Here is a 115,343-nt window from a genome sequence, read left to right on the forward strand (position 1 = left end):
GAAAATCTCAAGCAGGCACAACCCGCCCGCATCCGTCTCTATTTAGAAGATGGACAGGCTTCTTTTGATTTTGCCCGACGCGTTTACCTAGATGCCGTGACCGATAGCAGCCGCAATGAGCTAGGCTACCGCCTAGACGTTCCCCTGACCAATTCGGCTAGCCTAGATTTATTCCCCTCTATTGTGGACCTCAAAGAGCAGTTGGCCCAAGATCAGTTTCGCATTGAGCTGAAGATTGATCTCCGCTCTACCACTACAGCCACTAGCCGCATGAGAATCGAGCTAGATTTTCTGGCCGAATTGCTCGATTAAATAACGCAGGCCCAAGGCATAGCCCCGCCAACCCAATCCAGAAATAACGCCTACTGCCGCCTCTGCCAAATAGGAATGTCGCCGGTATTCCTCCCGCTGATGAACATTGGAGAGGTGCACTTCTACTACCGGCCGACTAATGCCCCGAACCGCATCGGCTAAGGCAATAGAGGTATGGGCATAGGCGCCTGGATTAAAGACAATGCCTAAATAATCAAAGCCAACGGCATGTAGCTGGTCCAAAAGGGCCCCTTCATGATTCGATTGGAAATAATGTAGCCGATAGGGGAGCAAGAGCTCACCCATATCGGCGTTTATTTGGTCCAGTATCTCCTCAAAGTTTGCCGAACCGTATACTTCGGGCTCTCGCTTCCCCAGTAAATTGAGGTTGGGCCCATTCATAATCAATAGATCTTTCATTGCTGCTGTTAGTATGGTATTCGTCGCTGCGCTCCTCATGCGCAATATGTCCCCGCCCACCCACCCCTCTACGGGATTCCTTAAGGAATCCCTCGGGGAGGCTGGACCAAAACAAAACTAAGCGATTCTATACCAAAGGCCCAAAACAAAAAGCAAGAAAAACCCGCCCCAACCTATGTAAGCCAGATGGATCGGCTCCTCCTCAGGCAGTTTGCAAGAGATCGCCTTCTGCGGCTCAGCCTGCTCTATAGCGCCTTGCTCTGCTCTTGGCTGCGGCTCGGCCTTGGGCGAGTCCGTCTTTTTCTTGGGCGCTGGACAGCGGTCCATGGGCTTTTGGATCTCCTCCAAAGCAGGTTGTTGCGGATCTGCAAGCGTATCGCTTACCCTCGGCAGACTATCCTCCTCAAAGCCAATAAACTCGATATTCCTGGGGTAGCGCTTACGCAGCTCTTCCATCGAGAGCTTTTGCTGATGAATATATAAATGGTTCTTTACGGTATCGATCTCAAGCGATTGGTCCCAATCTCTTATGGTCTCTACGACCATAGAATCATTCAGCTTTTCTAGCCGAATCATCATGGGGGGCGGCAAACCAAAGTCATCCTCTGGCAAGTCCTCTGGATTAAAAAAAGGCAGCTCGCCCGCAAAACTTTTGTAGGCTATTGCTTTGGTTTGCCCCCAAATGGGCCCTTGCAAAAGGACCAAAGCTAAAAGACAGAGTATCAGTTGTTTCATGAGTTGTTGTGATTTGGCGTAAACTGTTAAAAAAAGTTTGGGCTCTTCAAAAAACAGCCGCAAACTATTGGCCAAAAGTTGGAAGGCTTAGCTAGGGGAGGCCCCATAGGCTAGTTTGTCAAACAAATAGCAGTATACTATAGCTCTTAGCTAATTTGTAGATGCAAAATGGCTAGAAACAGTTGTTTAGCGCTAATCTGCAATTGCAAAACAGCTCTGGCGTGGCGCCAGAGCTAATCTGCAGTTGCAAAACGCCTCTGGCGTGGCGCCAGAGCTAATCTGCAGTTGCAAAACGCCTCTGGCGTGGCGCCGGAGCTAATCTGCAGTTGCAAAACGTCTCTGGCGTGGCGCCGGAGCTAATCTGCAGTTGCAAAACGCCTCTGGCGTGGCGCCGGAGCTAATTTGCAGTTGCAAAACGCCTCTGGCGTGGCGCCAGAGCTAATTTGCAGTTTACAAATCCCTCCGGGCGTATCTATAATGCCCTATCTTTTTTTTCTGGACTGACCCTACTACAGTTTAGGCACAGGGGCTTAGCAGCGAAATATGGAAGACAGTTGTATTTTGGGGCCAAATATCCTGCAGCCTAAAGGCCGCAGCCAATCCAAGGGGCCTTGATATTTCTCGCCGCAGGAGCTTAAAAGCCCCTGCTTCATTGGAGATGGGCGAAGCCCTTCGGTTTTCAGGTCCTGCGGCTTTTAAGCTGCAGGCCATGGGAAGCTAAAGCGCTAGCTTATTGGGTACTTATCTGGCTGCGGCTTTTAAGCTGCAGACTACAGATAGCAGGCGGCGAAGCCGCCGCAGGCCTAGCGATGTGCAGCAGTGGCCGTCAGGCCAGACCAAGCGGGCCTTAGCCCGCGCAGGGCCGAGCGAACAGCGAGCTGCGAAACGTAGCGCCGCAAGGCGAAGCCGCAGCGGAGGCCCCAAAAAACAATCACCTAGCTATTATAGCCCATCAACTTATCGAGGGAGGGGCCACTAATGACCACCACGGCAGAGCGGGGCACACTATCGCCGCCTTCTGGCCAATGGCTCGTGAGTTCCTCTAGGCTAGGGCTGGTCTCTCCGGGATGCTGCACACTGAGGAAGAGGTGGCGACCGTCGGGCGTGAAGTAAGGGCCAGTGAGCTCGGCATCTTTGGGGGCAGAAGCGACCCGAATCACCTTGTCCTCTGCCTGATGATAGACGAACAAACTATTGTTGCCATAGGGCGTATAGGGGGCCTTGCCGATCTTGCTGCCAGAGATATCGGAGGTAAACCAAAGGTTGCCTCTGGGATCAAAGGCCATATTATCGGGGCAGGCAAAACCGAAGTCCGCCCCACCGGTCAAAAAGGCTTCTGCCTTAAATGTAAGGCCTGTTTTATCTTCTGAATCTTCTTCAATCTTGAGAATTTGGCCCATATAATCTCCCTTGGGAATATTATTAGTGAGCGTGATGAGCACATTTCCCGTTTGGGGATCAAACTCAATATCCTCGGGGCGATTGAGGGGCGTAGCGCCCAAGAGTTTGGCGGCCTCTCGCAGACGGATAAGGACCTCCGTTTGGTCCTTAAAATGCTCTTGCAAAATGGGCTGCTCCTCATAATTGAGGGATAGCCACTCGCCTTTTTCGGTATTGGCGGCATAGAGTGTGCCCTCGGTCAGGCTACCGGGTTGGCTGCTAATAAACTTATAGATATGTTCATCATTTTTGTCATCGCCGGTATAGACCACTAGGCGGCCATCGGAGGCTTCATGCACCTGAGCGCATTCATGGGCACAGCGGCCTAGGGCCACCAACTTACGGGCTTTTCCGCTCTTAATATTCACCTCGACCACCCAGCCATAATGCTCGGGCAGATTATCGGGATACTTATGTTCCCAGCCATAGGCAGAGGCGATGCGTTTGGGTTGTTCGGCATCTTGGCTATAATCGCTTTCGCCATAATAAAATTGGTAGTTTTCCTCACAGGTCAGGATGCTGCCCCAGGGCGTCACGCCGCCCGCACAATTGCCAAAGGTGCCCATAGCGACCTTTTTGCCAGCTATGGCTTCGGGCCAATCAAAAGGGATTTCGGTAAAGCCATTTAGGCGGCGGTTATAGTCGCTATCCTGCTTAATGGTCCAGGGGCCATCGGCTTTTTTTTGGATATGCAGAATAGAGCCGCCCACCTCATAGAGCTCTTGGTCAATGGCCTCCTTCGTCTTTGTTTTGGGGTCGGCTTTGCGGGCAAAACCGTGTACAAACAGAGGGTCGAGATATTCGTGATTAACCCAAAGCAGGCCTTCTTGTAGATCTGGCCCTTGTTGGAGCGGGATATAGGCGGTATAATCGTTATTAAAGCCAAACTTATCTTTAGGAGAAATCTCATCCTGCCATTTGGCCAAAATCTGATACTCCAGCCCCTCATCGAGAAGGAGTTGGTCCTCGGTTTTGGCGGCCAGGCCTTTAAAAGGGAACTCAATTTTGGGTTCTATTTTTTCGCCAGTTTCGGTATAGCCCTTATTATGTTGGGGTTCGCCACAAGACTCTAGGCTAGTGAATAGGCTAGCGCCAGAAACAGCTAGGCCTGTACGGCCCAAGAACTGTAGAAAAGATCGTCTGTTTTGCTCTTTCATGATATGAAGTTTATTTAGCACTGATGTTTTATTTTGGGGCCCGCGGCCGGCTAGCCTTCGGCTAGCTCGGCCGCCGCTATGCTGCGCGGCTCGCAAGTCTGCTCGGCCCTGCAGCCGCCTTTGGCGGCTTGGGTCTGGCCTTGCGGCCACCGCTGCGCAGCGCTGGGCCAAAAGCGCTTGATTAGCTAGTTAAAGTTAAAAAGCATCCTTTGCATTCAGAAGTATTGGGTTAAAATTTAAGGAGAATTAAACTGGGGCCAAAAAAAAGCTGGTTCTAGAAATAGAACCAGCTCATATTAGCTAAAGTAATGGCTTAATTATTTTGGGCTGCGGGATTACTTTTTATTTGGGCGGCCAACTGGATCAATTTCACCAGCTCGGCACGGTCGCCATTGGGGTCTTGGCCTTTGGCAGAGAGGGCCCAATTTTTCACCTTATCAAAATTGGCCGTTCCCTTAAATTCGGAATCTCGGAGCAGCATGCCAAAGGCAGCTACAGCGGCCGAGAAACGGAAGTTATCGGAGGTTTGCTCTACGGCAGCATCCTTATTGAGGTTAAACTCTAGGAGTTTGCTTTTGTCGCTATCCAGAGGTTTGTAGCGCAGCTTAAGCGTCATGAGGTCGCTACTATTATTTTTGATGCTTGGGGCATCTTGGTATTTGAGTGCGGGTTGTTGAGTGACTTTTTGGGTAGAGGCCGAACCTTGTGGAATAATTTCATAGATGGCCGTAACGGTATGACCAGCGCCCAGCTCGCCTGCATCCTTGGTATCATCATCAAAGTCTTCGGCTTTGAGTAGGCGGTTTTCATAGCCGACTAGGCGGTAAGCTTTTACCCATTGTGGGTTAAATTCAATTTGGATCTTCACATCCTTGGCGATGCTAAACATATTGGCGCGCATTTCTCGCACAAAGACCTTTTTGGCCTCCTTTTCATTATCGATATAGAAATAATTGCCATTGCCGGCATTAGAAATCTGCTCCATGCGATCATCTTTATAATTGCCCATACCAAAGCCGCAGATCGTGAGGTAGATATCGAGTTTGCGTTTTTCGGTAATCAGGTCCACCAAATCAGAGCTACTAGAAGGGCCAACATTAAAATCGCCATCGGTAGCGAGGATCACTCGGTTGTTTCCCCCTTCAATCAGGGCTTCTTGGGCTGTTTTATAGGCCAGCTCAATTCCTTGTCCACCGGCGGTAGAGCCGCCAGCTTCTAGGCGATCGAGGGCAGAAAGAATTTTATTGGCTTGGCTAGCGGGGGTAGCAGGCAGGACCAGTCCGGCGGCTCCCGCATAGGCCACAATAGCCACCTTATCCTTATCATCTAGTTGGGAGAGCAACATTTTGAGGCCTTTTTTGAGTAGGGGGAGTTTATTATCGCTAGACATAGAGCCAGAGCAGTCAATCAAAAAGACCAAATTAGAGGGCTTGAGTTCATCATAGTTGAGGTCTTTCCCTTGTAGGCCAATATGCAAAAGCTGATGCTCTTGGGCCCAGGGGGCTTGGCTAAGCTCCATATTTACGGAGAAGGGATGTTCGCCAGTGGGTTGGGGATAATCATAATCAAAATAATTGATCATTTCTTCTAGGCGGACGGCTCCATTGGGGGGGAGTTGGTTCCATTCGCTTAGGTAGCGGCGGACATTGCTGTAGGCTGCATTATCTACATCAATAGAAAAGGTAGAGAGGGGATTATCTTTGGCCCCAAGGAAGGGGTTTTCGATAATTTTGCCATACTCTTCGGTATTTTGGGCAATATCGCTAAGGGTATCGCCGAGGGCATCGGGATCTTCTGGCTCGACGACTTCGCCAGCGGCTTCTTCGGTGACGGCGGCCATTTCTTCTTTGAGGGAAGAGCGGGACTGGGTCATCATTTCGGCCTCTTTGGCTCCAGAGAGTTTAGATTGTTCACAGCTTTGGCCCAAAAACAAAAAGCTGATGAGGGCTAGGGGCAAAAAGTAGGATTTCATAGTGGTTGATTTAAGTAAAGGAGGAATATCCTCTAGGGGAAAATATTTGCTTCAGTGCATTAGATGAAGCCGAGGGGGCTTCTGGCGTTTTAAGATAAGCTTTTTTTGTGTTTTTGCTGGATTGTTTTGGGGCTGCCCCGCCCTGCGGGCGGGTCGGGCCATTGCGCAGCTCGCAGGTCTGCTCGGCCCTGCAGCGGCGAAGCCGCTTTGGTCTGCCGCCTTTGGCGGCCCTGCTACAGCCCCTCAGCCTGCGGGCCTTCGGCCCTTTTAAGTATTGGTTTCTAAATTTTGCGGCCAGCCTCCCCGAGGGATTCCTTAGGGAATCCCGTAGAGGGGTGGGTGGGCGGGGACATATAGAGGAATGAGGAGCGCAGCGAGGAATACCGCTTAAAAGGGAGGGCCAATTGGCCGAAGAAGAACGCTCCAATAAAACTGATTTGATGAGCGGCCCAGCGCTGCGGAGGGGTGGCCGCAGGCCAGACCGAAGGCGAAACGAAGTGAAGCCTGAAGGGCCGAACAGCCCTGTGAGCCCCGCAGCATAGCGGCGGCCGGCAAGCCGGCCGCGGGCCCCAAAAAAAGAAGAGCCAACCCACCTTTCGGCAGATTGGCTCTTCGGCATGCGGCAAAAGCTCAGCTTATCGGAGAAGCGTCACTTGGCCACGAACAGTTTGTACTTCTCCACCAGGGAGTTGGTAAGAGAATACATAGATATAAACATCACGGGCTTGCAATTCGCCATTGAGGGTACCGTCCCAACCCTCGCGAGGATCGTTATTGTCGCCATCAAAAACAACTTGTCCCCAGCGGTTGTAGACCTTAAACTCGACAACCTCTACATTACCGCTCAAGCGGTAAGGCAATGGGCGGAAGCTATCGTTTTCTCCATCATTGTTAGGCGTGAACGCGTTGGCAAATCCAGAGAATTGGACAGGTAGAAGGTTAAGGTAAAGGGTATCAGTAGATTGGCAAGATCCATTGTCGGCAACGATAACGAAAGCCAAAGGATTTTGCGTAGTATCTAGAGTCGTTACGGTAGTTTGGTAAGCGTTGGCATCGGCCACATCAGAGGCGGGAGACCAAACATAGCTTACACCAGTTTCTGCGCCAGAGGTACCGGCGGCGATATCAATTGTGCTACCGACAGGCATGCTTGTATCCTGAACGCTAGGACTTACAATATAAGGAGCGATAACAGGGTAGCGAACCTCGGCAGTAGCGGTAGCAGAGCAACCGTTAACATCTGTAGCAGTGAGGGTATAAGTACCTTCAGTAACCCCATTGAGATTAGTCACTGTATCGCCAGTGCTCCATAGGTAGCTGTAAGTAAATACGCCTGTGCTATCGGGCCATCCAGCTTGAACATTAGCGGCAAGGTCTTCACAGTTAGTTACATCAATAGCTACTTCGGGGTCATCTTCTAGGACCACTAGGCCATCGAGGCTAGTTTCACAAACGCCACCATCTAGAGTAACCGTTACCGAGTAAGTACCTGCAGAGAGGTTGCTTACATCTTGGGTCGTTTCTCCATTAGACCAGAGGTAAGTGATTTGGTTAGATCCAGAGCTGAGAGAGTTCACTTCGATATCGTAGAAACCGTTGCTAGCGCCAACACAGATTTGCTCTTCACGAGCGACTACGCGGGCTTCGATGCTTCCACCGACAAGGTTGAAGGTAGCGCTATCTTGGCATCCACCTGCACCAGTAACAGTAACAGAGTAAGTACCGATAGAGAGGTCAGAGAGGTCTTCAGAGCTAGCGCCATTAGACCAAACGAAAGTATAGCTATTATCGCCAGAGACCGTCAAGTCGATATTACCATTATCTAGACCACAAACGGGGCTATTCACATTGGCATTGTCAATATTTACGGTAGAGCCTCCAACGGTATAGCTATCGGTAAAGGTACAGCCATTTTGATCTGTAATCGTTAAGCTATAGGTACCGGGCGTCAAGTTAGAGAGTGTATTAACAGCAGTTGCGCCATTGCTCCATTGGTAATCCAAAGAGTTGGGGTTACCTGGAACGGGGTCGCCAGCCATAGACTGAACTGCGGTAATTTCGATAGATCCATTGGCGGGGCAGCTTGTAGCGTCTGTAATATTTACAGTAACGGTGGGGGCTTGAGCAAAAGGACCAAATACATTGATGTTATTGGCTACAGACTGACAGCCATTGGCATCAGTAGCGGTAACTGTATAACTGCCCAAAGGCAAGTTAATCGCAATTGCTGTAGTTTGGCTAGCTGCATTAGCATCCCATTGGAAGCTATAAGGGGTAGTACCACCAACAGCGCCCACTTGAGCGGCACCGTCTACAGTGTTCCAGCAAGAAGTACCAATAAGGGTATCGAGGCTAACGATAAACTCAGCAGGCTCGGCAATAGTAATGGTATCCGAGTAAGCTACACAACCGAAAGAGTCGTAAGCCACCGCATAGTAAGTATCGGGCATAAGGCCAGAGAAGCTAGCGGTATCGGGTGTATTGACGAAAGCAATTTGGCTATCGGCAGCATTGTAGAGGGTAAAGTCATAATTGGGGCCCAAGTCACCTTGCGTACCCAATAGTTGGATCATACCATCATTGGCTTGGTAGCAGCTAATATCCATGCTGCTCACTGTAGAGACCTGAGTGGGGTTAGCACAAGGAGTTGTACAGCAAGTAAATAGGGTAGCGGCATTATCGGGGCAAGGTCCAGCACCACCTAGGGCACGAACCTGAATTTGGAAGCATTCTCCATCGCGGAAGCCAGTGACCAATACACTGTCTTGAGCCAAAGGAACAGCTACCCAAGTAGCGCCAGAATCTAGGCTATATTCCCAGCCAGTAGCACCAGCAGAACCGCTCCATTCAAAGAGAATTTCACTGGTGTAATTTGTGGGAATACCACAGCTAACCACAGGAGCGGGAATAGTTGTATTGATAACAATCTCTGTAGAGTCTACCATTGGACAACCCGCTTCGATCACCGTACCGTAGTAGGTGGTAGTACCAGCAGGGAAGACCGAAGGAGAATCTGTAGAATCATTGATGATCGCTACATTAGGTGACCAGTCATAGACCAATAGCGGCTGAAGGATACAGTTGCTAAAGGTAACTACTGGACGAATAGAAGTTGTTGTGGGAGAACCCAAAGAGCCAGGAATACAGCCACTCACTCCATCGGCAAAATCACCGATTCCAGAGACATATGGAGTCGTTTCTGCGGCCACATCATCATCAGAAGTCCAGTTAACGTTATCAAAGCAGAACTCTACCAATAGGCTAGAAGTACCATCCCATTCGTAAGGGCTGCTAAAGGGGATTAGGTTAGCTCCTACAGCAGTGGTATAAGTACCGCTGTAAACAACAGTGGAACTAGGGGGGGTTAGGAAAGTAGCTGCTCCTGTAGGAATAGACGTTAGGGTAGTACAGGCCAAAGAGACTGTAAAGTTACTAAAAGGTAGTGAGCTATTTTTAGCTACTACATCTAGCGTCATGTCGTTAAGTAGGCCAGGCTGTACTCCAGCAGCCAGCAATTCGCTAGCGGGAATAATCATTTGGAAGCGACTATCCTCAAAAAGTCCACGGAAAGGCTGGGGAGAGGTAGTTGTAGCTGTACCAACAGTCACCTGTTGTTGAGGACCACTGCAAGGACCAGGATTTGGTCCACAAGCGCCAGAGCTCATTCCGCCAGAACCCGTACCATAGTTCATGGCCAATACAACTGTATCGCCAGGACAAATAGTATCGGTAGCGGGAGTAATATCGGGAATTCCCGTGCGGAACTTCAAGCCAATAGTATCGCTACCGACACAAGCTCCATAATCATATTCTACATAGTAAGTAACCGAGTCGCCAGGAGCACCTACTAATGAGCCTGTAGGACTAGCAACATTTGTTGCGCTAAGGTCATTCACTCGAGTAGCTGGAGAAGAGGTCCAAGTCCAGTTACCATTGATTAAGTCAATGCCAGGTCCAGTTGCATTGGTGGTAAAGTTCAAGGCATTGGGCTGACCATTCTGACAAAGTGAAGTATCAGAAGGTAAGCTAACGACATCAAGAGGAAGATCCACTAATGAAATACTTACGGTATCCGTAGTCACACAACTTGCTCCAGTAACGGGGTCAGGAGTAGTGATAAACTGTACCTCATAAGTAATGACATCACCAGCTACTGTAGAAGCAGGAACACTAGCAATGGGGTTACGAATAGTATCATCGCTAAGTGGAGCTGCAGGTCCAGCAATCTGTACCCAGTTAAAGCTACCAGCCACAGAGCCCCCTGGGCCCAAAGAGAAGGTTTGTGCACCTAACTGAATATCTTGAGCCACACCAGCACAAATAGCCGTGTCACTAGCCGTAACATTTACCCCAGGAATCACTAGGCTAAAGCCAAGGTAAGCCGGAAGCGGAATGGGACAAGCATTATCCGTTACCGCAATGGTAAAGTTATTTACCCCAATTTGAGCATTACAAGTACGAATCTGTACATAGAGCTCCAAAGAGTCAGGGCGGTTAGGATCAGGATTAAACTGGAAAATGCTAAAGTTAGCAGGTCCAAATACAGTCCCAATATTTGAGTTGTTCGGATCCAAAGAAAGTGTATCGCCATCAGGGTCTACAGCTGTAATCTGAAACTCTAGGGTATCACACTGACAAGTAACAAAGGTACGGTTAGTGGTATCATAGGTTCCTCCACCCGATACAATAGGCTCTGTATTGTTTACCCCTGTATTCGTACAGTTGTTCAATACTACCACTTGCATATCACGCATGATCGTACTAATGGTATCGCCATTGCGCACCTCATATACTCTTACTGCAGCAACAGAGGTCTGGGCAATACTAGGCGTAAAGGTCATCTGCCCCGTGTTGGTATTAAATACCATACCGTTGGCCGGTGTAGTAAAGAAAGGCTGAGCCGCAGTAGCTCCCCCCTGAAAAATATAAGGATCAGCAGGACCAGTCTGGAAAGGCGTGATCATCTCATAAATCAAAGAGTCTCCATCTACATCAATCGCCCCATGGTTAAAGGTAAAGGGCTGCCCAGCACAAATATAAGGCGTAGGCAAAGAGGTAAATCGAGGCGAGTTGTTACAAAGCCCATTTGTGTTGTTAATGGTTGTCTGAATGGCCATCGACTGGCCACCAGCATTATCTCCATTAGTAATGTTACTGTTCCGACAACAGGTATTCCAAGACACTACCCAAGAATCACAAGCCGAAGGCAAGGTGACCGTAGCCGTGTACTCATAAACCTGCGTACCCTGAATAGTACCCGCACCACCACAAGTGGTGTTAGGCAACTCATCTGGACAAACAGGGGTGATCTCATCACCAAAGCGACTTCCCGCATTAAAGGTGATGTTGGGCTCCGCCAAACCACAGTTTGGCGCCGTTAAACTTACCGATAAACTGTTAGGCATAGAAATACCATCGCAATCTCGGTATAGTTGAAATGTTACCTGATACTGGTTGTTCCCCAGACAGGTATAGTAGACGTCCCCACCAACAATGTGGCTGGCTTGCGCATCTCCTGCCGAAAATAGCAAGAAAAACAAGGGTAGAAACAGACCTAAGGCCCACCTACTCAGAGACGTAATACTCCAATGTAAACTTTTGTATTCCAAGGCTATATTACATTTGAAGGGTTAAATAAAAATGTTTTTCAATCCACTAATAAAGGGCTAAAATGCAGTCGCACAGCCCCTTTAAAAGTTACTAACAAAGTTAGCATTTTAATAATAAAAATTTAAAATCAACGGCCAATTCTATAAATTTTAATCATATCTATAGCAGCTCCTTACCCAATAAAAAAATAAAGGCTTAACTATTAAAACTATTATTTTTGCCTTTACGCTGCTTGCCGTAAAACTTTTGTTGCCGCCCGCTCTCCCCAAAAAAGACAAGCCCCAAGCCCATTTTGAAAATGATCCCCAAAAGTTAAGCCTTTAAGGATCGAGCCCCGCTGCCCAACCCAAAAGTCAAAACAAAAAGTTATCTTCGCAGCATTTCTATAAGCCGAATCTTGATTATGTACACGATCTTCCACGGACCCCACCACATCCAACTCCTCGAAGGCCCCCAAATCTGGAAGGCCGAGCAAATTAGAGCCCTCCTCCTTAGCTTTGAATCCGCCAGTACTCCTCAAAAACGACTGATTCCCGCTAAAGGATTAGATGCTCTCTGGAAAAATGTATTGGCCCAATTCCATTACCTCGAAGCCGCAGGAGGCTTGGTCCATTACCAAGAGGATGTACTCGCCATCTACCGCTTCAACCGCTGGGACCTCCCCAAAGGCAAAATCGAAAAAGGAGAATCTCCAGAACAAGCCGCTCTCCGAGAGGTTGAGGAGGAAACTGGCCTGGCCGCTCTCGAACTCGGCCCCAAATTACCTTCTACTTATCATATTTACTGGAACCCCTATAAGTCGCTCTGGTCGCTCAAAAAAACGCATTGGTTCCAAATGAAGGCCCTAGCCAATGGCCCCCTCATCCCCCAAACCGAAGAAGGTATCGAAGAATTAGCCTGGCGCCCCCTCCAAGCTATGAAAACCGAAGCGAATACTTACGCTAGTATCGCCGAACTGCTTAAATCCTGCTAAATGGCTCTCGCTCTACTCGCTCTGGGCTCCAATATGGGCCGCCCCAGAGATTTCCTGCAGTTCGCCCTCAATGAACTGACCCAATTGGGACAAATTACCGCCCAATCCGATGTCTACCTCACCGCCGCCTGGGGCCTAGAAGATCAAGCCGATTTCGAAAATATGGCCCTGGCCCTGCAGTGCAAACTCAAGCCAGAAGAACTCCTCCAGGCTTGTCTGAATATAGAAGCTAAGGCCGGCCGTATCCGCAAACAAAAATGGGGACCCCGCTGCCTCGATATCGATATCCTCTTCTATGATGAGCTGGTCCTCAATACCCCAACACTCCAAATCCCGCACCCCCAACTCCACCTCCGACGATTTGTCCTCGAACCCCTTCAGCAAATTCAACCTCACTTTATCCACCCCCAACTGCAGCTATCTGTACAAGATCTACTCGATCGCTGCCAAGATCCGCTTCCTGTTCAAAAAATAGCCTCCCAAAACTAACATCATGCAAATCGCTAACGGTAATTATATTGTTATTGAAGGAAATATCGGCACCGGCAAAACCTCTTTCTCCGAGCTGCTGGCCAAAGATCTTAATGCCCGCCTAATCCTCGAAGAGTTTTCCGATAATCCTTTCCTCCCCCTCTTCTACAAAAATCCCGAACGCTACGCCTTTCCCGTAGAGCTCTTCTTCATGACCGAAAGACACAAACAACTCCAAGAGGTCCTGATGAATCCCGACCTCTTCCAACAATACACCATAGCCGATTATGTTTTCTCCAAAACCCTGCTCTTCGCCGGCCAAAACCTCCGCGGAGAAGAACTCCGCCTCTTCCAACGCCTGTTTACGACCCTCAATTCTATCTTCCCCCAACCCGACCTGCTGGTCTACCTCCACCGATCGGTCCCCGAACTAATCCGACAAATTAAGAAGCGTAACCGCAGCTATGAACAAGATATCGCCCCCGATTATCTCAAGAAAATCCAACAGGCCTATTTCAATTTCTTCCGCCTCCAACAAAACGAAATCCCTATCCTGGTCCTCGATGTAGAAGGGATGGATTTTGTCCACAATCCCGAGGATTACCAACTCTTACTCGACCTGATCGCCCAACCCTACGAAAAAGGCCTGCATTTCTGGAAAGGTAGAGCAGAAGGATTCTAATCCTTTTTTGGGGCTGCCCCGCCTTGCAGGCGGGTCGGGCTGTTTACTTCGTCGAACTGGCGCCCCTTTGGGGCTGGTTGTCGCAGCTCGCTGTTACTTGCTTCGCTGCGTCGGCTCCCGTTGGTCGGGTCGCTCGGCCCTGCGCGGGCTGGGTCTGCCGCCTGCGGCGGCCCTGCTGTCCATCCCTCAGCCTGCGGGCCTTCGGCCCTGTAGGATGGATATATATACCTTGGGTTCGACCCCCGCTTAAAACCAACTACCAATCTGGCTGGCTGTATAATTCACCAACATCTAGTTTGTAATATACATCGTTTCGCTCTTTAGCATAGCTTGAATCAGGGTAGTAATCAACTCTTGATGAAGAATAAGTTTTTATTTTGTATACCACTATTCTATCCTCAAATATTTTTGCCCAGCCTATGACATAATATCCACAATATGCGTAGTCATAAGTTTTGATAATTAACTCCCCATCCTTGATTAAATAATAACCAGTATAGCCATTAACCATATTATTAGCCACCTCATTATTTAGACTGTCTAGTGCTGTACTACTATACAGCTTACCGTCTGCAAAAAAACGCATAAAATGACATCTTGGTGGATCATAAGCATCTGGGTCTTCACATATATAATAGATCGCAGTTGTATCTATCAAATCTTTGGGGTAAAGGTCCTCTGCTTTAGTCACATACCAATCTTTAAACTTTTTAGGAATGACATTTCCTCTAGCTGTTCTCTTAGCAGAACAAATAGCGCAAGAATATTGCAGCAAAAGCAGCAAGCCAACTAGAGCCAGTTGATATGAGTGGTAGTTCTTCTTTTTCATGAAAAGCATCTATTTTATATCTCAAGATGCTCATTTATTTGGTTTCCCCTATTTTTTTTGGTCTGGTGTAGTTAATGGGGGGAATAGAAAGCAAAGAAGGGCTTTAGCCCGCTCTTTGCATAGACCCACAAGCATGGGCTTCAGCCCATGGAGATAACCCTTGATAGGAGACCATTCAAAGTTTTGTATTTCCTCTTTCTGCGCCTAGGGACAAGCCCCTAGGCTAGCTTTTTAGACAGCCCTCTTCGAGGGCCTTGGGATGCAGACAGCTTCGCTACAATGACTTAGCAAGAAGATACATACTCACAATTGAGGCCCTTTAGGGCTGACTCCATTTGATTAGCCTAGGGGCTTGTCCCTAGGCGATAGTAGTAAACAGCCCCATCTTTTAGCTAAAATAAGGAAGAGGAGTACTGAACCCCCTAGGCAGGATTTAGTTAGGTCCTCTCTTGGGGTTGTATAGCTCCTCAAGAGGACTTGGCTAAGTCCTCGCTTGGGCTAGGGGAGCTCCTTTAGAGGGCTTCTGTAACTCCTCTTTTGGGCTTACTTAAGTCCGCTACACTATAGGCCTAGGTCCTCTTTAGGACCTCTATAGGTCCTCCTTTGGAGTAGTTCAAGTCCTGCCGATGACTAGCCCAAGTCCTCCTCTTTAGGTAGAAGAATACTCCTGATGACTAGAAAGACTGCTCTGGAGGATTAGCGCTAGCCCTCAGGAGGATTTGCCCAGCCCCTATAGAGGACTAAGAGAGGCCCTCGCTTGGAGGTCTGGTAATGCTCCTGATGATTAGGACTAGCCCTGCCGAGGGCTAGAGCACCCCCTCTTAATGGGTATGTGAACCCCTCAGGACGGGTACAGGACCCCTCCTGATGGGTATGGGAACCCCTCTCGATGGGTATGGGAACCCCTCTTGATGGGTATGGGAACCCCTCCTGATGGGTATGGGAACTCCTCCTGATGGGTATGGGAACTCCTCCTGATGGGTATGGGAACTCCTCCTGATGGGTATGGGAATCCCTCCTGATGGGTATGGAAACCCCTCCCGACGGGTACAGGAACCCCTCTCGATGGGTATGGGAACTCCTCCTGATGGCTAAAAGTACCCATCCATAACAGAAAAAGGCCCAAAACCTAAGTTTTGGGCCTTTCCTTATGGGGTCCTACAGGCCCCGAAGGGGCCGCAGGCCTAGGGATGGTAACTGGGGCGGCGCAGCCGCAGACCCAGGGGCTGAAGCGAAGCGGAAGCCCCGCAGGGCCGAGCAGACCTGCGAGCCAGTGCACAGCCCGGCCGCCGAAGGCGGCAGGCCCCTAAATATCATAATTCAAGACGGGCATCAACCAGCGTTCGGCCTCTTCGACCGTCATGCCCTTGCGGGCCGCATAGCTTTCTACCTGATCCTTTTCGATATTGCCCAAGCCAAAATAGCGGGCCTCTTCTTGGCCAAAATACCAACCACTCACAGCAGCAGCGGGATACATGGCACAGCTCTCCGTCAGGCGAATACCAATGCGCTCCTCTACCTCTAGCAGGGCGAACAAACTGCGCTTTTCGGTATGTTCTGGGCAGGCGGGATAGCCTGGTGCGGGACGGATGCCCTGGTAGGTTTCGGCAATTAAGGCCTGATTATCTAAAGCCTCATCTGCTGCATAGCCCCAATAGTTTCGGCGGACCTCAGCATGAAGATATTCCGCAGCAGCCTCGGCCAAACGATCGGCCAAAGCCTTGAGCAAAATGGCGTTGTAGTCATCATGCGCAGCCTCAAAGCGGGCCACATGCTCCTCTATGCCAATGCCTGCGGTAACGGCAAAAGCCCCCATGTAGTCAGTCTTTCCGCTAGCTTTAGGGGCTAAGAAATCGCTGAGACAATAGTTGGGTTTTCCAGCCGCCTTTTGGCGTTGTTGGCGCAGATGATGCAAGCGCATCGGCTCCGCTTCTGGCCCATTGGGATAGACCAAAATATCATCATCATCTATGGAGTTGGCGGCAAAAAGACCACAAACGGCCTTGGCCTGCAACCAGTTCTCGGCAATGATTTGGTCCAGCATCTGCTGGGCATCCGCATAGAGAGACTTAGCCTCTTGGCCCACTACTTCATCCTCTAAAATAGCGGGAAACTTACCGGCCAGTTGCCAACTGCTAAAGAAGGGCGTCCAATCGATATAGTCTCTAAGGACGGCCAAATCTAGTTGGTCAAGGACCGTAATGCCCATTTTATTGGGGACTACCGGCTCTATTTTGGACCAATCCAAAGCGAGTTTATTCTCTCTGGCCTTCTTTAGGCTCAAGTAGCGCTTGGCGGAAGTCCGTTTGGCACGTTGCACACGGATTCGTTCCTGTTCGGCCAAGACCTGCTCCATATAAGCCGCTCGATTTTCTTCCTTTTCGGCCAGGAGCGAAGCCGCTACCGTAACCGCTCTAGAGGCATCGAGAACATGCACAGTTGGTCCACTGTATTGGGGGGCAATTTTTACGGCCGTATGAGTTTTGGAGGTAGTGGCGCCACCAATGAGCAAGGGCATTTGCATACCTAGGCGCTGCATCTCTTTGGCTACATAAACCATTTCGTCTAGAGAGGGCGTAATGAGTCCACTAAGGCCCAGAATATCCACCTGTTCTTCTTGGGCCTTTTTGAGAATTTCATTGGCAGGGACCATCACGCCCATATCAATAATCTCGAAGTTGTTGCAGGCCAAGACCACCCCTACAATATTTTTCCCAATATCGTGCACATCTCCTTTGACCGTAGCCAAAAGGATTTTCCCCTTAGCAGATTGGCCAGCCGATTTCTCGGCCTCAATAAAGGGGGTAAGATGAGCAACGGCCTGTTTCATCACGCGGGCAGATTTCACCACCTGAGGGAGGAACATCTTGCCTGCGCCAAAGAGGTCGCCCACAATATTCATCCCTGACATTAGTGGTCCTTCAATGACTTCTAGGGGGCTACTGTATTGTTGTCGGGCTTCTTCGGTATCCTCTATCACAAACTTGGTAATTCCCTTGACCAAGGCATGGGCAAGACGATCTTCAACGGGCACCTCTCTCCAGCTGAGGTCCTCTTGGCGCTTCTTGCCGCCTTGGCCCTTGAGCTGCTCGGCATAATCGGTTAGGCGTTCGGTAGCATCGGGTCGGCGGTTAAAGAGCAGGTCTTCCACTAGCTCTAGGAGCTCTTTGGGAATATCCTCATAGACCTCAATCATACCAGCATTGACAATGCCCATATCCATACCTGCTTGGACCGCATGGTACAAAAAGGCCGAGTGGATGGCTTCTCGAACGATATTATTTCCACGGAAAGAGAAAGAGAGGTTACTTACCCCACCACTAATTTTGACCAAAGGCATGCGGCGCTTAATTTCCTTGGTCGCTTCAATAAAGTCTACCCCATAATTATTATGTTCTTCGATACCGGTTCCGATGGCGAAAATATTGGGGTCGAAGATGATATCTTGGGGCGGGAAGCCGACCTCTTCCGTCAAGATTTTATAGGCGCGGCTACAAATCTCTACTTTGCGTTCCATGGTATCGGCTTGGCCTACTTCATCAAAGGCCATAACTACGGCGGCGGCGCCATATCTACGGACCAATTTGGCTTGTTGGACAAAAGCCGCTTTACCTTCCTTTAGCGAGATAGAATTGACAATAGCCTTGCCTTGTACGCAGCGAAGGCCGGCCTCAATCACCTCCCATTTAGAAGAGTCGATCATAATGGGCAGGCGGGCGATATCGGGTTCGGAGGCGATAAGGTTGAGGAAATAGCTCATGGCCTCTACCGAGTCGAGCATTCCTTCATCCATATTCACATCAATAATTTGGGCGCCTCCTTCTACCTGTTGTTGGGCCACAGAAAGGGCCTCCTCATAGTTACCATTTTTGATCAGGCGGGCAAACTTGCGGGAGCCTGTTACATTGGTCCGTTCCCCTACATTGATAAAGTTGAAGCCGGGGCGGACAATCAGGGGTTCTAGGCCAGAATAGGCAGAGAGTTGCATAGGAGCGGGCTTTTTGCGTACGGGCAATTGGGCCACCACCTCTGCCATTCGGCGGATATGTGCTGGAGAAGTACCGCAGCAGCCGCCTACGATATTGATAAAGCCACTTTGGGCAAAATCTTCAATGAGTAGGCCCATTTCTTGGGCCGTTTGGTCATATTCTCCCATTTCGTTGGGCAGTCCTGCATTGGGGTAGGCACTAATATAGCAATGAGCAATATTAGAAAGTGCCTCGATATGGGGGCGCATTTCGGCTGCGCCTAGGGCGCAGTTGAGGCCAACGGAAAACAAGTTGGCGTGACTGACCGACAGCCAGAAGGCCTCTACCGTTTGGCCCGAAAGGGTACGGCCAGAAGCATCGGTAATGGTTCCAGATACCATAACGGGATAGGCAATGCCCACTTCCTCACAGTACTGATCGATGGCAAAAAGGGCCGCCTTACAGTTGAGGGTATCAAAAACAGTTTCGACTAGGAAGAGATCGGCGCCACCTTCGGCTAGGGCTTTGGCCTGTTCATAATAGGCGGCCCGTAGTTGTTCGAAGTTAATGGCTCGATAGCCGGGATTATTTACATCTGGGGAGAGCGAAGCCGTGCGGTTAGTGGGGCCCATAGCGCCAGCCACAAAGCGAAACTTCTCTGGGTTTTCGGCATTAAAGGCATCTACGGCGGCGCGGGCGCATTGGGCCGAGGCATAATTGAGTTCATAGACCAGCTCCTGCATATCGTAATCTTCCTGAGAGATAGCAGTAGCATTAAAGGTATTGGTCTCAATAATATCGGCTCCGGCATCTAGGTAGGCTTTATGGACCTCTGTGACCAGATGGGGCTGAGTAATAGAGAGCAAATCATTGTTGCCCTTCAAATCGCGATGGAAGTCGGCAAAGCGTTCTCCGCGGTAGTCGGCTTCTTGCAATTTGTACTGTTGTAACATGGTCCCCATAGCTCCATCAATGACCAAAATCTGCTGTTCGATCCGTTCGTGCAGGCGTTGCATTGCCATTTGTTGATGCGTAGGACGAAGTGTTAGACTCATGTGCGTACGTTAATCTTGTGAAATAAAGGCCTCCTGCTCATCAGGGGGCTTGGATTGGCCACAAAGATAGTGGCCCGAGTTTAAAAAAAGGCGAATCGACTTTGTTCTTATGTTAAGGAGTTTTAATTAAAAAACTGAGGCTAGGGGCTTGGCTGCGCAAAAGGCCCAGCGCTGCGCAGCGGTGGCCGCAGGCCAGACCCAGCGGGCGAAGCCCGCGCAGGGCCGAGCAGACCTGCGAGCCGCGCAGCATAGCGGCGGCCGAGCTAGCCGAAGGCTAGTCGGCCGCGGGCCCCAAAATAGCATAAAAAAAAGCTCCCTCGAGAAGAGGAAGCTTCTGGTTTATAGGGTCCAGTCCATAAGTTTTTTGAGCCATTTGATGCCCAGTTTATAGGGGGCATATCGGACGGGGTCATCGATGAGGAAGCTCCGTTTGAGCACTGATTTCTGGTGAGAAAAGAGCTGGAAAGAGCTTTCGCCATGATAGGCGCCGATGCCGCTATCGCCCACGCCGCCAAAGGGGAGATTGGGGTTGACAATATGCAGTAAGGTATCATTTACGCAGGCTCCGCCGGCAGAGGTTTCGGCCAAAACGCGCTCTACATGCTTATCATTTTTGCTAAAGACATAGAGGGCGAGGGGTTTGGGGCGTTGGTTGATAAACTCGATAGCGGCGGGCAGGCTATCGTAGCTAATGATGGGGAGGATGGGGCCAAAAATCTCCTCTTGCATGAGGGGGCTGTCCAGGTCGACCTCCGTCATCAGGGTAGGGGAGAGGTAGCGTTCGTTTTCCTCATAATCGCCGCCGGCGGCGATTTCGCCATCTTTGAGGTAGGCAATCAGGCGGTTAAAATGGGCGGCATTGATAATTCGGGCCAGGCTATCGGATTGTTGGGGGTTATCGCCATAAGCCTTTTTGATTTGGCGTTTCATTTCGGCAATTAGGGGCTCCTTTACGGCCTTATCCACCAGCACATAATCGGGAGCGATACAGGTTTGGCCCGCATTAGTAAACTTGCCCCAGACGATGCGTTTGGCGGTAGCTTTGAGGTCTGTATCTCGGTCGACCAAGCAGGGACTTTTTCCGCCTAGCTCTAGGGTAACGGGCGTAAGATGTTGGGCGGCAGCTTGATAAATAATCTTGCCCACCTTGGTTCCGCCGGTAAAGAAAATATAGTCGAAACGCTCTTTGAGCAGGGCTTGAGCCACCGACACGCCCCCTTCTAGGCAGGCCACATAATGCGGGGGAAAAGCCTCTCGGATAATCTCTGCGGAGATGGCCGAAGTAGCGGGGGCTAGCTCTGAAGGCTTGAGAATAGCGGTATTTCCTGCGGCCAGTGCGCCAATAAGGGGGGCAAAAAGCAGTTGGAAAGGGTAGTTCCAGGGGCCAATAATCAGGCTGAGGCCATAGGGTTCGGAGCGGATTTCGCTGCCTGCATTAAAGAGGAAAAGGGGCGTCCCCACCTTTTGGGCCTTCATCCATTTGGGCAGTTGCTGGATCGCCTTTTTGAGCTCGACCAAAACAAAGCCCAGTTCTGTCGAATAGGCTTCAAACTCATGCTTGCGAAGGTCGCTATGCAAGGCGGCTAAAATCTCCTGTTCTCGTTCTACAATCTTTTGGTGCAGGCGTTCGAGCTGGGCCTTTCTAAACTGTAGGGATTTGGTTTGTTGGCTAGCAAAAAAGCTGCGTTGTTGGGCCAGTAACTCGGGAATTTGGTCCAGATTAGGGTCTTCTAATAAATGGCTAGAAGAGATCATATAGATTGATTTTGGTGATGACAAAAGATAAGCAAAAAAATAAAAAGTAGGGCTTATAGATTCATATTAAGGAGGTTTTGGGGCTGCCCTGGCCTTTGGCCAGGTCGGGCTGTGCGGGGGCTCGCAGCTCTGCTCGGCCCATCGCTTTTTTCGCTTTGCTCAAAAAGCTCGGTCTGGCCTTCGGCCACCCCCTACCATCCCTCAGCCTGCGGGCCTTCGGCCCTGTAGAACGCAATAAATTTTGGCTCCAGCCAACATCTAGGCCGTTTGAATCCTTAAAACTTTCTATCTTAGCGGCTGAAATTCCACCCCAGAAGATAAAATTTAGCTATATTCTTTGGCCATTGGGGCAAAAAGATTTTTCTTTGAACTCCCAAAGCTACCCAAAGAAGTAGAACAACTTCACTGTAATTGTAAATTATTCCTAAAATGGCAACGACTTCAGACATTCGTAAAGGGATGTGCCTAGAGCACAACCATGATACCTATATCATTGTTGAATTTCAGCATGTAAAGCCCGGAAAAGGAAACGCCTTTGTTCGGACCAAAATTAAGAGCTTGACTACGGGTAAGGTCTTGGACCATACCTTCCCTGCGGGCCACAAAGTACAGGATGTACGTGTAGAGCGTCGTCAGTACCAATTTCTCTATGAGGCCGATAAGCGCCTCAACTTTATGAACCAAGAGACCTATGAGCAAATCGACATTGAGCGCGAGATGCTAGATGGCGTACAGTTCCTTAAGGAAGGAGAGGTTTGTGAAGTACTCTTTCATGCCGAAAAAGAGATTCCTTTGGCGGTGATGATGCCTCAGTATGTGCATTTGCAAATTACCTATGTAGAGCCTGGCGTAAAAGGCGATACGGCAACCAACACCCTTACTCCTGCCGAAGTAGAAACTGGGGCAGAAGTACGTGTACCTCTATTTATCAAAAATGGAGACCTCATTAAGATTAACACCGAAACTGGTGAATATATGGAGCGTGTCAAAAACTAAGGCGCTGGCTCCGGCCCAAAGCGCAATGCCGATTAGTTTAGCATTGCGCTTTTTTGTTTATAAAACACCTTTTATCTAGCCTAAGAAACCTCGCCCATAGGAGAGGCTTCTGCTAAAAACTTATATTTATGGAGTTTGACCAGATTAAAGAGCTAATTAAGTTGCTACAAGGCACAACTGTAGGGGAATTTAAATATGAAACGACAGAAATGAGCCTGTCTATTCGCACCAAGGACTACCAAAAGGTACGCACCGAAGTGGTTTCTCCCGCTCCCATGATGCCCACAATGGGCGCTATGCCTATGGCTGCTCCTGCAGCTCCCGTTGTTGCCCCTCAGCAAGAAGCAGCCCCAGCTCAAGAGAAAAGCCAAGATGCTGGCGAACTAAAAGATAATGTGAATTATCTCGAAATTAAATCGCCTATGGTGGGGACGTTCTACCGCTCTTCATCTCCAGAAAAACCACCTTTTGTTAAGGTCGGAGACGTAATTGGACCAGATGATACGGTTTGCCTCATTGAAGCCATGAAACTCTTTAATGAAGTAAAATCTGAGGTAACTGGCCGCGTAGTGAAGGTTTTGGCCGAAGATGCTAGCCCCGTAGAATACGAGCAGGTGCTTTTCCTCGTAGAGCCCCTCGTCTAAGTCTAGCCGCTAGAACATCTTTGCTATTCATCCAAAACCAATTGTATGTTTAAGAAAATACTTATTGCTAACCGTGGCGAAATCGCCTTGCGTGTTATCCGAACCTGTAAAGAGATGGGGATCAAAACGGTCGCTATTTACTCTTCTGCCGATCGCGATAGCCTGCATGTGCGCTTTGCCGATGAGGCCGTCTGTGTAGGGCCTGCTGCAAGTAGCGATTCTTATCTCAATATTGCCAATATTATGGCTGCGGTAGAAATTACCAATGCCGATGCGATTCACCCCGGTTATGGCTTCTTAGCCGAAAATGCCCACTTTGCCGAAATCTGTACGGAGTATAATGTCAAGTTTATTGGCCCAACTCCCGAACAGATTAACAAGATGGGAGATAAAATTACGGCTAAAGATACCATGATTAAAGCGGGCGTTCCCGTGGTGCCCGGCTCCGATGGCTTGGTCAAAGACTTCAAAACAGCTCAAAAGATCTGTGAAGAAGTAGGCTATCCCGTTATGCTTAAAGCTACAGCCGGTGGTGGTGGAAAAGGTATGCGCTTGGTCTGGAAAGAGGCCGATTTGCAAGCTGCCCTAGAAGCTGCCCAAAAGGAGGCTAAAGCCGCCTTTGGCAATGATGGGATGTATATCGAGAAGTTTGTGGAAGAACCCCGACATGTCGAAATCCAAATTGCTGGCGACCAATACGGCAGGGTTTGCCATCTCTCTGAACGAGAGTGCTCTATCCAACGCCGCCACCAAAAGCTAGTAGAGGAGTCGCCTTCTCCTTTCCTCACCGATGAACTCCGTGAAGCGATGGGCCAAGCCGCTATCAAAGCCGGTGAAGCCATTAACTATGAAGGAGTGGGTACGGTAGAGTTTTTGGTCGATAAACACCGCAATTTCTACTTTATGGAGATGAATACTCGGATCCAGGTAGAACATACGGTCACCGAAGAGGTGGTTGATTATGACCTCATTGCCGAGCAGATCAAAATTGCTATGGGCGAACGTATTTCTGGAGAGAATTACTATCCCCAAATGCACGCTATCGAATGCCGAATCAATGCAGAGGATGTCTATCATGATTTCCGCCCTTCTGCAGGGAAAATTAAGTCTTTCCATAGCCCCAAGGGCCATGGCGTTCGGGTCGATACACATGTGTATTCTGGCTATAATATTCCGCCTTATTATGACTCCATGATTGCCAAACTAATCTGCCGCGCTCGCACTCGCGAGGAGTGTATCGCTAAGATGCGCCGCGCCCTAGATGAGTTTGTGGTAGAGGGGGTACATACTACGGTGCCTTTCCATCGCCAATTGATGGATAATGAGGACTTTATCAAGGGTAATTTTACCACTAAGTTTCTAGAAACTTTTGAGTTAAAGCCCGCTCAGCCCAAGAAGAAGAAAAGAGGACATTAGGTCGCTTTTCTGAGCTAAGAAATAGCCGCTTCCGTTTTAGGGAGGGGCTATTTTTTTTGGGGCTGCCCCAGCCTTCGGCTGGGTCGGGCCATTGCGCAGCTCGCAGGTCTGCTCGGCCCTGCAGCGCTTTCAGCGCTTTGGTCTGCCGCCTTCGGCGGCCCTGCTACAGCCCCTCAGCCGCGTCGCTGCGCTCCTTTGCGGCGGCTTTGCCGCCTGTAGGACCTAAAACTGCAGCAGCCTGAGTTGTTTGGGCAGCAACTGAAAATGCAGGGAGCTGGCCGAGCGAATAATGGGGTCCCCATCAATGCTAATTGGCCAATGGCTAGGCAATTCAAGTTGAATATCTTGAATGGATTGGGGGCTGGTTTTTGGGCCATTTAATAGGGCCTGCGGGAAGAGCAGTTGGCCCAGATGGGCTTTTTTCTCTTGGCTCTTCCAGCTAAAGCTTTCTTTGTCTTTTTGCAGGCCCACGGCAAAGTTAAAGAAGGGGGCTAGGGCTTGCTTTTGGCCATTGAGGGCAATTTCTGTTGGGCCAATTTGGCTTTGCTGCTTCCAGCTTTGAAAAAATTGCCATTTGGTCAGTAGGCGAATATTTTTGGGGGCTCTTTTTTGCAAGCCTTGATAATATTGGGCCAGCCAGCCCATCTGCACCAAATGAACAAAATAGCGTTGATAGGTTTTTTCTCCCCTTTTCCAGCTCAGCAGGCCTACATCTTGGTAGCTCATTTTGGGGTTGCGCATGCCTTGGGCCAGCCCTTTCCAGGGGCGGCGTTTGCTCCTTGGGGCGGCATAGTGGTTGCCCCAACCCAGCGGCAAATGGGCCAGACAGAGCTCCTCTACGGCTCGAAAAGACTGCCCTAAAAGGGCGTTGGCAGCGGCGTTGAGGCTACCATCGCCACCTAAAACCAGAAAATTTTGGCCCCCTTCTTTGAGGTAGAGTTGTATTTGCTGCAACATTTCTTGGCGGTTGCGGACATCTTGGCCCTCATAGGCTTGGCCGCTGGCCTTAATTTGCCGCTCTATTTTGGGCCAAAGCCTTAGCGCAGTAGCTTGGCGGGCTTTGGGGTTGCGTAAGATGTACCATTTCATAAGAGAGCGGCTTTGGGTGGAAAATTGGGCCAGGGGCGGGCTTGGCCTAGCGATGTGCAGCAGTGGCCGTCAGGCCAGACCGAGCCGCTGAAAGCGGTGAAGGGCCGAGCAGACCTGCGAGCTGCGAAACGTAGCGCAGCAAGCGCAGCGCAGCTGAGGCCCCAAAAAAATCAATTAAAAGATAAACATAAAAAAGGAGAGGAGGTTGTTTTGGGCGAGGCTAATTCTGGCAGGAAAAAACTATAACAAAAAGGGACAAAAGGCCAAAGGATACAGCTGGCTGCTGGAAAATGCTTATTTTTGGGGTCGAAATAAAAAGCAATCTACTATGTTTAAGTCAGTCACATTTATTGTCAGCCTATTTTTGGTCTTGGGATTTGGCGCTTGCCAAAACGAAGCGGCCCCTCAGGAGGCTGCGCAGGAAGAAACGGCAGCCGCTTCTGCAGAGGAGCAGCATGGGCATCATGAGGGGCATGGGGCTGCGCCCGAGCCTTTGACGGAAGAGGGCCTGCATTATGGGCTAGAAAAAATTGATGGAGAAGGGGCCAAAACGGCGGCAGAAGTTGTTGCGGCTTTGCAGCTGGAGGACTTGGGGATGATTGCTTGGGGCGAGGGCCAAGAGTCGCCGGGTGTAGAAAATATTAAAGTGGAGGGAGAAATTGTGGAGATGTGTAAAATGTCGGGTTGTTGGTTTACGCTCAAGACGGCCGAGGGCCAAGAATTGATTGTGAGCACCGCGGAGCATAAGGCTTTGCCCAAAGAATTTATGGGGCAAACCATTGTGGCTGAGGGACCTGCCTTTAGAGTAGACATTTCGGCAGAGGAGCTACAAGCCCAAGCTCAGGCCGATGGGCAGAGCGAAGAAGAGGCGGCAAAAATCACAGAAGGACGGAGTGAATTTAACCTCATTGCCAAGGGCGTGATGTTGAAAAAGTAAGTTTTTTTGAAAAAAGGGCTAAAATATTTTGGTCAAAAGAAATTCTTGCCTATTTTTGCAACCGCTTAGGGAGGAAAACACTTTGTTTTTAACTTTAAGATTTGGATTGATTCCGTAGCTCAGCTGGTAGAGCATTTGACTTTTAATCAAAGGGTCCCGGGTTCGAACCCCGGCGGGATCACAACATACAATATAAAGGCTAAATATCTGGATTGATTTCGTAGCTCAGCTGGTAGAGCATTTGACTTTTAATCAAAGGGTCCCGGGTTCGAACCCCGGCGAAATCACAAGAAAAATTTATATAGAGTTTAGCCTTTTAGGTTGATTTCGTAGCTCAGCTGGTAGAGCATTTGACTTTTAATCAAAGGGTCCCGGGTTCGAACCCCGGCGAAATCACGCAAACCGCTTCCAATTTTGGAGGCGGTTTTTTTTATGTCTATTTTAGACTATTTGCCTCAATTTCAGCCCTTAAAATTTTGCACCGCTTTTTTTCGCTTCAAAAGCTTTATCTTTGGGCGGGCCTAGCGCAGAAAGCTGGGCTTTGGCTTGAGCGGGGGAATTCTTAAAAGACTTCTTTAGTGTTTTATGAAAAACTTACTTAATTTTAGCCATCAGAATATACCTTCAATAACTCGTTTTTTGAGCATGCATTTACCTCTACAATTTATCAGCAAATCGGCTATTATAGCAGCGCTTACGGTTAGTTTTTGCTGGAGCAGTATCTTTAGTCATCAACTTTCTGCCCAATGTGATTTACAAATTGAAAGCTTGCTCTTGAGTGATGCGAGTTGTGGGCAGTCTAATGGCGAAGCTAGCGTTATTGTTACTGGCGGACAGGCGCCAATTAGTTATCAATGGTCTAATGGGGGAACTACCTCGGCCATTTCTTCTTTGGCGGCGGGCAACTATCAGCTTACGGTTAGCGATGGGGCGGCTTGCCGGCAAATTATTCCCTTTAGCATTAGTCATCAGGATGGGCCTAGCCAAACGGCGGTCATTCAGGCTGATGACTGTAATACTTCGGTAAACACAGGAGAAATTGCGTTTAGCTTTACGGGCCAAGCGCCTTTTTCTTTAAACTATAGCGGTCCACAATCGGCTACTTTAACCAACTTGAACAACCTAGATACGCTTAATCAATTGACTGCTGGAGAGTATAGCTTCATTTTGGTAGATGCCAATGGCTGTAGCTCGGCTTTCCGCCTAGAGGTCCCTACAAATGGAGGTATTTTGCTGGGTAGCGCAGTAGATGTCAACCCTGCCTGCGGGGGCGGAACCAATGGTTCTTTTACCACTACGCCCACTACGGGTAGCGTGCCCTTTGATTATTACTTGAACGGAACCTTTATTGGGCAGCAATTTGGTCCAAATACTTTTGTCAACCTGACCGCAGGCGTTTATACTATCGAGGTGATTGATGTGAATGGCTGTAGCGGTTTTGATACTTTGGTCCTCGATGAGGCTGGAGCAACTACACTCAATCCCGCCAACTTTACAATTACGGCAAACAACTGTGCAGGGGCCAATGCTGGAGTTATTGATGATAACGGAAGTTGCCCAACTTGTGAAGTTTATGAATTGAGCTCTGGCCAATTGGTCGGAAATACGCCACAAACTAACTTGCCCGCTGGCCGCTATGAGGTTCGCTTGCAAACTGGGGGCTGCCAATCTTTTCTGCCTGTAGAAATTAGAACGCCTAACTACTGGACCCTAGAGGTACAAACGGCCAATCCCGCCTGTGTAGCTGGCGATATTGATTTGACTGTAACTGGGGCCAACTCGCCTTATACTTTTCTTTGGTCTAATGGTGCCACTACAGAGGACCTCTCTAGTGTAGCGCCCGGCAACTATAGCCTTACGCTAACCGATGCCCAAGGCTGCCAGATTCAACAAAATAATATCGAGCTTTTGGCTTGCTCTTCTGTAGATACTGTTCGCCCTATGGTTTATGTGAACCAAAGCGGAACCTATTGTATGGATACTACCCAATTGCCCGGCAATTTGCAAACGGTAAATAACCTAGGCTGCTCGCCACTTAACTTTGGTGCGGTAGCCAATATTAACGCCAATACGGCTTGCTTCGATTATATCGGAAACAATACCGCTGGACAGGATACCCTCTGCTGGGAGGTTTGTGATAATAACGGTTTTTGTGATACCACTATTTATATCTTTACCCTAGCCCCTCAGCCCGATACGGCTATTATTGATGTGGCGGCTGGCTCTGCAGTAGTCGATACCTGCCCTATCAATATTCAGTTTGCTGGAACCCTGGCTTCGGTCAATAATCTCGGTTGCGATTTGCAAACCGTAGGCGGAATTAGCGTAGATCCTACTACGGGCTGCGCTTCTTATACCCCCGCCGCCCCTCAACAAAACTCTGGCATTCGAGCCGATACAGTTTGTGTGGAGCTTTGCGATAATAATGGCGTTTGCGATACGATGGTCTATATCTTTAATAACTTGGAGCCGAACTGTCGCGACCTTTTACCCGATACGATCACGAGCCAACTCACCGATTGCTCTGTTCTCGAGACTTGTATTAGCAATATTCCTTTGGATAGCGTGCAGTCTGGCGATTATAGCTTTACGCTCAATGGCCAACCCTATACCGGCGGTTTTGCCGCTTGTAATGAAGTGACCCGCATCCAGTATCCCGTGATTTTGGTCCCTAACTGCTCTGGCGCTTTTGAGGTGAGCTGGACCGCCAATGGCGTTTTCTACGGCCCCGATACGGTGGCTGGCCTTTTGGGCGTGGTCAACTTTATGAATATCAATGACGGAAATACCTTCTGGAGCATCAATGCGGATAGCTCGGTTATTATCGGGACCAATACGACTTCAACGACCAATTACAATAATCTCAATATTAGCTGTATTCCTTCCGGAACGGTTTCTAATGTAGGCCCTACGGTCCAACCTCAGTACGCTCAAGGAACGGTCCTTAGCTTTCCCGCTCAAGGAACTTATAATTTGGTGGTGAATGGCCCGCTCAACTGTAGCGATGCCGCTTTAGTAAATTTGTATTGTGCCACTACCGAACAATTTGAAGATACCATTTTGGTCGGTGAGCAGTTTACTTTCTGCCTAGATACCACGGAGGTGCCTTCTTTAGATACGGTCTATAATTTCTGCGCCAATGCTTCTTCTGGAGCCGTGAACTTTATTATTGACCAACAAACCGCCTGCGTGACTTATATCGGCGATAGCCTAGGAAGCGATCTCGGCTGCTTCTTGGTATGTTCCAATAACGGCGCTTGCGATACTTCTTACCTTTTTGTGGAGGTGGCACTTCCCGCCCCCATCGCTCAAGATGATACCCTAGAGCTGATTTTTGGCCAAAATACGGCTACTATTGATGTTTGTCTCAATGATAGCTTCAATACCGCCAATTATACGGTGGCTGCCCTCAGCCAACCCAACCTGGGCCAAATCAACCAGAACGATTGCTCTTTTACTTATACCCTTAATCCCGGCTTCTGCGGAGATGATGCCTTCGATTATGTGATTTTCAATCCTTGGGGCGCCGATACCGCTACGGTTTATATCGATATCCCCTGTAGCCCTTTCACGATTTATGACGGCTTCTCTCCCAACAATGACGGAGTAAACGACTTTATGGTCATCGAAACCATTCAGAATTTCCCCGGCAATGAGGTGGTGGTCTATAACCGCTGGGGCAATGAGGTTTTCCGCCAAGAGGATTACCAAAATGACTGGAACGGTACTTTCCAAGGAAATGACCTACCCGATGGCGATTATTACCTGATTGTTTACGGAACCGATGGCGTTCTTTTAGGCCGCCAATGGATTCGGATCAATCGCTAGATGAGGGCTCTTTTAGAGGGGCTTCCCCGCCCTGCGGGCGGGTCGGGCTGTTTCGCAGCTCGCTCTTCGCTCGGCCCTTCAGCGCTAAAGCGCTTCGGTCTGGCCCTGCGGGCCACTGCTGTCCATCCCTAAGCCTGCGGCGGCTTCGCCGCCTGCAAAACCGCAAAAGGAGCAGATTTTTATATTATCGACCCTTTACGCTTTCAAAAGCTTTTTCTAATATGACATCCATCTTATCCCGCCTTTGTTTAGCCTTTTTCTGCCTAGCGCTAGCCAGCACAGGCCTAGAGGCACAATCTGCCAAGCTGACTAAGGCCAATAAGTTCTACCAACAACTGAACTTTAGAAAGGCCATCGAACTCTACGAAAAGATTTTGGCCAAGAAAACAGAGCCCGAGGCCCTCTTCAATCTTCCCGATTGCTACCGCCGTATCGGCGATTACCAAAAGGCCGAACGCTGGTACGCCAAAGCAGTCCTCCACCCCGAAGCCAATGCCGAGCTCTATTTTTATTTGGGCCTCTCTCAATTGTCTAATAATCGGCCCCAAGAGGCCCGGGTGAGCTTCGAGAAGTTTAGAGAACTCGCCCCCGGCGATCTCCGTGGCCCCCAACTCATTGAGGCCTGCGACGATAGCTTAAGAACGCTGCTCAATAATAGTGGAGCCCTCTATATCGTCCGAAATGTTCGAGAAATTAACACCAAATACGATGAGTTTGGCCTCAATACACACCGTAAGGGGATTGTCTATTGCGCCGAAAGAGATACCGGAGCCGCTCCGCTATTTTTTCAGTCCGCCTGGACCGGCCGCCCCTTTGTCGATGTCTATTATTGCGATCGCCGCCTCGTCGATGAGGAAACTAAGGCTTATAAGTATGGCAAATCTCGCCCCTTCGATAAGATTGTAGATACTCGCTATCATGATGGGCCCGTGGCTTTCTCTCCCGATGGAACCACCATGTACTTTACCCGAAATTATTTCCAAAAAGGAAAGGTAGAACGAGATGGGGCCGGTATTGTCCAAACTCAAATTATGAGTACTAAAATGACCAATACAGGCTGGGAGAAAAAAGGCCGCCGCGTCGATTTTGCCCGCAAGTCTTATTCTGTGGCCCACCCCACTCTCAATGCAGAAGGCGATAAAATGTACTTCGCCTCAGATATGCCCGGAGGCTTTGGTCGTATGGACCTCTACGTTTCTTATCTAGAAGGTAGCGGCTGGAGCGAACCCATTAACCTCGGCCCCGAAATTAACACCGAAGGCGATGAGGTCTTCCCCTGGCTTGCCGCTGACGGAACGCTTTATTTTGCCTCTGATGGACATACGGGCCTCGGTGGACTCGATGTTTATTCTTCTAAGGCTTATAAGGGCCGATGGAGACCCCTAGAAAATCTAGGTTCTCCCATCAATAGCCGCTTCGATGATTTTGCCTATATGCAAGATGATAGCTCCGGAATCTCTGGCTATTTCTCTTCTAACCGAGATAGCGCAGTGGGCGCTACCGATATTTTCTTCTTTACTAAGTTAGCCGTCAATACAGAACTACTCGTTTTTGATAAGTTGACAGGTAGGGGGGTAGATGAGGTGAGCCTAACTTCTGATTGCTTTCCTCGTAAAGAGTATCTAACCGATGTAGATGGAAAGGTCCAACTCCAATTGCCGCTCAATAGAAGCTGTACCTTTGAGGTCTTTTCTCCTGCCTTTGGCGATACGTCAGTAACTATTTCTACAGAAGGCTACGCTATGGGAGCCCGCCTCTTTATTCAGGTGCCCACGGTGGCCAAAAAACTGGAAATTAAAGTAGAGGGCCAAGTCCTGGATGACAAAACCGGAGAACCCCTAGCCAATGCGCAGGTAGAACTCCTAAGCAACTGCCAAAAAGGAACAACCAAAGGCAGCACCGATGCCGAAGGTAATTATAGCCTAAAGGCCTTGGCCAATTGCCAGTATGTAATCAAGGCTAGCAAAGAAGGCTATTTTACTAGCACCAATAAGTTTAGTACCCTCAATATTGATGAGGATACTACCTTTAATGCGAATGTGGCCCTGCCCGAACTCTTCAAGCTAGAGGATCCCAATAATCCAAATGGACAAGAGGGTAGCTTTGGTGGCGGAAACCCCGATGGCTTTGAAGGAGAACAGGTCTACCAAATTGATGCAATTTATTATGATTACGATCAAGATCGCATCAACCTAGAACGCTCTACGGGGCTGCAACAATTGCTCGATATTATGGTCAATAATCCCGATTTGGTAGTAGAGATTCGCTCGCATACCGATTCTCGTGGAGATGCCAATTATAATTTGGAGCTCTCTGCTCGCAGAGCAAAATCAGTAGCCGATTACCTGATTGAAAAGGGCATCTCTGAGGCCCGTTTGAGCTATTTGGGCTTAGGCGAAAGCCAACTACTCAATGGTTGCGATGATTTTAGTAGCTGTGATGAAGCTCAGCATGGCGAAAACCGCCGAACAGAGTTTAGAGTGATTCGCCAAAATAAATAATGACCGTTATTGGTCCAAGGAAAAGGGGAGAAACAGCTTATTGCTGTTTCTCCCCTTTTTTTAGGGCCCTACAGGCGGCTTTGCCGCCGCAAAGGAGCGCAGCGACGCGGCTGAGGGGCTGTAGCAGGGCCGCCGAAGGCGGCAGACCCAAGGCTTTTGTAGCGCAGCGAAAAAGCCTGCAGGGCCGAGCAGACCTGCGAGCTGCGGAATGGCCCGACCCAGCCGAAGGCTGGGGCAGCCCCAAAAAAAAGCCCTTCAAAATAGAAGGGCAAAACGGATTATTTTAAACTATATTGGACCAAAGTATTGACCATGTTTTCATAAAGAATGCTCAGTTGCTCTAACTCGCTAGCCAATAAATCAATTTGCTCGATACAGCTAAGCAGCTCCTCTTTTTCTAGGGTTTGGGCCCCCAAATAATCATTTTTGAGCTGGGTCCAAAGGGTTTCTAACTTATGTAGGCCCTCCACAATGGCGGGGGTGTTGTCCTCAAAAGTTTGTAGCTGCTGCAAGGTTTGCTCAAACTCCTTTACGGTATCCTCATAGCGGCGCAGCGAAATGCTTCCGCCCTGATTTTTGGCCGTTTGCACCCGATAAATCAAGAGCCGCTGAATGTCGGTAGTTTGATGCCCCACAATATTGAGCAAGTGAATGATGCGCTCTTCTTTGGGCAATTCTTTCTGCTCTTTGGGGTAGAGGGGGAGCTGGCCAGCATAATTTTCTAGGTCTTCTGCCATGCGGTCGCAGGCCGCCATGATAATATGACTTTGCTCAATGAGTTTGAAGAGGCCCTCCTCGGTGTAGTTCTTTTTTAGGGCCTTTTTGTAGTTTTTCCAGAAACGACCAATGGTTTCTGCCGACCGGCGAGCGGCCTTGGTGGGGGCAAATACCACCAAACGGCGATTGCGACCCTCAAATTCCGAGATGAGCTCATCTAGCGATTGACGGACACTGCGGTCACGCTCCAAATCAAAGGCCGCAAGTAGGTAGGTGCGCGCCATTTCTTTGTTTTGGGCGCGGTGGCGGCTCACCATGGCCACCAAATGGCTCACCGATAGGACCTCGACCAACTGGCTGTATTCGCTAGCGAGCCGACAAAGCGCCTGACTGCTTTGGTCGGAGCTACTGGCCAAGCTAGTCATATAGCTGCGCTTTTTGGGGCTGTAGTTTTCAAATTCCTTACTCAATACTAGCCATTTTCCTTTAATGTTTTGGAGTTGTTCTTTGGTGCTTGCGGTATTGACCTTGCTATTGAGGAGGATGTCGAAATTGGCTAGGGTTTGTTCTTCTACCTTTTTTAGGCTGCGCTCCAAACTGCGCTTTTCGGGCAGGTCCAAGCGACTAGCATATTGATAAAACATATAGCTTTCGGCAAAAATAGCTTGGGCATAGGCCCGGCTGCTCAGGCCGTAAGATTCTTTGAGGTTGCGGGCAATATTGGGGTAAATCTGAGCAATATACCCACTGAGCGCAAAGCGATAGGCCTCTGCCGACTCATAGGTTTTGCGCTCCAATTTGAGCAGTTTGGAGCAGGTCTTTGGGCCAATTTCTCGACTGACGACCAGGCTGTACTCCTTCCAATTATTTTTTAGATCGGTCAGTGCGGGCTTAAGAATAGGCGACTCACTAAACTCTTCTAGTTCCACTAGATTTTCCTCAAACACCAAGAGCGAAGAGTCAATCTGTAGGTAGTAATCCACCACCTTGGGGCTGTTGGCTAGGCCCATAAAGGCCTTGGCACTTTGCTTGATCAGGTACTTTTGTTGCTCACTGAGGAGTAAAATTTTTTGAATGGAGCCATCGGAATTATCGGGGCTGCCAGCCCAGACTAAGGGCGAGCCCATAAGGGCGAGAAGAAAGATGCAAATAGTTCTCATACTTATCTGTAGATTTAGCGTTCTGAGCGTTAAGTTAGTTTTTTTCTTCTCTTTATGCAAAAGCCTAGCCACGGTCAGGATCTTGCTGCTCTACCTTGGCCCGCAACTGCTCAATTTCAGGCCCTAAGGCCAGCCGATCTTCCTGAAGGAGTTCTTCATAGGCCTGTTGGCAGTCTTCCTGAAAGGCCAGTTCTTCGGCAATGAGCGCTAGGCGATATTGCTGCAAAATGGCGGCCTCTTCTTTTTTATCCTGCGCTTTTTGTTGGGCCAAATACTGCCGATGCCGCTCGAGCTGAGCCCAACTTTGGTCCCCTTTTTTAAGGGCCTCCAAACGCTGCAAGTTTTCTCGATGCGATTGCTGCAACTCCCGAAAAAGCCCAATTTGCTGTACTAATACCTCCCGCTCTTGCTCAAATTCTTGCAAAATTCGATGGCTTTCCTCTAAGTAATCCTCCCGATTTTCTTGCAAATCTCTTTGATAATAATAGATGTTTTGGCCCTCTTCTATGGGGCGCAAACAGAAAAAGAGGGCCTTGCTGGGCAGCTTGACATAGCTGGGCCGCCCAAGCTTTTCTAAGAGCTCTTTTTGCTGCTGATAGCCGCTTTCTAGCTCCTCTTTGGCCTGCTGCTCATGCCGCTCGGCCCAATATAGGGCATGCCGAAGGCGCTGGCCCAACTGCTGCTGGCTATTAACAGGCTCCTCATTTTCTTCTTGTTGGGGCAGCTTGGGCGACTGCAATAATCGCCAAGCTAAAAACAAAACCGCTAGGGTCAATACCGTTAAAAAGAGAAGAAGTGGATACATAGTTTTTTATTTTTTAGGGGCCCGCGGCCAGCAAGCTGGCCGCCGCTATGCTGCGGGGCTCGCAGGTCTGCTCGGCCCTGCAGCCGCCGCAGGCGGCTTTGGTCTGGCCTTCGGCCACCCCTCCGCAGCGCTGGGCCCGCAGATGAGCTCGCCAAAAACGGCCTAAAGGCCGCCCGTCTAAACGCAAAAAGGCCCAACCTCTATAAAGTTGGGCCTTTTTGCTGAAAATGCAAAGCCTTATTTTCCCTGAAAACGAATTTTACATTCCTCCCAAAGTTGGCCTTCTTGGTTTTGTAGCTGAGCCACGGCCTCAATTCTATACGTAGATTTTGCCGATTTGAGGCTTTTGGCAAAACCCGCCAAACTCTTGCCCAAAACATTAGATCGCTCCAAACGATCCATATTAGAAAGCTGAAACTGAAAGGGAAGCTTGAAAAACAAACTGAAGTCTTGCCCATTCTCTAAATGTAAGGGCTCCTCTATGAGCTTTTCGCCCAAAATGTATTCATCAATCTGTTTGTTGTCGCCCCGCCCACGCTCATAGCGCTCAATCAGGCGAATACGAATGGCCTCAATACTAGCGGCACCCTTGGCCGAAAAAAGAAGCTCTGCATTAATGGTATTTACATCTATAGGGTAGACCTCTAGGGCCGATATGCGCATCTTGACTTCCGAGAAGCCTAACCAGCGTTTGAAATTTCCGAACATATACTATATGGTGTCTAAGGGGATGATGTTGAACTTAGTTAAAAGCCGTCAAAGATAATTCCAGTTCCCAATGGGCGGCCAATTTGTCAGCTAGCCCCATTTTGCGTCCTACAGGCCCGAAGGGCCGCAGGCTGAGGGATGAGAGCAGGGCCGCCGCAGGCGGCAGACCTAGCGGGCGCAGCCCGCGCAGGGCCGAGCGAGCAGCGAGCTGCGGACAGCCCGACCCGCCCGAAAACTCATGAGGGTTTTAACCCTCATTTTGTATAGCTTCGCAAAGCGATACCGCTTTGCGCTGGCTTTCAAGCCGGCGGAAGGGGCAGCCCCAAAAAAATAGCCTACTGCTTAATAAAGGCCTGTCTCCAAACTTGTTTGTCGCTACGGATCAGGATAAAATATTGGCCAGCGGCTAGTGCTGGAATTGCTAGGCGGAAATCTTGCTCGCCAGCGATTAGGGCCAAGTTCTGTTTCTCCCAAATGATGCGACCATCTAAACCATAAATAGCCAGTTGGGCCGAGCTATTGGCCAAGGCCGTCAGCCGAAGCTGTAGGGCGGCATCTTGGACTGGGTTGGGGAAAATCTGCAACTCATTTTGGGCCAAATCAGCCAAACTATGGCTACTGCTAATTGTGCCCGTCTGAAAATAGAAGGGGGGCGAACTGGGGGCACAAGTATAGGCTGGTTGCAGGGGCTTGACGGTCCAGCGAAACTGACGATTACTCCCTAAGGCCGAGCTAGGAATAAAGGCAAAATTCTGATTCATCACGCTGCCCGTATAGACCTGCCCCAAGGGAATATTGTTAAAAATGCGCTCTACCGTAATGACCCATTGGTTGGCATTGGGCGCTGTAGAGGCATCCCATTCTAGGCGAATTTGCCCATTGACCTCCTGGGCGAAATCATTGTTGATGGGGCTAATGCCTTGGAGTTGGCTACCGTCTAGGCTATCCATATTGCTGGGCGCTGGAAAATTGGTCCAGTTGCGGTTGGCCATATCGGCCAGCATAGCGTTCTTTTGTTCCTGCGAAAAAGTGTTTTGGCAATTATCGCTAGAATAAGACATAAAGTAGTCGCTATTGATTTGTAGTGGAGCTCCTGTGGGATCTTGTAAACTCGTAGAAACAGGGCAGCTAAAACGCTCCGAAATATAATCGGCTTCGGTATCGCAAAAGCCATCGGCGGCATTGGCGCAATTGGCCCCAATTCCTCGGTCTACATTTTCGACCAAACGCCCATTGATAAGTATGGGGGCAGGGCTGCCACTATATTGTGCCCGGGCATCTACGCCCTCCCAACCAAAAAAGGTATGTGGCAAGGTAAAAAAGTGGCCCAGCTCATGCGTAATGGTGGTCGAACTGCCATTGGCGTAGCTATTTTGAATAAAAACAAAGTCGCGAGAAGGCGTATAATAACCCGCCACCGAGCGGCTCACATTGGCACTCACAAAAACATTGAGGCTATTGGGGACCTTATAACTGCTCATTCTAACTTGGCCCGTATTATTATAGGCATCATCATAAATCACATCATCATAAATAAAGCGAACTGGACCATTGAGGTAGAAGAAAATATTTTGGTCGGCAAAGTCGCTATTGAGTTTGCAAAGCATTTCTACCGCCTTACTGCCCGAGGCAAAGCCTTGTCCCGCCTCATTGCCTACCAAATGCAGACTCAAAGGAATATAAGTGGTATTTTGTCTGCTAATCTGGGCCAAGTTGATGTTGCGGCGGTTTTCCATCATTTGGGCCTTAATGGCGGCTCCATCGGCCAAAGATAGCCCACAGGGCGCCTCCTGGGCCAGTAGTTGCCCCAGCCCAAGGAGCGAGCATAAAAAAGAAAGATATAAAAATCGCATAGCTGTTGGTTTTAATGATTGAGGGCAGCCCTAGTACTAAAAGTACTTTTTGGGCGCTTTTGTTGGATTATATACGGCAAAGGCAAGCAAAATAGTTGTTAATAGCTAATTTATGGAATTATATTTTGAACTTTAGGACGCTTGTAACTACATATAAAAAGGACTATATTTATATAGCTAATTTTTTAGGACCTTCTACTTTTTTGATTAACTTTGTTTAAATCGTATACCTCAAATTAAACCATTACCTTATGAGTCAGTTAGAAGCTAGATTAAGCATTGCGACCCTAGAAGCCGCTGCCGCGGCCCTTCGCGCCCTTGCCCACCCTCTTCGTCTGGCTATTGTCGACCTCCTAAAAGAGAAAGGGGAATTGCCCGTGAAGGATATTCATGGTATCCTCAATATTGAGCAGGCGGTGGTTTCTCATCATCTGGGCATTCTCAAAAATAAAGGGGTGCTTGTGGTCCGTCCCGAAGGTAACAAACATTTTTATGCCATCAAAGATGAGGAAGTGGCCCAGGTGCTTGCTTATGTAGAGCGCTGTTTTTAGGCTTTTTTTAATGACTTTCTTTTGGACCTCGGTCTTTTGCTTTATCTTTTGGAGGTAAAGCTTTTTTATTTTGGGGCTGCCCCTTCGGCCTGCGGCCTTCGGGTCGGGCCATTGCGCAGCTCGCAGGTCTGCTCGGCCCTGCAGCGGCTGCGCCGCTTTGGTCTGCCGCCTTCGGCGGCCCTGCTACAGCCCCTCAGCCAGAGCGGCCGGCTTTGCGCTTATTTACGCTATTTATCTCCACTAATTACTATAGAAAACATGAGAAAACTATTTATCCCCTTGGCCCTCGCCTTTTTGCTGATGGGCAGCGCTTGCCAAAACCAATCTGCTCCCCAAACAGATGAGCAAACGGCCCAAAAAGAAACCCCCAAAGAAGAGGCCCAAAAAGAAACCGAAGAGGAGCCCATGAGCGAGGAAGAAGCTTTTGCAGAAGCCGCCTCTGGCCCCTTTGAAATTACTATGACGGCAGTGCCCGCCAAAAAACTCCCCTTCGATGGTCGGATGGTACATGGCCCCGACCTAGAAGAAGCCACAGAGGTAAAGGATATTAAGGGCACTTACTATTTGCTTCGCAACCAATATTTTTCTGAAGGCCGTCACTATATGAGCCTAGGCTATTATTTCTGGGATGGCAAAGAAGCCAAACGCCAAAATATTAAGCATTACGATATGGAAAATTGCAACTTTGACCTAGTCAGCAAGTTTCCTAATGCAGGTTTCCAAATTGCCGACGAAGATAAGGATGGCGAGGCCGAAATCTACTGCTTTAGCCAACTCGATTGTGTGAGCGATGTAAGTCCCACTAATCTAGACCTACACGTTTTTGAGGGCCAAAATTATTATCAATTGGCCGGAAACAATAAGGTGGAAGGCCTAGGCGGAGAGTTTAAGCCTAGCGATAACTTTAAGGCAGAAGAAAAAATATTTAACTACGCCAGCGATATCTTTAACTCTTTTTCGGATAAGGTAAAGGCCTATTAGTCTGGCCCAAAGCTAAAGCGCCCATGCTCTAAGGAGCATGGGCGCTTTTTTATGCCGCTAGCAGGCGGCGAAGCCGCCGCAAAGGGCCGCAGGCCCGCGGCTGAGGGATGAGAGCAGGGCCGCCGCAGGCGGCAGACCTAGCGGGCGCAGCCCGCGCAGGGCCGAGCGAGCAGCGAGCTGCGGACAGCCCGACCCGCCTACTGGCGGGGCAGCCCCAAAAAATTACCACTCAATATATTCAGGCTCTTCTTCTTCCTCGATGCTGCCGCCACTACCGCCTTTATATTCTGGAATATCGGCCCATTCGTCGGGTTCTTCTAAGGTTTTGACCTTTCGTTGGAAGTTGCTGCCAGAGGGGGCGCTGCCGCCACGGGCCGCAAATTCGCTGCCCATAAACTCTGCTTTTAGGCTGTTGTTGAGGGCCAAGGTTTCTTCCTTCATATCGGCCTCCATGAGTTTTTTCACCTTTTTGCGGCCCATTTGGTATTGATATTCTTCATCGTAGAGGTTGCCATACATGCGCGCATAAACATTGAAAAGGCCCTTTTTGCGGGCGGGCAAAGGCTCCATATCCTTGTTGTAGCGCTTGAAGCGGTTGGCCAAAATTTGGCCCACATTGATCTTGAAGCGGTAGTCCATATCTTGGTCAAAACTATGGCTGCCCGAAAGCGTGATATTCATGGCATTGCTCTGAATGAACATGGCGGGAATATAGAGCTTGCGGTTGGCTATGCGGAACTGGTTTTCGACCCGATTAAATCGGATGTGTTTTAGGTCCTTGACTTTAATATACTGACTAAAGTCCTCCAACATTTCAAAGCCAATGATTTCGCCATCTTCTAGGCTAGCATCGGCCAAAACCGAGAGCTCATTGTCCATAAAATGGCCTTGCTCATCCCAAAAGGCATTTACTTTGACCAAGCTGCTCAAGCGGCCACGCAGGTGCCGAGCCTCTAGGGTGGTTTGCCCAAAGTTATCCATTTGGTCAAAAAACTGATTGATGTCGATCTTTTCCAATTCGGCAAAGGCCAACAACTTGGGCGCCAAATCAAAGGTGTAGCGGGCATCTAGGCGCATTTTGCCCTGAAAGCCCTCTAGAGAAAGCCCTTTGAGGTCCATTTTGTTGTTCTGAAAGGCGAGCTCGCCATCGATGTTCTTAAATTCAAATTCTCCATAATTGAGCTGCTGAATATGCAGCTTAAAGCTACCGTAAAGGAAGTTAGAGACAAACATCCGCTGCTCGTTTTTCTCGGCCCGAACCGAATCCGCTGCTATAGAATCTGTAGGCAAAGGCTCCTGGCTTTGAGGGCCCAATGCGGCTAACATCAGCTCATCAATATCCAGTTTTTCGGAGGCCCAACTGGCCTTAAAGCCTAGCTCTGCCTGCTTAGAGTTGCTAGAGTCGGCAAAGAGAACGGGCAAAATATTCTGGAAATTCCCCTGCAGCAGAATATCAGATTTGCGGCTTTTGAATTGTAGTTTATTGACCGAGAACACATTATTGTTAAGAGCCAGACTTCCCTCGGGAATGCTCAGCGGTACGCCATAGCGAACAATACCTACATTATCAAAACGAAGGGCTCCGCCCAAGTTGACTTTTTGGATGTAGCGAGGGTTGAGCATATCGTTTAGCCTTCCCTTTAGGGCCACATTTTCTATGGCGAGCAGGCCTTGGCCCTTGCTCACTTCTTCGCCCAAAAAGCCTTTGATGAGGTCAATGGGTAGCTTGCCATCAAAACTAAAATCAATCAGGGGGTTGTCTAAATCCTCTACTCTTAGGGCCAAGGAAATAGGGTGTCCGCCCAAGCTGGCCTCAAAGTTTTTGAGTTCTAATAAGGCCTGATTGGAGCTACCGCCTCGGTTCTCAAATTCTACATCAAAGTTTACACTTTTGAGCGATTGGCTCATGTTGGGGTGGCTCACTCTCCCCCTGCGCAAACCAAAGTTAAATTTGGTCATGGGCAGGCTGTTGGGGGCCAAAAGGCCCTTGGTTTCGGCCTTAAAGCTCATATAGGCATTGCTCTCAAAGCCGCCTAAATAGGGGAGGAGCTTGGGGGGCAGCAACTGAAGCAAGGCGCCCAATTTGGCTTTGTCCGACTCAAACTTGAGGTCCAAACGGCTCCCTTTAGGCAGCAAAACGACCTCTCCTGTGGTCAAAAACTCATTGCCCTCTGCCTGCAGTTTCATCTCTTTGATGCTATAACTTTGGGTCAGATGGTCAATCTGAATATTGGCATTATAGCCTAGGGTTTTATTTTCTAGGTAGCGCTCGCCGCCCATCTCTAGGTAGTTCATCTGGATATTGGCCAAGCTTTTCAGGATATAGCGCTCATGATTAAAATCGCCCGCAAAAAAGGCCGACTCTAGCAAAAAGCTAAGATCTTGGTCCATAATCTGGTCCAAATAACGCAGCTTAACATTTTTAAAATTGGCATCCTTAATCGAAAGATTAAGGTCGCTGCTTTGGCCCGTTTCCTCGGCTTCTTCTTCCGTAATAAAGATGTCGTAATTCGTCTGCCCATCCTTATATTGCCGCACATCAATGGCCGCATTAGATATACTGATGGCGTTAAATTGATAATGTCCCGACAGCAATCCCCAAATGCTACATTTTAAGGAGAGGTCTTCGGCCCGCAACAAATAACGACTGCTATCGCCACTATTATCATGTAGGGCCAGGTTTTTCAAACTGACCGAAGCCTTGGGGAAGTCCCAAATCAGAGAGAGTTCTGCTCGCTCTACTTTAAGCTCCGTTTTTAGGCTTTTGCGTAGTTCCTGAACCACCAAGCCCCCAATTTTGGCCTCATAAAAGGCGGCCACAACAATCAGGGCAATCACGGCGATCATCGTAAACATTAGGGACCAGAAGAAGAGGGTCGATAAGATGCGCCAAGCTAGGCTTTTTTTCTTCTTGGGTTTTTGGTTTTTGGGCTTTGGACTCATGTCGCTTTCTTTTTTGGGGAGAAGTAAGATGTATTTGGGGCTGCCCCGCCCTGCGGGCGGGTCTGGCTATGCGGGGGCTCGCTGTTCGCTCGGCCCTGCGCTTTTTTTCGCTTTGCTCAAAAAAGCTCGGTCTGGCCTGCGGCCACCCCCTACTATCCCTCAGCCTGCGGCGGCTTCGCCGCCTGCTAGATGCAGAAATACAAAATAATTTTTATAAAAAATACAGCCCGAAAATACAAAGAAGGCCAGTAAAAAGGGCCTTTGGCTCAAGTTTTAGGTTTTTTTGCCATTTTTTTCTCCCTTTTTTTGAAAAATGTTTGGAAGTTTAAATTCTTGCCGTATATTTGCATCGCATTCAACGGAAAGCAACACAAAAATAAGGGCGAATAGCTCAGTTGGTTCAGAGCATCTGGTTTACACCCAGAGGGTCGGGGGTTCGAATCCCTCTTCGCCCACTACAAAAGAGTTACTGATTTTATCAGTGACTCTTTTTTTTGTGTCTAGATCTGTCTTGATTCTTCTTTCTTCCTGCCTAAAGCTCCCCCTTTTTTGTCGCCAAAACCTAAATAGAGGTGGTTATACTCTATGAGATAGGTCCCTCAACCCCATAATAGACGTTCCGAACTGTATAATATAGGTCCCCTAACCCCATAGAGCAGGTCCCTAGACCCCATTAGGTACGTTCTGGACTCTATCGTATAGGTTGTTAGACCCCATGAAATAGGTCCCTCAACCCCATAATAGACGTTCCGAACTGTATAATATAGGTCCCCTAACCCCATAGAGGAGGTCCCTAGACCCCATTAGGTACGTTCTGGACTCTATCGTATAGGTTGTTAGACCCCATGAGATAGGTCCCTTAACCCCATAATAGACGTCTAGGGACCCCAAAATAGACGTCCTGGAACGTCTATTTGGGGTCCTACAACCTATATTATGCAGTTCTATAACCTATATGATATAGTTCCACAACCTATATCATGCACTTACACAACCTATGTTATACACTTCCATAACGTATATAGAGGACTTTGACTACCTCAATCATACAGTATAGCTACGGTATGCGAGCACTACAACTAGTGTATTGGAACAGTAGAACTACTATAATAGGAGCAATAAATGAATCCAGCTAAAGACTCAAAAGCAGGGGCGGCCAATCATCGCCTAGGGACAAGCCCCTAGGCTAATCTAAATGGAGTCAGCCCTAAAGGGCCTCAAAGGTGGATATAGATGGCCTTGGTAAGTAGTTATTGCAGAGAAGATCCTTATCCAAAGGCCCTCTTTAGAGGGCTGTCTGAAAAGCTAGCCTAGAGCTCATAAAATTAACCGCCGAAGAAGACCGCCCCAAGAAAAAAGACCGTTGAGCGGCCCAGCGCTGCGAAGGGGTGGCCGAAGGCCAGACCGAAGGCGAAACGAAGTGGAGCCTGAAGGGCCGAACAGAGCTGTGAGCCCCGCAGCATAGCGGCGGCCGGCTAGCCGGCCGCGGGCCCCAAAAAAAGAAGAAAGCGACTTAAGACCAAGGTTTGGCCCAAAAAGGAACCAACTCTAGTTGTTGGGGCCAGCCCTGAGGGCGAGGGCCCAAAAAGAGGCAGCCCGCCCAGCCCAAATCAATACTATAACTGACCTTAGGGTGGGCCTTGAGCTCTTCCCAGGCGCTTTGCATCTCCTCGGACCAATAAATATCGTCGAAAACTAGGAGGGCGTTGGGGCCCAAATAAGGCAGGCAAGCCTCAAAATAATCTAGGGTGGGTTGCCGCAAATGATGCCCATCAATAAAGGCATAATCCAATTGGCCCAACTGTTTGAGGGCCGAGGGCAGCAGCTCCGCAAAACTGCCCTGCCAAAGCTGCAAACTAGCCGAGGCGCCAAACAAGCGGGCATTCTTTTGGGCAATAGCATGAATTTCGGGACAGCCCTCTATGCTAATCATTTGGGCCGAACGCTTGGCCGCATGCTGATAAAGCGCCGAAATGCCCAAGGAGGTCCCTAGCTCCAAAATAGTATTGGGCTGATGAAAATTGATCAGGCGAAATAAGAACTGGGCCTGCCAACTGGGAGAGAGCGAGCGCCTGGCCAAATCGGATACTCGCTTAGGGGCCGACTTTCGGCTGCCAGCGCCCAAATCCTGAATCTGAATGGGCCGACTATCGTGTCGGAGCAAATCTCGCTGTCCCTCCAGCACCGAAAAACAATAAAATTCTCGCCGATCCTCCAAGACCAATTCTCGCCATTCTTGCAAGGCGGGGCAAGCTATTTTGCGGCCCGATTGAGCCCGTCGATAAAAGGAAAAAAGCGCAGTCCACATAGTTCTATTGATTTGGGCCCAAGTTAAGAAAAAATCTAGCAGCCCTTGGGGCTCTGCAGCGAACAAAAAAAATGACAAAAAACCGAGGAAACTTCAAACATATTTTGGGTTTCCGAGTTTTAGTCCTTAGTTTTGCCACTGTAAAGCAGGGACTTAGGTCCAAGAGGAAACCAAAGAAACATTAAAAGTTTCTGTATTTGTGCTTTACAGGCTAAGAAAAATGGCCCGAAAGAACTACTGACAAGATAAAATTTGATGTTGTGGACGAACTACAAAAAATATTAGCGGCTGCCGATAAAATGTTTCGGCAATACGGCATTCGCTCGGTCACTATGTCGGACCTCGCTCGAGAGTTGGGCATGTCTAAAAAGACGCTTTACGTACATATCAAGAACAAGCAGGACCTGATCATGAAAGTTTTGCAAATGCATTTTGATCGGGAGAGGCAAATCTGTAATCTGGTGCAAACAGAGGCAAAAAATGCCTTAGAGGAAATGTTTTTGATGGGTCGAGAGATCCAGAAGAACATTCAGCACATCAATCCTTCTCTGATGTTTGACCTACGGAAATACCATAAGGCGGTTTGGGGCGAATTTGATGAGTTCCGCAAGACCTTCATCTTTAATATGATGAAAAACAATATGGACCGAGGCATAGAAGAGGGCTTATATCGGCCTGATTTGAATGCGGATATTGTGAGCCGTCTATATATAGGTATGGTCGAGCTCTTTTTGGATGCCGAATTATTTCCGCCAGATAAGTTTTCTAGGCCGAGTATGCATCGGGCCATGATGGCTTATCATCTGCACGGCATTGTGTCGGACAAGGGCAAGGCGGCCTTAAAGGACTACCTAGAACAATTAGAACAACTTTCTTCACCTTCCTAAATATAAAATTGAGATGAACTTAAGCAAAGGGCTGTACAGCCTTGTTTTTCTCTTCTTGGCGGGCTGGTCTTCGGCCCAATCTCCGGCCAGTTTCTCCTTGGAAGAGGCCATTGATTATGCCATAGATAAAAGCTTAGATCTGCAAACGGCAGAGCAGGATATTTTGTATGCTAAGCAACAAATCCGAGATACTCGGGCCATAGGTTTGCCGCAATTGAGCGGAAAAGTAGAGTATAACTACAATGCGAACTTGCCCGTGCAGTATCTACCCGATTTTATTTCGCCTATTGTGGTGGGGACCCTAGAGGGCTACCAGCTTGTTCCGCAAGGGACTACAGCAAACCTACCCGATGCAGGTTTGTTCCCTGCCGAATTTGGGGTCACCAATACTTTGACGGCAGGGGCTACCTTGAGCCAGCTCATTTTTGACGGCTCTTATTTTGTGGGCCTAAAAGCAGCGCGTTCTGTAGCCGAATTGAGCCGCAAGCAAAAGACCCTAACCGCTCATGAGATTCCCTACACCATCAAAAAGGCCTATTTGGCCGTCTTGTTGGCAGAAGAGAACCTAGGAATTTTGGACAAAAACCTAGAGAACTTGCAAAAGATGCGAGATGAAACCCAGGCCTTTTTTGAAAGTGGTTTGGTAGAGCAGCTAGATGTAGATCGTCTAGACCTCAGTCTGGCCAATTTGCAATCGGAAAGAGGGATGATAGAGCGGCAAACGCAGTTGGCCTATAATGTCCTTAAGTTCCAAATGAACTACCCTTTAGAGGAGTCTATTATCCTTAAAGATGAGTTGGAAAGCCTGATGCAGGCTCCTTCCCAGGACGATCTAGAAGGGGAGGCCTCGGCTAGTAAGCGGCCCGAGCTAGAGGTATTGCGCCTCAACCGGGATTTGATGGACCTCAATATGAAGCGCTATAAGGCGGGCTATCTGCCCAATCTATCTGGCTTTTTGGCCCATCAGTACCAGCTACAGCGCAACAACCTTTTTGATAATGATGAGGGGAAATTCAACCCTATTACAGTCATTGGCCTACAGCTCAATGTGCCCATCTTTGACGGCTTTAAGAAGGATGCCAATATCAAAATGGCCAAAATTGATGCGACCAAAGTGGATATCCAAATTAAGCAATTTACCCTAGCCACCGAGCTAGAAATCCGCAATGCCAGAGCGATGTACCTCAATGCTTCGGAGCGTTTGGAGAACCAAAAGAAGAACTTGGCTTTGGCCGAGCGCATTTTGGAAACCACCCGCCTTAAGTACAGAGAAGGGGTGGGTTCTAGTACAGAAATCAGCACGGCCGAGCAGGAGCTTTATCGCACACAGGCTAATTATATGAATGCTATTTACGACCTAGTCATTGCCAAAACAGATTTGGACAAGGCCCTAGGAAATCCCTTGAAATAGAACTTGTTAAAACCAATTATACAGCATGAAAACGCTAAAATATAGTTTTGTGGCCCTTATGGCCCTTAGTTTGGCCGCCTGCGGTGGGGCAGGAGTAGCGCCTGATCAAATGAAGGATCCCGCTAAAATTCGCCAAGCCATCCAAACAAAAAAGGAGGCCATCAAAACCCTAGAAGGCGAACTGGCCCAATTGCAAAAGCGCCTAGGAGAGGTAGATACCACGGCTCGCCCCGAAAAGTTTGTCGATATTACTACTCAGCCTGTGCAAAAAAAGACCTTCTCGCATTATGTAGAGGTACAGGGAAATATCACAACAGCCCAAGATCCTGCCTTTGCTAGCTCCGAAACTGGAGGCCGAATTACCGAAATGCTGGTCCGTGAAGACCAATTTGTCAAAAAAGGCGATTTGGTGGCCAAAGTGGATGTAGAAAGCATTCGCAAAAGCCTAGAAGAACTCAAGGCTTCTTTGAAGTTGGCCCAAGACATGTACGATCGGCAGAAAAAGCTTTGGGAGAAAAAGATTGGCTCTGAGGTGCAGTTTCTTCAGGCCGAAAGCCAGGTAGAACAACTGACCAAAAGTAAGGAGCGCCTAGAATTTGAGTTGAGCAAATCCAATGTATACGCCCCCATTTCGGGCTATGTGGAGAAAGTCATGCTCAAGGCGGGCGAAATTACTGGCCCAGGTTCTCCTATCGTTCAAATTCTCAATACCAACCAGCTCAAGGCGGTGGCACAGGTGCCCGAAAACCTTTTGGGTAAGGTCAAGGTAGGCGATCAGGTAGAGCTCTATTTTCCGGCCCTTGGCCAAAGTCAAACGGTCCGTGTAAATGAAGTGAGCCGAAGCATCAACTCCACCAACCGAACCTTTGCGATTGAGGCCCCATTGGCTAGCCAGGGCGGGCTGATTAAGCCCAACCTTTTGGCCACAATTAAGATTAAGGATTTTGAGGCCGAAGATGTGGTGGTGGTCAATAGCAACTTGCTTTTGCAGGATGTAGATGGCAACAACTACCTGATGTTGGCCAAGGACGGAAAAGCCAAAAAGCGCATCGTTGAACTAGGGCGCAGCTACCAAAATGAAACCATGCTAGCCGCTGGCCTAGAGGGAAGCGAAACCCTAATCGTCAAAGGTGCTCGCCAAGCCATTGATGGCGATAAGGTGAAGGTACTGAGCTCCACTACGGCTCAGAAAAATTAAGGTGTTTTTTGGGGGCTTGCCCGCCTTGCAGGCGGGCCGGGCTGTACCGCAGCTCGCTGCTCGCTCGGCCCTGCGCCGCCTTTGGCGGCTGGGTCTGGCCCTGCGGGCCACTGCTATCCATCCCTAAGCCGAAGCGGGCTGCGCCCGCTTCTCTAGCCGCAAAGACCAAGCGCGGGCTGGCCTAGCGATGTGGAGGGGGGCGGCGAAGCCGCAGACCCAAGCCGCTGAAAGCGGCTGCAGGGCCGAGCAGGCTTGCGAGCCCCAGAACCTTGGGTTGACCCACTTTTTATAGCGGTGTCAATTTAGGGATCGATATCCATCATACATAAATATGAATCTCTCTAACCCTAGTCCTATTTTCTTGACGGATACGGCATGCCTAGTTTTCTTCACTGCGCCATTAAATCCGCCCAACCTTGCTATGATCCAATAGGCCCAAGCTATTGATTTAGAGGTAAATGGGTTACGCAAAGAAGGGCTTTGGCTTTCGCCTTTTAGATATTGTTTAAATATAAGATCTAAGACTTCTACTTCATCTTCTGTGAAAATAGAGGTTGCTGGAGTCTCATTATCTTGGTTAAGTCCAGCTTCTTTAAGCTTAAGGACCTTGTCAGATGCACTGATTGCCATAAGTATCATTTTGCGGATAGCTTTACCTGTTTTTAAACATATGTTTTCAATATCAAAGCCATCTGATTTTAAATATTTAAAGTATGTTTCAATTAACCACCTCTTGCGGTAGCAAAGAACAAGCTCTAAGAGCTCTTCTTCGCTGTTGATTTCTTCATTTGTGAGTAAGCGCCAACTGATGGTTTCATCATCATGATCTTTTTTTGTTCGGCTTCTTTTTCTAGCGGCAGATTTTGAAAAACCTTTGCCCTTTTCAAAGACCTCAATAACATTGATTGTCATTGGTTTAGGCCTTGGTTCGCCAAGAACATACTTACAAGATTTGGGAACGGCAAAAGTCACTTTTTTAGATCGAATAACTAGCTTCTTCCCGTTAAGTTTTTTACGGCTACTCTTGACCGTTTCTGTCGTCTCAAAGTCTGCTGGATAATGTTCAAAGACATCACATAATGGAATCTTTTTGCCATCCTCCCAAATCGTTGCTCGTCTATCTGTTCGAGACCGAATCAAGAACTTAATATGCTGTCTGAAAAAACTTTCCATCATGGGATAAACATCTCCTTCTCGATCACAAACATGTAAAATATCAATTAGGTCGTTAATTACTTTTAACGCAGATTCTGTCTCTTCTACATTTACTTTCCATCTCGTAATTTCACCTCTAAAATGACCCGTATTTCTATTTTCAGCCTCCTTACAAGTTACTCTATTTTTATATCGATTATAAAGCTGAACACCTCCTAAGCCATGATAATGAAAGCTTTCTCGACCATATAGTAGAGCCATGTGAAGAAATACAGACAAATTTGTTTCCCGACCTCCAGGGCCTAAACCCTCTTTGTCCGTTAGTCTATTTCTTTGCTTATTCAGTACAACTTCAGAGGTGTCGTGAAAGGCCAGAAGCTTTTCTTCAACCACCTTCATAGACTCCCTACTTTTGCCAATAAACTCAAATTGAATGTATTCCTCAGTAAGATTTTTGTTTGATAACAACCTCATGAAAGCCTTACGGTCTGCATCAGTTTTTGCTACATTTGTTAAATGTGGGTTAGGATTATTTTTTAGACTCTCTGCTAATCTATAACATACTCTCACTGATTGCTTATTTAGCATAAATGAAGATACCTTTGTACTGTCCATATAAATCTTGATTTAGAGCTAAGTTAAGCTTATTTTTAAAAGTGGGTCAACCCAAGCCCCAGAACGTAGCGCAGCAAGCGCAGCGCAGCTGAGGCCCCAAAAAACAAAGATTAGTTAAATCAAAGCAATCAGAATCAAACGATATGAGCCAAGAAAAAAAGAAACTCTACCGGAGTTTTGGGCCAAGTAACTTTGCTGTAGATAATGCCATTAGTATGTTTTTGCTAACGGGAATTATCTTCCTTTTTGGAGCGCAATCTTATTTGACCATGCCCAAAGAGGCCTTTCCAGAAATTGTGATTCCTACTATTTATGTGGGAACGACCTACTCGGGAAACTCGGCCGAGGATATGGAAAAACTGGTGACCATTCCGCTAGAAAAAGAGATTGGGTCCATTACGGGAATTAAAAAATTGGAGGCCACTTCTATTCAGGATTTCTCGAATATCATTGTAGAATTTAATACCAATGTAGAAGTAGAAAAGGCCCTGCGGGAGGTAAAAGATGCCGTAGACAAGGCCAAAAACGACGCAGATTTTCCGCAGGATTTAACGGCGGGTCCCGATGTTTTTGAAATCAACTTCTCTGAATTTCCTATCCTGACGGTCAATATCTCGGGCCGTTATACCGAGGACGAACTCCGCCAATATGGAGAGTACTTGCAGGATGAAATTGAGAAACTGTCCGAAATTTCGGAAGTAAAGCTCAAGGGAACCTCGGACAAGGAGGTGAAAATAGATGTGGATTGGTTTAAGATGCAAAGCCGCAAATTGAGCTTTAATGATATTGCCAATGCGATTAACATGGAAAACCTGACGCTCTCTGCTGGAGACTTTAAGTCGGAGGGTTTTAACCGCTCGGTACGGGTAGTGGGCGAGTTTAAAAATGTGAAGGAGATTGAGAATATCATCATCCGCTCGGAGTTTCAAAACCCGGTTTTCCTCAAGGATATTGCTAGCGTAAAAATGGGGTTTGAGGATCCTACTTCTATTGCTCGTAGCGACCAATTGCAGGTTGTTTCTTTGGATGTGATTAAGCGTTCTGGAGAAAACCTTTTGGATGCTTCGGATAAGATTAAGGAGTTGGTAGAAAAGGCGCAGGCTAAACGCTTTCCTTCTGATTTGAAGGTCCAAATCTTTAATGACCAGTCTGTAGATACCCGCAACCAGGTGTCTAACCTACAAAACAGTATCATTTCAGGGATCATTCTCGTTGTTTTGGTCCTTTTGTTTTTCCTTGGTTTGCGCAATGCCTTATTTGTGGGCTTGGCGATTCCCATGTCGATGTTCCTCGGGATTTTAATCCTGAACCTCATGGGCGTTACCCTCAACATGATTGTACTCTTCTCGCTCATTTTGGCCCTAGGGATGTTGGTCGACAACTCTATTGTGGTGGTCGAAAACGTCTTCCGATATGTGCAAGAGGGCTATAGCCTCAAAGATGCCTCTAAAAAGGCAGCGGGCGAGGTGGCCATGCCGATCATCTCTTCTACGGCCACTACCTTGGCGGCTTTCTTTCCGCTTTTGTTCTGGCCCGGCCTAATGGGTGAATTTATGGGCTATTTGCCCCTCACCTTGATTATCGTTCTGATTTCTTCGCTCTTTGTGGCCTTGGTCCTTACGCCTGTCTTTACGGCGGCCTTGATGACCAAAGAAAAAACGCCAGAAGAAGTAGAAGCAGAAAAAGGCAAAAAGCTCATCAACAACTTAATTTGGATTGGCGTTTTGGCCACTATTGCTGTAGGCGGCTGGATTACGGGCACCGATTGGGTCCGAAACCTCTTTGGTATCGTCACGATCTTGACGGCCATGAATGTCTTTTTGTTTGCTCCTGGCGCCGTCTTTTTCCAAGATAAGTTTCTCCCTGTACTAGAGAGTATCTACGATAAATTTATTGGTTTTGCCCTAAAAGGGATCATGCCTTACCTTATGTTTTTGGGCGTTATTGGCTTGCTCTTCCTTTCTGTGGTTCTAATGGGGGTTTTCCCACCCAAAGTAGAGTTTTTCCCTGCGGCAGAACCCAAATACGTCAATGTCTTTGTCGATCTTCCTATTGGAAGTAGCATTGAGGCGACCAATGAATTGATGAAGGAACTAGAGGGTAAGGTAGAGGCCGTTGTTCGTCCCTATGACGAAAAGGGCGTTATTGAGGCGGTACTTTCTCAAATTGGAGAAAACACCTCGGATCCCTCTGGTCCCCCCGAACCTGGCGCTACGCCCAACAAGGCCCGTCTAACGGTTTCTTTTGTGCCTGCCGATGAGCGTCAAGGGGTATCTACTAGCCAAATTATGGAAGAAATCCGCCAATCGGTCCAAGGGTATGCTGGAGTAGAAATTGTGGTAGACCGCAACCAAGAAGGTCCCCCCACGGGTAAGCCCATCAACCTAGAGATTTCTGGGGATGATGTAGAAATGAGAGAGCTTTCGGCAGTGGCCAATACGGTCCTCAATAAGCTTCGCAATGCCAATGTACCCGGGGTAGAGGAGCTCAAGATGAATGTCAATGCCAATGTGCAGCAAGACCTCATCGAGATTGACCGAGAAGCGGCTCGCCGCTATGGCCTATCTACTTATGATATTGCTATGACAATTCGTACGGCCCTTTATGGCCGCGAGGTCTCTAAGTTTAAGGAGGGAGAAGATGAATATCCTATCATGCTCCGCTTTAGCGAGGAGTACCGCCAAAGCCAAGAGGCCCTAATGAACCAAAATGTGACCTTCCGAAATATGGATGCGGGGGGACAAATTGTGCAGATTCCCATTTCTTCGGTGGCCAAGAAGGTGCCCAGCACTACCTATAATGCCGTTAAGCGAAAGGATGAGAAACGGACCATCACTATTTATTCTAATGTGCTAGAGGGCTTTAATGCCAATGAGGTGGTGCAGCAGTTGCAGTTCATTATGGAGGACTACGATATGCCCGAGGGGTACAGCTTTAAGTTTACGGGAGAACAGGAGGAGCAAGCCGCCGCTATGGAGTTTTTGGGTTCGGCCTTTACCATTGCGATCTTGGCCATCTTCCTCATCCTCGTTTCGCAGTTCAACTCGCTCAGCAAGCCCTTTATCATTATCCTTTCGGTCTTCTTTAGTACCATTGGGGTGCTCTTGGGCTACATCCTCACGGGCATGGATCTGGTGGTCATTATGACCGGTATCGGTATTATCTCTTTGGCTGGGGTGGTCGTAAATAACGCCATTGTACTCATTGATTATACGGACTTCCTGCAGAAGAGGCGAAAGGAGGAAACGGGCCAAGACCAACTCACGGATGATGAGGTCAAGCAGTCGATTATCGAGGGTGGAAAAACCCGTCTTCGTCCCGTACTCCTCACGGCGATTACTACGGTTTTGGGCCTCATTCCCCTAGCCGTTGGCTTCAACTTTGATTTCTATGGCCTAATTACAGAGCTCAACCCCAATATTTACTGGGGAGGCGATAATGCCGCTTTCTGGGGCGCCATGTCTTGGACGGTGGTCTATGGCCTTATTTTCGCCACTTTCCTTACCCTAGTCATTGTCCCCGTGATGTATTGGCTAATGTATAAGATTAACCGCTTTTTTGCTGGCCTCTTTGGCCGCAATAAGGCCGCATAAACCCAGGCTTTGATCAAGCTTATCCTAAGGTCTCTACTTCGGTAGGGGCCTTTTTTGTTTTTGGGGCTGCTGTTTTGGGGCCTCCTGCCTACGGCAGGCGCTACGCTTTGGGGCTCGCAGGTCTGCTCGGCCCTTCAGGCTCCACTTCATTTCGCCTTCGGTCTGGCCCTGCGGGCCACCCCGCCGCATCGCTAGGCCGAGGCGGCGCAGCCGCCTCCCGCTGGGGTCTGGCCTTTGGCTACTGCTGCACATCGGTTACTCCCTTTGGTCGTCGAACTGCGGCCTAAAGGCCTTGTTGTGGCCGAGGCGGCTGCGCCGCCTCCCTAGGGCTTAATCTTCTTTTTGGACCAATTTGAGGAGTTCTCTAGCGGCGCGAAAAGAAGAGGTTTGTCCATTGCGGACCGCGCTTTGCCAGCCGGGCCATTGGCTTTGAACCTTGGGGTGCTCATAGAAGTGGCGGAGCAGCTCTTGCTCAATACTTTGGCGCATCCAGTATTCGGCTTGTTCGGCTCTTCTTTGAGACCAGTAATTATTATTTTGGGTCAGTTGGCAATAGTCTTGAATTTGCTCCCAGATGGCTTCTAATCCTTGGGCATGTAGGCCAGAGGCCAGACTCACCTTGGGCGTCCAGCCCGATTTTTGGGCCGGAAAGAGGTGGAGCGCATTGCGGTATTGTTGCTTGCTTCTTTTGGCGGCTTGCAGGGCTTCGCCATCGGCCTTATTGACCAGCAGCAGGTCCGCCATTTCGACCACCCCTCTTTTGATGCCCTGTAGTTCGTCGCCAGCATTGGGCAGTAGTAAAAGCATAAAGAAATCAACCATAGAGTGCACCGCTAGTTCTGATTGGCCCACCCCTACGGTTTCTATAATAATGGGAGAAAAGCCAGCCGTTTCGCATAAAAATATGGCTTCTCGGGTTTTTCGGGCCACGCCGCCTAGGGCATCGCCAGCGGGAGAGGGGCGCACAAAAGCTTGGGGGTGGCTAGATAAAGTTTGCATCCTTGTCTTATCGCCGAGGATACTGCCGCCAGTGCGTTGGCTACTAGGGTCGATGGCTAAAATGGCAGGGCGAAAACCTTTTTGGATCAGCATTTGGCCAAAGGATTCGATAAACGTACTTTTGCCCACGCCGGGAGAGCCGGTAATGCCGAGGCGGAGGCTCGACTTCTGTTGTTGGAGGCAGGCCTCAATCAGTTGGTCGGCCTTAATGCGGTCGCTGGCTTTTTGGCTTTCGACCAGGGTAATGGCTTGGCTAAGCAAAAGGCGGTCTTGGGCCAAAATTCCCTGCAGTAATTCCTCTACAGAGGGCTTTCGTCTTTTGAAGCGGGCCAATTGCTTTTTCTTGAAGCTTGGGGTTTCTGTTATCCCTTTGGCGATATGCAGGGCTGATTTTTTATCTTTATTATTTTCCATCTCTATAGGTTTAGGGCCAATCTTTAGCAAATTGGGTATTAGAAGGAGCGAAGCGACTGGCCTAGCGATGTGGAGCAGTGGCCCGCAGGGCCAGACCGAAGCGCTTTAGCGCTGAAGGGCCGAGCGAAGAGCGAGCTGCGCAACGTAGCGCCGCAAGGCGAAGCCGCAGCGGAGGCCCCAAAATATTAAACAAAAATATGAAGAACTACCTACAATTTGTCCTCCTTTTATGTCCATTTATGCTTTGGGGGCAAGCTTATCGGGAATTGCGAGTAGAGCAATATCAGTACAATTTGGAGGGCGACAGCATGCCCATCAAGAAGCAGATTTGGCGTTATGGCGAGGGGGGAATACTGTTGGGGCAGGAAGAATATGAATATCGGAAACAGCCAGCGGGCAGCTTAAAATCTTCTTTTTTGTATCAGTATGATGAGGAAGCGAAGCTGGGGCAGCAGCAAAAATTGCAGTATTCGGTCAAGGGCGGCCAGCCTCAGTCTCAGCTCTTAAAAACCTATTATCTAAAATATGGGGCTGATGAGCAACTGCGGAGCAAGCAACTTTACTTTGATAAAACGGGAGAGTTGCAGCGGGAAGACACCTTAAGCTATAATAAAAAGGGCCAATTAGTGGTAGAAGAGACCTTTGATTATCGGGGGAGCACCTCTCATCGGTCTTGGCGGATGAAATACAACAAGGCGGGCAAGCTCAAGAAAAAGGGGCGTTATGTACATTGGAGCACCGTAAAGCGGGGCGGCAAGGTGGTCTATAAAAAAGAGCGTAGAGAATGCTACCGCTACAAATACAACCGAAAAGGGCAGCCCAAGCTCATGAAAGGCAAGAGCAGCAGCAGGCGATACAAAACGGTTTGGAAATATGACGAGGAAGGGCGGATCAGCTTTTATCAGTCGCATATCTGCAAGCGTTTTAAGAACAGCCCCAAACCCAAAAAGAAAGGAGAAGAAGAGCAGAAAGAGAAAAAGCAGCCCAAATACCGTTATGTGAGCGAATGTCATACAAAGAAATATGAAAAAGGCCAATTGGTTTTGGAGGTAGACTATGACCATGGAAAAGTAAAAGAGCGGAGCGAAACTAGCTACATCCAAGATACTTTAAAGAGCGAATTAAAATATTGGGTAGCGGGCAAACTCAAGCGAGAAGAAAAATACTACTACGATAGTTTGGGGCAACTGGAAAAGCAAGAAAACTATTACTACAATAGTTTGGGCCTATTGAATTATCGCTTAGATATTTATTATAATAGCAAGGAACAAATTTTGCGAGAAGAGCAGTGGGTCCGAGAGCAAAAAGTAAGAGAATTGCGGCATCAGTATGATGCAAAGGGCCGTCAGCAAAGAACCACATTAATGCTAGAAGATGGGCAGAAATTTGAGAAAACCTATTATTTTTATAAGGATTAAGCTTGCCTATATTCTGCCTGCAGGAACCTATAAAAGCGTCAAACTTTAGTATGATCACTAATAATAAAATAAAGAAAGCGGCCTATCTGATGGGATTTATTGGCTTTTCTTTGGCTAGTCAGCCCCTATTGGCCCAAAAAGCCAAGGTGAAATCTTTGGAGTTTCAGCAAAGAGAAATCAAGGAAGAGATTCAAAAAGACAGTTTATTGACCACCAAAAAGGAGCTCAAAGAATATGATGAACAGGGGCGCTTGATTTTGCAAAAAATCTTTGTGGCCAACCCCATCGGTCAATTAACGCCGCAAAAGGAAGTCAAAAAAACCTTTGAGGGACGTATCCTGAGAGTAGAAGAAGAAACAGAATACGATGAAATGGGCGATCCGCTCAAGATGGAACAAAGCCATTACAATGACGACAAAGACATTGTAAAGCTAGAATACATTGACTACCTCAAAGCGCCCGATACCCGTTATACCAAAGAATATGAGTATGACGAATATGGCCTACTCGATAAGACAACACTTTTTAACCCCGAGGGGAAAAAAGTGGGGCAGGAGCGCTGGAAGTACAATGCCGATGATGAAATTATCAAGTATACCAAATGGGAAAAGCTGCCCTCTGGCAAAAAGTATAAGGAAAGCGAAAAAACCGAATATGACGAAAACGGCTTTTTGGCTTCCTCAGAAAAGGAAATAGATGATGGTCAGGACAAATACAAGGAGATTACCACCTTTGTCCGTAACCGAGTAGAAGAACAACTCAAATACAAAAATGGCGAGTTGATCAGTGAGTTTGGGGGCGCCAAAAAAGGCGGCTTTGATCCCTCTAAGGCTAGAGTCATGATGACCTTTAATAATGATGGCGGCGGCCTAGGTGGCGGCGGTGGATTTGGTGGCGGCGGCTTTGGCCGTTGGGCCAATGAGGATGAATACGATGATAAGGGGAATAAAATCAAGACCATCCAAAAAGTAGATGATGTAGTCACGCAGATTACCTTCTATAGCTATGACGAACGCAACAACTTGATTAGTAGCAAGAAGGTGGATTATGAAGGAGAGAAAGAAACAAGAGTAGAGGAGGAGGTCCAAGAATTTGACGACAATAACAATATGCTACGTCGTGCTGTTTATGTAGATGGACAGCTCATCTCAGAAAAACGCTACAATTATCAATATCGCTAAACTTCTATTGCTGTTCTGTTGCTTGGGGCCTTCGCTTTGGGGGCAGGCAACCGATAGCATTCCGCAGATCAAAGAGAAGCGCATTCTCGATTATCGCCTAAAGGATAACCAACGCCTGCTGCAAAAAAAGACCGTCTTAGAATATAATATCTATGGCAATTTGGTGCAGCAGAGTTTCTATAAAGGCGAACAGCTTCAACGTGCAGAGCACTTTAAATACGACCGCTTGGGCCAGTTGGTGGGCCGCCTGCGCTACGACTCTATGCAGGCTTTGGTCTGGAGCGAAGACCGACAACTAGATGAGGAGGGCCGAAAACTAAAGGTGACCCAAACCGCCTATCAACCTCCTGGTTTTCAGCAGCAGTATACCCTCTATAGCTACAATAGCCGAGGGCAAATCAAACAGGTCCAAACCTATAATACCGAAGATCAATTGGTGAGCGAGGTGAACTACCTCTATAGCCAGTTGGGCGAGCTGCTGGGGAGCAACGCCTGGGACCTCCAAGAAGATGGCAGTAAACGCAGCCTCAGCATTTTGCATGAGTATAATAAAAAGGGCCAAATTCAACGCTCGGTCAGTATTTTGCAAAATGGCAAAGATCGCTATAAGGAGGTCCGAAACTTTGAAAACTGCTTTGTCATTGAGTGGCAACGCTACCAAAATGGCGTGCTCTATAGCCATTTTAAACATGATAAAGAACAAATTCGAGAGCAGGGACCCAGCGAAATTCCGCCCCCTTTGCCTTTCCAATTGTCTCCCCTAGAGTATGAGGAAAGCCGCAAAGACCCCCTTCAGCAAATGGATTACCAACCGCTCCGAAGCATTAGTACTAAGAACAATGATGCCGGCTTGCCCGTCAAAGAAGCCATCCGAGAAGGAGAAAAACTGGTAGAGGTCCGCTACTTTTTCTATGATGAAGCCCAACGCCTTATCCGCCGCAAAACTGTCGATAAGGTTAATGAGAAGGTCAAAGAAGAAGAGCTAAGCTATACCGCCAAAGGCCTCCCCCTCCAACATCGGCAGTATTTAGATAAAAAACTGATCCAAGAACGAAGCTATGAATATATCTACTATTCTAACTAAAAAGCGGCTGTAGTCCTCTGTTTTTTGGCCTTAGTCTGTACCTTTACCGCCCAATTTTACGATTTTCCCGCAAAACAATTCTACCAATGAATATACTCAAAACAACTAATTTTTCTGCTGTTAGGGGCCTCCGCCTCGCTTCGCTCGTCGGCGCTATGCTGCATAGCTCGCAGGTCTGCTCGGCCCGGCGCAGGCGAAGCCTGCGCCGGTCTGGCCCTTCGGGCCACTATTCCGCAGCGCTAGGCCGAGGCTTTGCTCTTCTCTTCCTTTTGGCCCTTTTGCCGCAGCTCCTCTTGGCCCAAAAACCACAGATTAAGTTTTTGCAGCAAAAACATTATGTGCCGGCCCTCAATAAGGGCTTGGAGCTGCAAACCCAAACCGAAAAGTACTTTAATGAATATGGGGCCGTCACTCGAGAGGAGTACTTTAAGATGAGCTTGGACAGCACCCTCAATAGCCAACGCAAAATTATTCATAGCTACGATAGCCGAGGCCGCCACCAAAATAGTCTGTACTACAATGGCGATAATCTGCTAGAAAGAGAGGTGAAGATTTATTGGGACCAAAAGAACAATAAGAACAAAATTGAAGAAATTTCTTATGTAGATGGCCAACAAGCTTCGGTGGCCATTACTTATCTGCTCACTTATGATGAAGCAGGCAATAAGGAAATAGAACAGTACTTTAATACCAAGGGTGTAGTGACCCGCCAGCGAAATTGGTTCTACAACAAACAAGATGAGGTCATCCGCTCTTTGGAGCTGGTAGAAGAACCCAACCAACCCCGCAAAGAGATTAAAACCCGCTACAAAAGGGACCAAGATGGCTACCTTACCAAATCTATTACCGTTGAAAAGATTAACGGAAAGCTCTTCAGAAAAGATGTTCGCTACTTTGAGAATAGCTTTCTCATCCGCTGGAAAAAATACATTGAGGGCAAGTTCGTGAGCGAGTTTGTCAATGAATACCGAGATAGTGTGCTGATCCGCCAAACCGAAAACGAACGCTTTGACCCAGAGAAAAAGCGCAAGCGCTCTAAAAAAGAAAGCATTTGGGTGACCAATACAGAGTATGATGTTTATGGAAACATTTTGGTCCAAACCAAAAGCCGAAATGAGCAGGTGGTGAGCATTGTACAATATGCCTATGATGATTATGGTAATCGCATCAAAACAATCAAAATTAATAGAGAGAGTAACGAAAAAGAAGAAGAGCGTTTGACCTATGACAAATGGGGAAATGTGGCCAGCTTAGAGCTGCTCAAAAATGACCGCATTGTGTATAAGGATGAATTTGTATATGAATATCACCCCCGCAAACGCAAAGATTAGCGCCCTCTGGGTCTAGAAGGCGGCGCAGCCGCCTGGCTGAGGGATGGATAGCAGTGGCCCGCAGGGCCAGACCAAAGCCCAAAGGGCTGCAGGGCCGAGCAGGCCTGCGAGCTGCGGTACAGCCCGACCCGGCCATAGGCCGGGGCAGCCCCAAAATTGTATCCTCATTAAAATTATATCAATGTTTAGCCGATTAGTTTTTATTAGTTGTTGTTTGGCCTTTTCGCCCTTGCTTCAGGCCCAGTTAGAGATGCGTCTCGATAGCATCAGCCAGATTATTCAGCATAGCTATAGCTTTACCGAAGAAGGCGAGCAACTGCTGAGCATTTTGAGAGAGTCCGTTTATGATGATGAGCAGATTATGACGCGGCAAGACCGCTGGCATTATGCTTATCCGAATGGAAAGAAAACCGCCAAATTGCACTACCACTATAGCTATAACCCCAACAGCTATATGGGCGAGTTTTATAATGAATATTTGGCCTATGAAGGCGGCCCCAAAAAGGCCAAAAAGAAGAAAACGACCTTTAAAAGCCACCAACATAGCGCTACCGAAAGAGAGCGGGTGCAGCAGTTTGATGCCCAGGGAAAACTAAGCCGAGCAAGCGAAAACCGCTACGATAAAACAGGGCAGTTGGTCTATAGCAAAAGTACGGATTATAGCTACTCGCCCCCCCTTATCCATATTGATGAGGTGGAGCGCAATGCCGCCGGCCAAATTGTAAAATGGACCGCCACAGATAAAAGTGAGCTAGGCACCGAAAAGGTCCGAGAAACTAATTGTAAGTACCTTTTTGATACCCTTTTGCTAGAGTCTACGGGCTATGTCTATAGCGATTGGAACCAAACCAAAAATAAGTATAACAAAAAAACAGGCGAAATTAAGAAGTCGACGATTAGTTATGGCCTGCGCCAAAGCAATGGCAAAGTGACCATCCGCCACAAAAAAGTGAGCAAGTACAAAAACAATCGGCCCATTAAAAGTGTAGAATACAACTACAAAAAGAAGTTTAAGACCTCTAAATTTAGCTATAATGGCCCAGTGGCCACCGAAAAAGTCGATTATAAAGACAAAAAGGAAAAGGACATCATCAAGACCGAGAAAAAGGTCTATAATGCTAGCGGAAAACTACAACTCTATGAACGGGCCATTGATGGCGTACCCCAATACCGAGAGCAATATAGCTATGATGCCGCCGACCGCCTACTAAAATATACCGAAACGGAGTTTAGAGAAAATGGGGCCCACTCTATTACCGTCATTGAGTATAATATTCGCCAAAATCCAGTGAAAAAACAGCTTTTTCAAGGCGATAAGCTGCTCAAATTAGATGAATATAGCTACATCTATCAGGAAAACTAGGCCCCAAGGCAGTCGCCTATATCTAGAATTATTTATATATTGGAAGTAGAACCATATACCACCATAATTTCAATTTAAGAAATGAGTATTATTGAACTAAAAGTACCCGTAATTGGGGAATCAGTTACAGAGGTGACGCTATCGGCCTGGCTCAAGGAAGATGGCGCCTATGTAGAACAAGATGAGGCCATCTGCGAATTTGAATCAGATAAGGCCACCGTAGAAGCTCCTGCCGAAAAAGCAGGTAAACTTATTTGGGTTGCTGCCGAGGATGATGATATTCCAATCGGTGGCGTTTATGCCAAAATTGATACGAGCGTTTCTGGCGGCAGCAGCGAATCTACTCCTGAAGTAAAGGAGGAAGCTCCCGCTCAAGAAGAAAAAACAGAGGAGGCCGCTCCTCAAGAGGATAGCTATGCGGCTGGACATCCTTCTCCCGCTGCTCGCAAACTCATGGATGAAAATGGCCTTACTGCTGCCAATATCCAAGGCACCGGCAAAGATGGTCGCATCACCAAAGAAGATGTACTCAAGGCGATAGCCAACAAGCAAGCCGCGCCTAAAAAAGAGGCCGCTCCCAAAAAAGAAGAGCCCAAAACTGTGGCCGCTCCTCCTGTTAGTGGAGCCGCTAACTTTAGCCGCGAAAAACGCCAAGAGAAGATGTCGCGCATGCGCCGTACTATCGCTTCTCGCTTGGTCTATGCCAAAAATGAAACGGCCATGCTCACTACCTTCAATGAGGTAGACTTGACCAATATCATGAAGTTGCGCAAAACTTACCAAGAGGATTTTGTGAAGAAATATGGCATCAAACTCGGCTTTATGTCGCTCTTTGCCAAGGCTTGCGCTAAGGTCCTTATGGAAATGCCCGATGTGAACGCTCAACTCACAGAAGATGGCAAAAACCTCATTTATCACGATTATGCCGATATTTCTATCGCCATTTCTACGCCCACTGGCCTAGTGGTGCCTCCCGTTCACAATGTGGAGTCGCTCAGTTTTTCTGATATCGAGTGGAAGATCAAGGAGCTAGCTGGCAAGGCCCGCAGCGGTAAATTGACCTTAGACGAAATGAGCGGCGGAACCTTCACTATTACCAATGGTGGCGTTTTTGGCTCGATGATGAGTACGCCCATTATCAACCCCCCACAATCGGCTATTTTGGGTATGCACACCATCCAGCAGCGCCCCATGGCCGTAGACGGCGAGGTCAAAATCCGTCCCATGATGTATTTGGCCCTCTCTTATGACCACCGCGTGATCGACGGTAGCACTTCGGTGACCTTCCTCGTGAAAGTTAAAGAATTGCTCGAAGATCCTACTCGCTTGTTGCTCGATCTCTAGATCAATAGGCCTATAAAGCATAATGGACCAACCTCTTTTTGGGGTTGGTCTTTTTTTTGGCCGGCTCGATCCTACTGCTTTTTTGGGGCTGCCCCGGCCTTTGGCCGGGTCGGGCTGTGTCGCAGCTCGCAGGTCTGCTCGGCCCTGCGCCGCCAAAGGCGGCTAGGTCTGGCCCTTCGGGCCACTGCTATCCATCCCTCAGCCAGATTTAATCGCGCTGCTTTGGCCATGGTTTGCTATGAATTTTCTGCTAGGCCAGCTATTTTTTAAGGGCATAGCCTTCGCTATGGCCGAGGAAAATAGGGCCGACTAGCGGGAAATTGCTGCAAACTATAAAAGTGAGTGCGTTTAAATCTGGCTATTGCCGCGTCGCTGCGCTCCTTTGCGGCGGCGAAGCCGCCTGCTAGACGTATATTTTCCAATATTCTATGCAAAAACTTGGGGCTTTGGCCTAAAAAGTAGGATTTTTGCGGGGCCAACGCCTTGGCCTTGGCTTACGTCTATAATTATAGGGCCAAATGAAGGGGCTTTGCCCCTTTGGCCGAAGGCCAAAACGGCTTAGGGATGGACAGCAGTGGCCGCAGGCCAGACCCAGCCAGCTTGCTGGCGCAGGGCCGAGCGATCAGCGAGCTGCGAAACAGCCCGGCCCGCCCTTCGGGCGGGCAAGCCCCAAAAAGATCAGAATAGAATAATAGCTATGCAAGCATTGATAAAAAGTCTCCTTTTTTCTGCCGTCATTTTGCTCCTTTTGGGGCAGTCGGCCTGCCGATACCCCTATTATACGCCTCAGGCCAAAAAGGCCCGCAAAGCCCTCAAAGCAGAAAAAAAGGCCCGCAAAGCGGCTGCGGCCCAACTGCCCAAAAGCGATACGACAATAGCGGCTAGCGATGAAGGGATTGATCAACTGCCCAAGACAGATCCCAAGGCCAGAGCTGGCCAAAAAAAGGAAACTGATAAGCTCGTCGATGCCCCCGCTCTAGATAGTTTGCCGCCTAGCGATACGAGCCAAATGGCCCTTGCGGCCATAGATAGCAGCGGGACCGACAGCTTGCTCTTGAGCCAGGTCGATAGTCTGCCGCCCATTGTCTTTAATCCAGATTCGCTAGATTCTCCTGTGCAATACGATGCCAAGGACTCGACCATTTATGACCTCATGAACCAGAAGATTTACCTCTATGGCTCGGCAGAGATCAACTATGGCCGCTATCAGCTCAAGGCCGGCTATATTGAGGTCGATTTTTTGACCTCAATTGCTACGGCCCAGGGTTTTCCGGATAGTACAGAGCCCTCTGGGATTCGAGAAATGCCCTACTTTTCGGATGGCAACCAAAAGTTTGAGGCCAAGAAAATCATGTATAACTTTAAGACCAAAAAAGGGAAAGTCTTTGATACCAGCACCGAGCAAGGCGACGGTTATTTTCTGTCAAAAGCCACTAAATTCATTAGCAAATCGGGAGATAGTACGGCCAGCAGTGACGTTTTATATGCGGGAGGCTGCACCTACACCACCTGCGACCATAAGCATCCGCATTTTGGCCTGAGAAGTAGTCGGGCCAAGGTGATTCCGGGTAAATTGATTGTGGTGGGGCCTTCATTTATTGAAATTATGGGGAGCCCGACCCCTTTGGCCTTGCCCTTTGGCTTTTTTCCGATCACCAACAGCCGAAAATCGGGCTTGATCCTGAGCACAAACATTGATTTTTCGCCAAACTGGGGGGCGGGGATTCGAGAAATTGGCTACTATCAGGTGATTAGTGACCAAATGGACCTCAAATTAACGGGGGACTTTTATACTCGGGGGACCTTTAGAGTGAATTTGGAATCCAATTACAAAATGCGTTATAAGGCCTCTGGAGGATTTCGGATGAGCTATGCGCGGACCGTAGAGGACGAGCCCGGCACGCCAGATTATAGCTTGCTCAAAGACTTTAACATTAGCTGGACTCATCAGCAGGATGCCAAGGCGCACCCTAGTCAAAGTTTTTCAGCCAGTGTAAACTTAGGGACTTCGGATTATTTTAGAAATACAGAGCCTTCGGCCAATTTGACTTTACAATCTACCTTACAATCGAGTATTTCCTATAGCAAACGCTTTTTGGGGACCCCTTTTTCTTTGGCCATTGCTGCCCGTCACTCTCAGAACACTAGTAGCAATACGATGAACATCACGGCTCCACAAACCACCTTGACCATGAACCAAATCTACCCATTTCAGCGGAAGGTTCAGTTGGGTGAGCAGTCTTGGTACGAGCGGATCGGCTTTTCTTATTCGGCCACGGCCAACAACAGCTTTCAGATTGCGGATAGTTTGCTCTTTTCTGCAGATGGTTTGGCGGATGCAATGGAAGAGGCCAAATATTCGGTGGTGCATTCGCCCAGAGTCAATTTATCGCTCAAATTATTTAAATACATCAACGTACAGCCCAATATTTCTTATCAGGAGAGCTGGTACTTCTACTCCAATGAGCAAAGTTTTGACCCCACTTTAGTCATCTCTGCCGACACCAGCTATGATGAGGACGATCCGACGATCATCTCGAATATTGATGCGGATACTACCTTTGGTACCTTAAACACATTTAGAGACTATGGTTTTAATGCCGTACGGAACTTTAGTGCGGGGGTAAACATGAGCACCCAGCTTTTTGCCACGGGGACCTATAATATTGGTCGATTAGAAAAAGTGCGGGCGGTGATTCGCCCCAATGTTGGTTTAAGTTGGCGGCCCGACTACCAAAGTGATTTTTGGGGCTACTATGGAGAGGTACAAACCGATACGCGTTATCCGGATGAGCTGACGACTTATCGTCGTTTTGATGCGGTACCTTCTGGGGGGGAGCAGGCCCTATTGACCTATAGTTTGAATAGTCGGATAGAGGGAAAGCTCAAGCCATCTCGTCGAGATACCAGCCAACAGAAGAGCAATAAATTTCCGATCTTGAACAACCTGAATGTATCGGGGAACTACAACTTTGCGGCGGACAGTCTGCGTTGGTCCACCATCAACTTGAACGCCAACACCACCTTATTTAAGATGGTCAATGCTACCTTTTCTATGGTTTTTGACCCCTACATTGCCGATCAAAATACCAATACGCGTCTAAACACCTTAGAGTGGACCAAAAACGGTCGTTTGGCTCGTTTCACTTCTGGGGCCTTGGCCTTGAGTACGCAAATCAACCCCAACTCCCTCAAGCAATTATTTTCGGATCCTTATAAATCGAAGACAAAGAAAGAAGAAGAGGCGAAATCCTTTGACATTCTTCAGCAATTGAGTTTGAACTACAACCTCAGATTTAATCGGTCTTATATAGAGGGGGTAGATAGTTTGCAATTTACGGCCAACGAGCTGTCTATGTCTGGAGCTTTTCGCTTATCTAAAAACTGGGACATTCGGATTTACAGAATGGGTTATGATTTTGACAAAAAGCGGATTACCTATCCGGACTTTGGGTTTAGTCGATCCTTGCATTGTTGGGAAATGGGCATGCGTTGGCAGCCGGAGCAGCAGACTTGGAACTTCTTTGTGCAGGTGCGTCCGGGTTCATTGGGCTTCCTTAAATTGCCGGTGAATAAAACTCGTTTTGATGACTACTAAGGACTAGTTTAAAGGCTCAAAACACAGGTTTTGGGCCTTTATTCTTTGGGCCAATGGAAAAGCTTCTGTTGTAAAAAGGGCCGAAGGCCCGCGGCTGAGGGGCTGTAGCAGGGCCGCCGCAGGCGGCAGACCGAGCAGGCGTAGCCTGAGAAGGGCCGAGCAGACCTGCGAGCTGCGCAATGGCCCGACCCGCCCGCAGGGCGGGGCAGCCCCAAAAAATTAAGAAACAGTTAGTAAAAAAGCAGGGAGAGCTTGGCATTTTTGCAAGTTCGCAAAAATCTATTGTATCTTAGCGACTTGTAAACCCGATTGATTAGCCCTATTTTAGGGCTTTTTTGCATCTAAAGGCAGACAAATGGGCTAGATTACCCACGTTTTGCTTTTTGTTATCGTTATCTAAAGGAAATTATGATTGCCTACTTGCATGGTAAGCTCGTATATAAGAGCCCTACAGAATTGATTATGGATGTTGCTGGCGTGGGATATCGTCTTCACATCAGTTTGCAGACCTATCAGGCGGTGCAAGCCTTGGACCAGGCCAAGCTACTCACGCATCATTTGGTAAAAGAAGATCAGGAGGCCTTATACGGCTTTGCTACAGCGGAGGAGCTGCAACTATTTGAGCAGTTGATTTCGGTATCTGGAGTGGGGGCCAATACGGCTCGGGTCTTATTGTCGGCTATGTCGGCCAAAGAAATTCGGGGGGCAATTATTGCTGAAAACGTGGCAGTATTGAAGTCGGCCAAGGGAATTGGACCAAAATCGGCCAAGCGGATCATTTTGGAGCTCAAAGACAAATTGCTCAAAGAAAGCGGCGCGGTGAGCGAGGCCATTGCGGCTTCCATTCAGGGCCAAACGGTGGGGGAGAACCCTATTCGTTCGGAGGCATTGGATGCGCTTTTGGCCTTGGGCTTTAATAAAATAAAGGCACAAAAAGTGCTAAACAAAATTCTCAAAACGGAGCCAGAGATGCAAGATGTGGGGCAACTCATCAAGTTAGCCTTGGCTCAAATGACTTAAAATCTAGTATTATTCGATAGCAATTTTACCCAATTTTTAGATAGGAAGGAAGGGGCCTTTTATGTGCTGCCCAAAGTATTATGAATATTTTTTTGGGGCCTCCGCCTCGCTGCGCTCGTCGGCGCTACGTTGCGGGGCTCGCAGGTCTGCTCGGCCCTGCGCCGCCTTTGGCGGCTGGGTCTGCGGCTTCGCCGCCCCCCTCCACATCGCTAGGCCAGACCTCCTCTTGGGTAAAAAACGGGCAAAATGCTTTGGTACTAGACGGCTTTCCCCTTCGTTACTATCTTCCCTCTATCTCCTTTATACTGGCTTTTTGGCCAGCAGAATCAATAGACGCTATCCTTATGAATGCGAAAACTGCAGCTTTGCAGCTACTGCTGTTCTTTCTTTGTGTATCGCAAACAATGGGGGCCAATGGACCTCATTTTTATGGGCCGAGCCTGTCGGCTGGTCCAGATTGGCCATTAGGGCCAGATATTCCGAGCTATCCGACAGCGGATAGTTTGCCACCGATTAGCGAGCGCTTTGGCGACTTTGTCCGTGATCGGAGCAACAACCCCTTTGACCTTAAAGACCCTAAGGCCATAGATAAAAAAGTGACCTATGATCCTCGTTCGGGCCTTTATGTCTTGACCGAAACGATCAATGGCAGCAATTATCGTCCGCCCGTTTATATGACCCTAGAAGAATACCTAGAGTGGCGGGCCAAAGAAGAGGACCAAAACTATTTTCAGGACCTCTACCTGATGGACCGTCAGCAGGCGGGAGAAGACCCTATTGAGCCCTATAAAGAGCGAATTAAAAACAGCTTGGTGGATCGCTTGTTTTGTGGCAGCAACTTCGATGTGCGCCCACAGGGAAATATTGACTTGACCTTTGGGGCCGATTTTCAGCGCATTGCCAACCCTATTTTGACCGAGCGGCAGCAACGTCAGGGCGGCTTTGACTTTGATATGAACATGCAGCTCAATGTGGTGGGGAAAATTGGGGAGAAACTACAGCTCTCCTTTAACTATAACACCCAAGCCACCTTTGACTTTGACCGGCAGATTAAGGTACAATACCTCACCGATACGCCTTGTTCGGAGGATGATATTGTGCGCAAAATTGATGCGGGTAATGTGAGTTTCCCCTTGCGGACCTCTTTGATTCAGGGGCGGCAAAACCTCTTTGGTTTTATGACCGAATTGCAGTTTGGTCGCTTGACGGTTTCTATGGTGGCATCTCAGAGCCAGACGCAGCGCAAGGAAATCTCTATTCAGGGAGGGGCGCAGCAGCAAACTTTTGAGGTAACGGCAGATAATTATGATGAGAATCGCCACTTTTTCCTTTCTCATTATAACCGCAATACCTATGAGGGGAACATGCAAAACCTGCCACAAATCAATAGCTTGTTCAACATCACCAAAATGGAAGTTTGGGTAACCAACGACCGAAATGTGACCGAGGGCGTTCGAGATATTGTGGCCTATGCCGACCTAGGAGAAACCGATGCGGATGTAATGCTCAATGCCAACCGTTTGAATGGGGCAACAGAGCAGGGCCGCGATCTCTATGGCCGTCGCTTGCCAGACAACTATGCCAACACCCTTTATGATGAGCTCTTGAACAGTGAGCGGGCAAGGGGCTTGCAAACGGCAGTTTCTGAATTGCAGACGGGCTTCAATATGACCGATGCCCAAGACTTTTCTAAAATTAGAGCTCGTAAACTATCGGCTACAGAGTATAGTTTTCATCCACAATTGGGTTTTCTCTCTTTAAATGTATCGGTAAAGCCTACGGATGTGATTGCAGTGGCTTATCAGTATACCTATAATGGAAAGACCTATCAGGTGGGGGAATTTGCTCAGGATTTGCCTATTGATGCGGACACTTTGAATGTGATGCACCTCAAATTGCTCAAGGGCGTACGGACCCGAGTGGACCTACCGATTTGGGACTTGATGATGAAGAATATTTATTCTTTGGGGGCTTATCAGGTCAATAGTGAAGACTTTCAATTGGATGTGTTTTATCAGGACCCTGGAGGAGGGGAGAAGCGCTTTATTCCAGAAGGGCCAGTATCTTCTATTCCCTTATTGCGTCTTTTGAATCTAGACAACCTCAACCGTCAGGGCGACCCTATGCCTGATGGTCAATTTGACTATGTGTCGGGATTGACCATTTTGCCACAGAATGGTCGGGTGATATTCCCTGTTCTAGAGCCCTTTGGGAGTTCTTTGGAGCGGGCCTTTTTATCGGATCCAGATGACCCCAGCAGCTTGAGCAACTTGGCGCAGCGCTATGTCTATCCGCAGCTCTATGACTCTACGGTTACTCGGGCCAGAGAATTTCCGGAGTTCAACCGTTTTATCATTCGAGGAAGTTATAAGTCCTCCGTATCATCAGAGATTTCTTTAGGGGGATTCAATATACCTAGAGGATCGGTTGTGGTTTCTGCTGGTGGAGCGGTTTTGACCGAGGGCAGCGACTACTCGATTGATTATAATCTGGGCCGAATTAAAATCTTGAATGAGGCCTACTTGAACTCTGGGCAGCCCATTCGGGTCGCCTTTGAGGATAACTCGACCTTTGGGTTTAACCGACAATCTTTCTTTGGGACAAGGTTTGACTACTTTATCAATAAGAACTTTAACATTGGAGGGACCTTCTTGCATTTGTCGGAGCGGCCCTTTACCCAAAAAGTAAACTATGGCGATGACCCTATTGCCAATAGTATTTATGGTTTTGATGTACAATATAGTAGCGAATTGCCTTGGTTGACCAAGGCGGTAGATTTTCTACCTTTGATTTCGACCAAAGAAGCTTCTTCTATTACCTTTAGTGGGGAATTTGCGCATTTGCTGCCAGGCTCTCCTTCTGTAATTGATCAGGCCAATGATGATGGCGGGGTCGTCTTTTTGGATGACTTTGAGGGAGCGGCCAGTAACTTCAACCTCACCATTCCTAGTCTAAATTGGCAGTTGGCCTCTACTCCTCGTGGAGATGGCAACGACCTTTTCCCAGAAGCTAATTTAATTGATAGCCTGCCTTACAATAAGAATCGGGCAAGAATTGCCTGGTACCAACTAGATCCGGACCTCATTAGCAACCCGCCAGATAATGTGACGGCAGATGAGGCCAAAAGCGTTTATGTCCGACAGTTCCGTCAGGATGAAATCTTTAGAAACTTTACCGTCTCGGCTATTCAAAGTACGCTTTTACGGACCTTTGATTTGGCTTATTACCCCAAGGAAAGAGGCCCCTATAACTTTGATGCTCAATTTGATACCCTTGAGGCTGATAAACACTGGGGTGGGGTGATGCGTAGTTTGCAAAACAACGACTTTGAGGCTAGTAATATTGAGTTTGTAGAAGTTTGGGTCATGAGCCCATTTAAAGAAGGCTATGGCGGCAATGGGGGAGAGCTCTATATCGAATTGGGAGATGTCTCTGAGGATATTCTTCGAGATTCTCGCCTGTTCTTTGAAAATGGCCTCCCCGCTGATAGTACTTCTTCTATCCGGACCGATGAGACGAACTGGTCTAGAGTACCCCGTACTCAAGCCATTACAAATGCCTTTGATAATGATCCCGATATCCGCGACAAGCAGGATGTGGGCTTAGATGGCTATGACAATGCCAGTGAGGCCATCAAGTATGCGGATTATCTAGATTCCTTGGCGGCTATTTATGGGACCAACAGCGCTATTTACCAAGAAGCACTCAATGACCCCTCAGGCGATGACTTTCTCTATTTTAGAGATGAGTTTTACGATAATAATACGGCTCCCAACGGAGAGAACCCCATCCTTTGGCGCTATAAGCGATTTAACAACCCTCAAGGGAACTCTACCCCTGATGGGAACAATACTTCTTTTACCTCAACCTCGACCAATATCCCGAATACCGAGGATATCAACCAAGATAATACCTTGAATGAGGAGGAGTCTTATTTTCAGTATCGCATTCCCATTGACCGCGTGAATGGTAGCGATGAAATGGCCTTTACTCAATATACCTTTGACTCTGTTGGGGTAGATTATGAGGGGCCAAATGGTACCGAAACCGTTTATTGGTATCAGCTGAAAATTCCAATTGATCAATATACCAAAAGAGTAGGGGGGATTAGCGACTTCCGCTCGATCCGCTTTATTAGAATGTATATGACGGGCTTTGAGGAAAAAACAGTCATGCGTTTTGCTCGTCTGGACCTCATTCGTAACCAATGGCGCCGCTATATTCGAGCACTCCGTGAGCCTGGTGTATACTTGCCCACCGAAAATGACAATGAAACCGCCTTTGATGTGAATGCGGTCAATTTTGAGGAAAACAGCCAAAGAACGCCTTATCCTTATGTCTTGCCTCCTGGTGTAGAGCGAGAACAGGCCATTGGTGCCCTGCCCAATACCCTGCAAAATGAGCAGTCGCTCTCTATGAATATCCAAAACCTAAAGGATGGAGACGCTCGGGCCATTTACAAAATTGTCAATTTCGATATGCGGGTTTATGAACGACTCAAAATGTATGTACATGCCGAGTCTTTGCCCGATTGCGCCATAGAGAACGATCCCGGAGACCTCAAACTCTTCGTTCGCTTAGGTAGCGACTTTGAAAACAACTACTATGAGTATGAAATTCCGCTAGAAATGTCTACTGCTTTTGGCTCTGCCGATCCAGAAGATATTTGGCTGGAAAATAATGAGCTCGATTTTAGCCTAGATGCGCTACGTAATCTTAAAATTCAGCGAGATTTACTCAATGTTTCGCTTAGCTCACTTTATACCGAAAGCGATCCCGATGCGCCCAATAATAGCGTGAAAATTATTGGTAATCCCGACCTTGGCGTTGTAAAGGGTGTTATGGTGGGTATCCGAAATACGAAGGATGACGGACTCAACCGCTGTGGAGAGGTTTGGATCAATGAGCTGCGCCTAACTGGTTTTGATGAGCGAGGCGGAACCGCCGCACTCATGCGTACCGATATCAAATTGGCCGATTTGGGGCAACTGACGCTTTCTGGCCAGTTCAAATCAATTGGTTTTGGCCAAATTGAACAGCGGGTTAACCAAAGAAGCCGAGAACAACTCTTCCAATATGATGTGGCCGGAAACTTTAGCCTCGATAAATTCTTCCCGAAAAAATGGAAGCTGAAAGTACCTTTCTATGCCCAGTACTCTCAAGAAATTCTGACCCCAGAATATGACCCCTATCAGCTAGATATTCGCCTGACGGATAAACTACGAGCAGCTACTACAGCCTCGGCCCGAGATTCTATCCGCCAACAAGCTCAAACCGTCACAACTATCTCTAGCTTTAACTTTACTAATGTGCGTAAGGAAAGAACCGGGAAAAGACGTCTGCCAACAGATCTCTCGAACTTTAGCTTTACCTACGCCCAAAGTAATAATCATTATCGCTCTCCCATTATCGCCTCAGAAGAGCATATCGAAAACCGTGGCGTGATTGATTATAATTATGCTCCTGGCCTTCGCCCCATTTATCCCTTCAAAAAACTCTTTAAGAAGAAAAATAAATGGCTGGCCCTAGTGCAGGATTTCAATTTCAATCCCTTGCCCAATAGCTTTAGTTTCCGCAATGAAATGCGCCGAAACTTTACCGAAACTACTTACCGCTTCTCTCAAGATGCCTATAGCACTTGGTACGATAAGCGCTTTAGCTGGGACCGCTCCTATAACCTCCAATGGGATTTTGCCAAATCACTCAAATTTAATTTCTCGGCCACCAATAATGGCGTAATCGATGAGCCCTATGGCCGCCTAGATACAGAAGTGAAACGCGATAGCGTTTGGCAAAATATCCAAAACCTGGGACGGAATAAGAACTATCAGCACAATATGACGCTCTCTTATGCCCTGCCCCTAAATAAAATTCCAATCCTAGATTGGATTAAGGTGCGCGCCCAATATCAAAGCAATTATAACTGGAGTGTGGCTAGCCTCAATACCGACTCGCTCGGTAATGTGATCGGCAATACCCACAACCGACAACTCAATGCAGATTTTCAGTTTACTAAGCTTTACGCTAAATCAAAGTACCTGAAAAAGATTGATAGCAAACGGAAAAAGAAGAAGAAAAATAACCGCCCTAAACCCAATAAAAAAGGCGGTAAAGAGGATAAAAATAAGGAGGAAAGAGAACCCTCTATGGCCGAACGCCTGCTGATTCGCCCTCTCCTGCTTATCCGCCGTGGCCGAATTACTTACCAAGAGGATTATGCTACCTCTATCCCCGGTTTTATGGGCCAACATAGCATCCTCGGCCAAGATATCAATAGCTTTGGCGCTAATCTGGCCCCCGGTTGGGACTTTATTACTGGACTCAATCCTACCGGCCGAACGGCCACTACGGCCTGGCTAGATCAAGCCGCTAGCTCGGGTTGGGTAACTGAAAATATTTTCCTCAACCAACAGGTGACGCAGTCGCATAACCAAAGCATTTCGGCTAAATTTACCCTAGAACCTTTCCGCGATTTTAAAATTGATGTGGACCTCAGCAAAACGCTGACGGAAAACTTCTCGGAGAATTTTAAAATGGATACTATCGGCGGGAGCTTCCAACACCTCAACCCTATGGAAATCGGTTCGGTGAATATTTCTTATCTCCCCATTTTATCGACTTTTGATAAAATTGGAACTAATGGTAGCAATTCTTCCGCTACCTTTGAGGAGTTTGAAAATAATCGCATTATCATCTCTAACCGTATCGGCGATGCTAATGGCGTAACCGACCTGCACGATGATACCACCAATAATGCCGGCTACCGAGAAGGCTATGGCCGATACCAACAAGATGTGCTGATCCCCGCTTTCTTGGCCGCCTATTCTGGCCAAGATGTCAATACCTTTAAATTAGGCGATATCCGAGATCTCCTGCCTATGCCAAACTGGAAGCTGACCTACAACGGACTAACGAAAATCGATTTCTTCAAAAAGTATTTCTCTAGCTTTAGCCTTACTCATGGCTATCAGTCGAAATTAACGGTCAATAGCTTTGCTACCGACCTCGATTTTGAGGAAGATCCCGAGCAAAAAGATCCTAATAGCCTTAACTATTATTCTAGCTTCGAGATCCCCGATATCGTCATCACAGAGCAGTTTATGCCCCTAATTGGTATCGATATGCGCCTGAAAAACGGCCTTTCTGCCCGCTTTAATTACAAAAAATCGAGAAACCTCTCGATGAGCTTTGTCGATTACCAACTCTCAGAAACCAAAACTTCTGAAATTACCGTGGGCCTAGGGATGCTCATCAAAAACTTTACGCCCGATAAGCTGAATATTTTCCGCAAGAAGGGCAAGAAGAAAACAAAGAAGAAGAGCAACAACTTTGACTTTGATTTTGGGAAGACTATTCCCAAAAATGAGCTGGACATTAAGTTCGATTTCTCTTTCCGAGACGACAAAACGGTCAATCACGTCCTTGACCAAAATAACTCGGTCGCTACTCGCGGAATGAAGACGATCCGAATTTCGCCTTCTATTGATTATGCCATCAATAACCGCCTGACGATCCGATTATTCTATGATTATAACCGCACAATTCCAGCGGTTTCTACCTCTTTCCCGGTCACCAATACCCAGGCCGGGGTTACGGTGCGCCTCTCTTTGGCCCAATAAATTACGGCCAAAATGATGAACGGTCAGTGGAGCTTGCTCTGCTGACCGTTTTTTTATGTTCTGTTTTTTGGGGGCCTCCGCAGCAAAGCTGCGGCGCTACGTTCCGCAGCTCGCTACTCGCTCGGCCCTGCGGCCTGACGGCCTTGGTCTGCGGCTGCGCCGCACTGCTGCACATCGCTAGGCCAAAGGCGGTATGGCTACGCCATGATTGGAGTTATTGATTTTTTAGCCGGATCCTAATCAATTTATTTTCTTTGGGCTTTAAGCTAAAGCTGGCCGCTTTAAAGCTGGGCGGTCCAGCCAAAATTTTGGGATCATTAGAAAAGCCATAGGGCTCTGTTGGAATACCAAAAAAGTTAAGGTCTAGCCGGCCATTGCCATTGAGGTCCTGAAAAAAGGCTAGGGCATATTGTCCTGGAGGAAGTTGGCCTAAATCAATGCGCAAAGGCAGATTTTGAAGCGGAACTACTGCCTTTTTAAGGGCCAATTCTTCTTTTTGAAAGCTTTGGACGCTATTATACAGCGCATAATAGATTTGGCCCTCTACCTTTTTGGCCGACTCTAGCTGAATGATTAGCTGTTGGGCCGAAATGGGGCTAAAGCAGAGAAAAAAGAGGGCAAAAACAAGCAAAAAAGGAGGAAACATAAGCAGGGGGGATGAGCAAAGTTTGAAAATAAGAGGAATATTGATCGAGGAGGGCCGAGAGGTTAATTGCATGAGGGTTTTAACCCTCATGCATATATATCATGGCGAAGCCATACCGCTCTTGCTGTAGGTTTCCACCTACAGCATCGGCCTAGCGATGTGAAAGGGTGGCCGAAGGCCAGACCGAAGCGCGCAGCGCTGAAGGGCCGAGCAGACCTGCGAGCCCTGAAACGACAACAAGGTCTTTAGACCGCAGTTCGACGACCAAAGGGAGTAACCGCAGCAAGGCGAAGCCGCAGCTGAGGCCCAAAAAACAAACAGCAGCATAGAAAAAAAGGTTAAAAATCCAATAGCAGAAAGCCGTGAAAAATGTATTACTTTTGTCTTTCAGCCGATTAGAAGCATAAACAGCAGCCTATGAAATCATTGGAAGACCTACACAATAGCTTGCCCTATCGCAAGTCAAATGACGATAATTTTGGGAATGTACTGGGCAAAATGTTGCAAGTATATGGCTTGAGTGACAAGATGCGGGAGTTTCAGATTCGGAACTACTGGGAGCAGCAAATGGGGCCAATGATTGCGGAGCACACACAATCTATTTTTGTAAAAAGGCGCAAATTATTTGTGCGGATGCGCTCTGCGCCCTTGCGTCAGGAGCTGCTTTATGGCAAGGCCAAACTCTTGGAATTGCTGAATCGGCATTTGGGAGAAGAATACTTGAAGGATGTGGTCATTTTGGCCTAAAACAGCGGAATAGTGTCGCAATTATTGCAAATTTTGGGCCCCACGGCCAGCGGAAAAACAGCATTGGGCATTGCCTTGGCCCAGGAATATGAGGCAGAAATATTTTCTTGTGATGCTCGGCAATTTTACCGAGAAATGGAGATTGGAACGGCCAAGCCAACAGCCGAAGAACTGGCCGCGGCCCCGCATCATTTTATCAATAGCTTGTCGATAGAGGACAACTATACGGTGGGGGATTATGAGCAGGATATTTTGGCTGCTTTGGCCAATTATTTTGAGCAAAAAGAGCTGGCTATACAATTGGGCGGTTCGGGATTGTTTGCTCGGGTTACGGCAGAGGGCCTAGATGAATTTCCAGATGTGCCCGCAGCTGTTCGGGAAGAACTAGAGGCCGAATTGGCCGAAAAAGGCTTGGACGCCTTACAGCAAGAACTGGCCGAAAAAGACCCTCAATATTATCAAGAAGTAGATCGGCAGAACCCGAGAAGATTGGTCCGAGCCCTAGAGATTTGTCGGGCTACGGGACAAGCTTATAGCAGTTTTAGGCAGCAAAAGCGGGCCGTTCGTCCGTTTAAGGTCATAAAGGTTGCCTTAGATTGGCCCAGAGAACAGCTCTATGAGCGAATAGACCGCAGAGTTTTGCTGATGTTAGAGCAGGGCCTAGAGGCCGAAGCCAAGGCCTTGTACCCAAAAATAGATTTATTGTCCTTAAAAACAGTAGGTTATCAGGAATGGTGGCCGTATTTTGAGGGCCAAATTGATCGGGCCGAGGTCATTCGCTTGATACAGCGGAATAGTCGGCGCTATGCCAAACGGCAGATGAGCTGGTTGCGCAAGGAAAAAGATGTACATTGGGTAAATGCTCAATTGCCTTTAGATGAACAAGTTGAGGCCGTTTTGAGCTATTTGAAATCGCTATAATTAACGTTTAGTTGACTCCCAAAGGTTGGATATTCCTAACAATGCTCGTATTATTGCGGCCTTAAAGAGAAATTTCAGCTTTATATCAAAAATAAGTAAATGAAACAAACGATTAGTTTCCTCTTCGCCCTCTGCTGTAGCTTTCCGCTAGTAGCACAACTTACAGTTACCTTAGATAGCACACAAGATGTGAGCTGTAATGGCAATAACGATGGGGCTGTTTTTGTCACGGCAGACCTTAATAGCTGTAGCTCAACTACCGTTTTAATCAATGAGTTTTTAGTAGATGGACCTGGGACTGGAGACGGAACAGGTTGTGGCGCCAATGGCGACCCCCTCTCTGAAGAATATATTGAGCTCATCGCTCCCGCAGGTACAGATTTGAGTTGTTATGTTTTGACCGATGGCGACTGGATTTTGACGCTGCCCGCAGGCAGTATCGTCCCCTCCGATGGCTTGTTTACGATTGGCCATAATAACTCACCTTTGCATGTTGGTAACGGAACTACCTTTGACCTCGATGTTGAGGGCTGTAACTGTATCGCCGATGTAGGAGCACTAAGTTGTCAGGACCTTATTTTTACCAATGGTGGAGAATACCTTACTATGTATAACGCCAGCGGAACCTTTATTGATGGGGTGATTTATGGCAGTCCGAGCAGTGTGAATAATACGCCTACCCCTGGAGATATTATCAGCACCTCTGGCTTGACGGGTTGTGTAGGCAGTGTAACTATTCCCGCTCTCTCTAGCTATGCCACAATTAGCGTTTCTGGAGATGTCTACCAACGCGACCCTGATGGTGGAAGTACTTGGGCCGCTACCAATGCCATGACGCCCAATGCATGTAATGTGGGCGGTGCTGGAAACCTAAGCTTCCTTTGGTCTAATGGAGATACCACCGAAGACCTTTCTGGCCTAGCCGGAGGTACTTATACCCTAACTGTAACAGAAAGTAATGGAACTACAGCGACCGTAACCGCTACTATCAATGAACCTACCGCTATTGTGGCTACTTCTAGCTTGACCGACCCCAACTGTCCGAACAGCTTGGATGGCGCTATTGATATTAGCGTAAGCGGCGGCGCCAATGCCTATACTTTTGCTTGGTCAAATGGCGAAGTTACAGAAGACTTGACGAATGTGGCCGCAGGAAGCTATAGCGTGACCATCACGGATACTACTGGCTGCGAATTGGTCGATAGCTATCAACTCAATACGCCTTCTGGCTTTGCCGTAGCGCTCGATTCTGCCGTTTCGCCCCTTTGTAATGGCGATGCTAACGGAACAATTGATGTGAGCGTGACGGGTGGTGTTGCGCCAATTACTTACCTTTGGTCCAATACGGCCACCACCGAAGACCTTAGCGTTTTGGCCGCTGGCACTTATGCCCTTACTGTTACCGACGGCAACGGCTGTACCGATACTTTGTCGGCTGTTTTGCAAGATCCTACTCTACTTACGGCTAGCAGCAGTAGCCAAGACGAAAGCTGCGCCCTCAATGATGGCCAGATTGATCTTAGCCCCCAAGGCGGAACCGCCCCCTACACTTTCCTTTGGTCTGATGGCTCTACTACAGAAGACCTTAGCGGATTGAGCGCAGGAAGTTATACGGTAACCATCAATGATGCGAATGCCTGCCAAACAACAGCTACGGCTCAACTGGCTGCTGCCAGGCCTCCAACACTTAATCCTAGCCTAGGTTATAGCAACCAACAAGATACGGCCATGGATTTGGGCCTGACTATTCCCGCTACTACTGGCGCTAATGAAGCTGGCGTAAGCTATAGCTGGACCTACAGCCCCGCAGGCGGCCTAAACCTCAGCTCCGATACCCTTAGCGATATCGAACTAAGCGGCCTGAGCGTAGGAAATTATACCATTACCGTTAGCGCTACGGCCAACAACTGTACGCTCAGCGAAACACTTACGCTAGAAATTACCGAATTGCCAGAGCCTGCCGTACCTTCGGCCTTTACGCCCAATGGCGATAATATCAACCCCAGTTTCCGCGCCCTCTATCTAGATGCCGCCTATGTGGATGAGTTCAAGATTTATAACCGCTGGGGCCAATTGGTCTATGACAATGCCGATAACCCCGTTTGGGATGGAACCATTGAGGGAACTGTACAGGCCCGCGATGTCTATATTTATCTCATTAGCTACCAACGCCCACAAGATAGCGAGCCCGTTGTGCTCCGTGGCCAAGTGACGCTTTTGCGCTAAGTTTTTCGCCCAATAAAAAGAGAGCTCCCCTTGCAGTGTTTTGCTGTAAGGGGAGTTTTTTTTGGGGCTGCCCCTTGCGCTAGGTTAAAACCCAGCGCAAAGCGGTATCGCTTTGCGAAGCTATACAAAATGAGGGTTAAAACCCTCATGAATGATCGCTCGGGTCGGGCCATTGCGCAGCTCGCAGGTCTGCTCGGCCCTGCGGCGGCTTCGCCGCCTTGGTCTGCCGCCTTCGGCGGCCCTGCTACAGCCCCTCAGCCTGCGGGCCTTCGGCCCTTTTGACTGTAGGTTGAAACCTACAGCCAGATGTGGTATTGCTTCGCAATGATCTATGAATGAGGATTAAAACCCTCATGGATTAAACAAAAGCTGCAGGGATTGGCAAAAAAAAGAACAAAGCCCCAAACTTCCGTTTGGGGCTTTGAATAGCTCGTTTTTATTTTTTATGGAGTGGAATTTCTTTAATCAATTGATCAGCATTATTGGATAAGACCTGTTTAACCGATATTCCTCCATTTGGATACACAAAGTTGTCAATAGGATCAAGCAATAACCATTGTACTTCTACGCTATTTCCTTTCTTTACCGTTTGTAAGCTCCCCTTAACAAGTTTGAAAAACCCTTCTTGCATTCCTTCTGTCTTTGTATTAGCTACAGAGGCATTTATACTAACATTTGCTGAGCTATAATTTGTAGTAGATTTTTCTGTAGCATATTCATCTGTAAGAGAATAGTCGCCTCCAAGTATGCCATCAAGACCAAAGTTTGCAGCGCCTGTTCGCCCGATGTTATGTGTGGAACCTTTTGTTTTACTACTCCCTATTTCAACTCCAGCCTCTGCAGCTATATTTACAGTTCTTTGATCCGCAGCTATTTTATAGCTAATCTCTGCAGAAAATTCGTGATAAGCAGTACCATCAGCTTCCACAATTAGCCGAGCATTAAAACTGGCTTTGATTTCATAGTCAGGCCCCTTTTTTTGACTAACATTCATGCTTAGAGCTGTGGCTTTTGCCGCATACTGCCCGTTGTTTTTATTCAACTGAAATTTGATAGTAAGCGAGAGGGTACTATCATTAGAGAGTAGAATATTTTGAGTTAAGCTATCTTCGGTATGGCTAGGGGCCCATTGCACTACTGCTTGTTGACAACTTTTTATGGCCTCTTTTATATTGTCCTCCTGGAAATTATGAGCGAGAATTAGTGCTAAGTCTTCAGCTAATGTTGCATTAGCCCTATTTGCTTCTATATAGCTGATTAGCCCATTTTTTTCTTTATGGAAAAAAGTATTGCCTATAGCCTTTTTATAAGGCCGTATAAGATGATGGGCTAAAATTATATTTCTGCCCTTGAGGCTTGCTTTGAGTTGTTTAAGCTCAGCCTCCAAGGCTGGAGCAAAAGCAGCCATTGCCGCTTCTTTTTTGAAATAGGCGATTAATTTTTCAGTTAAACAATCTAGCTTATAGACGCTATTGTCAGTTGCAAAAACATTAGACTGCCTTACCCAATCTAAGTAAATATCATAGCAGTTAAATTTTGCTCTTGCACCATCTATTTCTGCAAGAAGAGCTAGAATTTTGTGAAGGTTGGGTAGCACTACTTTAGTGTGATTTTCATACCATGCTTCAGGATGCGCAATTAAAAAGGTAGCTGTTTTATCGATGACCTTAATCATATTACTGGATACATCTTCATTGCTTAGTTGTCCTTTCGGAAGGAGTTTACGGCTGTAATCAAAAATTAGCTGAACGACTTTGGGGTCATCAACTTTATCCCATTCTTTTATTTCTTCTAATACATAGATAGCGTTAATTTTTAGATCTCGGTATTTTTCTAGCGTATCTAAGACCATCAGCTCATAAATAGTTTTTATGCTTTGGGTTTTCCAGTTTTCAACTTTTGCAGTCCATTTCTCTATAGCCATTTCTTTCTCTCTTTCCTTCTCTTTTCGTGTCTCCTCCAATTCTTTTTCCTTCTCCTTCAACTCCTCCTCCGTCAAAAAGTCATCTTTGGCCAGGGCTTGGTCCAAAATGGGTTCTAGTTGATTTGGGGAAAGGACATAAGGCGCAATGCTAGACTCAATAAAGCGGGATTTAGCTCTATACTTCTTAATCTTTTCTACCGCATCATAACGCTCAAAAATTTGGGCCAATTCTTCTAAAAACATACTGGGCGGCTTGTTGTCTGCCTGCTCTACTAAAGCCTTAATATCTGCTGCAATTAGACGGCAAACTTTGAGCTTTTTACCTTGAGAAAAGCAGATATACAAATGATTTAGAGCATTCGTTCTTAGCCATTTGTCTTTTTGAATATTGCTTTTTAGGCTTTTTGCTTTATCTGCTAAATCTAGAGCATTTTGAGCAAATTGTAATAAAAAATCAGTTTTGGGAATATCCTCTTCCTTAAGGGCCAAAAATAGCTGCTTCAAATTGGCCTTATCTGTTTTGAGCTGTGGCTTAAAGGCCTTTAGGCCCTCTTTGGTCTTGAGCAAAGCCGCCTTCAGGCTCGGGCGATCAGGATCCTCTGCCGGAAGTTCCTGATAAAGCGCATAGAGCTCTTGATATTGGGCCAAGGTTTCTTCATAAAGGGCCGTGTCTTCTTGATACTGCTGCTGCTTTTTTAGAAAAAGTTGATGATTATCCATTTTTATAGTATTGAATGGGCTAATAAATAAGAAGCTGTGAAATAGAAAAATGGCTAATGCTTTCATCATTTTGTTTTTGTGTTTATGCAAAAGTAGTAACTTTAATTTATAAACGCAAAATGACTTTGAAATTTTTATCAAAGGATGGCCGAAGCGCAGGACTTCCATTCGGCCTAGCGATGCGGCGGGGTGGCCCGCAGGGCCAGACCGAAGGCGAAACGAAGTGTAGCCTGAAGGGCCGAGCAGACCTGCGAGCCCCAAAGCGTAGCGCCGCAAGGCCGCAGGCCGCAGCGGAGGCCCCAAAAAATCAGCAGTAGAAATAAAAAAAGCGGGCCCGCAGCAAAAATGCTACAGACCCGCTTAAAATGAAAAAAGCACCAACTTGCGTTAGTGCTTTTTTGCGGTCTGGACGGGACTCGAACCCGCGACCCCCTGCGTGACAGGCAGGTATTCTAACCAACTGAACTACCAGACCAGTGATGCCCTCTTTTTGAGTGCGACACAAATATAAGACGGGATTTTGGACTTTCCAAATTTATTTTTAGAAATAGGCCATTTTTTTCTAAAAAAAGAGCAAAAACAAGCCTATAAGCCCAAAAAGGCGCCTTTTTAGTAAATGATTCTAGACAAAGAAGCAATTACGGCAGAGAGGCGGACCGACTCAAATACTCGGGCTTCGGTGCTGCCAAGGCCCAACAAAGAAGCTTCATGAGATTTTACACAAGCCTCGCAACCATTTACGGCAGAAACGGCCAAGCTAACGAGCTCAAAAAATTCTTTGCCCAAAACGGGGTTCATCATGATATTCATCCGCAAACCTGCGCGCATAGTTTCGTAAGAATCTTTGCCCATATAGTGGCGGAAACGGTAAAATACATTGTTGGCACTTAGCAAAGAGCTACAAGCAATGGCATCAGCAATTTCGGCTTCTGTGGCCTCGGCTTCTCTAGCTTGGGCCGTGAAAGATTTTTCTAAAACGGTATTGTGCAAAGCATTGGCAATAGCCAAGCTAATGAGCGCTACCTCTTTGGCATTGAGCTCTTTAGAGCGACGAAAGCCCTTGAGATTCATGCGTAAATCGCGCAAATATTTAGACTCGCCCTTAATCAGTTGCTCTAGGCTAGGGTTGCTATAATCTTCGGTTAGGCCAAGGTCGGCCAATAAATCATTTAGGGTACTAGATAGCATTTTTGTTAAATTTGGAGTGAAAAAAAAGCCGCTTCTCCCAAAAGGAGAAGGCAGCTCATCTATATATTAAACCGTCAATTAGACATTGAGGGTAGCTTCTCCTTTCTTCCAGTTACAGGGGCAAAGCTCATCGGTTTGCAAACCGTCGAGTACGCGGATAACCTCTTCTACGTTACGGCCTACATTAAGGTCGTTTACGCTAACAAAGCGGATCACGTTATCAGGATCAATGATGAAAGTAGCACGGTAAGCTACGCGCTCATTGGCTTCCAAAATACCCAACTCTTCAGCCAAAGACTTAGAGGTATCGGCGAGCATAGGAAACTGCAAGCCACGTAGGTCCTCATGGTCATGTCTCCAAGCCAAGTGAACAAACTCAGAGTCAGTAGAAGCACCAATTAGGGTTGTGTCACGATCGCGGAACTCATCAAAGGCTTTGTTGAACTCAGCAATTTCAGTAGGACAAACGAAAGTGAAATCTTTGGGCCACCAGAACATAACGGTCCAGCGGTTATCTTCATTTTTGAAGTCATTAACGAGCTCAGCAAACTCTTTTCCCTTTTCTAGAGAAACTACTGCTTGCTTTTTAAATTGAGGAAACTCAGAGCCGATTGAAAGTAGGCGATTCATACTAGTTTTATTTTAAGTTGTCAAACAAAAATTACGAAAGCTTAATTTAGTTCAGAGCCTAAGCCCTTGACTTTCGTTCTATCTTGCTAACACAAAAATACGTCAGCCGTTTAAATAAATCGAATTGATTTTTTTGATAAAAATATAGACAGACTCTATATAGCCTGCAACTTGAAATAAAAGAAGCTGTAATCTTTTTTAAGCCGAATTTTATTTAGAAAAGCAACCCTAAATCACTCAATAATTAGTTAAACTTTTTTTTAATGCCTACACTCAGTCAACTAGAATATATTGTCGCTGTAGATTTACATCGGCATTTTGGGGCCGCGGCCCAACACTGCTATGTAACGCAGCCCACTTTGAGTATGCAAATCAAAAAAGCAGAGGAAGAGCTGGGTCTTAGCCTCTTTGACCGCAGCCGCCAACCTATTGTACCCACCGAAATGGGCCGCTTAATTATTGAACAGGGCCGAGTGATCCTTCGAGAACGAGACCGACTGCATGAACTATTGGCCGAATTTAAAAATGAGTTGCAGGGCCATCTTCGCCTGGGGATTATTCCCACTCTAGCCCCTTATTTGTTGCCTAAGTTTGTGGGGGATTTTGTCCGAAATTATCCCAAAATTAAGCTGGAAGTGCTAGAGCTATCTACTAAAGACTTGGCCGAAGCACTAGAAAAAGACCAGGTTGATTTAGGGATTTTAGTTACACCTTTTCGACAGGCCAAGATCCATACAATTCCCCTTTTTTATGAGGAAATTCAGCTCTATATTCATGAGCAAGATCCTCTTTTTAAGGAGCGTGTTGTTGCCGCCGAGGAGCTCAAAGGAAGAAGCCTTTGGCTACTTAGACAAGACCACTGTTTCCGCAATCAAATGATCAACCTTTGTAAAATTCCGCAAGAAGAACAACGGCTGCCTTTTAGCTTTGATAGTGGCTCCTTGGAGGCTTTGCAGCGTTTGGTGGACCAAGAAGGGGGCTTTACGCTTTTGCCCGAATTAGCCTGCCGTGCCGAACAAGCTCCCCGCCTTCGCCCAATTTCCCCAAAACCACTGCGAGAGGTAAGCCTGGCCCATTTGCATAATTTTGCCAAACCCCGCTGGATTAAAATTCTGAAGGAGGAAATTTTGGCCGCCCTGCCCAAACGAATGCAGGAGCTCCAAGACGGACAGCTAGTCGATTGGCAATAGCTTAAGGGTAGTATTGCCCTTGATACAATAGGGTTTTATCTGATTTTAGCTCATAGTAGAGCCGCTGCTGCGGAAGCTGTAAAAACAAGCCCTCCGAAAGCAGCTGCCATTGTAGCTCGGGGCTGTCTTTGGGCCGCTCTAAGCCCTTGGCCAAGCGCCGCAACAACATAAATTCTGTTTGTCGACTTTGCTGGCCCCGCTGCTGATGTAGACCCAATACCCAAATGTTTTCTTTTCCCTTTTTCCCCATCCATAACCAAAGTTTCCACTGGCCTTTTTGGTATAGGCAAATGGGCCGCCCAAGTTGCTGGTTAAGGTCTTTTTGCTTTTTGGCCACGGCGGCTAAGGGCCATTGCTGTATCCATTCTTGGGCGGGCCATTGCTGGCTCTTAAATAAACGCCGCTGGGGCAACAAAAGCAGCTCTTCGGGCAAGGCTTCCTCCCGAATTAAAGCCTGATTGAGTTGGGCCAATTGCTGAATTTCTCTGGCCTCTGTTTTAGCCAGTTTCTCGAGCTGGAGCAAGGCTTTTTCCGACTCCCCCTGGGCGTTCCAAATGATGGCCTCGGCCAACTGAATATAGGCCTTTAGGGGCTGCTTGGCCTGCCCTTCGGCTAGTTTGAGCAGCTGCTCGGCCCGCTGCAAGGGCTGGGCCTCTAGCTCAAATAGCTCGGCCTGATGAATGAGGTAAAGTGCCTGCGCATAGCCCAAATAACTCACTAAAGGCATTTTCTCTTTTTGGGCCACCTGCCTAAAATAATCTAGGGCCAAGGCTAGCCGCTGCTTGGGCGATTTTCCGAGGTAAATGCCGGCCCCCCGCAGCCGCTCGGGCCGCTTCCAGTTGTTGTGCAATAGGTTGGGAAAAAACTGCGCTTCGGGATAGGCCTGGGCCGTAAATTGTAGTTGGACCAAAGCCATATTATGCAAAAGCTGACTATGCGCAACGCCCATGCTGTCTATCAAATAATGATAACAAGCCTCCGCCTGAAGATAGCCGCCCAAACTCGCCCATTGCTGCCCAGCCTCAAAAACCTGAATCAGCTCTTCGGTCCGTTGCAACACCCCCTCATAGGCCTTTTGCCGAAGGGGCAAGGGCAAATAGCCCTGCAAATCGGCCGCAAGCTGATAATCCGCATAGGCTTTTTCCATAAAATGAGCAATGCAGTTTTGCCCCGAAGGCGTTTGGGCCAATGGATCAAATCCAGCCATATAGGCCCAAAAAGCCCCCTCTTGGTCCGCCTGCGCTTCTTGCTGCTGCCAAAGCTGAAAATTCTTGCTTTTGGCCGCAAATGCCGTTCGCCTTTTGCCATGCTCTCGCCGATGATGACTGAGCTCATGCGCCAATAAAAAAGCCATGGCATCTTGCCCATGAGGCAGCTGCTGACAAAGCTGAACCATTTTTTGGTCCAAGACAATCCAATTGCTATCGGCCTGATAAAAAGCCATGCTCGCCCGCTGCCGCCAGATTTTTAGACTAGGCGGATGCGGCAAATGCAAGGAGGCCAATAATTGCTCATAAATAGGGGCCACATACTGCTGCTCGGCACTGCTTTTGGCCAAAAACTGCTGCCCCAAAAGCGAATGACTCGCCAACAAAAAGAGAATAAGGATCCGATACATCTTTTCTGCTTTATACAGTTTTAAAGAAAGAGTTAGGCCTAAAATAATTCCATTTTATGTTTGTTGCCGCTTTTTTTAAGGAGGTTTTGGGGCCTCCGCTGCGGCCTGCGGCCTTGCGGCGCTACGCTTTGGGGCTCGCAGGTCTGCTCGGCCCTGCAGCCGCCTGTGGCGGCTTTGGTCTGGCCCTGCGGGCCACCCCGCCGCATCGCTAGGCCGAATGGCCTTCGGCCATCCTTTGATAAAAATTTCAAACTAATTTTGCGTTTATAAATTAAAGTTACTACTTTTATGTAAACACAAAAACAAAACGATGAAAGCATTAGCCATTTTTCTATTTCACAGCTTATTATTTATTAGCCCATTCAATACTATAAAAATGGATAATCATCAACTTTTTCTAAAAAAGCAGCAGCAGTATCAAGAAGATACAGCCCTTTATGAAGAAACCTTGGCCCAATATCAAGAGCTTTATGCGCTTTATCAGGAGCTTCCTGCAGAGGATCCCGATCGCCCAAGCCTAAAGGCGGCTTTGCTCAAGACCAAAGAGGGCCTAAAAGCCTTTAAGCCACAGCTCAAAACAGATAAGGCCAATTTGGAGCAGCTATTTTTAGCCCTTAAGGAAGAAGATATTCCCAAAACTGATTTTTGGGTAAAATTTGCCCAAAACGCTCGAAAAGTTGCTTTAAAAGCACGAAAGCTACAAGGCAATATTCAAAAAGACGAATGGGAGGAAACCTTATACCTCAATGATCTTTACATCAGCTTTTCTGAAGGTAAAAAGCTCAAAGTTTGCCGTCTGATTGCGGCAGATATTAAGGCTTTAGTGGGGCAGGCAGACAACAAGCCGCCCAGTATGTTTTTAGAAGAATTGGCCCAAATTTTTGAGCGTTATGATGCGGTAGAAAAGATTAAGAAGTATAGAGCTAAATCGCGCTTTATTGAGTCTAGCATTGCGCCTTATGTCCTTTCCCCAAACCAACTAGAACCCATTTTGGACCAAGCCCTAGCCAAAGATGACTTTTTGACGGAGGAGGAGTTGGAGGAGAAGGAAAAAGAATTGGAGGAGACGAGAAAGGAGCTAGAGGAGACGAGAAAGGAGTTGGAAAGAGAGAAAGAAATGGCCATAGAGAAATGGACTTCAAAAGTTGAAAACTGGAAAACCCAAAGCATAAAAACTATTTATGAGCTGATGGTCTTAGATACGCTAGAAAAATACCGAGATCTAAAAATTAACGCTATCTATGTATTAGAAGAAATAAAAGAATGGGATAAAGTTGATGACCCCAAAGTCGTTCAGCTAATTTTTGATTACAGCCGTAAACTCCTTCCGAAAGGACAACTAAGCAATGAAGATGTATCCAGTAATATGATTAAGGTCATCGATAAAACAGCTACCTTTTTAATTGCGCATCCTGAAGCATGGTATGAAAATCACACTAAAGTAGTGCTACCCAACCTTCACAAAATTCTAGCTCTTCTTGCAGAAATAGATGGTGCAAGAGCAAAATTTAACTGCTATGATATTTACTTAGATTGGGTAAGGCAGTCTAATGTTTTTGCAACTGACAATAGCGTCTATAAGCTAGATTGTTTAACTGAAAAATTAACCGCCTATTTCAAAAAAGAAGCCGCAATGGCTGCTTTTGCTCCAGCCTTGGAGGCAGAGCTTAAACAACTCAAAGCAAGCCTTAAGGGCAGAAATATAATTTTAGCCCGTCATCTTATACAGCCTTATAAAAAGGCTATAGGCAATACTTTTTTCCATAAAGAAAAAAATGGGCTAATCAGCTATATAGAAGCAAATAGGGCTAATGCAACATTAGCTGAAGACTTAGCACTAATTCTCGCTCATAATTTCCAGGAGGACAATATAAAAGAGGCCATAAAAAGTTGTCAACAAGCAGTAGTGCAATGGGCCCCTAGCCATACCGAAGATAGCTTAACTCAAAATATTCTACTCTCTAATGATAGTACCCTCTCGCTTACTATCAAATTTCAGTTGAATAAAAACAACGGGCAGTATGCGGCAAAAGCCACAGCTCTAAGCATGAATGTTAGTCAAAAAAAGGGGCCTGACTATGAAATCAAAGCCAGTTTTAATGCTCGGCTAATTGTGGAAGCTGATGGTACTGCTTATCACGAATTTTCTGCAGAGATTAGCTATAAAATAGCTGCGGATCAAAGAACTGTAAATATAGCTGCAGAGGCTGGAGTTGAAATAGGGAGTAGTAAAACAAAAGGTTCCACACATAACATCGGGCGAACAGGCGCTGCAAACTTTGGTCTTGATGGCATACTTGGAGGCGACTATTCTCTTACAGATGAATATGCTACAGAAAAATCTACTACAAATTATAGCTCAGCAAATGTTAGTATAAATGCCTCTGTAGCTAATACAAAGACAGAAGGAATGCAAGAAGGGTTTTTCAAACTTGTTAAGGGGAGCTTACAAGCGGTAAAGAAAGGAAATAGCGTAGAAGTACAATGGTTATTGCTTGATCCTATTGACAACTTTGTGTATCCAAATGGAGGAATATCGGTTAAACAGGTCTTATCCAATAATGCTGATCAATTGATTAAAGAAATTCCACTCCATAAAAAATAAAAACGAGCTATTCAAAGCCCCAAACGGAAGTTTGGGGCTTTGTTCTTTTTGGCCCAATCCCTGCAGCTTTTGTTTAATTTTAGATGCCGTTTAATCCATGAGGGTTTTAATCCCATTCATAGATCATTGCGAAGCAATACCACTTCTAAACGGTTTTGCAGGCGGCGAAGCCGCCGCAGGCTGAGGGGCTGTAGCAGGGCCGCCGAAGGCGGCAGACCAAGGCGGCGAAGCCGCCGCAGGGCCGAGCAGACCTGCGAGCTGCGAAATGGCCCGACCCGCCCGATAATTCATGAGGGTTTCAACCCTCATTTTGTATAGCTTCGCAAAGCGATACCGCTTTGCGCTGGGTTTTAAGCTAGCGGAAGGGGCAGCCCCAAAAAAAGCCCCCTTAGCACAGCAGGCAAGAGGGCAAAATAAGTGATTAGTGATGGGCTTTAGACATTTTCGAGAATGAGGAAAATGAGCCAGATAATAATGAGGAGGGTACCGATAAAGCCAAAAATAGAGGCGAGTACCCCGATATCAAGTAGGCTAAAGAGGGCGCCCAAAACGATAAGTAAGAGGCCAAGAAGGAGGAGGTTTTTCATGGGAATATTGAGCTGTGTTTGCTCGGGGGCCTGTTCGCTATTTAGTTTTTTGAGCAAAAAGGCCTTCTTTTCGGCTTTGCTAAGGCCTTTCATTTCTTTGCGGTACTTTTTGCGGAGTTTGCGCAGTTTTTGGCGCTTTTGTTTTTTAGTGAGTTTTTTGCCTTTACCCTTACCTTGGCCCAATACGGTTTCCTGATGGAAATGGCCCATATCTATGGCTGAAGAGGCGGCCTGTAGTTGCTGGTTGGGTAGAAAACTAAAGAGGGCAAAAAGCAAAGGGAGCATCCAGTAGTACTTCATAATCATAATTTAGCAGTGAAGAGATATAAAGAAATGTAAAATACAAGGAAGTTTGGAAAATGGAAATAGGGGTTTAAAAAGGTTGGCCCACGGCCAGGACCCAATTGAGGCGGCCCCAATTCCAGTAGACGGGTAGGCCATCTGCGCCATAACGTTGAATTTGGCCATTTTCGTCGGTAATATCAAAGCCGGCTGGATTTCGGACCTGCATGGCCAAATCTAGGCGGAGGATAAAAAAGCTCATATCGAGGCGGATGCCGATGCCTGCATCTAGGGCCAGTTCTTGCCAAAAGTCCCAGCCGATGGCGCCATTTTCTTCTGGGCTGTAGGGGTAGCCGGCAAAATCTCTTTCAATGCCTTTCATCAGCCAGACATTTCCGGCATCGGCAAAGAGGGCGCCGCCAATCCAGGAATTGAGCATAAAGCGAAACTCCGTATTCATTTCTAGGCGAATATCGCCGAGTTGGAACTCTGCGCCGGGTTCTGCTCGGATGCGGCCGGGGCCGAGGTAGCGCATATTCCAGCCGCGCATACTGCTTGGGCCACCCAAGTAAAACTGTCGACTAAAGGGGACGCGGCTAGAGTTGGCATAGGGCAGGGCGGCCCCCAGCATGAGTCGGCTAGCTAGGCTATACTTTTTGGCGATGCGCCAATTGTGGCCGAGGTCCAGATCGACCTTACTATATTGGGTGTAGGGGATCCCAAAAAACTGAATATCGTTATTGCCATTGATTTGGTCGAGCAGCCAGACGCTAGAGCCCGTTATTTCTAGCAGGGCCCTAAAGTAGCCCAATTGATTTTTGGCGATGCGGATATTGCTTCGGCTATATTGAAAATTGCTAGCGGGAATAAAATAGCGTTCTTGCAGAGAGAGCCAAAGGCCGAGGTTACTTTCGGCTAGGCGCTCGCTAAAGGTGGCATCTAGTTGGGGCTCGAGGGTGAGGTTGACTTGTAGGGGCGACCAGCTAAAACTTTGGTGCTTGCCTTTTTGCCAATTGTAGGAAAAGCTAGCATCAAAAGAGCTAATGCGGAAATCGCTGGCCTGTTGGAGATAATTATAATTCAGGTTAATCTTGCTATTGGGTTTATCTACGCCTAGGGTCCAGTTTCTAAAGCCTAGCATACGGGGAAACTTCAGCTCGAAACCCGTGCTAATATCGAGTAGGTTGACCCAACTGAGAAAGCCCTCTGTGGCATTGAGCACACTATCTCGGTTTCGGATTTGGAAATCGATCCCACTTTCTATATTAAAGGCAAAAGACTCTCCCCCTCGGAAAATATTGCGATTTCGGGCCGAGAGATTAACAGCGGCGCCTAGATTATTACTTCCCGTATTGACCTCGGTATCTATACCCAATTGTAGTTTTGGGGCTTTTTGCATAAATACATAAGCATCTAACTCATTGGCTTGGCCAGATTTAGAGGGCACATATTCTAGGCGAGGAAAATTAAAGACATTGAGGTCAGAGATGCGGTCGATACTCTCCTTACCCGCATCAAAATTATAGATACTTCCGTTGGTCAATTGGACATTTCTGGAAATGGCCGCATCCTTAATGATAAAGTTTTGCTTTTTGCGCTTAGCAATATCTTTGGCCATCTTAATAGAATCGGTCTCAGCTGTTTTGGCGGGTTTGCGCAAGACCGTATGGATATGAATATCGGTGGGGCTAATTTCTTGGACCTCCTGATAGGATTTGCGAATAAAGCGTTGGCGGTAGGGGTGGAAGCTCAGCTTATAGATTTTGCCATTGAGGGGGTTTTCGGCATAGAACTGCTGTTTGATTCGGTTTTGGTAGAAAGATTTCTTGTTTTCTTTTTTGGGAAAGCTAATTTTGATTTCGTTGCGAGCGATTTGCTCGATCTTGCCCCATTCTGCATTTTTTGGGGCCTTTTCCTTGAGGCTAAGGCGAAGCAGATAGGGGAATTTTCCGCCAGCAAGGACCAAAATGCTTCTATTCTTTTGCTTAGAAATGCGGGCCAGCAGATTTTCCTCTCCCTGCCCAAAGAGCGTCCAATAATTTAGGCTATCGCCCTCATGTAGTTCGCTGCGATAGAGTTGGCGGTGGCCTTTATTGGGGGGACGAAGCACCACATAGCTACTGTCCATTTGGTAGCGGCGGCTACTTTTATGAATTTCGAGTCGGGGTTCATCGAGGACGATAAAGACATTGTGGATACTATACTGTTGGTGCAGGCTACTATCGCTAGGGGGGAGGACATTGACATAGATATTGGCTCGGGGACTTTTGGAGGGGCGGCCCTTAAAATCTAGCGTATCGGCATTGACGGTATCGGCTTCAAAGGCGATATAGTTCCAGTTGAACTCCTGGTAGCCTTGGTTTCGGATTTCGTAGGTGAGTCGGGTTTTTTCCTCTAAAAAGGCCGATTTGGCCAGCGGGTTTCCGGCTTTGAGCTTAGACTTATACTTAGTTTGTTGGAGAATCTTATGAATTTGTGGATCTTTTGATTCAAAGATGACGGTATCGATAAGGAGGGGGCGGCCGGTACTATAATAATAATTGACCTTTGCCTTATAGCGGTTATACTCTACCTGATAGCCCACCTTAGCATCTAGGTAGCCTTGTTGGATGAGATAATTTTGCATAGAGAGCGCGGCATATTTGGCCTCTGCGGAGTCAAATATACTGGGGGCTTCGCCCACCTTATTGCGCAAAAACTTTCTCCAGCGATTATCTTTAAAATAGCTAGAGTCTGCGGTTTGGACAAAGTTGAGGGAATCGGGGCGGATGCCGCCTTTTTTCCATTGGCCATTTTCGTCTAGATGCCGATAATTGCGGTCATAAACGTACTTGATGCGTTTTTCCTTGGCTCGGTTATGAATCCAGAGAAAGGGGTAGCTAAAAAGAATCTTCCGATTGGGTTTTTGGCGCAGGGTATAGAAGAGCTCATAGGCAAAAAGCTCCTGCTGTTCGGCAGAAAGCTCATAGCTTTGTTGGGGGACCAGAATAGAGTCGGCACAGAGCAGCGCGCCATCGGCTCGATCTTTATTCTTTTTTTTGTTTAGTTTGATCGTATTACTGACCAAGAGTTGCTCTTCATAGACTCTTCTTTTTTTGTGCTTAGGGTTGGAGTGGGCACGGAGGTACTTGCGGTTTTGGCAGCTATGTTGGCCCAATGCAAGCAGCAAGAGCAGGGGAAAGAGCAGGCCGAGGGGCCAAGAGCGAAGAAAGGGAGCCATATTTTGGGTAGATTGCGGCGTTTTTTTTTGTAGATTGTGGCCTTTGCTTTGGGCGGGCTAAAGATACATCTTTTGTTGCACTCCTTTAGCTGTTTAGCGGCCCGAAGGGCCGAACGGCCTAGCGATGCGGCGGGGTGGCCCGCAGGGCCAGACCAAAGTTTTTGAGCGAAGCGAAAAAACTGCAGGGCCGAGCAAGCTTGCGAGCCCCAAAGCGTAGCGCCGCAGCTTTGCTGCGGAGGCCCCAAAAAAATAAAAATATATGAAACGAATCAGTAAAAATGAGCTGAAGGCCATTAAGAGCTTGCAGCAGAAAAAACAGCGCGATTTGCAAGGGCGTTTTGTGGTAGAGGGAGAAAAAATTGTGCGAGAATTGCTTTTGCAAGACCGTTTTGAGGTAGAGGGCTTGATGGGCATTGAAGAATATTGGGCCGAACTGCCCTTTGAGGATTGGGCGCAGGAGCCCGAGCAATATGGATTGAGCGGAAAGGAGCTGGAGCGGATGTCGGGCCTCAAGCAAGCCAATAAGGTGCTGGCGGTGGTGGCCAAAAGAGAAGCCCCCCCAATTGAGGGCCTGGAGCAAGGCCTGTCTTTGGTCTTGGACCGCCTGCAAAATCCAGGGAATTTGGGGACCATTATCCGCATGGCCGATTGGTTTGGGGTGAAAAATATTTTTTGTAGCCCCGATTGTGTAGACCTTTACAACCCCAAAGTGATTCAGGCGAGTATGGGAAGTTTTTTGCGGGTGAATGTACATTATGTAGACTTGAATCAATTATTTGAGGATTGGGCCGATTTGCCCCGCTATGGTGCGCTTTTGTCGGGCGAAAATGTTTATGATACCCCCTTGAAAAAAGGCGCCTTCCTATTGATTGGAAATGAGAGCCAAGGTTTATCGGAGGAGCTACAGGCGCAATTGACTACCGCCCTGAGCATACCGAAATTTGGCGGGGCCGAGTCTTTAAATGCCGCCGTAGCCACCGGAATCTTATTAGGAGAATTTGCTGTTCGTCAGCTTTAATGGAAAAGAAAAATGGAACCGATATTTACGAATGAGGCCGTTGTTTTGGGCCTGCTGATTGTCGTTTTAGGGGCAGTCTTTTTTACCGAAAAGCTAGAAAGCAAGGGCTGGAAACGCTTTTATACTTTTGTGCCCTCCTTGTTGCTCTGCTATTTTATTCCCGCTTTTTTGCATTATCCACTAGGCCTAATTGCCCCGCATTATTTTGAGCAGGAGCCGCTGGAGGCTGTATTAAAGGCAGCAGAAATTGCCCCTCCCGAGGGTTGGGGAAGCTGGACCTATGAGGCCGTGAAAACTTGGCTGGAAGAAAAAACCAATTTGGAAGAATCGGCCTATATGGCCACGGCCAAGCATTCCAATTTGTACTTTATGGCCTCTCGCTACCTCTTGCCCGTTAGTTTGATTTTACTTTGCCTAAGTATTGATATTAAGGGACTTATTAATTTGGGGCCCAAGGCCTTAATTATGTTTTTTGCGGCTAGTGTAGGAATCATTTTGGGCGGCCCCGCGGCCTTATTACTCAGCAGCTATATTGCCCCCGGCTTGGTCGATATGAGCCCCGACGAGCTCTGGAGAGGATTGTCTACGGTGGCGGGAAGCTGGATTGGCGGCGGCGCCAACCAAACGGCCATGAAAGAGGTCTTTGAGGTGCCCGATAACATCTTTGCCGCCATGATTGTGGTCGATGTGATTGTGGCCAATATCTGGATGGGCTTTTTGCTCTATGGCGTCAAGATTTCAGATAAGGTAGATCGCTGGCTCAAGGCCGATTCTTCGGCCATTAAGGAATTGGAAGAGCGAGTGAGCGATTACCGAATGAGTGTGGCCAAAATGCCAAGCACCTACAGCCTATTTATTATGGCAGCCGTGGGCTTTGGCGGCCTAGCCTTGGCGCATGCCGGGTCGGATTGGATCGTTCCGCTATTGAAACCTTTTGAGAAAACACTGAATGAAATTGGCCTGAGCTCTTTGCTTTCGGCCTTCTTCTGGCTGATCGTTTTGGCCACCACCTACGGCCTAGTGCTCTCCTTTACGCCCGCCCGAAAACTAGAGGGCTTGGGCGCTAGCCGCTGGGGATCCTTGTTCATTTATATTTTGGTGGCCACCATCGGCATGAAAATGAACCTAGGCGAAGTGGTTAAAAACCTCGGTCTTTTTGCTATTGGCATTTGCTGGATGCTCGTGCATGTGGGCATTTTGCTATTGGTCGCCAAACTCATCCGCGCGCCCTTTTTCTTTGTGGCCGTGGGCAGCCAAGCCAATGTTGGGGGCGCTGCTTCTGCCCCTGTTGTGGCCTCTGCTTTTAGTCCCGCCTTGGCGCCAGTAGGCGTACTGATGGCCGTTTTGGGCTATGCCTTAGGTACCTATGGAGCCATTATTTGTGCCCTAATGATGAAGGCTATTGCTAGCTGATAAGTTAAGCGCTCAATAAATGAATCCCTCTTTAGTAGAATAGCTAGAGAGGGATTTTTTTGGGGCCTCCGCTGCGGCCTGCGGCCTTGCGGCGCTACGTTTCGGGGCTCGCAGGTCTGCTCGGCCCTTCGGCAGCAAGCTGCCTCGGTCTGCGGCTGCGCCGCCCCCCTTCACATCGCTAGGCCAGGGCAGAACGGCCCACTCAGGGCATTTTTGTCTCCCCAAAATAGCCCTAAGAACATCAGGAGATTATAAAAAAATAAAAACCTAAACGTTAAAACTCGATAAAAAGCAAGGGAAAAAGCGGATAAAAAATATACAAAATAGGCAAATGTTGCGTTCTGAAGTTAAGCCAAAGTCAAGCCAGTGCTATCAAAAGCTTAAGGCCAAGCCGCCTAAACTGTTAAGGTTTTTATAAGCCTAGATTGAATGTTAGCTGAATTTTTGGGCCTATGCCCAAATATCAACTACTTTTGGCCAAAATTACAAAAGAAAAGTACAGAATCAGCCTTGGAAAACTGATTTTATTTTAAAATCAAAAGCAACTTAAATGAGCTCCCCTTTACGATTAGTTTTTCGGTATTTTGCCGTTATGCTTCTCAGCCTGTTTTGCCTGCCTCAACTCTATGCCTCGCATGGAGTAGCGGTAGACTTAACCTATGAATGCATTGACCCCGCTGTGGGCCAATACCAATTTACTTTGGTCTATTATCGAGATTGCGACGGAATTACGCCCTCGGCAACCTCTCTTTCTGTTTCAGGAGGAAATGGCTGTGGGGTAACCACTAATATTACCCTTTCGCAGGTCTCCGTAACGGACCAATCACAACTTTGCGATCCTTCTACTTCTAGCTGTAATGGCGGTAGCCAACCCGGGGTAGAGCAGTATATCTATCAAGGGGTAGCCACAATTGGTACCGGTTGCTCTAACCTAGTGGTTAGCTTTAGCGAATGCTGCCGAACTTCGGCCATCACTAACCTGAGTAGCACCGGAACCACTTATGTAGAAACGGTCATTAACTCGAACCACCCTCAATGGGGCGCACCTTGTAATAGTAGTCCCCAGTTTGGTCGGATTCCCGTACTTTATACCTGTGCCGGACAGCCCGCTTTTTATAGCCATGACGCCCAAGATCCCGATGGAGACTCTTTGGTGTTTTCTATTTCTGAACCCCTAGATGGGGCCTCTAGTAGTATTGCCTATAGCGCTGGATTTACCGCTACAGAGCCTTTTTGTACGAATAATACCTTTACGCTAGATCCTAGTACCGGGCAAATCGCCTTTACCCCCTGTGCCAACCAATCACAGTATGCTGTAGTCGGTTTTACCATTGAGGAGTACCGCAATGGCGTGCTCATCAATACTAGCCGAAGAGAGGTGGTTATTGTGGTCCTTAATAACTGTACAAATACTTCTTCTCAAATAGATAGCTTCACCGTAAACCAAGGCGTTTTAGATACTACAGGACTAGTAACTGCCATCAATGTTTGTGGAGGTAACCAATTGGACCTCTGCCTCAATGTTTCGGATCCTGATATTGCTGACTCTTTGTCGATTAGCTCTAATATTGGTAACATTATCCCCGGAGCTACTTATACGGTCACCTATCCTACGGCCAACTTTAATGAGGCTACTGTTTGCTTTACAATTCCTACGGATAGTGTAGCGACAGGCTCCTATACCTTTGTCACCTTTATAGAAGATAATGCTTGCCCCATTTCGGCACAACAGGCTATCTCTTATAGACTGGACCTGGAAAATCTTCAGCTGGAGTTAAGTAAAGAGTTTATCTGCCCCAATAGCATAGATACGATTCAGCTAGAAGCGCTGGGCTTTGGTGGGGCTGCAGCTCCAGGGACCTACTCCTGGTCGCCAGCCGCCCTCTTCGATAACCCCAATGTGCATAATCCTACAGCTTATGTCCTCGACACTGTAGACCTAATTTGTACCTATACCGATGGCTCTTGTGTTCAACATGATACCGTAGATGTAAGCGCTCCTTTCCCAGCAGTAATTAACCCCATTCCAGATGTAACAATTTGTAATGGAAACTCGGCTCAGGTCTTCGCTTCTGTACAACCTGGACCTGGACCACAGACCTTTACACTTAGCGGAACGGCAACCATTCAGCCAGACTCTATTCTCGATATTCCAATTACTACTTCAGGAATCGCTCCTGTAGATATTCTCTCTACCTCTATTCAGTCTGTCTGCCTAGATATGACTTGCGGAAACGGTTTTGTCCGTGACCTCAACCTTTTCTTGATTTCTCCTACCGGCTGTATCTTACCCCTAATGAGTGGCCAAGGTGGAATTAACGATAGAGGATTAACTGGAGCTTGTTTTACCCCAGATGCTACACAGGCAATCACGGCTTATAGCACGCCCTTTTCTGATATTCCTAATAATGCAGACTTTATTCCCGTTGGCGCAAATGGCTTTGGAGGACTCAATGGCTGCGCAGCCAATGGACAATGGGTTTTGCGGATTCAACATAATCTTGCCCCTAGTTTGGGTGGGGTACCTTGTACCGTAACCAACTGGAGCATTACCTTTAATGACCAATCTGCAGCTAGCTTTTATTGGTCACCTAACTATAATATTAGCTGTACAAATTGTGACAGTAGCATTATTTCTCCAACTGTAGACACGCAGTACCAGGTGATTGCTCAAAATACATTTGGCTGTAGCGATACAACGAACTTTAATGCTGTAATTGATACCGCTTATCCAGCACCAATTATTGTTTGTGATTCGGTAACAGCTACAGATGTCTATTTCTCTTGGCAGCCTATTTTTGGCTCAGGAGGATATAGCATTAGCGTTAATGGTGGCCCCGCTTTTAATCAGGCCGTTACGAATACAACCTATTCGGTAGGAGGACTCACTCCTGGACAATGTGTAGACTTAACCATTTATGCCCTTTCTGGAGGAAGTTGCGCAGATGGACCTTCGACTACACATTCTTGCTGTGCCTCTGGCTGTATTAACCCTATTACTTCTAGTACCGCAACTAGCTGTAATGGAACTGCCGATGGTTCTGCAACTGTAGCCCTGGCTTTTGCTACGCCCCCCATTGTTTATCAGTGGGATGCCAATGCCGCATCGCAAACAACAGCAACGGCAACTAACCTAGCCGCAGGAACCTATACTGTGACCATTTCTGAAGCAACGGGCTGTACCGCAACCGCAACCGTAACGGTATCAGAACCTACAGTCTTGCAACTGAGCAATACGATTAGTTCAGACTATAATGGCCAAAATATTTCTTGTGTAGGCGCAGCCGATGGAGAATTGACTGCCGCCGCCACCGGAGGAACCTCGCCCTATAGCTATCTCTGGCCCGATGGCCAAACTACAGCTGTAGCTACAGGCTTGGCCGCAGGCACTTATTGTGTAACGGTCACCGATAATAATGGCTGTACCGCTACCGCTTGTGAAACGCTTACAGATCCTAGCGCGATTACTGCTACTAGCTCAACTACAGATGTAAATTGCTTTGGCGGAGCCGATGGTACGGCAACCGTTGTCGCTTCTGGTGGAACTGTAGCCGTTGATTATACTTATAGCTGGAGTACAACGCCAACTCAGACTACCGCTACGGCCACCGGCCTTAGCGCTGGAACTTATACCGTGACCATTACAGATGATAATAACTGTAGCATTACAGAAAGTAGTACGGTGATTGAGCCAACGGCAACAGTGACCGCTACGGCTGCAGTCACTTCTAACTATAATGGCCAAGATATTAGTTGCGCAGGCAACTGCGATGGCGAAGCAGAAGTCTTCCCTGTCGGGGGAACGCCCGCCGCCGCTGGTTATCTATACCTCTGGCCTGATGGCCAAACTACGGCTATCGCCACAAATCTCTGTGCAGGTACTTATGCCGTAACAGTTACCGATAGCTTAGGCTGCTCAGCTGTAGCTAGCGTAACGGTAAATGAACCACTGCCGCTATTGTCCACTATGCAGGCGAGTACAGATGTAAGCTGTAATGCAGGATCTGATGGTGCAGCTACGGTTAGTGCTACAGATGGAACTGCTCCTTACACCTATAGCTGGAGCGATGCTGCAGCACAAACGACCGCAACGGCAAGCAACCTAGTTGCAGGACAATATTTTGTCACTGTTGAAGATGCCAATGGTTGCCAAACTCTAGATTCTGTAGTCATCAATGAACCCACTGCAGTAACCGTTTCTTTGGCCGTTAGCTCTAACTATAATGGTCAAGATGTTAGCTGTAACGGAAGTAGCGATGGAGAAGCTATTGCTACCGCTACTGGAGGATCAGGCGGATATACCTACCTTTGGGATGCCAACACAGGTAACCAAACAACTGCTAGCGCCACCTCATTAGCCGCTAATATCTCTTACTGTGTAACAGTTACTGATGTCAATGGCTGTACGGCTACAAGTTGTATTACACTGACTGAGCCTACGGGGCTTTCGGCTACTAGCTCAACTACGGATGTAAATTGCTTTGGTGGAGCCGATGGTACCGCAACCGTTGTCGCCTCTGGTGGAACGGTAGCTACTGATTATACTTATAGCTGGAGCACAACGCCAGCTCAGTCTACCGCTACGGCTACTGGCCTTAGTGCTGGAACTTATACGGTAACTATTACAGATGATAATGGCTGTAATATTACAGAAACAGTCACTGTAGTAGAACCCGCCGCTGCGCTAAGCTTAACCGCAGGAGTAATCTCTAACTATAATGGCCAAGATATTAGCTGCGCAGGCAACTGTGATGGCGAAGTAGAGGCCCTACCCACAGGTGGAACACCATCTGCTGCTGGTTATCTATACCTCTGGCCTGATGGCCAAACTACGGCTATTGCCACGAACCTCTGTGCGGGCACTTATGCCGTAACAGTTACCGATAGCTTAGGCTGCTCAGCTGTAGCTAGCGTAACGGTAAATGAACCACTGCCGCTATTGTCCACTATGCAGGCGAGTACAGATGTAAGCTGTAATGCAGGAAATAATGGTGCCGCTACGGTTAGTGCAACAGATGGAACAGCTCCTTACACCTATAGCTGGAGCGATGCTGCAGCACAAACGACCGCAACTGCAAGCAACCTAGCAGCAGGACAATATTTTGTCACAGTTGAAGATGCCAATGGTTGCCAAACCCTAGATTCTGTAGTCATCAATGAACCCACTGCCGTAACAGTTTCTTTGGCCGTTAGCTCTAACTATAATGGTCAAGATGTTAGCTGTAACGGAAGTAGCGATGGAGAAGCGATTGCTACCGCCACTGGCGGATCAGGTGGATATACCTACCTTTGGGATGCTAACACGGGCAACCAAACAACTGCTAGCGCTACTTCACTAGCTGCTAATACCTCTTATTGTGTAACAGTCACTGATGTCAATGGCTGTACCGCTACAAATTGTATTACACTAACAGAGCCTGTGGCGCTTTCTGCTACTAGCTCAACTACAGATGCTCTTTGTTTTGGCGGAGCTGATGGTACGGCAACCGTTGTCGCTTCTGGTGGAACGGCAGCTGTTGATTATACCTATAACTGGAGCACAAGCCCCGCACAAACAACAGCTACGGCCACTGGCCTTAGCGCTGGAACTTATACAGTAACTATTACAGATGACAATGGCTGTAATATTATAGAAACAGCCACGGTAGGGGAACCTGCCACTGCTGTTAGTGCAACTACAAGCACAACCGATGCACTCTGCTTTGGTAGTGCAGATGGAACCGCAACGGTTCTTCCTACAGGGGGGACTGGACCTTATACTTATCTCTGGGATGCCGCTGCAGGAAGCCAAACTACGGCTACCGCAACCGGATTAGTCGCTGGAAATTATTGCGTGACGGTAACTGATGTGCAAGGCTGTACCTTTAGTATCTGCGAAACTGTAGCAGATGGCATTGCTATTCAGTTGGCTGCAACAACTAGCCCAGCACTCTGCTTTGGTAGTGCTGACGGTAGCGCAACGGTAACGGCTACAGGAGGCGCTACAGGATATACTTATCTCTGGTCTGCTATGGGCCAAACCACTGCTACGGCTACTGGTCTAGTTGCTGGCCAACATACCGTGACGGTAACAGATGCTAATGGCTGCGCTGTAGATACTACCGTAACGGTTAACCAACCTACCGCACTAACCACTCCTATCTTTAATAGCAGTACAATTAGCTGTAATGGGTTGACGGATGGAACAGCTACGGTGAGCACCTCTGGCGGAACCGCTCCTTATACTTACCTTTGGGAGAATGGCCAGACTACCGCTACGGCTACTGCCTTAGCTGCAGGGATGGAGTCCGTAACGATTACCGATGCCAATGGTTGCTTTATTATTGACAGTGTCAATATTATAGAGCCAACAGCTGTAGTCTCTACACTAGTTACCGACTCTATTAGCTGTTATGGCCTTAATGATGGTCAAATTACCGCAACAACAACAGGTGGACAGCCTCCTTATACCTATAACTGGTCTAATGGGCAGTCTGGCTTCCAAATTAGCAATTTGCTTACTGGTCCTTATGATGTGACAGTAACTGATGCCAATGGTTGTTCTGTTACCCTTAGCACTTTTGTAGGCGAACCCGCTTCGGCTGTGGTGGTCAATATTATTAACCCTGTTAATCCTATTTGTGCTGGAGATAGTGATGGTGAAATGACTGCCGACGCTTTGGGTGGCACCCCTAACTATACCTTTATCTGGTCTGATGGACAAACTACAGCTACTGCCGATGGTTTAGCGCCAGGTACATATGCAGTGACGGCAACGGATGCTAGAGGATGTACTTCTTCGGCTTCTGCAACAATTACGGCACCTTCAGCAATTGTGCTCAACGTTCAACAATACTCGAACTATAACGGCGCAGCAATTAGCTGCCCTGGTGCAGCAGATGGAGCAGCTCAGGTCACCGCTAGTGGTGGAGTTGCCCCTTATACTTATGCTTGGTCTGGGGCCCAAGCTCAAAATGGTACAATTGCTAGCAACTTGGCGGCAGGGACTTATGCCGTAACGGTAACGGATGCTTCTGGCTGTACCGCTATTGATAGCATCAGCTTAGTTGATCCAGTACCTTTGGATGCGACAATCCAGCAAGTGAATGTATTCTGTGCCAATGATTGCGATGGCCAAATTATCGCTACCGCCGTATCTGGAACGGGTACTTTGGGCGTAAATGGCTATGAATACCGCATTTTAGGTCCTGGCCAAACAGGCAATGTGTTTAGCAGCAATAATAACTTTACGGGTCTCTGCGCAGGGACCTACACCGTAGAGGTCCGAGATGGAAACAACTGTGTATTGCCCATTTCGGTAACGATTACGGAGCCCACGGCCATTCAGTTGAGCCTAAGCGATACGGATGTATCTTGTGCAGGGGGAAGCGATGGAACGGCTAGCGTAAGCGCTAGCGGTGGAACGCCTCCTTATAGTTACAACTGGGATAATGGTATGACGGGCACCACTATTACGGGCCTAATGGCCGGTACTTATGAGGTGACGGTCACGGATGCCAATGGTTGTGATATGGTATCTACTACAGAAGTAGAAGAGCCCGCAGCCCTAACGGCTAGCATGAGCGCCAATGCACCTAGCTGCAACGGAAGTACAGATGGTAATGCTACAGTAAGCGTACAAGGTGGAACAACGCCTTACACTTACTTCTGGTCAGATGGCCAAGGAACGGCGACTGCAGTAGGGCTATCGGCAGGAACGCATAGCGTGACGATAACCGATGCCAATGCATGTGAGCTGGTAGAAAGTATTGTGATCGGCGAGCCTAGCTTGTTGACTACAACGATTACGACAAATACAGCCGCCTGTGCTGGAGCGAATAGCGGTAGCGCTACGGCAGTTCCCACAGGAGGAACCGCCCCTTATACTTACCTTTGGTCGGATGGACAAACTACAGCTACTGCAATGAACCTAGCGCCAGGCGCTTACTCAGTGGTAGTAGTGGATAGCCAAGGTTGTTCTGTAACAGAACAAGTTTTGCTACAAAATCCAGATCCTGTAGTATTGAGCTTTGTATCGAGCAGTAACCCTAGCTGTAATGGCGATCAAGATGGAACGGCTACAGTAGTGGCTAGCGGAGGGACTGCCCCTTATACTTATCTCTGGCCCAATGGCGAGACCACAGCGATGGCAACAAGCCTAGGCGCTGGCATAAATACAGTGACGGCAACAGATGCCAATGGCTGTAGCACGACCTTGGATGTCAATATGGTAGAACCTGCGGCCCTAGTCGTCGATACGATTCGGATGACGGCGGTGAACTGTAAAGGGGGAGCCGATGGAACGGCCACGGTCTTCTTGAGTGGCGGAACCCTACCATACAGCTTTGCTTGGTCCAACGGAATGACTGGCCAAAGTATTAGCGGTTTGGCCGCAGGTACTTATGTGGTCAGCGTAACGGATGCGAATGGTTGTGTGACCAACAGTCAGATTATTGTGAGTGAACCCGCTAGTGAGCTAGTGGCGACCCTAAATACTGCGGATGCGCTTTGCTTTGGTGGAGCTTCTGGTCAAATTACGGCCATTGTGAGTGGTGGAACGCCAAACAGCAATGGAGACTATACTTATGCTTGGTCGAATGGAGCGAGTACGGATGTAAATTCGAACTTGACAGTAGGCAGCTATAGTGTGACGATTACAGATGCGAACGGCTGTTCTCTGGTCCGTTCGGCAACAGTAAATGAAAGCTCAGGAATCAGTAGCCAAATTGTGAATGTAACCGATGCTAGCTGTAGCGGCAGCGCAGATGGAAGCGCTCAGGTGATGGCTTCTGGTGGAACAGGAACTCTAAGCTATCAGTGGTCAGATCCTTTGGGTCAGACGACGAATGTAGCGACTGGCCTTTCTGCAGGCACTTATTATGTGAGTGTAACCGACCTTAATGGCTGTACGCAGGTAGATACGGCAGTAGTAGACGAGGCCTTGGCCTTGAGCATTACGGTAGCGATTGATGATGTAGATTGCTATGGGGCTTCTACGGGTTCGATTAGCATTACGAACTCGAATGAGCCTTTGCAGGCGAGTTACTGGAGCAATGGAGTTGTGGGCACAAGCATTACGGCTGTAGCTGCTGGCCAATATGGCGTGGTGGTCCAATCGATTAGTGGCTGTGTGGATAGCTTTAGCTACCAAGTGGGTCAGCCTGCGGAACTAGAGTTGAGCTTGAACCAAGTTCGCGCGGTAGATTGCTACAACAACAGTACAGGAGCATTGGGCTCTACGGTAGCTGGAGGAACTTCGCCTTACAGTTATCTATGGTCCAATGGGGTGGTAACGCCTAGTTTGGATAGCATAGCGGCAGGCAACTATACGCTTAATGTGGAAGATGCTAACGGATGTAAGGTAGATACGAGCATTAGCTTGGCGAATCCGACGGAAGTAGGTATTGGCAACCTCAATATCACAGGCGTGGCCTGTGTGGGCGATGCGAACGGAAGCATTCAGTTGGATGGAACGGGCGGATCGACTTTGTTGGGCGGCTATACTTATAGTCTAGATAGCTTGACGTTCCAGGGCGGTAACCTTTTTGTGGGCTTGGAAGCGGGGATTTATCCTTTGTATGTCCAAGATAACAATGGTTGTCTCTTTGATACTTTGGTGACGGTAGAAGCGGCAGATCCCTTCTTTATCACGAGCTTTGGTCCGGCCTTAGATTCGGGCGAGGTGGAGTATGTGCTAGAGTATGGCGATACCTTGACGCTTTTTGCGGACTTGAATGATACGACTGCAGCTAGTTGGTGGTGGACCGAGATTAACTCGGGAGCATTGCTGGATAGTAGTCTAATGATGGATATTACGCCTTATGAGTCGGGTATTTATCAGTTTACGGCCATGAATGCTTCTGGCTGTATGCAGGATAGCTCGATTGTGGTGAAGATGGAGAAGCCTAGAAACGCCGCTGCACCTACGGCCTTTACGCCGAATAATGACGGGAATAATGACCGCTTCTTTATTCAGGGCGATGAGAAGGTAGAGCAGGTATTGGTGTTTAGAGTGTATGACCGCTGGGGGGAGTTGGTGTATGAAGGTGTAGACCTTGATCCTAATGATCCTTTGCAGGGTTGGGATGGTAGCTTTAAGGGCAAGCCAATGAATTCTGGGGCTTATGCTTGGTATGCTGAGGTGCTCTATATTGATGGAGAGACGGCAGTGATTAAGGGCGCAGTGAATTTGCTTCGTTAATCTAATGACGCCATAGATTTTAGGGCTGTCGGAAAATCCGACAGCCCTTTTTTTATGGGGGATGCGCCCCGGAGGGGGGCATCGTAATGCTGGGCGCTTTGGCCTCCAAGGCCAAAGGAGCCCAGCCCCCAGGCGGGGGCGGCGCAGGGGAGGACTAGGCCTGAAATGGAATATATTGAGGGTTAGATTAGCTCAAGTGCAGAGAATGTTGTGGCCGCCGCCAGCCGCCGGCCGGGCGCGCTTGGCGCGAGCCTGCGAAGCTTGAAGGCGCGAAGCGTCTTGTAGCTGAGCAGTAGGGGAGGATTGGCCTAGGTGCCTGCAGGGGTGGCCGCAGGCCAGACCCAAGCCCGCAGGGCTGCAGGGCCGAGCAGGCTTGCGAGCCCCGCAAGGGCCCGGCCGCCGAAGGCGGCAGGCCCCAAAAAAAAGAGACCCTTAAAAAGAGTCTCTTAGCTAAAAATTAGTAGGATGAGCTCCTTAGAGCTGCCCTAAGAAAGTACGGAAAGGATCATCGCTGATGGGGGCAAAATCGCTACTCATAGGGTCTTTGACCTTATCAACCTTAGCGCTGTTGGTAGCAATTTGGGCTAAAATCGGTTGTTTGGCTTTAACTTCAGCAACAACTTTGTCTAGCTCCTGAACCTCGGCCTCCTCTTTAGCTTCGGCCAAAGCGGCTTGGGCATTGCCCAAAAAGGCGTTTAGGTTAACAGAATTGATGACCTTAAGTCCTGATTGTACAGACTGAATAAGGGCGTCTGTCACGATAGTAGAACGAATATCGGCTAGTGGTTGCTCCAGCTCGGCAATCACCGGGTCAATGCGTTTAATTAAGGCTTGGCCATTCTCGATCAGGGCCGCCAAACGCAAGGCCATGCTATTATCTTCTAAAGCCGTATCTGAACTAGCTGCGGCTACTGCTTCAGCTCCTGCCGCGGCCTCCTCTAGACTGTCGACAAAATAGGCTTGCAGCTTACATTTTTTAAGTAAACTCTTATTGAGCGCTTTGAGTACCGCAGGCTTTTGGCCCTTGCCTAGCTCTGCCAATAACTGAAGGTTGCCCTCCGCATCTAAACGGCATTGGCCCGCAACAAAAGAAGCCGATTTTTTTTGTTCCTTGATGTATTTTTTCCAGGCAGAAGGAACCCCCTCGCCAATATACATCAGCGGCGATTTCTCTTCTCCAAAGTCAAATTCTGTGTCATAGAAAAACTTGAGCGGGCTACTTAGATCGCCTTTAACAGCTTGCTTGAGCAACTTAATATTAAAATCTGTTCCTTTCTCTTTTAAGAAATCTGGACTTTTAAACTTCGCTTTCATAATCAGTTGATTTTAAGTGGGATGAGGCATTAAAATTTGGCGTACTCAGCCTTTAGGGTTTCTAGCTCCTGGGCCGTAAGCGGCTCCATATCAATGGTTTTGCTCGTTAGTTTTGAAAACTTATCACTGAAGAACTTTTGCATATCTTCAATGAATGGGTATTCCACCAACCATTCGCCCTTGCTGATGTCAAATTCTTTGGCGGGAAAAGGAACGTCTTTTTTCTGAAATGGAATATGAGCATGCATGCTAGCCGCCCGCTCTACATTCAAAATAACGAGTTCATTGCCTTTTTCTGGATATTGTAGCTTGGCCTCGGCAGGAATGCCGATCGTATCCAAAATAGCCTTGATGATAGCCGTTGCGCCAATCGCAAATTCTAAGTAGCCCTTAAAGCTCAAGCCACCTTTTAGTTCAGCATCAAAGGCAAAATTAGTCGCCGCAGCAATGTTGCCCTTATTCAAACTAACCGCAGCCTCGCCTCCAATTGCAGCCTCTGCAGCTAAAACGGCTCTAGCCGATGCCTTGACAATTTTTAAGATAGCCACATAGATGCCCAAAAAGGCTTTGGCCTCTGCAGTAGCTGAAGCCCCAATGTTTCCACTAACAACTTTTTCAATATTGGGATCAAAGAAGTTGTGTAGGGTCAATGCACCAGCTACCTCAAAAGCTGCCTTGAAGGCCGCTCCCAATTCTAAGCCTGCATCCACAAAGCCCAAATCAAAGAGTGGAACATCTAGGTTGACCTCATAGTCGGGAGTCGATATTTTATACTTTAATAGGTCTCCTGTAGAAATAGTAGGCTGTTGTCCTTCTTCTGTAGCTTGGCCATTGGCTTTCTCTATCAAATATTTCCCGGCCGCAGCCCCAAAGTTTTCATAGGCCCAATTGGCCAAACCAAAGGTCTTGCGAATCCAGTCAATCTGATCAGGTACTGCTGTAGCTTCTACTTGCTCAATAACCGCTTGGGCACCCTCAGGATCAGCTTCCTTAAAGGCATCTTTTAAGGGCTCTATGTATAAAATGTCAAATTTCTCTAAACTGGCCTTAACCGAAGCATCCGCCTGCCCCTTATTGCTCAGGGCTTTCACTTTGTCATCTAGCTCTTCCTGATATTGGTCACACTTATTCAAAATACCATTGGGCTGATGGGCCTCCCCATACAAAAGCGCCAAACCAAAAGAATCCGCTAATGGTCCTAAATTATCTTTGGTCAGCTTCTTTAAAGAACCCTTGGTGGCCGAACGACTGAAAAATCCCTCGCTATGATGATAGTTCTCTGCCGCATCTTTAAACTGCGCAGTCAGCAGATCAATATCACGCTGTTGAAGGGATCTGTAGTCTATGGCTTTCAAGCTGCTCAAAAATTGCTTGAGGTGCTTGGTCGCCACAGTGAGCGCCTCCTTTTTATCCTTATTGCTTTCAACTGCGACCATTTTTTCAAGCGTCTTGAGTAGCTGGCTGGTGTTGGCTGCAACAAAAACTTTATCTTCCTTGATTTCTCGCTCTATCATCTTACGATAAAGACTATAAGTCATAAAGGGCGACTTTACCGCATTGAGCTTGTCTCCTAGGGCTTCTTCTACATAGGACTGTATGAAGGATTCCTTAGACCGAATGTCGTTCTCTAATTGCTTGGCTTTTTGCAAAACTCTAGTAAATTCAGCCCCAGGATCAGGCGCCTGACTCAGCCTTTCTGCAGGGTTTCCTGCTAAGTAGCTCTCTAAGGTCTGTAGCTGTTGCTGGATGTTTTCCTTTTCTGCCTGTATTTTTTCATCCAGGTATTGCTGACAGTCATTTAAATAAGTTTGCAGCTTGTTCGCGGCAGTCTCAAACTCTTGCAGCTTGGCTTTAAATTCTTTTACTTCTTGGCTCATAATGTAATTTTACTTTAATGAGATCTAGACCTCAAATGGGGACTGTTAATTAGGTATTTATTTCGGCAATAGCAGCTTCAATAGCTGGCATGTAGTTTAAGGCCAAGGCCTTTTTGTTCAATTTCTCTAGCTGATCCGCCGAAGGCTGCTCTACCGGATAGTAGTACTTGGCCGCCGAATCGACTTCTAGCACGGGGTAGTGCAAGAGCAATTCTCCCTCAAAAAAGGAGATGCGCATACTGCTCGAACTGCCGCCCTTGACCGGCTGAACAGTTAACAAAATAGCATGCTCCGACTCTACTTCTACACGGTAATAGGCTTCTAAGGGAACTTCGGCCCCATTTTCAAAGAAAAGTAAACCCTCTGGGGTGATCAATAGCATTTCCTTAGACATTTTGTCCAGTACTTGCTTGCTCAAAAAGGCAGGCAGCTCTAGCAGCTCTTTTTCTGAGGCCGCTATGATTTTTGACATATTGGGCGTCCAAAGCTGACCAAAAGCTTGTTGCAAAATTGGCGATTGGGCGTTGCGCGCAAATTCTGCCTCATATTTTGCCCGGATTTTATCGGCACTGTTGGCCCGCACTTTCTGTAGTTGCTCCGGATATTTTTCTTCTAAATAGGCAGTTGCCTTGGCAAAGCCCTGTTGGTCGGCCCTGATGAGCATCTTAACGGCATTGTTCCGATCCCCGTTTTTAGTATAGACTACCCCCAAATGATAGTAGAGCTCTGCCAGACCCATGCTGCCCGTTTCCTTAATCGCCGCAGTCAAATCCGCCGCAGCTCGATCATATTGCTTGGCCTTGGCAAACAGTAAACCTCTGGCTTTAAGTAAGCGACTAGCCGCACCGTCCAGTTTTAAGGCCTGACTATAGTCCTGCAAAGCTCCCTTGAGGTCTTTCAATTGCTCTTTGGCCTCCGCCCGCATCTCAAAGTATAAAGGCTGCTCTTCTCGCACAATCAAAGCATCATAATCCGCTACCGCTTTGGCCCATTCCTCGGCCTGTACCAAACGATAGGCCCGCTTTTTTAAGACGGTGGTTTTCTCTTTTTCACTCAGCTCCAAAGCTATGGCTTTGTCATAAAGCGCAATGGCCGCCACTGCATCTGGCTCAATGGCCGCCAAATTCAAGATGTAAATCACTTCTTTGGGCAAATGCTGATGCAAAAGCGCTAAACTCGCCTTGTAATCGGCCTTATAGGCCGAATCTGTTTGGTACAACCTTAAGCGAAGTTTCTCTATGTTGAGCTGGAACTTTTCTTTCGGAAAGTATTGCTCCAAAAAGGCCAAAGCTTCCGCTGTCGACCTAGACCGCTGATAAATATCTACTACCGATACCGCAATCTGCTCTTGCTCATTTTTGGCCAAAGAATGACTCTGCATCGCTTTCTGATAATGGAGCAAGGCTTTGTCATAAAATAGTTGATCCAATAGAAGATCTCCCAAATAAGAATGCGCCTTGGCATGGGCCGGATCAATTTCCAAAATAGCCTCCAAATGATTTCTAGCGCTCAGCTTACTGCCAAAAAGAATTTCATGCTCGGCCAAAAGAAGCAATACCGCTAGGTTGTCTGGCTCTTTTTCTCGGGCCTTAAACAAAAAATACTCATATTTTCCGTTTTTCTGAGCCGCCTTGGCCGCCTTGGCCAAGAGCAATAAGAAGTCAATGTCTAGTTCGTTCTCATACTCAAAAATTAAGGGCGCCCCCTGCTTCACTAAGGCCTCAAATTCTTGCTGCTCAAATAGTTGCTCTAAAGCAGCCCTTTTTTCTGTAAAACTCATAGAGTGGTTGTTTCTGGGTTAAAAATGGAGGAATGTTGCTATAGTTCGCCGCCCTTTGTGACAAGCCTTTTAATAGCTTCACTTATAGGCCTTTATAAGATAGTGTTTTTTATGGAGCTCCTGCGTTTTTGTTCAATTAGTTTGCTGTTTTGGGGCTGCCCCTCCCTTCGGTCGGGTCGGGCTATGTCGCAGCTCGCTGTTCGCTCGGCCCTGCGGCAGCAAAGCTGCCTGGGTCTGGCCCTGCGGGCCACTGCTTTTTATCCCTCAGCCGCTCAGCCAATTTTTTTAGCCGAGCTTTTTTCTTCGGCGGCTTTGCTGCTCTCCCCTAATATGCTGTAGGGTTTAACTTTTATTAGAATTCGTTATGGGCCGATGGTTTTAACCATCGGCTCATTTTTATTGCAGTTAGTATGGCCGCTTTTGTTGCTGTAGGTTTCAACCTACAGGTAGGATAAAATATCAATCAGGGCCTAGGGGTTAGGCGCAGAAAAAACGTTAAACAGGCCCAAAAAAAGGAAGGCCAAAACCATAGTTTTGACCCTCCTCTCTAAATCAGGAAAGTAATTAAGCCTTAAAGTAATGGGTTTTCTCCCTGCCTTAAACGGTTTTGCAGGCCCGAAGGGCCGCAGGCAATAGCCAGATTTAAACGCACTCACTTTTATCCTTTGCAGCAATTTTCTGCTAGTCGGCCCTATTTTTCTCGGCCATAGCGAAGGCTATGCCCTTAAAAAATAGCTGGTCTACCCAAAAATTCATAGCAAAGGATGGCCAAAGCAGCGCGATCAAATCTGGCTGAGGGATAGAAAGTGGGGCGGCGTAGCCGCAGACCCAGGCGCTGCAAGCGCCGCAGGGCCGAGCGAACAGCGAGCCACGACATAGCCCGACCCGCCCGCAGGGCGGGGCAGCCCCAAAATCCAATTAGTACTGAATAATGACCCCAATAGAAGGCACCGTTACCGAGCTCGTATTGTCTATGCTTCTGAGCAAATAAGCAGCATCGGGCTGCCCCTCATTGATAATCGTTACGGGCTGATCGCCATCATCGCCCTGCTCCAAAATTAGGCGGGGCTGACTAGCCGCCTGAGAGGGGAAATTCTGCAAATCAAAGTAGAGCTGTAGGCTCCATTTGGGAAAATACCATTTATAGTCTACCCGAAAATCAACTCCATAAAATAAATTGGTCCGCTCGCTATTGAGTTGGCTGTAATCTCTAAGTCCCTCATTAAAGCTGTTCCAGTTTTGGACCAAAGCAGAAAGGCTGTCATTATAAGGCGTATAAGGCAAGCCCGTCTGCATACGGATATTTAAACCCAATTGCAATTCCTGATTAACCAGCGCCTTCGTAATGGCCGATTTTCCCTTGGCTTCTCGCTTTTCGTTGCGGGCCTTGCGAATCTTTTGGTTCATCATCGGAATCGTTTTGCCCAAGGCCGCATTCACAATATGACGGCTATCCCAAGAAGAAACCACATAATCTCCCGCCTGATTTTTAAACTCAGAGCGGCCCAAAGTATAGGCCAAAATGCCATAAAAGCCTTTGTATAGACGCTGTTGAAACAAGAACTCTAGTCCATAACTACGGCCCTCTCCACGATCATCGAGAGGGGCAGCGCCCACCACACCAAAATCAGCCCCAAAGTTGGCCAAGGCAATCTGCTCATTGAGCAAAAAGGGATAATTATCATACTTCTTATAATAGGCCTCTACCGAAATCTTGCTGGCCGTTTCACTCAAATAACTAAAACCCGCCACCAACTGCTGATTGCGAATAAACTTCAGGCGATCCTGATTGGCCAAACTCCCATCATTGCTTCTAAAACCAAGAGCCGTATAGGCTGGCAACTGATAGAAAATCCCAGCATTGGCATTAAAGCTAATCTGGGGCGTAATGGCATAAGAAAGGGCCAAACGAGGCGAAAACTGCTCTAGGGGATTGGCCATTAGCTCCGAATAACTATTGCCATCCAAGCGCATCCCTACAGAAAGATTGAGGCGGTCCTGCAAAAACCGCTTGCTAATTTGACCAAAAGCCGCATACTTATGAAAAAACAGCTCCGTCTGATAACTCACTAGCTGAGGCGATCCGCCCACCAAGGCTTGCAAATTGCTGCGGTTAAAATAACGAACGTATTGATAGCCCAAACCATAACTCAGTTTATAGTCGCCCTTCAAGCGAAGACTATGCTCTAAACGCAATTTGTTCTCACTCTCCTGAGAGTTGTAATCAAAGGTTCTGGGCAGACTCTCGTCATTTTCCTCATGCTTGAAAATGTCGTTGTTGAGCATATTTCTACTCAAAACAAAGGTATAATAGCCATTCTTCTGAAACTTCTTATAGACCGCGCCAATGGCATAGTTCCATTGGTTGTTCACCGGAATATTATCCAGCTGATAGCGCTGCTCTGGGGTTTCATTAGCATCCAAATTGAGCTTGAAACGGTCAATGGCCCCCAAACCCGTTACATAAAATAGGTCCTTATTGGGCAGCTTGTATTGCCACTTAAACTGAAAATCATTGTAGGTGGGTAAAAAAGAAAGCCCAATGGCATCAAATAAAAATTGAAGGTAAGACTGACGAGCAGAAAGCAATAGGCTGTGGTTCTTGTTTTTGTCTAAAGGTCCCTCTAAGGCCAAGGAAACATCCGTGGCGCCTACGCTAGCCGTTAGCCCCAAACGGTCGTCTCGGGCATTCTTTTGCCGAAAATTAAAGACCGAGCTTAAACTATTGCCCCGATTGGCCGGAAAAGCCCCACTAAAAAAGTCTACCTCCGAAATCAAATCCACATTGAGCAAACCCTGCGGCCCACCCGAAGCCCCCTGAGTAGCATAATGGTTAATGTTCGGTACCTCAATATCATCCCAAAAGAAGCGGTTCTCATTGGGCGCTCCCCCCCGAATAATTAGGTCGTTGCGAAAAGAATTGGTGGTGGTCACCCCAGGCAAAATCCGAATGACCTTAGAAATATCTCGGTTTCCCCCCGGATTCCGCTGAATCTCTGCCGTTCCAATGGTCTGCAAAGAGGTCGGACTCTCCGCTTTTTGCTTAAAGGGAGAGGCCTTAATCACTACTTCTTCTACGGCTTCACTTTCTTCTTCTAAAAAAAAGTCGATATTAGCGGGCCGAGAGTTGGTCACTTGAATTTCAGATTTGGTCTGGCTCTCATAACCCAAATAGCTTACGGTAAGCGTATAAAAGCCGGGCTCCAAATTGGCAATTTCATACTCCCCCTCCAAATTACTGATACCGCCAAGGCCCAAACTAGGGATACCCACACTAGCCCCCATAATAGGTTGGCTGTTTTTGGCATCTAAAATTCGTCCTTTAATCAAGCCGTTTTGTCCCCAAATAGGCAGCGATAAAAGAATGGAAACCATCCAAATACTCCCTAAGCTAAAGTTTTTTAGTGCGTTCATGCTCTTTTTATACAGTTTTAGCGTTTAATATGCAGCGGAAACACAACACTTTTTGATTTGTTTAATTTTGTTTAAGATTTACCGCTAAATCGTTCAACAAATATGCTTTTATAGTATGATGAAATACGATCAGTTGATTCGTTTGCTGCCTTATTTGGCCGCATTCGAAGAGGAGGGACCCAAGGCCGATTGGACGGCCAAGGATTTTGCCTACTGGATTCTAGAACAGGATATTGAGGTGGATAATGTAACCGAACTAGAGCCCGCAATGCCTCTACAAGGCGACCTAGCCGCCCAAATTACTCAGTTAGTTACCCTTAATTATAAATATCTTCGCTTTTACCTCAAGAAAAAGTTTAAAGATGAGCCCATCTCTACCATAGATGAGTTTGGTTTTCTAGCCAGCCTATTGGTGGATGGAACCATGCAGAAAAAACAACTCATCGATAAAAATACGATGGAGTTTAGCTCGGGCATGGAAATTATCCGCCGCCTGAAAAGAGGCCAGTTCATCAGCAGCCGCCCCGATCCCAGCGATGGCCGGGCAAAATTGGTCTCCTTAACACAAAAGGGGGAGGCCCTCATTATGCAGCTTTTGCCGCAGATGGGGCAGCTCGGCCAATTGGCAATTGCCCCCCTCAGCCCCAAGGAACAACAGCAGCTGCACTACTTGCTCCAAAAACTAAATGTCTATCATAATCCCATCTTTTACCAAGCTCATCAAGAGGATATGCAAGCTATTTTAGCCGAAAAATTAGGGGAGTAGTCTTTTTTGGGGCTGCCCCTCCCTGCGGTCG

Annotated in this window: 62 protein-coding genes and 5 tRNA genes (1 of these 67 cut by a window edge); 38 read left to right on the plus strand and 29 right to left on the minus strand. The window is 47.6% G+C overall.

Annotation, left to right across the window (positions count from 1 at the left end; all coding sequences use genetic code 11):
* Nucleotides 1-312: the 3' portion of a hypothetical protein gene (locus tag SGRA_RS11895; protein ID WP_015692956.1), read on the plus strand. 174 nt of this gene lie to the left of the window's left edge; the window shows 312 of its 486 coding nt (coding positions 175-486); its start codon lies beyond the left edge, outside the window; the stop codon is at nt 310-312.
* Here SGRA_RS11895 and aroQ read toward each other — a convergent pair.
* The 5 genes from aroQ to SGRA_RS11930 all read right to left on the minus strand — a co-directional run bounded on the left by aroQ (nt 283) and on the right by SGRA_RS11930 (nt 11,567).
* On the minus strand, nt 283-732 hold the full coding sequence (gene aroQ, locus SGRA_RS11900; RefSeq protein ID WP_015692957.1) for a type II 3-dehydroquinate dehydratase: 450 nt from the start codon (nt 730-732) through the stop codon (nt 283-285). The genes SGRA_RS11895 and aroQ overlap by 30 nt on opposite strands.
* A 117-nt stretch (nt 733-849) precedes the next feature.
* The gene (locus SGRA_RS11905) at nt 850-1,467 is read right to left on the minus strand and encodes a hypothetical protein (protein WP_148268341.1); all 618 of its coding nucleotides are present in this window, start codon (nt 1,465-1,467) and stop codon (nt 850-852) included.
* 935 nt (nt 1,468-2,402) lie between these two features.
* Nucleotides 2,403-4,064 (minus strand): PhoX family protein, encoded by a 1,662-nt coding sequence (locus tag SGRA_RS11915; RefSeq protein ID WP_041329642.1) that lies wholly within the window; start codon nt 4,062-4,064, stop codon nt 2,403-2,405.
* Between the two features lie 313 nt (nt 4,065-4,377).
* Complete coding sequence (locus SGRA_RS11920) at nt 4,378-6,036, minus strand: vWA domain-containing protein (RefSeq protein ID WP_015692961.1); 1,659 nt, start codon at nt 6,034-6,036, stop codon at nt 4,378-4,380.
* A 635-nt stretch (nt 6,037-6,671) separates the two neighbouring features.
* Nucleotides 6,672-11,567 carry a T9SS type B sorting domain-containing protein gene (locus tag SGRA_RS11930; protein ID WP_245538549.1) on the minus strand — a complete coding sequence of 1,632 codons (4,896 nt, stop codon included), beginning with the start codon at nt 11,565-11,567 and terminating at the stop codon, nt 6,672-6,674.
* A gap of 482 nt (nt 11,568-12,049) precedes the next feature.
* Here SGRA_RS11930 and SGRA_RS11935 point away from each other — a divergent pair, with 482 nt between their 5' ends.
* The 3 genes from SGRA_RS11935 to SGRA_RS11945 are packed head-to-tail and all read left to right on the plus strand — an operon-like array spanning nt 12,050 to nt 13,772.
* Complete coding sequence (locus SGRA_RS11935) at nt 12,050-12,619, plus strand: NUDIX hydrolase (RefSeq protein ID WP_015692965.1); 570 nt, start codon at nt 12,050-12,052, stop codon at nt 12,617-12,619.
* Complete coding sequence (folK, locus tag SGRA_RS11940) at nt 12,620-13,108, plus strand: 2-amino-4-hydroxy-6-hydroxymethyldihydropteridine diphosphokinase (protein ID WP_015692966.1); 489 nt, start codon at nt 12,620-12,622, stop codon at nt 13,106-13,108.
* Nucleotides 13,109-13,112: 4 nt separating this feature from the next.
* Complete coding sequence (locus tag SGRA_RS11945) at nt 13,113-13,772, plus strand: deoxynucleoside kinase (RefSeq protein WP_015692967.1); 660 nt, start codon at nt 13,113-13,115, stop codon at nt 13,770-13,772.
* 256 nt (nt 13,773-14,028) lie between these two features.
* Here SGRA_RS11945 and SGRA_RS11955 read toward each other — a convergent pair whose 3' ends face one another.
* The 3 genes from SGRA_RS11955 to SGRA_RS11965 form a co-directional block, all read right to left on the minus strand.
* On the minus strand, nt 14,029-14,601 hold the full coding sequence (locus SGRA_RS11955; protein WP_148268342.1) for a hypothetical protein: 573 nt from the start codon (nt 14,599-14,601) through the stop codon (nt 14,029-14,031).
* Between the two features lie 1,306 nt (nt 14,602-15,907).
* Nucleotides 15,908-19,585 (minus strand): methionine synthase, encoded by a 3,678-nt coding sequence (gene metH / locus SGRA_RS11960; protein ID WP_015692970.1) that lies wholly within the window; start codon nt 19,583-19,585, stop codon nt 15,908-15,910.
* A 378-nt stretch (nt 19,586-19,963) separates the two neighbouring features.
* Complete coding sequence (locus SGRA_RS11965; protein WP_015692971.1) at nt 19,964-21,379, minus strand: aldehyde dehydrogenase; 1,416 nt, start codon at nt 21,377-21,379, stop codon at nt 19,964-19,966.
* A gap of 429 nt (nt 21,380-21,808) precedes the next feature.
* On the opposite strand from SGRA_RS11965, the gene efp reads away from it, so the two are divergent.
* The 3 genes from efp (at nt 21,809) to accC (ending at nt 24,435) form a co-directional block, all read left to right on the plus strand.
* A complete protein-coding gene (efp, locus tag SGRA_RS11975; protein ID WP_015692972.1) occupies nt 21,809-22,375 on the plus strand; it encodes an elongation factor P in 567 nt (188 codons plus the stop codon).
* A gap of 128 nt (nt 22,376-22,503) precedes the next feature.
* Complete coding sequence (accB, locus tag SGRA_RS11980; RefSeq protein WP_015692973.1) at nt 22,504-23,019, plus strand: acetyl-CoA carboxylase biotin carboxyl carrier protein; 516 nt, start codon at nt 22,504-22,506, stop codon at nt 23,017-23,019.
* A 45-nt stretch (nt 23,020-23,064) separates the two neighbouring features.
* Complete coding sequence (gene accC / locus SGRA_RS11985; protein WP_015692974.1) at nt 23,065-24,435, plus strand: acetyl-CoA carboxylase biotin carboxylase subunit; 1,371 nt, start codon at nt 23,065-23,067, stop codon at nt 24,433-24,435.
* A gap of 222 nt (nt 24,436-24,657) precedes the next feature.
* On the opposite strand, the gene SGRA_RS11990 is transcribed toward accC, so the two are convergent.
* Entirely contained in the window at nt 24,658-25,524 is an 867-nt protein-coding gene (locus SGRA_RS11990) for a diacylglycerol/lipid kinase family protein (protein ID WP_015692975.1), read from the minus strand.
* A 328-nt stretch (nt 25,525-25,852) separates the two neighbouring features.
* Between SGRA_RS11990 and SGRA_RS12000 the strand changes: the two genes are divergently transcribed.
* From SGRA_RS12000 to SGRA_RS12025, 6 genes are all read left to right on the plus strand, one after another.
* Nucleotides 25,853-26,461 carry a DUF4920 domain-containing protein gene (locus SGRA_RS12000; protein ID WP_148268343.1) on the plus strand — a complete coding sequence of 203 codons (609 nt, stop codon included), beginning with the start codon at nt 25,853-25,855 and terminating at the stop codon, nt 26,459-26,461.
* 108 nt (nt 26,462-26,569) lie between these two features.
* Nucleotides 26,570-26,642: transfer RNA gene (locus SGRA_RS12005), tRNA-Lys, on the plus strand.
* 33 nt (nt 26,643-26,675) lie between these two features.
* A tRNA-Lys gene (locus SGRA_RS12010) sits at nt 26,676-26,748 on the plus strand.
* Between the two features lie 36 nt (nt 26,749-26,784).
* Nucleotides 26,785-26,857: transfer RNA gene (locus tag SGRA_RS12015), tRNA-Lys, on the plus strand.
* Between the two features lie 189 nt (nt 26,858-27,046).
* Complete coding sequence (locus SGRA_RS12020) at nt 27,047-30,289, plus strand: T9SS type B sorting domain-containing protein (protein WP_245538551.1); 3,243 nt, start codon at nt 27,047-27,049, stop codon at nt 30,287-30,289.
* A gap of 221 nt (nt 30,290-30,510) precedes the next feature.
* Nucleotides 30,511-32,790 (plus strand): OmpA family protein, encoded by a 2,280-nt coding sequence (locus SGRA_RS12025; RefSeq protein WP_015692980.1) that lies wholly within the window; start codon nt 30,511-30,513, stop codon nt 32,788-32,790.
* 278 nt (nt 32,791-33,068) lie between these two features.
* On the opposite strand, the gene SGRA_RS12035 is transcribed toward SGRA_RS12025, so the two are convergent.
* From SGRA_RS12035 to SGRA_RS12050, 4 genes are all read right to left on the minus strand, one after another.
* Nucleotides 33,069-34,667, minus strand: coding sequence for a hypothetical protein (locus SGRA_RS12035; RefSeq protein WP_015692982.1), 1,599 nt, complete (start codon nt 34,665-34,667; stop codon nt 33,069-33,071).
* A gap of 64 nt (nt 34,668-34,731) precedes the next feature.
* On the minus strand, nt 34,732-35,472 hold the full coding sequence (locus tag SGRA_RS12040) for a hypothetical protein (protein WP_015692983.1): 741 nt from the start codon (nt 35,470-35,472) through the stop codon (nt 34,732-34,734).
* Between the two features lie 237 nt (nt 35,473-35,709).
* A complete protein-coding gene (locus SGRA_RS12045; protein WP_015692985.1) occupies nt 35,710-36,180 on the minus strand; it encodes a hypothetical protein in 471 nt (156 codons plus the stop codon).
* Between the two features lie 335 nt (nt 36,181-36,515).
* Entirely contained in the window at nt 36,516-38,033 is a 1,518-nt protein-coding gene (locus tag SGRA_RS12050) for a zinc-dependent metalloprotease (RefSeq protein ID WP_015692986.1), read from the minus strand.
* A 251-nt stretch (nt 38,034-38,284) separates the two neighbouring features.
* Between SGRA_RS12050 and SGRA_RS12055 the strand changes: the two genes are divergently transcribed.
* Both SGRA_RS12055 and SGRA_RS12060 read left to right on the plus strand, forming a co-directional pair.
* A complete protein-coding gene (locus SGRA_RS12055; RefSeq protein ID WP_015692987.1) occupies nt 38,285-38,584 on the plus strand; it encodes an ArsR/SmtB family transcription factor in 300 nt (99 codons plus the stop codon).
* 258 nt (nt 38,585-38,842) lie between these two features.
* Nucleotides 38,843-39,565 carry a M949_RS01915 family surface polysaccharide biosynthesis protein gene (locus SGRA_RS12060; protein ID WP_081477823.1) on the plus strand — a complete coding sequence of 241 codons (723 nt, stop codon included), beginning with the start codon at nt 38,843-38,845 and terminating at the stop codon, nt 39,563-39,565.
* Nucleotides 39,566-39,787: 222 nt separating this feature from the next.
* Here the strand turns inward: SGRA_RS12060 and SGRA_RS12065 are convergent, their stop codons facing one another.
* Entirely contained in the window at nt 39,788-42,508 is a 2,721-nt protein-coding gene (locus SGRA_RS12065) for an AsmA family protein (protein ID WP_015692989.1), read from the minus strand.
* Between the two features lie 380 nt (nt 42,509-42,888).
* On the opposite strand from SGRA_RS12065, the gene SGRA_RS12070 reads away from it, so the two are divergent.
* Nucleotides 42,889-42,963, plus strand: a tRNA-Val gene (locus tag SGRA_RS12070).
* Between the two features lie 1,058 nt (nt 42,964-44,021).
* Here SGRA_RS12070 and SGRA_RS12075 read toward each other — a convergent pair.
* A complete protein-coding gene (locus SGRA_RS12075) occupies nt 44,022-44,816 on the minus strand; it encodes an O-methyltransferase (RefSeq protein ID WP_041329916.1) in 795 nt (264 codons plus the stop codon).
* A gap of 260 nt (nt 44,817-45,076) precedes the next feature.
* Between SGRA_RS12075 and SGRA_RS12080 the strand changes: the two genes are divergently transcribed.
* The 3 genes from SGRA_RS12080 to SGRA_RS12090 are packed head-to-tail and all read left to right on the plus strand — an operon-like array spanning nt 45,077 to nt 48,312.
* A complete protein-coding gene (locus tag SGRA_RS12080) occupies nt 45,077-45,703 on the plus strand; it encodes a TetR/AcrR family transcriptional regulator (protein ID WP_041329644.1) in 627 nt (208 codons plus the stop codon).
* Between the two features lie 13 nt (nt 45,704-45,716).
* Nucleotides 45,717-47,114 carry a TolC family protein gene (locus tag SGRA_RS12085; protein ID WP_015692993.1) on the plus strand — a complete coding sequence of 466 codons (1,398 nt, stop codon included), beginning with the start codon at nt 45,717-45,719 and terminating at the stop codon, nt 47,112-47,114.
* 25 nt (nt 47,115-47,139) lie between these two features.
* Nucleotides 47,140-48,312 (plus strand): efflux RND transporter periplasmic adaptor subunit, encoded by a 1,173-nt coding sequence (locus SGRA_RS12090; protein WP_015692994.1) that lies wholly within the window; start codon nt 47,140-47,142, stop codon nt 48,310-48,312.
* Nucleotides 48,313-48,609: 297 nt separating this feature from the next.
* Here the strand turns inward: SGRA_RS12090 and SGRA_RS12095 are convergent, their stop codons facing one another.
* Nucleotides 48,610-50,055 carry an IS4 family transposase gene (locus SGRA_RS12095; protein ID WP_014373399.1) on the minus strand — a complete coding sequence of 482 codons (1,446 nt, stop codon included), beginning with the start codon at nt 50,053-50,055 and terminating at the stop codon, nt 48,610-48,612.
* A 170-nt stretch (nt 50,056-50,225) separates the two neighbouring features.
* Between SGRA_RS12095 and SGRA_RS12100 the strand changes: the two genes are divergently transcribed.
* Nucleotides 50,226-53,675, plus strand: coding sequence for an efflux RND transporter permease subunit (locus tag SGRA_RS12100; protein ID WP_015692996.1), 3,450 nt, complete (start codon nt 50,226-50,228; stop codon nt 53,673-53,675).
* A gap of 330 nt (nt 53,676-54,005) precedes the next feature.
* Here SGRA_RS12100 and meaB read toward each other — a convergent pair whose 3' ends face one another.
* Complete coding sequence (meaB, locus tag SGRA_RS12110; RefSeq protein WP_015692998.1) at nt 54,006-55,088, minus strand: methylmalonyl Co-A mutase-associated GTPase MeaB; 1,083 nt, start codon at nt 55,086-55,088, stop codon at nt 54,006-54,008.
* A 197-nt stretch (nt 55,089-55,285) separates the two neighbouring features.
* On the opposite strand from meaB, the gene SGRA_RS12115 reads away from it, so the two are divergent.
* From SGRA_RS12115 to sov, 9 genes are all read left to right on the plus strand, one after another.
* Entirely contained in the window at nt 55,286-56,506 is a 1,221-nt protein-coding gene (locus tag SGRA_RS12115) for a hypothetical protein (RefSeq protein WP_015692999.1), read from the plus strand.
* A gap of 50 nt (nt 56,507-56,556) precedes the next feature.
* Nucleotides 56,557-57,687: a hypothetical protein gene (locus SGRA_RS12120; RefSeq protein ID WP_015693000.1), complete on the plus strand. Its 1,131-nt coding sequence runs from the start codon at nt 56,557-56,559 to the stop codon at nt 57,685-57,687.
* The gene (locus tag SGRA_RS12125; RefSeq protein ID WP_245538552.1) at nt 57,641-58,771 is read left to right on the plus strand and encodes a hypothetical protein; all 1,131 of its coding nucleotides are present in this window, start codon (nt 57,641-57,643) and stop codon (nt 58,769-58,771) included. Before SGRA_RS12120 ends, SGRA_RS12125 begins: the two co-directional genes overlap by 47 nt.
* An 86-nt stretch (nt 58,772-58,857) precedes the next feature.
* Nucleotides 58,858-60,102 carry an RHS repeat domain-containing protein gene (locus SGRA_RS12130; RefSeq protein ID WP_015693002.1) on the plus strand — a complete coding sequence of 415 codons (1,245 nt, stop codon included), beginning with the start codon at nt 58,858-58,860 and terminating at the stop codon, nt 60,100-60,102.
* A 181-nt stretch (nt 60,103-60,283) separates the two neighbouring features.
* Nucleotides 60,284-61,465: a hypothetical protein gene (locus SGRA_RS12135; protein WP_015693003.1), complete on the plus strand. Its 1,182-nt coding sequence runs from the start codon at nt 60,284-60,286 to the stop codon at nt 61,463-61,465.
* A gap of 81 nt (nt 61,466-61,546) precedes the next feature.
* Nucleotides 61,547-62,809, plus strand: coding sequence for a 2-oxoglutarate dehydrogenase complex dihydrolipoyllysine-residue succinyltransferase (gene odhB / locus SGRA_RS12140; RefSeq protein ID WP_015693004.1), 1,263 nt, complete (start codon nt 61,547-61,549; stop codon nt 62,807-62,809).
* Between the two features lie 697 nt (nt 62,810-63,506).
* Nucleotides 63,507-66,407, plus strand: coding sequence for a putative LPS assembly protein LptD (locus tag SGRA_RS12150; protein ID WP_015693007.1), 2,901 nt, complete (start codon nt 63,507-63,509; stop codon nt 66,405-66,407).
* A 408-nt stretch (nt 66,408-66,815) separates the two neighbouring features.
* Complete coding sequence (gene ruvA, locus SGRA_RS12160; RefSeq protein WP_015693009.1) at nt 66,816-67,427, plus strand: Holliday junction branch migration protein RuvA; 612 nt, start codon at nt 66,816-66,818, stop codon at nt 67,425-67,427.
* Nucleotides 67,428-67,771: 344 nt separating this feature from the next.
* Nucleotides 67,772-75,046: a T9SS outer membrane translocon Sov/SprA gene (gene sov / locus SGRA_RS12165; RefSeq protein ID WP_041329917.1), complete on the plus strand. Its 7,275-nt coding sequence runs from the start codon at nt 67,772-67,774 to the stop codon at nt 75,044-75,046.
* 214 nt (nt 75,047-75,260) lie between these two features.
* Here the strand turns inward: sov and SGRA_RS12170 are convergent, their stop codons facing one another.
* A complete protein-coding gene (locus SGRA_RS12170) occupies nt 75,261-75,764 on the minus strand; it encodes a DUF2141 domain-containing protein (protein WP_245538553.1) in 504 nt (167 codons plus the stop codon).
* A 345-nt stretch (nt 75,765-76,109) separates the two neighbouring features.
* Here SGRA_RS12170 and SGRA_RS12175 point away from each other — a divergent pair, with 345 nt between their 5' ends.
* The 3 genes from SGRA_RS12175 to SGRA_RS12185 all read left to right on the plus strand — a co-directional run bounded on the left by SGRA_RS12175 (nt 76,110) and on the right by SGRA_RS12185 (nt 79,586).
* Nucleotides 76,110-76,439, plus strand: a complete 330-nt coding sequence (locus SGRA_RS12175; protein WP_015693012.1) for a DciA family protein — start codon at nt 76,110-76,112, stop codon at nt 76,437-76,439.
* Nucleotides 76,440-76,451: 12 nt separating this feature from the next.
* The gene (gene miaA, locus SGRA_RS12180; RefSeq protein ID WP_015693013.1) at nt 76,452-77,360 is read left to right on the plus strand and encodes a tRNA (adenosine(37)-N6)-dimethylallyltransferase MiaA; all 909 of its coding nucleotides are present in this window, start codon (nt 76,452-76,454) and stop codon (nt 77,358-77,360) included.
* 99 nt (nt 77,361-77,459) lie between these two features.
* Nucleotides 77,460-79,586 (plus strand): T9SS type B sorting domain-containing protein, encoded by a 2,127-nt coding sequence (locus tag SGRA_RS12185; RefSeq protein WP_015693014.1) that lies wholly within the window; start codon nt 77,460-77,462, stop codon nt 79,584-79,586.
* A 436-nt stretch (nt 79,587-80,022) separates the two neighbouring features.
* Here SGRA_RS12185 and SGRA_RS12190 read toward each other — a convergent pair whose 3' ends face one another.
* From SGRA_RS12190 to SGRA_RS12210, 4 genes are all read right to left on the minus strand, one after another.
* The gene (locus SGRA_RS12190; RefSeq protein ID WP_015693016.1) at nt 80,023-82,296 is read right to left on the minus strand and encodes a hypothetical protein; all 2,274 of its coding nucleotides are present in this window, start codon (nt 82,294-82,296) and stop codon (nt 80,023-80,025) included.
* Between the two features lie 335 nt (nt 82,297-82,631).
* A tRNA-Asp gene (locus SGRA_RS12200) sits at nt 82,632-82,705 on the minus strand.
* 134 nt (nt 82,706-82,839) lie between these two features.
* The gene (locus tag SGRA_RS12205) at nt 82,840-83,418 is read right to left on the minus strand and encodes a carboxymuconolactone decarboxylase family protein (protein ID WP_015693019.1); all 579 of its coding nucleotides are present in this window, start codon (nt 83,416-83,418) and stop codon (nt 82,840-82,842) included.
* A 78-nt stretch (nt 83,419-83,496) separates the two neighbouring features.
* Nucleotides 83,497-84,048: a peroxiredoxin gene (locus tag SGRA_RS12210; RefSeq protein WP_015693020.1), complete on the minus strand. Its 552-nt coding sequence runs from the start codon at nt 84,046-84,048 to the stop codon at nt 83,497-83,499.
* Between the two features lie 263 nt (nt 84,049-84,311).
* On the opposite strand from SGRA_RS12210, the gene SGRA_RS12215 reads away from it, so the two are divergent.
* Nucleotides 84,312-85,238, plus strand: a complete 927-nt coding sequence (locus tag SGRA_RS12215) for a hydrogen peroxide-inducible genes activator (protein WP_015693021.1) — start codon at nt 84,312-84,314, stop codon at nt 85,236-85,238.
* A 1-nt stretch (nt 85,239) separates the two neighbouring features.
* On the opposite strand, the gene SGRA_RS12220 is transcribed toward SGRA_RS12215, so the two are convergent.
* Entirely contained in the window at nt 85,240-86,856 is a 1,617-nt protein-coding gene (locus SGRA_RS12220; RefSeq protein WP_015693022.1) for a M48 family metalloprotease, read from the minus strand.
* Between the two features lie 310 nt (nt 86,857-87,166).
* Here SGRA_RS12220 and SGRA_RS12225 point away from each other — a divergent pair, with 310 nt between their 5' ends.
* A complete protein-coding gene (locus tag SGRA_RS12225) occupies nt 87,167-89,461 on the plus strand; it encodes a hypothetical protein (RefSeq protein WP_015693024.1) in 2,295 nt (764 codons plus the stop codon).
* Between the two features lie 434 nt (nt 89,462-89,895).
* On the opposite strand, the gene SGRA_RS12230 is transcribed toward SGRA_RS12225, so the two are convergent.
* Nucleotides 89,896-90,348, minus strand: a complete 453-nt coding sequence (locus SGRA_RS12230) for a hypothetical protein (protein WP_015693026.1) — start codon at nt 90,346-90,348, stop codon at nt 89,896-89,898.
* A 73-nt stretch (nt 90,349-90,421) separates the two neighbouring features.
* Complete coding sequence (locus SGRA_RS12235; RefSeq protein ID WP_015693027.1) at nt 90,422-93,550, minus strand: outer membrane protein assembly factor; 3,129 nt, start codon at nt 93,548-93,550, stop codon at nt 90,422-90,424.
* Nucleotides 93,551-93,809: 259 nt separating this feature from the next.
* On the opposite strand from SGRA_RS12235, the gene SGRA_RS12240 reads away from it, so the two are divergent.
* The 3 genes from SGRA_RS12240 (at nt 93,810) to SGRA_RS12255 (ending at nt 106,161) form a co-directional block, all read left to right on the plus strand.
* Nucleotides 93,810-94,568 (plus strand): TrmH family RNA methyltransferase, encoded by a 759-nt coding sequence (locus tag SGRA_RS12240; RefSeq protein ID WP_015693028.1) that lies wholly within the window; start codon nt 93,810-93,812, stop codon nt 94,566-94,568.
* 12 nt (nt 94,569-94,580) lie between these two features.
* Nucleotides 94,581-95,981, plus strand: coding sequence for a DUF819 family protein (locus SGRA_RS12245; RefSeq protein ID WP_015693029.1), 1,401 nt, complete (start codon nt 94,581-94,583; stop codon nt 95,979-95,981).
* A 550-nt stretch (nt 95,982-96,531) separates the two neighbouring features.
* Nucleotides 96,532-106,161 (plus strand): T9SS type B sorting domain-containing protein, encoded by a 9,630-nt coding sequence (locus SGRA_RS12255; RefSeq protein WP_015693031.1) that lies wholly within the window; start codon nt 96,532-96,534, stop codon nt 106,159-106,161.
* A gap of 474 nt (nt 106,162-106,635) precedes the next feature.
* On the opposite strand, the gene SGRA_RS12260 is transcribed toward SGRA_RS12255, so the two are convergent.
* The 4 genes from SGRA_RS12260 to SGRA_RS12280 form a co-directional block, all read right to left on the minus strand.
* Complete coding sequence (locus tag SGRA_RS12260; RefSeq protein ID WP_015693032.1) at nt 106,636-107,475, minus strand: hypothetical protein; 840 nt, start codon at nt 107,473-107,475, stop codon at nt 106,636-106,638.
* Nucleotides 107,476-107,504: 29 nt separating this feature from the next.
* Nucleotides 107,505-109,352 carry a hypothetical protein gene (locus SGRA_RS12265; protein WP_015693033.1) on the minus strand — a complete coding sequence of 616 codons (1,848 nt, stop codon included), beginning with the start codon at nt 109,350-109,352 and terminating at the stop codon, nt 107,505-107,507.
* A gap of 49 nt (nt 109,353-109,401) precedes the next feature.
* The gene (locus tag SGRA_RS12270) at nt 109,402-111,132 is read right to left on the minus strand and encodes a tetratricopeptide repeat protein (protein ID WP_015693034.1); all 1,731 of its coding nucleotides are present in this window, start codon (nt 111,130-111,132) and stop codon (nt 109,402-109,404) included.
* A gap of 918 nt (nt 111,133-112,050) precedes the next feature.
* Entirely contained in the window at nt 112,051-114,546 is a 2,496-nt protein-coding gene (locus tag SGRA_RS12280; RefSeq protein WP_015693036.1) for a TonB-dependent receptor, read from the minus strand.
* Nucleotides 114,547-114,661: 115 nt separating this feature from the next.
* Here SGRA_RS12280 and SGRA_RS12285 point away from each other — a divergent pair, with 115 nt between their 5' ends.
* The gene (locus tag SGRA_RS12285; RefSeq protein ID WP_015693037.1) at nt 114,662-115,312 is read left to right on the plus strand and encodes a MarR family winged helix-turn-helix transcriptional regulator; all 651 of its coding nucleotides are present in this window, start codon (nt 114,662-114,664) and stop codon (nt 115,310-115,312) included.
* Nucleotides 115,313-115,343: the final 31 nt, after the last annotated feature.

The sequence above is a fragment of the Saprospira grandis str. Lewin genome (assembly GCF_000250635.1).
Classification (GTDB): Bacteria; Bacteroidota; Bacteroidia; order Chitinophagales; family Saprospiraceae; genus Saprospira; species Saprospira grandis.

Bases quoted from the DNA above. Each gene is read 5' to 3' on its own strand.
- aroQ (WP_015692957.1), bottom strand. From the start codon at position 732: ATGAAAGATCTATTGATTATGAATGGGCCCAACCTCAATTTACTGGGG.
- SGRA_RS11905 (WP_148268341.1), bottom strand. From the start codon at position 1,467: ATGAAACAACTGATACTCTGTCTTTTAGCTTTGGTCCTTTTGCAAGGG.
- SGRA_RS11915 (WP_041329642.1), bottom strand. From the start codon at position 4,064: ATGAAAGAGCAAAACAGACGATCTTTTCTACAGTTCTTGGGCCGTACA.
- SGRA_RS11920 (WP_015692961.1), bottom strand. From the start codon at position 6,036: ATGAAATCCTACTTTTTGCCCCTAGCCCTCATCAGCTTTTTGTTTTTG.
- SGRA_RS11935 (WP_015692965.1), top strand. From the start codon at position 12,050: ATGTACACGATCTTCCACGGACCCCACCACATCCAACTCCTCGAAGGC.
- folK (WP_015692966.1), top strand. From the start codon at position 12,620: ATGGCTCTCGCTCTACTCGCTCTGGGCTCCAATATGGGCCGCCCCAGA.
- SGRA_RS11945 (WP_015692967.1), top strand. From the start codon at position 13,113: ATGCAAATCGCTAACGGTAATTATATTGTTATTGAAGGAAATATCGGC.
- SGRA_RS11955 (WP_148268342.1), bottom strand. From the start codon at position 14,601: ATGAAAAAGAAGAACTACCACTCATATCAACTGGCTCTAGTTGGCTTG.
- metH (WP_015692970.1), bottom strand. From the start codon at position 19,585: ATGCAACGCCTGCACGAACGGATCGAACAGCAGATTTTGGTCATTGAT.
- SGRA_RS11965 (WP_015692971.1), bottom strand. From the start codon at position 21,379: ATGATCTCTTCTAGCCATTTATTAGAAGACCCTAATCTGGACCAAATT.
- efp (WP_015692972.1), top strand. From the start codon at position 21,809: ATGGCAACGACTTCAGACATTCGTAAAGGGATGTGCCTAGAGCACAAC.
- accB (WP_015692973.1), top strand. From the start codon at position 22,504: ATGGAGTTTGACCAGATTAAAGAGCTAATTAAGTTGCTACAAGGCACA.
- accC (WP_015692974.1), top strand. From the start codon at position 23,065: ATGTTTAAGAAAATACTTATTGCTAACCGTGGCGAAATCGCCTTGCGT.
- SGRA_RS11990 (WP_015692975.1), bottom strand. From the start codon at position 25,524: ATGAAATGGTACATCTTACGCAACCCCAAAGCCCGCCAAGCTACTGCG.
- SGRA_RS12000 (WP_148268343.1), top strand. From the start codon at position 25,853: ATGTTTAAGTCAGTCACATTTATTGTCAGCCTATTTTTGGTCTTGGGA.
- SGRA_RS12020 (WP_245538551.1), top strand. From the start codon at position 27,047: ATGAAAAACTTACTTAATTTTAGCCATCAGAATATACCTTCAATAACT.
- SGRA_RS12025 (WP_015692980.1), top strand. From the start codon at position 30,511: ATGACATCCATCTTATCCCGCCTTTGTTTAGCCTTTTTCTGCCTAGCG.
- SGRA_RS12035 (WP_015692982.1), bottom strand. From the start codon at position 34,667: ATGAGAACTATTTGCATCTTTCTTCTCGCCCTTATGGGCTCGCCCTTA.
- SGRA_RS12040 (WP_015692983.1), bottom strand. From the start codon at position 35,472: ATGTATCCACTTCTTCTCTTTTTAACGGTATTGACCCTAGCGGTTTTG.
- SGRA_RS12045 (WP_015692985.1), bottom strand. From the start codon at position 36,180: ATGTTCGGAAATTTCAAACGCTGGTTAGGCTTCTCGGAAGTCAAGATG.
- SGRA_RS12050 (WP_015692986.1), bottom strand. From the start codon at position 38,033: ATGCGATTTTTATATCTTTCTTTTTTATGCTCGCTCCTTGGGCTGGGG.
- SGRA_RS12055 (WP_015692987.1), top strand. From the start codon at position 38,285: ATGAGTCAGTTAGAAGCTAGATTAAGCATTGCGACCCTAGAAGCCGCT.
- SGRA_RS12060 (WP_081477823.1), top strand. From the start codon at position 38,843: ATGAGAAAACTATTTATCCCCTTGGCCCTCGCCTTTTTGCTGATGGGC.
- SGRA_RS12065 (WP_015692989.1), bottom strand. From the start codon at position 42,508: ATGAGTCCAAAGCCCAAAAACCAAAAACCCAAGAAGAAAAAAAGCCTA.
- SGRA_RS12075 (WP_041329916.1), bottom strand. From the start codon at position 44,816: ATGTGGACTGCGCTTTTTTCCTTTTATCGACGGGCTCAATCGGGCCGC.
- SGRA_RS12085 (WP_015692993.1), top strand. From the start codon at position 45,717: ATGAACTTAAGCAAAGGGCTGTACAGCCTTGTTTTTCTCTTCTTGGCG.
- SGRA_RS12090 (WP_015692994.1), top strand. From the start codon at position 47,140: ATGAAAACGCTAAAATATAGTTTTGTGGCCCTTATGGCCCTTAGTTTG.
- SGRA_RS12095 (WP_014373399.1), bottom strand. From the start codon at position 50,055: ATGCTAAATAAGCAATCAGTGAGAGTATGTTATAGATTAGCAGAGAGT.
- SGRA_RS12100 (WP_015692996.1), top strand. From the start codon at position 50,226: ATGAGCCAAGAAAAAAAGAAACTCTACCGGAGTTTTGGGCCAAGTAAC.
- meaB (WP_015692998.1), bottom strand. From the start codon at position 55,088: ATGGAAAATAATAAAGATAAAAAATCAGCCCTGCATATCGCCAAAGGG.
- SGRA_RS12115 (WP_015692999.1), top strand. From the start codon at position 55,286: ATGAAGAACTACCTACAATTTGTCCTCCTTTTATGTCCATTTATGCTT.
- SGRA_RS12120 (WP_015693000.1), top strand. From the start codon at position 56,557: ATGATCACTAATAATAAAATAAAGAAAGCGGCCTATCTGATGGGATTT.
- SGRA_RS12125 (WP_245538552.1), top strand. From the start codon at position 57,641: ATGGACAGCTCATCTCAGAAAAACGCTACAATTATCAATATCGCTAAA.
- SGRA_RS12130 (WP_015693002.1), top strand. From the start codon at position 58,858: ATGAATATACTCAAAACAACTAATTTTTCTGCTGTTAGGGGCCTCCGC.
- SGRA_RS12135 (WP_015693003.1), top strand. From the start codon at position 60,284: ATGTTTAGCCGATTAGTTTTTATTAGTTGTTGTTTGGCCTTTTCGCCC.
- odhB (WP_015693004.1), top strand. From the start codon at position 61,547: ATGAGTATTATTGAACTAAAAGTACCCGTAATTGGGGAATCAGTTACA.
- SGRA_RS12150 (WP_015693007.1), top strand. From the start codon at position 63,507: ATGCAAGCATTGATAAAAAGTCTCCTTTTTTCTGCCGTCATTTTGCTC.
- ruvA (WP_015693009.1), top strand. From the start codon at position 66,816: ATGATTGCCTACTTGCATGGTAAGCTCGTATATAAGAGCCCTACAGAA.
- sov (WP_041329917.1), top strand. From the start codon at position 67,772: ATGAATGCGAAAACTGCAGCTTTGCAGCTACTGCTGTTCTTTCTTTGT.
- SGRA_RS12170 (WP_245538553.1), bottom strand. From the start codon at position 75,764: ATGCAATTAACCTCTCGGCCCTCCTCGATCAATATTCCTCTTATTTTC.
- SGRA_RS12175 (WP_015693012.1), top strand. From the start codon at position 76,110: ATGAAATCATTGGAAGACCTACACAATAGCTTGCCCTATCGCAAGTCA.
- SGRA_RS12185 (WP_015693014.1), top strand. From the start codon at position 77,460: ATGAAACAAACGATTAGTTTCCTCTTCGCCCTCTGCTGTAGCTTTCCG.
- SGRA_RS12190 (WP_015693016.1), bottom strand. From the start codon at position 82,296: ATGAAAGCATTAGCCATTTTTCTATTTCACAGCTTCTTATTTATTAGC.
- SGRA_RS12205 (WP_015693019.1), bottom strand. From the start codon at position 83,418: ATGCTATCTAGTACCCTAAATGATTTATTGGCCGACCTTGGCCTAACC.
- SGRA_RS12210 (WP_015693020.1), bottom strand. From the start codon at position 84,048: ATGAATCGCCTACTTTCAATCGGCTCTGAGTTTCCTCAATTTAAAAAG.
- SGRA_RS12215 (WP_015693021.1), top strand. From the start codon at position 84,312: ATGCCTACACTCAGTCAACTAGAATATATTGTCGCTGTAGATTTACAT.
- SGRA_RS12220 (WP_015693022.1), bottom strand. From the start codon at position 86,856: ATGTATCGGATCCTTATTCTCTTTTTGTTGGCGAGTCATTCGCTTTTG.
- SGRA_RS12225 (WP_015693024.1), top strand. From the start codon at position 87,167: ATGAAAGCATTAGCCATTTTTCTATTTCACAGCTTATTATTTATTAGC.
- SGRA_RS12230 (WP_015693026.1), bottom strand. From the start codon at position 90,348: ATGAAGTACTACTGGATGCTCCCTTTGCTTTTTGCCCTCTTTAGTTTT.
- SGRA_RS12235 (WP_015693027.1), bottom strand. From the start codon at position 93,550: ATGGCTCCCTTTCTTCGCTCTTGGCCCCTCGGCCTGCTCTTTCCCCTG.
- SGRA_RS12240 (WP_015693028.1), top strand. From the start codon at position 93,810: ATGAAACGAATCAGTAAAAATGAGCTGAAGGCCATTAAGAGCTTGCAG.
- SGRA_RS12245 (WP_015693029.1), top strand. From the start codon at position 94,581: ATGGAACCGATATTTACGAATGAGGCCGTTGTTTTGGGCCTGCTGATT.
- SGRA_RS12255 (WP_015693031.1), top strand. From the start codon at position 96,532: ATGAGCTCCCCTTTACGATTAGTTTTTCGGTATTTTGCCGTTATGCTT.
- SGRA_RS12260 (WP_015693032.1), bottom strand. From the start codon at position 107,475: ATGAAAGCGAAGTTTAAAAGTCCAGATTTCTTAAAAGAGAAAGGAACA.
- SGRA_RS12265 (WP_015693033.1), bottom strand. From the start codon at position 109,352: ATGAGCCAAGAAGTAAAAGAATTTAAAGCCAAGCTGCAAGAGTTTGAG.
- SGRA_RS12270 (WP_015693034.1), bottom strand. From the start codon at position 111,132: ATGAGTTTTACAGAAAAAAGGGCTGCTTTAGAGCAACTATTTGAGCAG.
- SGRA_RS12280 (WP_015693036.1), bottom strand. From the start codon at position 114,546: ATGAACGCACTAAAAAACTTTAGCTTAGGGAGTATTTGGATGGTTTCC.
- SGRA_RS12285 (WP_015693037.1), top strand. From the start codon at position 114,662: ATGATGAAATACGATCAGTTGATTCGTTTGCTGCCTTATTTGGCCGCA.